General features: G+C 48.4%; 119 protein-coding genes and 1 other annotated feature (2 of these 120 running past the window's edge). Of the genes, 31 read left to right on the top strand and 88 right to left on the bottom strand.

What is annotated here, in order from left to right; translation table 11 throughout:
* Window positions 1-200, top strand: partial view of an MDR family MFS transporter gene (locus tag L985_RS06090; RefSeq protein ID WP_029341266.1) — the final stretch only. It extends 1045 nt beyond the left edge of the window; 200 of the gene's 1245 nt are visible here — the last part of the coding sequence; its start codon lies off the left edge, out of view; its stop codon occupies window positions 198-200.
* Window positions 201-262: 62 nt separating this feature from the next.
* On the opposite strand, the gene L985_RS06085 is transcribed toward L985_RS06090, so the two are convergent.
* Window positions 263-1060: a hypothetical protein gene (locus tag L985_RS06085; RefSeq protein ID WP_029341265.1), complete on the bottom strand. Its 798-nt coding sequence runs from the start codon at window positions 1058-1060 to the stop codon at window positions 263-265.
* Window positions 1061-1206: 146 nt separating this feature from the next.
* Here L985_RS06085 and L985_RS06080 point away from each other — a divergent pair, with 146 nt between their 5' ends.
* The 3 genes from L985_RS06080 (at window position 1207) to L985_RS06070 (ending at window position 4078) form a co-directional block, all read left to right on the top strand.
* On the top strand, window positions 1207-1641 hold the full coding sequence (locus tag L985_RS06080; protein ID WP_235609863.1) for an RrF2 family transcriptional regulator: 435 nt from the start codon (window positions 1207-1209) through the stop codon (window positions 1639-1641).
* Between the two features lie 92 nt (window positions 1642-1733).
* Window positions 1734-2747 (top strand): hypothetical protein, encoded by a 1014-nt coding sequence (locus tag L985_RS06075; RefSeq protein ID WP_029341263.1) that lies wholly within the window; start codon window positions 1734-1736, stop codon window positions 2745-2747.
* A 26-nt stretch (window positions 2748-2773) separates the two neighbouring features.
* On the top strand, window positions 2774-4078 hold the full coding sequence (locus L985_RS06070; RefSeq protein WP_081834688.1) for an LD-carboxypeptidase: 1305 nt from the start codon (window positions 2774-2776) through the stop codon (window positions 4076-4078).
* Between the two features lie 43 nt (window positions 4079-4121).
* On the opposite strand, the gene L985_RS06065 is transcribed toward L985_RS06070, so the two are convergent.
* A complete protein-coding gene (locus tag L985_RS06065; protein WP_023467783.1) occupies window positions 4122-4445 on the bottom strand; it encodes a hypothetical protein in 324 nt (107 codons plus the stop codon).
* A gap of 91 nt (window positions 4446-4536) precedes the next feature.
* Here L985_RS06065 and L985_RS06060 point away from each other — a divergent pair, with 91 nt between their 5' ends.
* Window positions 4537-4962 (top strand): DUF2621 family protein, encoded by a 426-nt coding sequence (locus tag L985_RS06060; RefSeq protein WP_029341260.1) that lies wholly within the window; start codon window positions 4537-4539, stop codon window positions 4960-4962.
* A 42-nt stretch (window positions 4963-5004) separates the two neighbouring features.
* On the opposite strand, the gene L985_RS06055 is transcribed toward L985_RS06060, so the two are convergent.
* Together L985_RS06055 and L985_RS06050 are read right to left on the bottom strand one after the other, a co-directional pair.
* Window positions 5005-5484: a CcdC family protein gene (locus tag L985_RS06055; RefSeq protein WP_029341259.1), complete on the bottom strand. Its 480-nt coding sequence runs from the start codon at window positions 5482-5484 to the stop codon at window positions 5005-5007.
* A gap of 16 nt (window positions 5485-5500) precedes the next feature.
* A complete protein-coding gene (locus L985_RS06050; RefSeq protein WP_023467780.1) occupies window positions 5501-6199 on the bottom strand; it encodes a cytochrome c biogenesis CcdA family protein in 699 nt (232 codons plus the stop codon).
* A gap of 221 nt (window positions 6200-6420) precedes the next feature.
* Between L985_RS06050 and L985_RS06045 the strand changes: the two genes are divergently transcribed.
* The 3 genes from L985_RS06045 (at window position 6421) to L985_RS06035 (ending at window position 8309) form a co-directional block, all read left to right on the top strand.
* The gene (locus L985_RS06045; protein WP_029341257.1) at window positions 6421-6615 is read left to right on the top strand and encodes an aspartyl-phosphate phosphatase Spo0E family protein; all 195 of its coding nucleotides are present in this window, start codon (window positions 6421-6423) and stop codon (window positions 6613-6615) included.
* Window positions 6616-6811: 196 nt separating this feature from the next.
* Window positions 6812-7108: a hypothetical protein gene (locus L985_RS06040; RefSeq protein ID WP_047391203.1), complete on the top strand. Its 297-nt coding sequence runs from the start codon at window positions 6812-6814 to the stop codon at window positions 7106-7108.
* A 304-nt stretch (window positions 7109-7412) separates the two neighbouring features.
* Window positions 7413-8309: an SH3 domain-containing protein gene (locus tag L985_RS06035; protein ID WP_029341255.1), complete on the top strand. Its 897-nt coding sequence runs from the start codon at window positions 7413-7415 to the stop codon at window positions 8307-8309.
* 71 nt (window positions 8310-8380) lie between these two features.
* On the opposite strand, the gene L985_RS06030 is transcribed toward L985_RS06035, so the two are convergent.
* The 7 genes from L985_RS06030 to yneA all read right to left on the bottom strand — a co-directional run bounded on the left by L985_RS06030 (window position 8381) and on the right by yneA (window position 15947).
* Entirely contained in the window at window positions 8381-10144 is a 1764-nt protein-coding gene (locus L985_RS06030; RefSeq protein WP_047391199.1) for an ABC transporter ATP-binding protein, read from the bottom strand.
* Window positions 10141-11892: an ABC transporter transmembrane domain-containing protein gene (locus tag L985_RS06025; protein WP_029341253.1), complete on the bottom strand. Its 1752-nt coding sequence runs from the start codon at window positions 11890-11892 to the stop codon at window positions 10141-10143. Before L985_RS06025 ends, L985_RS06030 begins: the two co-directional genes overlap by 4 nt.
* A gap of 120 nt (window positions 11893-12012) precedes the next feature.
* On the bottom strand, window positions 12013-12243 hold the full coding sequence (locus tag L985_RS06020; protein ID WP_012370001.1) for a YneF family protein: 231 nt from the start codon (window positions 12241-12243) through the stop codon (window positions 12013-12015).
* Between the two features lie 124 nt (window positions 12244-12367).
* Window positions 12368-14338: a transketolase gene (gene tkt, locus L985_RS06015; protein WP_231925712.1), complete on the bottom strand. Its 1971-nt coding sequence runs from the start codon at window positions 14336-14338 to the stop codon at window positions 12368-12370.
* 272 nt (window positions 14339-14610) lie between these two features.
* Window positions 14611-14847 (bottom strand): DUF896 domain-containing protein, encoded by a 237-nt coding sequence (locus L985_RS06010; protein ID WP_035398122.1) that lies wholly within the window; start codon window positions 14845-14847, stop codon window positions 14611-14613.
* Between the two features lie 113 nt (window positions 14848-14960).
* Entirely contained in the window at window positions 14961-15614 is a 654-nt protein-coding gene (locus tag L985_RS06005; protein WP_047391188.1) for a YneB family resolvase-like protein, read from the bottom strand.
* A 45-nt stretch (window positions 15615-15659) separates the two neighbouring features.
* Complete coding sequence (yneA, locus tag L985_RS06000) at window positions 15660-15947, bottom strand: cell division suppressor protein YneA (RefSeq protein ID WP_023467771.1); 288 nt, start codon at window positions 15945-15947, stop codon at window positions 15660-15662.
* Window positions 15948-16158: 211 nt separating this feature from the next.
* Between yneA and lexA the strand changes: the two genes are divergently transcribed.
* The 5 genes from lexA to L985_RS05975 all read left to right on the top strand — a co-directional run bounded on the left by lexA (window position 16159) and on the right by L985_RS05975 (window position 20104).
* Window positions 16159-16773 (top strand): transcriptional repressor LexA, encoded by a 615-nt coding sequence (lexA, locus tag L985_RS05995; protein ID WP_023467770.1) that lies wholly within the window; start codon window positions 16159-16161, stop codon window positions 16771-16773.
* 31 nt (window positions 16774-16804) lie between these two features.
* Window positions 16805-17275 (top strand): metal-binding protein, encoded by a 471-nt coding sequence (locus L985_RS05990; RefSeq protein ID WP_047391185.1) that lies wholly within the window; start codon window positions 16805-16807, stop codon window positions 17273-17275.
* Between the two features lie 186 nt (window positions 17276-17461).
* Window positions 17462-18163: an MIP/aquaporin family protein gene (locus L985_RS05985; protein WP_023467768.1), complete on the top strand. Its 702-nt coding sequence runs from the start codon at window positions 17462-17464 to the stop codon at window positions 18161-18163.
* Window positions 18164-18206: 43 nt separating this feature from the next.
* Entirely contained in the window at window positions 18207-19709 is a 1503-nt protein-coding gene (gene glpK, locus L985_RS05980) for a glycerol kinase GlpK (protein ID WP_047391182.1), read from the top strand.
* Between the two features lie 74 nt (window positions 19710-19783).
* A complete protein-coding gene (locus L985_RS05975; protein WP_047391178.1) occupies window positions 19784-20104 on the top strand; it encodes a hypothetical protein in 321 nt (106 codons plus the stop codon).
* A 79-nt stretch (window positions 20105-20183) separates the two neighbouring features.
* Here L985_RS05975 and dhaM read toward each other — a convergent pair whose 3' ends face one another.
* Genes dhaM through dhaK form a run of 3 tightly spaced genes read right to left on the bottom strand, consistent with a single transcriptional unit; the run spans window position 20184 to window position 22140 of the window.
* Window positions 20184-20552, bottom strand: coding sequence for a dihydroxyacetone kinase phosphoryl donor subunit DhaM (gene dhaM / locus L985_RS05970; protein WP_029341248.1), 369 nt, complete (start codon window positions 20550-20552; stop codon window positions 20184-20186).
* Entirely contained in the window at window positions 20545-21147 is a 603-nt protein-coding gene (dhaL, locus tag L985_RS05965; RefSeq protein ID WP_047391174.1) for a dihydroxyacetone kinase subunit DhaL, read from the bottom strand. Before dhaL ends, dhaM begins: the two co-directional genes overlap by 8 nt.
* A gap of 24 nt (window positions 21148-21171) precedes the next feature.
* Entirely contained in the window at window positions 21172-22140 is a 969-nt protein-coding gene (dhaK, locus tag L985_RS05960) for a dihydroxyacetone kinase subunit DhaK (RefSeq protein WP_023467763.1), read from the bottom strand.
* Window positions 22141-22294: 154 nt separating this feature from the next.
* On the opposite strand from dhaK, the gene L985_RS05955 reads away from it, so the two are divergent.
* From L985_RS05955 to L985_RS16925, 3 genes are all read left to right on the top strand, one after another.
* Window positions 22295-22996, top strand: coding sequence for an AzlC family ABC transporter permease (locus tag L985_RS05955; RefSeq protein ID WP_047391168.1), 702 nt, complete (start codon window positions 22295-22297; stop codon window positions 22994-22996).
* Entirely contained in the window at window positions 22975-23301 is a 327-nt protein-coding gene (locus tag L985_RS05950; RefSeq protein ID WP_047391165.1) for an AzlD domain-containing protein, read from the top strand. The genes L985_RS05955 and L985_RS05950 overlap by 22 nt, the downstream gene beginning before the upstream one ends.
* A 92-nt stretch (window positions 23302-23393) precedes the next feature.
* On the top strand, window positions 23394-23570 hold the full coding sequence (locus L985_RS16925; protein ID WP_156772492.1) for a hypothetical protein: 177 nt from the start codon (window positions 23394-23396) through the stop codon (window positions 23568-23570).
* A gap of 48 nt (window positions 23571-23618) precedes the next feature.
* On the opposite strand, the gene L985_RS05945 is transcribed toward L985_RS16925, so the two are convergent.
* The 6 genes from L985_RS05945 to hflX all read right to left on the bottom strand — a co-directional run bounded on the left by L985_RS05945 (window position 23619) and on the right by hflX (window position 28674).
* Window positions 23619-23894, bottom strand: a complete 276-nt coding sequence (locus tag L985_RS05945) for a GNAT family N-acetyltransferase (protein ID WP_047391162.1) — start codon at window positions 23892-23894, stop codon at window positions 23619-23621.
* On the bottom strand, window positions 23869-24105 hold the full coding sequence (locus L985_RS05940; RefSeq protein WP_047391159.1) for a (4Fe-4S)-binding protein: 237 nt from the start codon (window positions 24103-24105) through the stop codon (window positions 23869-23871). Before L985_RS05940 ends, L985_RS05945 begins: the two co-directional genes overlap by 26 nt.
* A gap of 116 nt (window positions 24106-24221) precedes the next feature.
* A complete protein-coding gene (gene glnA, locus L985_RS05935) occupies window positions 24222-25568 on the bottom strand; it encodes a type I glutamate--ammonia ligase (protein WP_029341242.1) in 1347 nt (448 codons plus the stop codon).
* A 45-nt stretch (window positions 25569-25613) separates the two neighbouring features.
* The gene (locus tag L985_RS05930; RefSeq protein WP_023467758.1) at window positions 25614-26012 is read right to left on the bottom strand and encodes a MerR family transcriptional regulator; all 399 of its coding nucleotides are present in this window, start codon (window positions 26010-26012) and stop codon (window positions 25614-25616) included.
* A gap of 140 nt (window positions 26013-26152) precedes the next feature.
* Window positions 26153-27430, bottom strand: a complete 1278-nt coding sequence (locus tag L985_RS05925) for a methionine gamma-lyase family protein (protein ID WP_029341241.1) — start codon at window positions 27428-27430, stop codon at window positions 26153-26155.
* A 2-nt stretch (window positions 27431-27432) separates the two neighbouring features.
* Window positions 27433-28674, bottom strand: a complete 1242-nt coding sequence (gene hflX, locus L985_RS05920; RefSeq protein ID WP_034785946.1) for a GTPase HflX — start codon at window positions 28672-28674, stop codon at window positions 27433-27435.
* A 138-nt stretch (window positions 28675-28812) separates the two neighbouring features.
* On the opposite strand from hflX, the gene L985_RS05915 reads away from it, so the two are divergent.
* Both L985_RS05915 and L985_RS05910 read left to right on the top strand, forming a co-directional pair.
* A complete protein-coding gene (locus L985_RS05915; protein WP_047391156.1) occupies window positions 28813-29784 on the top strand; it encodes a site-specific integrase in 972 nt (323 codons plus the stop codon).
* A 29-nt stretch (window positions 29785-29813) separates the two neighbouring features.
* Window positions 29814-30218, top strand: a complete 405-nt coding sequence (locus tag L985_RS05910; RefSeq protein ID WP_052169384.1) for a DUF2283 domain-containing protein — start codon at window positions 29814-29816, stop codon at window positions 30216-30218.
* A 42-nt stretch (window positions 30219-30260) separates the two neighbouring features.
* Here the strand turns inward: L985_RS05910 and hfq are convergent, their stop codons facing one another.
* Together hfq and miaA are read right to left on the bottom strand one after the other, a co-directional pair.
* Window positions 30261-30509 carry an RNA chaperone Hfq gene (hfq, locus tag L985_RS05905; RefSeq protein ID WP_023467753.1) on the bottom strand — a complete coding sequence of 83 codons (249 nt, stop codon included), beginning with the start codon at window positions 30507-30509 and terminating at the stop codon, window positions 30261-30263.
* A 48-nt stretch (window positions 30510-30557) separates the two neighbouring features.
* The gene (gene miaA, locus L985_RS05900; protein WP_029341237.1) at window positions 30558-31484 is read right to left on the bottom strand and encodes a tRNA (adenosine(37)-N6)-dimethylallyltransferase MiaA; all 927 of its coding nucleotides are present in this window, start codon (window positions 31482-31484) and stop codon (window positions 30558-30560) included.
* Window positions 31485-31990: 506 nt separating this feature from the next.
* Here miaA and L985_RS05895 point away from each other — a divergent pair.
* Window positions 31991-32518 carry a P-loop NTPase family protein gene (locus L985_RS05895; RefSeq protein WP_029341236.1) on the top strand — a complete coding sequence of 176 codons (528 nt, stop codon included), beginning with the start codon at window positions 31991-31993 and terminating at the stop codon, window positions 32516-32518.
* A gap of 36 nt (window positions 32519-32554) precedes the next feature.
* Here L985_RS05895 and L985_RS05890 read toward each other — a convergent pair whose 3' ends face one another.
* On the bottom strand, window positions 32555-33553 hold the full coding sequence (locus tag L985_RS05890; RefSeq protein ID WP_034785942.1) for an ABC transporter permease: 999 nt from the start codon (window positions 33551-33553) through the stop codon (window positions 32555-32557).
* Complete coding sequence (locus L985_RS05885) at window positions 33546-34466, bottom strand: ABC transporter ATP-binding protein (protein WP_029341234.1); 921 nt, start codon at window positions 34464-34466, stop codon at window positions 33546-33548. Before L985_RS05885 ends, L985_RS05890 begins: the two co-directional genes overlap by 8 nt.
* Before the next feature lie 126 nt (window positions 34467-34592).
* Here L985_RS05885 and L985_RS05880 point away from each other — a divergent pair, with 126 nt between their 5' ends.
* The gene (locus L985_RS05880) at window positions 34593-35357 is read left to right on the top strand and encodes an SGNH/GDSL hydrolase family protein (protein WP_023467747.1); all 765 of its coding nucleotides are present in this window, start codon (window positions 34593-34595) and stop codon (window positions 35355-35357) included.
* 38 nt (window positions 35358-35395) lie between these two features.
* Here L985_RS05880 and L985_RS05875 read toward each other — a convergent pair whose 3' ends face one another.
* Window positions 35396-35746, bottom strand: a complete 351-nt coding sequence (locus L985_RS05875) for a DoxX family protein (RefSeq protein ID WP_029341233.1) — start codon at window positions 35744-35746, stop codon at window positions 35396-35398.
* 207 nt (window positions 35747-35953) lie between these two features.
* Here L985_RS05875 and L985_RS05870 point away from each other — a divergent pair, with 207 nt between their 5' ends.
* Window positions 35954-37084 carry a S1C family serine protease gene (locus L985_RS05870; RefSeq protein WP_023467745.1) on the top strand — a complete coding sequence of 377 codons (1131 nt, stop codon included), beginning with the start codon at window positions 35954-35956 and terminating at the stop codon, window positions 37082-37084.
* A 77-nt stretch (window positions 37085-37161) separates the two neighbouring features.
* On the top strand, window positions 37162-38409 hold the full coding sequence (locus tag L985_RS05865; RefSeq protein WP_047391148.1) for a lysine N(6)-hydroxylase/L-ornithine N(5)-oxygenase family protein: 1248 nt from the start codon (window positions 37162-37164) through the stop codon (window positions 38407-38409).
* 57 nt (window positions 38410-38466) lie between these two features.
* On the opposite strand, the gene L985_RS05860 is transcribed toward L985_RS05865, so the two are convergent.
* Both L985_RS05860 and L985_RS05855 read right to left on the bottom strand, forming a co-directional pair.
* Window positions 38467-39327 (bottom strand): DUF4003 family protein, encoded by an 861-nt coding sequence (locus L985_RS05860; protein WP_029341231.1) that lies wholly within the window; start codon window positions 39325-39327, stop codon window positions 38467-38469.
* 123 nt (window positions 39328-39450) lie between these two features.
* Window positions 39451-41163 carry an ABC transporter ATP-binding protein gene (locus tag L985_RS05855; protein WP_029341230.1) on the bottom strand — a complete coding sequence of 571 codons (1713 nt, stop codon included), beginning with the start codon at window positions 41161-41163 and terminating at the stop codon, window positions 39451-39453.
* Between the two features lie 194 nt (window positions 41164-41357).
* Between L985_RS05855 and L985_RS05850 the strand changes: the two genes are divergently transcribed.
* Both L985_RS05850 and L985_RS05845 read left to right on the top strand, forming a co-directional pair.
* A complete protein-coding gene (locus L985_RS05850) occupies window positions 41358-42791 on the top strand; it encodes a C40 family peptidase (protein ID WP_047391144.1) in 1434 nt (477 codons plus the stop codon).
* 88 nt (window positions 42792-42879) lie between these two features.
* Complete coding sequence (locus L985_RS05845) at window positions 42880-43059, top strand: hypothetical protein (RefSeq protein ID WP_029341228.1); 180 nt, start codon at window positions 42880-42882, stop codon at window positions 43057-43059.
* 29 nt (window positions 43060-43088) lie between these two features.
* Here the strand turns inward: L985_RS05845 and L985_RS05840 are convergent, their stop codons facing one another.
* Window positions 43089-44279, bottom strand: coding sequence for a helix-turn-helix domain-containing protein (locus L985_RS05840; protein ID WP_051656228.1), 1191 nt, complete (start codon window positions 44277-44279; stop codon window positions 43089-43091).
* 120 nt (window positions 44280-44399) lie between these two features.
* On the opposite strand from L985_RS05840, the gene L985_RS05835 reads away from it, so the two are divergent.
* The gene (locus tag L985_RS05835) at window positions 44400-45668 is read left to right on the top strand and encodes an MFS transporter (RefSeq protein WP_047391141.1); all 1269 of its coding nucleotides are present in this window, start codon (window positions 44400-44402) and stop codon (window positions 45666-45668) included.
* Between the two features lie 19 nt (window positions 45669-45687).
* Here L985_RS05835 and L985_RS05830 read toward each other — a convergent pair whose 3' ends face one another.
* Window positions 45688-46698, bottom strand: coding sequence for an LLM class flavin-dependent oxidoreductase (locus L985_RS05830; RefSeq protein WP_023467737.1), 1011 nt, complete (start codon window positions 46696-46698; stop codon window positions 45688-45690).
* A gap of 163 nt (window positions 46699-46861) precedes the next feature.
* On the opposite strand from L985_RS05830, the gene L985_RS05825 reads away from it, so the two are divergent.
* From L985_RS05825 to L985_RS05815, 3 genes are all read left to right on the top strand, one after another.
* Window positions 46862-47347 carry a pyridoxamine 5'-phosphate oxidase family protein gene (locus tag L985_RS05825; protein ID WP_029341225.1) on the top strand — a complete coding sequence of 162 codons (486 nt, stop codon included), beginning with the start codon at window positions 46862-46864 and terminating at the stop codon, window positions 47345-47347.
* A gap of 119 nt (window positions 47348-47466) precedes the next feature.
* Complete coding sequence (locus L985_RS05820) at window positions 47467-48435, top strand: cation diffusion facilitator family transporter (protein WP_029341224.1); 969 nt, start codon at window positions 47467-47469, stop codon at window positions 48433-48435.
* Entirely contained in the window at window positions 48432-48728 is a 297-nt protein-coding gene (locus tag L985_RS05815; RefSeq protein WP_029341223.1) for an MGMT family protein, read from the top strand. The genes L985_RS05820 and L985_RS05815 overlap by 4 nt, the downstream gene beginning before the upstream one ends.
* A gap of 63 nt (window positions 48729-48791) precedes the next feature.
* On the opposite strand, the gene L985_RS05810 is transcribed toward L985_RS05815, so the two are convergent.
* From L985_RS05810 to L985_RS05770, 9 genes are all read right to left on the bottom strand, one after another.
* Window positions 48792-49313, bottom strand: coding sequence for a pyrophosphohydrolase domain-containing protein (locus tag L985_RS05810; RefSeq protein ID WP_029341222.1), 522 nt, complete (start codon window positions 49311-49313; stop codon window positions 48792-48794).
* A gap of 61 nt (window positions 49314-49374) precedes the next feature.
* Window positions 49375-51024 carry an aromatic amino acid hydroxylase gene (locus L985_RS05805; protein ID WP_047391131.1) on the bottom strand — a complete coding sequence of 550 codons (1650 nt, stop codon included), beginning with the start codon at window positions 51022-51024 and terminating at the stop codon, window positions 49375-49377.
* A gap of 60 nt (window positions 51025-51084) precedes the next feature.
* Window positions 51085-51289 (bottom strand) — a binding site (T-box leader).
* A gap of 70 nt (window positions 51290-51359) precedes the next feature.
* Window positions 51360-52505 carry an FUSC family protein gene (locus L985_RS05800; RefSeq protein WP_023467731.1) on the bottom strand — a complete coding sequence of 382 codons (1146 nt, stop codon included), beginning with the start codon at window positions 52503-52505 and terminating at the stop codon, window positions 51360-51362.
* A 105-nt stretch (window positions 52506-52610) separates the two neighbouring features.
* A complete protein-coding gene (locus tag L985_RS05795) occupies window positions 52611-54545 on the bottom strand; it encodes a PTS fructose transporter subunit IIABC (protein ID WP_029341220.1) in 1935 nt (644 codons plus the stop codon).
* Window positions 54546-54562: 17 nt separating this feature from the next.
* A complete protein-coding gene (gene pfkB / locus L985_RS05790) occupies window positions 54563-55483 on the bottom strand; it encodes a 1-phosphofructokinase (RefSeq protein WP_047391128.1) in 921 nt (306 codons plus the stop codon).
* On the bottom strand, window positions 55480-56226 hold the full coding sequence (locus L985_RS05785) for a DeoR/GlpR family DNA-binding transcription regulator (RefSeq protein WP_029341218.1): 747 nt from the start codon (window positions 56224-56226) through the stop codon (window positions 55480-55482). Before L985_RS05785 ends, pfkB begins: the two co-directional genes overlap by 4 nt.
* Window positions 56227-56513: 287 nt before the next feature.
* The gene (locus tag L985_RS05780) at window positions 56514-57338 is read right to left on the bottom strand and encodes a fumarylacetoacetate hydrolase family protein (RefSeq protein WP_047391123.1); all 825 of its coding nucleotides are present in this window, start codon (window positions 57336-57338) and stop codon (window positions 56514-56516) included.
* A gap of 125 nt (window positions 57339-57463) precedes the next feature.
* Entirely contained in the window at window positions 57464-58906 is a 1443-nt protein-coding gene (locus tag L985_RS05775) for a SulP family inorganic anion transporter (RefSeq protein ID WP_047391118.1), read from the bottom strand.
* 71 nt (window positions 58907-58977) lie between these two features.
* Window positions 58978-59886: a TetR/AcrR family transcriptional regulator gene (locus L985_RS05770; RefSeq protein ID WP_035398167.1), complete on the bottom strand. Its 909-nt coding sequence runs from the start codon at window positions 59884-59886 to the stop codon at window positions 58978-58980.
* Window positions 59887-60055: 169 nt separating this feature from the next.
* On the opposite strand from L985_RS05770, the gene L985_RS05765 reads away from it, so the two are divergent.
* Complete coding sequence (locus L985_RS05765) at window positions 60056-61528, top strand: DHA2 family efflux MFS transporter permease subunit (protein WP_029341214.1); 1473 nt, start codon at window positions 60056-60058, stop codon at window positions 61526-61528.
* Window positions 61529-61548: 20 nt separating this feature from the next.
* On the opposite strand, the gene L985_RS05760 is transcribed toward L985_RS05765, so the two are convergent.
* The 39 genes from L985_RS05760 to L985_RS05570 all read right to left on the bottom strand — a co-directional run bounded on the left by L985_RS05760 (window position 61549) and on the right by L985_RS05570 (window position 104644).
* A complete protein-coding gene (locus tag L985_RS05760; RefSeq protein WP_047391112.1) occupies window positions 61549-62037 on the bottom strand; it encodes a 4Fe-4S single cluster domain-containing protein in 489 nt (162 codons plus the stop codon).
* Complete coding sequence (locus L985_RS05755) at window positions 62009-63838, bottom strand: anaerobic ribonucleoside triphosphate reductase (protein WP_047391109.1); 1830 nt, start codon at window positions 63836-63838, stop codon at window positions 62009-62011. The genes L985_RS05760 and L985_RS05755 overlap by 29 nt, the downstream gene beginning before the upstream one ends.
* Before the next feature lie 240 nt (window positions 63839-64078).
* On the bottom strand, window positions 64079-66118 hold the full coding sequence (locus L985_RS05750) for an ATP-binding protein (RefSeq protein WP_047391105.1): 2040 nt from the start codon (window positions 66116-66118) through the stop codon (window positions 64079-64081).
* A gap of 101 nt (window positions 66119-66219) precedes the next feature.
* Complete coding sequence (locus tag L985_RS05745; protein ID WP_047391102.1) at window positions 66220-66744, bottom strand: AAA family ATPase; 525 nt, start codon at window positions 66742-66744, stop codon at window positions 66220-66222.
* 101 nt (window positions 66745-66845) lie between these two features.
* A complete protein-coding gene (locus tag L985_RS05740; RefSeq protein ID WP_029341209.1) occupies window positions 66846-67529 on the bottom strand; it encodes an LrgB family protein in 684 nt (227 codons plus the stop codon).
* Window positions 67522-67911, bottom strand: a complete 390-nt coding sequence (locus L985_RS05735; protein WP_052169383.1) for a CidA/LrgA family protein — start codon at window positions 67909-67911, stop codon at window positions 67522-67524. The genes L985_RS05740 and L985_RS05735 overlap by 8 nt, the downstream gene beginning before the upstream one ends.
* A gap of 129 nt (window positions 67912-68040) precedes the next feature.
* Window positions 68041-68712 carry a hypothetical protein gene (locus tag L985_RS05730; RefSeq protein WP_047391098.1) on the bottom strand — a complete coding sequence of 224 codons (672 nt, stop codon included), beginning with the start codon at window positions 68710-68712 and terminating at the stop codon, window positions 68041-68043.
* 218 nt (window positions 68713-68930) lie between these two features.
* Window positions 68931-70763: a DNA mismatch repair endonuclease MutL gene (gene mutL / locus L985_RS05725; protein WP_047391093.1), complete on the bottom strand. Its 1833-nt coding sequence runs from the start codon at window positions 70761-70763 to the stop codon at window positions 68931-68933.
* Window positions 70764-70773: 10 nt separating this feature from the next.
* Window positions 70774-73305, bottom strand: coding sequence for a DNA mismatch repair protein MutS (gene mutS, locus L985_RS05720; RefSeq protein ID WP_069940394.1), 2532 nt, complete (start codon window positions 73303-73305; stop codon window positions 70774-70776).
* 62 nt (window positions 73306-73367) lie between these two features.
* The gene (locus L985_RS05715; RefSeq protein ID WP_023467714.1) at window positions 73368-73805 is read right to left on the bottom strand and encodes a YlbF/YmcA family competence regulator; all 438 of its coding nucleotides are present in this window, start codon (window positions 73803-73805) and stop codon (window positions 73368-73370) included.
* A gap of 111 nt (window positions 73806-73916) precedes the next feature.
* Window positions 73917-74744: a DNA-3-methyladenine glycosylase family protein gene (locus tag L985_RS05710; protein ID WP_052169382.1), complete on the bottom strand. Its 828-nt coding sequence runs from the start codon at window positions 74742-74744 to the stop codon at window positions 73917-73919.
* Window positions 74741-76009, bottom strand: coding sequence for a DUF445 domain-containing protein (locus tag L985_RS05705; RefSeq protein WP_035398181.1), 1269 nt, complete (start codon window positions 76007-76009; stop codon window positions 74741-74743). The genes L985_RS05710 and L985_RS05705 overlap by 4 nt, the downstream gene beginning before the upstream one ends.
* A gap of 105 nt (window positions 76010-76114) precedes the next feature.
* Entirely contained in the window at window positions 76115-76402 is a 288-nt protein-coding gene (locus tag L985_RS05700) for a hypothetical protein (RefSeq protein ID WP_029341204.1), read from the bottom strand.
* 124 nt (window positions 76403-76526) lie between these two features.
* Window positions 76527-77981 carry a phytoene desaturase family protein gene (locus L985_RS05695; RefSeq protein ID WP_052169381.1) on the bottom strand — a complete coding sequence of 485 codons (1455 nt, stop codon included), beginning with the start codon at window positions 77979-77981 and terminating at the stop codon, window positions 76527-76529.
* The gene (locus L985_RS05690; RefSeq protein ID WP_047391290.1) at window positions 77978-79594 is read right to left on the bottom strand and encodes an alpha/beta hydrolase; all 1617 of its coding nucleotides are present in this window, start codon (window positions 79592-79594) and stop codon (window positions 77978-77980) included. Before L985_RS05690 ends, L985_RS05695 begins: the two co-directional genes overlap by 4 nt.
* Before the next feature lie 146 nt (window positions 79595-79740).
* Window positions 79741-80916, bottom strand: coding sequence for a glycine C-acetyltransferase (locus L985_RS05685; protein ID WP_047391079.1), 1176 nt, complete (start codon window positions 80914-80916; stop codon window positions 79741-79743).
* Window positions 80916-82004, bottom strand: a complete 1089-nt coding sequence (gene tdh, locus L985_RS05680; RefSeq protein ID WP_047391075.1) for an L-threonine 3-dehydrogenase — start codon at window positions 82002-82004, stop codon at window positions 80916-80918. Before tdh ends, L985_RS05685 begins: the two co-directional genes overlap by 1 nt.
* A 99-nt stretch (window positions 82005-82103) precedes the next feature.
* Window positions 82104-82970, bottom strand: coding sequence for a 2-oxoacid:ferredoxin oxidoreductase subunit beta (locus L985_RS05675; protein ID WP_023467707.1), 867 nt, complete (start codon window positions 82968-82970; stop codon window positions 82104-82106).
* Window positions 82957-84705 carry a 2-oxoacid:acceptor oxidoreductase subunit alpha gene (locus tag L985_RS05670; RefSeq protein WP_029341201.1) on the bottom strand — a complete coding sequence of 583 codons (1749 nt, stop codon included), beginning with the start codon at window positions 84703-84705 and terminating at the stop codon, window positions 82957-82959. Before L985_RS05670 ends, L985_RS05675 begins: the two co-directional genes overlap by 14 nt.
* 189 nt (window positions 84706-84894) lie before the next feature.
* A complete protein-coding gene (locus L985_RS05665) occupies window positions 84895-85155 on the bottom strand; it encodes a stage V sporulation protein S (RefSeq protein WP_023467705.1) in 261 nt (86 codons plus the stop codon).
* Window positions 85156-85184: 29 nt separating this feature from the next.
* A complete protein-coding gene (locus tag L985_RS05660; RefSeq protein WP_023467704.1) occupies window positions 85185-85979 on the bottom strand; it encodes a TIGR00282 family metallophosphoesterase in 795 nt (264 codons plus the stop codon).
* Between the two features lie 49 nt (window positions 85980-86028).
* Window positions 86029-87591 (bottom strand): ribonuclease Y, encoded by a 1563-nt coding sequence (gene rny / locus L985_RS05655; RefSeq protein WP_023467703.1) that lies wholly within the window; start codon window positions 87589-87591, stop codon window positions 86029-86031.
* Window positions 87592-87784: 193 nt separating this feature from the next.
* Window positions 87785-88828 carry a recombinase RecA gene (recA, locus tag L985_RS05650; protein ID WP_023467702.1) on the bottom strand — a complete coding sequence of 348 codons (1044 nt, stop codon included), beginning with the start codon at window positions 88826-88828 and terminating at the stop codon, window positions 87785-87787.
* Between the two features lie 111 nt (window positions 88829-88939).
* Entirely contained in the window at window positions 88940-90172 is a 1233-nt protein-coding gene (locus L985_RS05645) for a competence/damage-inducible protein A (protein WP_047391066.1), read from the bottom strand.
* A 71-nt stretch (window positions 90173-90243) separates the two neighbouring features.
* Window positions 90244-90822 (bottom strand): CDP-diacylglycerol--glycerol-3-phosphate 3-phosphatidyltransferase, encoded by a 579-nt coding sequence (gene pgsA / locus L985_RS05640; RefSeq protein WP_029341196.1) that lies wholly within the window; start codon window positions 90820-90822, stop codon window positions 90244-90246.
* 64 nt (window positions 90823-90886) lie between these two features.
* Entirely contained in the window at window positions 90887-91786 is a 900-nt protein-coding gene (locus tag L985_RS05635) for a helix-turn-helix domain-containing protein (protein WP_029341195.1), read from the bottom strand.
* A 27-nt stretch (window positions 91787-91813) separates the two neighbouring features.
* Window positions 91814-92596 carry a DUF3388 domain-containing protein gene (locus L985_RS05630; RefSeq protein ID WP_023467698.1) on the bottom strand — a complete coding sequence of 261 codons (783 nt, stop codon included), beginning with the start codon at window positions 92594-92596 and terminating at the stop codon, window positions 91814-91816.
* 94 nt (window positions 92597-92690) lie between these two features.
* Complete coding sequence (gene ymfI / locus L985_RS05625; RefSeq protein ID WP_029341194.1) at window positions 92691-93395, bottom strand: elongation factor P 5-aminopentanone reductase; 705 nt, start codon at window positions 93393-93395, stop codon at window positions 92691-92693.
* Complete coding sequence (gene yfmH / locus L985_RS05620; RefSeq protein ID WP_231925706.1) at window positions 93395-94666, bottom strand: EF-P 5-aminopentanol modification-associated protein YfmH; 1272 nt, start codon at window positions 94664-94666, stop codon at window positions 93395-93397. Before yfmH ends, ymfI begins: the two co-directional genes overlap by 1 nt.
* Entirely contained in the window at window positions 94663-95916 is a 1254-nt protein-coding gene (gene yfmF, locus L985_RS05615) for an EF-P 5-aminopentanol modification-associated protein YfmF (protein ID WP_029341192.1), read from the bottom strand. The genes yfmH and yfmF overlap by 4 nt, the downstream gene beginning before the upstream one ends.
* On the bottom strand, window positions 95913-96464 hold the full coding sequence (locus L985_RS05610) for a cob(I)yrinic acid a,c-diamide adenosyltransferase (protein ID WP_029341191.1): 552 nt from the start codon (window positions 96462-96464) through the stop codon (window positions 95913-95915). Before L985_RS05610 ends, yfmF begins: the two co-directional genes overlap by 4 nt.
* A 33-nt stretch (window positions 96465-96497) precedes the next feature.
* A complete protein-coding gene (locus L985_RS05605) occupies window positions 96498-98225 on the bottom strand; it encodes an ATP-binding protein (protein WP_047391064.1) in 1728 nt (575 codons plus the stop codon).
* Window positions 98226-98227: 2 nt separating this feature from the next.
* The gene (locus L985_RS05600) at window positions 98228-98944 is read right to left on the bottom strand and encodes a response regulator transcription factor (RefSeq protein WP_023467692.1); all 717 of its coding nucleotides are present in this window, start codon (window positions 98942-98944) and stop codon (window positions 98228-98230) included.
* A 171-nt stretch (window positions 98945-99115) separates the two neighbouring features.
* Window positions 99116-100282: a c-type cytochrome biogenesis protein CcsB gene (gene ccsB / locus L985_RS05595; RefSeq protein WP_029341189.1), complete on the bottom strand. Its 1167-nt coding sequence runs from the start codon at window positions 100280-100282 to the stop codon at window positions 99116-99118.
* Window positions 100279-101826 (bottom strand): cytochrome c biogenesis protein ResB, encoded by a 1548-nt coding sequence (resB, locus tag L985_RS05590; RefSeq protein WP_029341188.1) that lies wholly within the window; start codon window positions 101824-101826, stop codon window positions 100279-100281. Before resB ends, ccsB begins: the two co-directional genes overlap by 4 nt.
* A 22-nt stretch (window positions 101827-101848) precedes the next feature.
* Entirely contained in the window at window positions 101849-102439 is a 591-nt protein-coding gene (gene resA, locus L985_RS05585; RefSeq protein ID WP_023467689.1) for a thiol-disulfide oxidoreductase ResA, read from the bottom strand.
* A gap of 126 nt (window positions 102440-102565) precedes the next feature.
* Entirely contained in the window at window positions 102566-103327 is a 762-nt protein-coding gene (locus L985_RS05580) for a pseudouridine synthase (protein ID WP_023467688.1), read from the bottom strand.
* On the bottom strand, window positions 103327-103899 hold the full coding sequence (scpB, locus tag L985_RS05575; RefSeq protein WP_023467687.1) for an SMC-Scp complex subunit ScpB: 573 nt from the start codon (window positions 103897-103899) through the stop codon (window positions 103327-103329). Before scpB ends, L985_RS05580 begins: the two co-directional genes overlap by 1 nt.
* A complete protein-coding gene (locus tag L985_RS05570) occupies window positions 103889-104644 on the bottom strand; it encodes a segregation/condensation protein A (protein ID WP_023467686.1) in 756 nt (251 codons plus the stop codon). The genes scpB and L985_RS05570 overlap by 11 nt, the downstream gene beginning before the upstream one ends.
* A gap of 92 nt (window positions 104645-104736) precedes the next feature.
* Here L985_RS05570 and L985_RS05565 point away from each other — a divergent pair, with 92 nt between their 5' ends.
* A complete protein-coding gene (locus L985_RS05565) occupies window positions 104737-105201 on the top strand; it encodes a DUF309 domain-containing protein (protein WP_029341187.1) in 465 nt (154 codons plus the stop codon).
* A 17-nt stretch (window positions 105202-105218) separates the two neighbouring features.
* Here L985_RS05565 and L985_RS05560 read toward each other — a convergent pair whose 3' ends face one another.
* The 11 genes from L985_RS05560 to L985_RS05510 form a co-directional block, all read right to left on the bottom strand.
* Window positions 105219-105566 carry a GNAT family N-acetyltransferase gene (locus L985_RS05560; RefSeq protein ID WP_029341186.1) on the bottom strand — a complete coding sequence of 116 codons (348 nt, stop codon included), beginning with the start codon at window positions 105564-105566 and terminating at the stop codon, window positions 105219-105221.
* Between the two features lie 152 nt (window positions 105567-105718).
* On the bottom strand, window positions 105719-106246 hold the full coding sequence (locus L985_RS05555) for a type 1 glutamine amidotransferase domain-containing protein (protein ID WP_029341185.1): 528 nt from the start codon (window positions 106244-106246) through the stop codon (window positions 105719-105721).
* Window positions 106247-106343: 97 nt separating this feature from the next.
* Window positions 106344-106781, bottom strand: coding sequence for a peptidylprolyl isomerase (locus L985_RS05550; protein WP_023467682.1), 438 nt, complete (start codon window positions 106779-106781; stop codon window positions 106344-106346).
* Between the two features lie 103 nt (window positions 106782-106884).
* On the bottom strand, window positions 106885-107889 hold the full coding sequence (locus tag L985_RS05545; RefSeq protein WP_047391056.1) for a S66 family peptidase: 1005 nt from the start codon (window positions 107887-107889) through the stop codon (window positions 106885-106887).
* 83 nt (window positions 107890-107972) lie between these two features.
* Entirely contained in the window at window positions 107973-108617 is a 645-nt protein-coding gene (locus tag L985_RS05540; protein ID WP_148662010.1) for a hypothetical protein, read from the bottom strand.
* A gap of 104 nt (window positions 108618-108721) precedes the next feature.
* The gene (locus L985_RS05535; RefSeq protein WP_047391044.1) at window positions 108722-110023 is read right to left on the bottom strand and encodes a pyrimidine-nucleoside phosphorylase; all 1302 of its coding nucleotides are present in this window, start codon (window positions 110021-110023) and stop codon (window positions 108722-108724) included.
* Window positions 110024-110070: 47 nt separating this feature from the next.
* On the bottom strand, window positions 110071-110883 hold the full coding sequence (locus tag L985_RS05530; protein ID WP_029341181.1) for a purine-nucleoside phosphorylase: 813 nt from the start codon (window positions 110881-110883) through the stop codon (window positions 110071-110073).
* Window positions 110884-110901: 18 nt separating this feature from the next.
* Window positions 110902-112074, bottom strand: a complete 1173-nt coding sequence (gene deoB, locus L985_RS05525; protein ID WP_047391041.1) for a phosphopentomutase — start codon at window positions 112072-112074, stop codon at window positions 110902-110904.
* A 118-nt stretch (window positions 112075-112192) separates the two neighbouring features.
* Window positions 112193-113077 (bottom strand): site-specific tyrosine recombinase XerD, encoded by an 885-nt coding sequence (gene xerD / locus L985_RS05520; protein WP_047391039.1) that lies wholly within the window; start codon window positions 113075-113077, stop codon window positions 112193-112195.
* Between the two features lie 125 nt (window positions 113078-113202).
* Complete coding sequence (gene fur / locus L985_RS05515) at window positions 113203-113685, bottom strand: ferric iron uptake transcriptional regulator (protein ID WP_023467675.1); 483 nt, start codon at window positions 113683-113685, stop codon at window positions 113203-113205.
* Between the two features lie 101 nt (window positions 113686-113786).
* Complete coding sequence (locus L985_RS05510; RefSeq protein ID WP_023467674.1) at window positions 113787-114317, bottom strand: NUDIX domain-containing protein; 531 nt, start codon at window positions 114315-114317, stop codon at window positions 113787-113789.
* 165 nt (window positions 114318-114482) lie between these two features.
* Between L985_RS05510 and L985_RS05505 the strand changes: the two genes are divergently transcribed.
* Window positions 114483-115100, top strand: the 5' portion of a protein-coding gene (locus tag L985_RS05505; protein WP_029341177.1) for an aldo/keto reductase. Its footprint extends 237 nt past the window's final position; only the first 618 of its 855 coding nucleotides appear in the window; its start codon is at window positions 114483-114485; the stop codon falls past the right edge of the window.

Raw genomic sequence — 115100 nt, 5'->3', positions numbered from 1 at the left:
GAACGTATAACGGTGCTGCGAGTCTTCAGTGGTTAATTGGCGGCGTTACCGCACCGCTTCTCGGATCTTTGTTCCTTGATTCCGGAAAAGGTGACTTTGCCTTAGCATTCATCGGATTACTCTGTTGCGTCTCGGGTGGAGTCTATCTCGCACTCGACCGGTCGATTCAACGTGCGAAGCGTTTAACGAAATCAGCTTAAAGCTAAAAAAGCGATGTGTCATGCTCCGACTTCAGTCAGAGCGTTACACGTCGCTTTTTTCATTAAGAGGGTAATTGATTTGCCGCTACGAACGGACCAAACAGGACCGGTAACGGATCAAGTCGTTGCTGGATTTCTTCAATGAAATTTGTCGATCCACTGACGAAGACGATCGGATCATTTGCTGTGATCATCGTCAGGAACTCATGCATCTGCTGTTCCCATCCTTCTTGACGAATGTGGTGGACGACCATCCCTTTCGTCGTCAAAGAGAGGACATTCGCTAACATGCGTTCCGCCAGTTCCTCAGCCGATACATGTAATAAAGTCGTTTTGCGACCGCTCAGGAGCGCATGCCGGGCTTCATCGATGACGGACCCGAGGTGATGGTCTTCAGCAATTAATAAAATATCTTGTTGACGCCAGTTTTCAGCATGGCGGTATTTACAAAAATGCCGGCACGTATCGACGAGTTGATGATGGACGATACTCCATGCTTGAAGCAACGGTGCATCTTCTTCAAGTGCATATTCGATCTGGATGGCTTTTAGAATTTCATGACTGATGATGTCCGGGTATGTCAGCAGAAACGATTTCGTCTGATTGATTTCGTTCAATAAAATCAATTTAAACAGTTCACTCGATTCATGTTGGTTAGTAATCTGATTCAATAATTGACTCAGGCGTAAAATCCGTAATGCGCGAGTTCCATCCTGAGCCCCCGCTTCTCGAAGCGCGCGCAATTCTTCTTCATACGTCGCCTCGAGCGAGTCATAGAAGCGCGTCGCGATCCGCAATCCCTTTTGCTCCATCGATGGACCGAGCTGTTGCAAAAGGTGTAATGCCTGATCGAAATGCATAATTTAACCTACCTTTCACCGTCCATTATGCGATAATCGCCTCATAAAAACAATCTGTAAAATGCATCTTATTTTTTGCACATTGAGAGTTGATAATGCTTGCGTCGCCCCCTAGTATGTGTGTTAAGTAGGTGATGAAAATGCGCATGACACGTTATACGGATTACGCGATTCGGTCCCTGCTGTTCGCAGCAGCTCACCCCGATCGTTTAGTCCGAATCCAGGAAGTAGCGGATTGTTACGACATTTCTAAGAATCATTTAATGAAAGTAGTCTATCGTTTAGGACAGAGTGGTCTGATTGATTCTGTCCGTGGTCGTGGAGGTGGTTTCCGCTTAGCAGGCCCTCCGGATGCAATTCATATCGGTGACGTCGTACAACTGTTTGAACCAACCGTTCATTTTCTCGATCCGCAAGAAGGCATTCACGAGGTCCCTTCGCTCAATCCGGCACGTGATGCCTTCGATGATGCCATTGCGGCGTTCCATCAAGTACTCAATAGTTACACAGTACATGATTTGCTACATCCGACAGCTGATACTCATCCACAAATACTTGAAATGATTCCGAACCGCGATTGAGCCGGTTCGGAATCTTTTTTTATTCCATCCTCGCTCAATTGCGATTTCTCAAAACGCTCGTGGTATACTTATATAAGAAAGGAGGGGTACAGATGAACCCTCAAGAAGAACTCCATCTCTTATATCTTCGCTTAAAGGAAGAAGAACCCTCCGTTGCACGCGGTGAGGCCTTATGGGCCATCTTTGAGGAAACAGCTGATGATTCACTCCGCTTCCTCTCCTTATGGGCATTTTCACAAAATCAATTTGATTTAGGACACTTCCGATCGTTTCTCGTGTCCTTCACGCTCTTGATGGAATGGATCCGAAAAGATGAGATGACACTGACTCCAAAACAAGAACTTGATTTGTACTGGAACTACAAGTCCTATTTGATCTATATGGCAGAACAAGAAGACGTGACGGTCTCGCTTCTCGAAGAAGATCTTGATCGCTTCATCGACTTCTGTGACGCGCATGGCTTTATTCGGACACGTGACTATATCAGCTTCATGGTCTACAGCAAACTCGGTGACGAGGAACAAGCCGATCACTATTTATCAGAATGGATCGACGCGCCAAGCGACGAACTCAGTGATTGCCCATCTTGTGAAGCATTCAGCCGAATGACGTATGCGATTGAACGTGGCTTCGAAGATCGTGCCTTGCTACTTTATGCAGCACTGCGGCATGAACGCGGTTGCTCGCGGATGCCGGATCAGGCTCATCCATACATCCTACCGTTGTTCCTCAGTCGCAAAAAAGAACGCTTCGATTGGAGCGAACGCTTGATCGAAGAAGTCAAACGGAGTGAAACCCTCTTTACAGGCGGTGACGAGCCGTATCACCTGTATGCGAAGATGTATTATGATACGAACTATACTTGGTCGATGGAAGAGAAAAAACAATTGATTCCATTCTTGACTGATCGTGGATATCTTCAGTTCCTACTCGCTCACTATGCATTTGCTCATCGGCAATCTCTTGGTGAGGAAGCGTCGTATCTCGCAGCGCTGCGCACGAATCTGTATGAGATCGCACAATCCCTCGATCGCCGGATCGAAGGTGTCTTCTACTTGAACCTCGTCGAACGTGAATTGAAACGAATCACCCAGTTCGTTGCCTGAATCTCATTCGTAAAGGAAGTGTCTTCATGTTAGATCATGTCCAGCTCGCTATGCCGAAAAACGAAGAAGATCGCGCCCGTGCATTTTATGCCGGGCTTTTACATATGAAGGAAGTCGAAAAACCCGCTGGTGTTCAAGCTAGTGGTGGTGTTTGGTTCGAAGATCATGGTGTAGCACTTCATCTCGGAATCGAGGATCCATTCGTTCCTGCTAAAAAAGCGCACCCTGGATTAACCGTCGCTGCGTTCGAAGCGTTGAGCGATGCTCTTCAAGCTGCCGGTTATCCGGTTGAGCATGACACCCGCCTTGCGCCACGTCGTCGTTTCTTCACAGCTGATCCCTTCGGTAACCGGTTAGAAATCATCGCCGCCCACCTGCCAACGTTAACGCCGAAAAAATTAACGGATGGTTCACATGTTCGTTTAATCGCGCCCGCTTCTAGCCTCTCGACGGTCGAGATGAAGATCATCGATGGTGCGATCCAGACGCTCGAATCACTCGGGTTACGTGTCTCGATCAGTCAACATGCACGTGCCATCAATCCGTTCGGTTCCAGTGATCCTGAGTTACGCGTCGCAGACCTTCATGCTGCATTCGCTGATCCAAACGTCGATGCGATTCTGTGCGTTCGTGGTGGGTTCAGTACAAATGAACTTGTCGACTTACTCGACTACGAATTGATTCGGACACATCCGAAGATTCTTTGTGGCTTCTCCGATATCACAGCACTCAGTCATGCTATTCTAACGAATACCGGATTAATCACTTACTCCGGACCGATGTTACGGGCTTTCCGGGATCGTGATGCCTATACGATCGATTACTTCAAGCAAGTATTGTTTGGAACAGAACCCGTTACGATTAAGCCCTCTGTCCATTGGCGGGATTCTGATCGTGGACACGTCATCACGTTACCGAATAAAGGTCCACTTCTCTTATCGCCGGGACAAGCGAGCGGTCGACTGATTGGTGGAAACCTTTGTACGTTGAACCTTCTGCAAGGCACACCGCACTTCCCTGATTTACGGGATGCGATCTTATTCCTTGAAGACGATTACGAAGTCCATCCAGCGACGTTTGCCCGTGATTTCGCCTCGTTGATGGCGCAACCAGGTGCGGAGACGGTTCGCGGGATCGTCTTCGGGCGCTTCCAACTCGCAACGAAGATGACGGAAGAGCATCTGCGATATCTGATTTCGCTCTATCCATTCCTAGAGCACGTACCAGTGCTTGCGAATGTCGACTTCGGACATACGAGTCCTTTATTCACGTTCCCGATCGGTGGTCAGGTGGAACTGCATGACGAGGTCATCCGACTTCATATTTCCTGAATAATAAAAGAAGGAGACGCGGCAATCCGCATCTCCTTCTTTTTTAATAGTCGAGCAATCTCGAAGCGTCGATTTGACGTTTCGACCCATCCGCGAACATCTCAAGTGTTGCGAAAATCTGGTCATTTGCCCATTCATAGTGAAGTAACGTGAAGTCTTCGAGTGTCGAGACCGTCTTGAACGTTTTCCCGACCGTAAACGCACGCTTCCGGCTCGCATCTTCTGCCGGAACGGTGACGAAGATGACCGTGATCTCTTCGCCCTTCGTATCATAATAGAATTCAACGATCCGACCGTCCGCTGTTTCAGGTAAGACACCTTTACGGGGCTGTCCGGTCTCGTCCAATTGTACGTATGGTTGCAGCATTCTTTCGCCTCACTTTCTCCGTCATTCATCATAGCACGTCCACCTGATTTATGCTAATCTATATTTGATGTGAAAGGGGGATGAGTCGCGCATGGAATGGTTCATGAACGGGATTCTGCTCTGGGGCTTTATCATGATTACACTCATGGCAATTGGCGGGTTTTTCATGTTCCGGAAGTTCCTCAAAAAGTTACCGAAAGAAGACGGTAAATCGATGATGGACTGGGAAGATGAATACATCGACCAGACACGACATCTTTGGACGGATGAGACGATGGAATTGTTGAACGCTCTCGTCATGCCGGTTCCATCGGCATTTCGCGATGTCGCACGCCGCAAGATTGCCGGGCGGATCGGACAGTTCGCACTTGAGGAACAAGCGACAGAGATGACATCTGAACTGGTTGTCAAAGGATATATTTCCGCTACGCCAAAACGCGATCATAAATTCTTGAAAAAAGCACTGACGGAGCACGCCATCGACTGGCGAGACTACGCATTATACTTCCAAAATTGAAGGATGCACGAAAAACCGCCGAAGTCGCCTTCAGCGGTTTTTTTAGTGAGGTAAGTGCGCGACCGGCACGGTGCCCGACTTGACTCGTTTGTATTTCAAATACATCGCGAAGCGCCAAGGGACGATCATTCCAAAAGCGACGAGATAAAAAATGCCGCCCGTTTCGAAAATATCAATCTGCCCGCCGATGAAGAACTTCGCAACCGTCCGAATGAATAAGATACCGAATAAGACGATGAAAAAAGCTTTCGAACGTTGCAAATAAATCTGCCCTTCTGCTTCATAAAAATTGGATGTCTTGATCAAAAAGATGCTGAAGATGGCTCCAATGAGCAATGCTTCCGCCACTTCCGTCCATGTCAGACGGGATGCCGGGTATAAAAACTGTAGCATCCCCGTCGACATCGCAAAGGGCGGGATCAAGATTTTTTTAGCATTCGTCGGTTTTGCTGATGCCTTCACACGAATGAAGCTGATCAGCAATCCCATGACGAGCGCTACCCCAGTTGATATCCAAATCATCCGATCACTTCCTTGATTAAAATCCAGTGAATCCGACGATGTCACTCATCCATGCTGCGAATTTACTCAAGCCATCAAAATACAGCATGACTCCGAAGACCATCATCAAGGCTCCCCCGAATTTCGTTAATTTCAGACTATACTGCACGAACAAGCGCGAACGACCGACGAAGAACGCCATCAATAAGAACGGAATCGAGAAGCCAAGGACATACGCGAGCATGTAGAACATGCCTTGACTCGGATTGGTCGCAGCTAATCCGATGACGCCTGCGAGAATCGGACCTGTACACGGTGTCCAACCGGCTGCAAAACCGATTCCGACGAGTACCGTCCCGACGTACCCCCCTTTTCGTTCCCCGAGATTCAGTTTCTTTTCACGCATCAAGAATGTTGGTTGCCATAATCCGACGAGAACAATCCCGAAGACGAAGATGACGAGTGCCCCAACCATCCGTAACGTATCCCGATATGTGATAAAGACATCTGCGAATAACGATGTCGATAACCCGAGCACAACGAATACCATCGCAAAACCAACGAGGAACGCTAACGTATGAAACAAGGATCGCTTTTCTCGTACGCCCCGTTCTTTTAAATCCGTTACCGACACGCCTGTGATGTATGAGAGAAACACAGGATACAGTGGTAGCGTACACGGAGAGACGAAAGATAATAATCCTGCTCCAAACGCTAACCATAACGAGAGCTCCATCATGAGCATCCCCTTTCCTTACTACTATAGAAGAAGTTCCTCCTCTATTTTGCCAAACTCCTCTGCATTTAGCACCTATTATCTCACAGAAAGTTGCAAAAGATTCGTGTCCGCCAAAATTACAAAAAAATTACATTTCATCGATTTTACTGAAATCTCGTTGCACCTAGTAAATGGACTTGCTAGAATATGGATACGACACCAATGTAAGGGAGAATGCTATGACGACACAACAACTATTGACGTTAGCGATCGAAGCCAAACGTAGCGAACTATATCATCAAGCTGACCAGTCCAGCTTTACCTCCCCGCGTGTTCTACAACTTAGTCATGAACTCGATGTCTTGCTTTTAGAATATTCACGCATCGTCCAAAACTATACCATTCACGGTTCGAATGAACCGCTTTTATCTTAATGCACGATCTGGTCAGCATTCGAGTGCGAATGCTGACTTTTTTATGGTTTCTTATTTCTGATGGAGGTGCTTTATGTCCGCTCTTACATTCATTGCTAGTTCTCGTCTCCTCTATATGCCTGACGATCTCCCCCAATTATACGTACATGAAGTCGAAGCGATTGAATACGTATCATTGAAGCGAGGAAGGTTCACAATGCCTTACCTGTACACGATCGAAGGTGCTGATCAGTGGGAGTTCATGATTTACTTACAGCGTTATATGGAAGAAGGAGATGTCCTCGAGTTGCTTTATATTGAAAATCAAAATGACAGCATGCATGACCATCTACCATCCGTCCCCTTACTAGAGCCGATTGAAATCAATATTCGACAGCGAACGTACCAAACGATTCACGGCACGTTTCAGCTTTCCGCTAACGATTGGATGCAGGAATTGTTCCATCGTTCTTACCTGACAGCGTTCGGCGTGACGACGATCGTCAAGTATTGATCTGCGTATCCTCCATTTCACTTTTTCATCACTAGACGATAGAAGGATGACATAGTTTCTATTTTTAAGACTTTTTTCTGTTGAATTGTGCGAATCTTTCAGCAAAAGTAATCCAAAAGACCTATAAACATCCGTTTTTCATAATCAGTATGTCCTACCGATGACAAAAACCGACCTTTTGCAATCTCGTTGTCACAATAGCCCGGTTTGTAACTCGAATGACATTGACCTGTAAACGCACAGGTCAGTTTTGCCGTGTAAAGTAGGAACAGTAAACACAGCATATGTCAGGAGGACATCAATAATGAAAAAAGCAGTTTTCGCTGCCGGTCTTGCAGCAACAGCTCTATCAGTAGGATTTGCCCAAGAGACAGAGGCTGCCTCAGAAACGGTAACAGTAAATACACCAGTACTCAACGTACGCACAGCACCTACAACTGCATCAGCAGACGTAGGCAATGTATATAAAGGTCAAACATTAAATGTCGAAGGACGTTCTGGCGCATGGATCCAAACACACATTAACGGTCAAAAACGTTATGTTCATGGCGCGTATACGTCTGCAGCAGGCTCATTCGACTTTAAAAAAGCGACAGTTACTACGGCAGTACTAAACGTCCGCACACAACCAACGACAAGCTCGAAAGATGTCGGTAACCTCTACAAAGGCGAAAAAGTCAACGTAGAAGGTAAAGTCGGTGCATGGATCAAAACAACAATCGATGGTAAAACACGCTACGTACACAGCGATTACACTTCACTCGCTGGCGTATCGAAAGCACCAGCAGCACAAGCACAACCAGCTGCTAAACCAGCTGCGAAGCCAGCACCAAAAGCAGCTGCTAAACCAGCAACTGCAACAAAACAATCGACACCTGCAAAATCAGGTACGAAAGTGACAATGAACGTCACTGCTTACACGAACGACCCGTCTAACAACGGTAGCCAACTCTACAACGGTCGTGCGTTGACAGCAAGCGGTTATGACGTTACAAATACGATCACGTACAATGGTATGCGTATCGTAGCAGCTTCTTCACAATACCCAATCGGTACACGTATGCACATCGAAGGCATTGGTGAAGCAATCGTACTCGACCGTGGTGGCGCAATCCAAGGTAACAAACTTGACCTTCTCGTTGGTTCACAACAAGAAGCACTCAACTGGGGACGCCAAAACGTCACAGTCACAGTCTACTAATCAAAACAAACAACCTGCCGGGCGAGATCGCCTGGCAGGCTTTTTTTATGTCTATTTTTTATGTCTATTTTTTAAGAAACCGTGACATGACCGGATTGCAACTGGTACATCTTTTTATACAGACCATCTTGCGCAATCAATTCTTGGTGATTGCCTTGCTCGATCACTTCTCCTTGATGCAATACAAGAATCAAATCGGCATCTTGAATCGTTGATAGACGGTGAGCAATGGCAATCGTCGTCCGTCCTTGACGCATCCGTTCAAGTGCAACTTGAACTTTTTCTTCCGTCTCCGTATCAATCGAACTCGTCGCTTCGTCGAGAATCAGGATTTTCGGATCTCGCGCCATCGTGCGTGCGAAGGAGATCAACTGACGTTCCCCAGCTGAGAACGTCGCCCCCCGTTCCGCAACGGGACTGTCATATTGCTGGTCGAGTTGATTGATGAATCCGTCGGCTTGTACGAATTTAGCAGCCGCTTCGACACGATCAAAGGAAATCGAACTATCGAATAATCGAATGTTATCAGCGACCGTTCCCGTGAACAAGAATGAATCTTGCAACACGAGTCCGACGTGCTGTCGTAGTTCTTCTTCCGATAACTGCTCGAGCGGTTGACCATCGATCAAGATCCGACCCGATTGGTACGCGTAAAAACGCATCAAGATGTTAATGATCGAACTTTTCCCACTTCCCGTATGACCAACGAGCGCGATCGTCTGTCCTTTTTTCGCCTCGAACGAAATCCCTTTTAAGACGTCTTTTTCTCCGTCATAGCTAAAGCGAACGTTTTCAAAGACGATATGTCCTTCCGATACGCGTGCCTCCCCTTCGAGCTGTTTCGTTGGTTCTGGCTCATCCGTATCGAGGACCTTGAATACACGGTCTGCTGAGACGACAGCTTGTTGGAACTCGGACAACCGTTGCATGATTTGCTGTACCGGTTGGAAAATCCGCTCCATGTAGCTGATGAAGGCATAGACGACACCGACTTGGACCGTTTGCGAGAACGATAGGACACCGAAATACGTCACGAGTGTCGCAATTGAAATGGCGAGTAACAATTCAATGATTGGTCGCAGCAACCAACTATCGAGCTTCAAATTCTTATAACGTCCATTCTGGTGGGCGACGTTCGTCTCCTCGAACTCTGCCATCAAGCGTTTTTCTTGGCGGAATTGTTGAATGATTGCCATCCCGTTGATGGATTCGTTCAGTTGGGCATTGATTTTCGACAATAAATCGCGGACTTCCGCGTAATACTTCGTCGAATACTTCCGGTAAATCCAAATGATGAAATAAAACAGCGGTAACAATAGTAACGCAATCGTCGCGAGTCGAGGCTCTAGTAGATAAAGGAAGATATATGTTCCAATCAACTGAACGCCGCTTTGCACGAATGTCGACAGGACACCGATGTAGAGCTCCTTGATCGCTTCCGTATCGTTCGTGATCCGGGACACGAGCACTCCGGCAGGCGTCCGGTCAAAATAGGCAAGCCGTAAGTGCATGACATGCCGGAACACATCAATGCGTAAGCGTTGAATGACTTGCAAGGCAATCTTTTGGAATTCGAACGCCTGTAAGTAATCGACGATAATCCCTGTCGTATGCAGTAACAAGTACGCTGTAAACAAGAGTGCGACTTCCTGTACCGGATACGTACCCGGTGCGACGTATTCATCAATGAAAATCTTGACGAGATACGGTCCTCCGAGTTTTGCTGCTGTCGTGATGAACAGGAGAACGAAGGCGATACTGACTTGCTTCTTGAACGGTTTGACGAAATCAAGCAATCGCTTCAGGACGGCTTTTTCATTGATATCATGATTCATTCGGAACGCCCTCCTTGTTCGACGAGTGATTCTAGTTGCTGGCGATCGTACGTCTCTTTATACCAACCGTCATGAGCGAGTAATTGCTCATGTGTGCCTCGTTCGATGATTCGACCGTCTTCAAGGACGATGATCTCATCGGTATGCGACACAGCCGACAGGCGATGGGCAACGATGATTTGTGCCTGATCGTGATCCGCCGTGCGGAAGTGATGGATGATCGCTTCCTCGGTTTTAGCATCGACCGCAGACAAGGCATCATCGAGCACTAAAATCGGACAGTCTGCTAATAATGCCCGGGCAATCGAGATCCGTTGTTTTTGACCGCCGGATAACGTCACCCCACGCTCCCCGACCATCGTCGCGTACCCTTCCTTAAACCCGAGAATATCATCATGGACTGCTGCAATACGTGCCGCTTCCATGATGTCTTCCATTGATGCATCCGGTTTTGCAAAGGCAATATTGTCGGCAATCGACGCGGAGAATAAGAAATGATCCTGTGGAACAATCGCTACTTGACGACGGACGGTGTCACGTGTCAATTGTTTGATGTCTCGTCCACCAATCGTGATGGCGCCTTGTTTGACGTCGTATTCGCGAGACAATAAGCGAACGAACGTCGATTTCCCGGCACCCGTCTTCCCGACGATGCCGAGCGATTTACCGGGCTCCAACGTCACATCGATGTCTTGTAAGACCGGTTGCGTATCATAGATGAAACGCTCAATCCCAACGTGGAGTTCTGGTGAGGAAACACTCGTTGCTGCTTCCTTCGCGTCTTTAATTTCCGGTTCGATCGCAAGCATCCGCTCGATCCGATCGTAAGAAGCACGACCCCGTTCGACGATGTTGAACAACCAACCGAAGGCGAGCATCGGCCATGTCAATAAACCAAGATATGTAGTGAATGAGACAATGTCACCGATTCGGATTTCACCTTGTTGTAATAAGTAAGCACCATATCCGACAGCGATGATGTACGATAGACCGACTAATCCAAAAATCGTCGGGTCAAATAAAGCATCGATTTTTGCGACACGACGGTTCTTTTGGACGACATCATCCGATAGATCCGTAAACGTCTGTACATCAGACTCGACTTCTCCTGTTGCCTTTAAAACACGGACACCACTAATGCTTTCCGCGACCTTATCGTTCAAATCGGAGAAGGCTTCCTGTGCGTCATGAAAACGCGAATGCAACATCTTACCGTAACGTGATGTCAAATAGACCATCAGCGGCATCGGTAGGAGTGATACGAGCGTCAACTTCCAACTGATCGTCGTGACCATCGTGATAATGACAAAGCTCCCCATCGTCACCGAGTCGACGAGTGTTAGAATACCGGCACCCGCTGTCATCGATACCGCTTGTACGTCGTTTGTCGCATGCGCCATCAAATCCCCGCTCCGGTATTTCTTATAGAACGATTGATCTAAGTCTGAAAAATGCCCATACAGTTGGCTGCGTAATAATCGACCGAGACGAATCGATGCCCCAAAGATATAAAAACGCCAAAAATAACGAATGATGTACGTCGCGACCCCGATGAGCAACAATGTACCTGCGAGACGAATCAAATCATCTTTCGTCAAGCTTCCCTCACTCAGACCGTTGACTGTCGTCCCGATGATCTTCGGTGGAATGAGTTCTAACGCTGCCACAAAAATCAAACTGACGACCCCAAGACTATACGCTTTCCATTCTCGTCGGAAAAACCAACCGAGTTTCCTGAAGACTCCCATTCAAGTCTCCCCCCTTTTTTAAATCCTATGATTATTTGAAATAGTCTCACATTTTAGATTAGTTCTCTTTCTAAAAAATAGCAAACAAAAAGGAGACCATTCGGTCCCCTTTCGTACAGCTTATTTTTTAGGTGATTTCATTGAACCACTCATTGAACGCATCACTTGGTTGACTTTCTTTTGTGATGGCTTTTGACCCATTTGCATCATCAATGTCTTAATCATATCTTCGTTGATTGGTGGGTTTTGCTCCAAGTAGTTCATCATGTATCGACGAGCGATATAGAAACCAAGGGCGACACCTGCTACCAAGCAAAGAAGGGCAATTAAAATCCAAATCCATGTAGCCAAGTTGCTTCCTCCTCTAACTTAAAACGTCGCTTTTTACTATACTATAATTCCAATTGTTTGCATAGATGATAATAGATGAAAAACGAGCCCGACGTAAGATCGGACCCGTTTTCTCCGGAAGTGATTATCCGAGTTGCTTGACTGTTGCTAATACGTTTTCAACAGACATGCCGTATTCTTTCAAGAGGAAGTCCCCAGGAGCAGATGCGCCGAAACGATCGATTCCGATGACTTGTCCTTCTGTTCCTACATATTTGTACCAACCGAGTGAAGCGCCTGCTTCGATTGCGACACGCTTCGTGATGTGTTTTGGAAGAACTGATTCTTTGTACTCTGCTGACTGTGCTTCGAATACTTCCCATGATGGAAGAGAAACGACAGCTGCTGACTCACCAAGTTCTTTTTGTGCTTCGACAAGAAGGTGAACTTCTGAACCTGTACCGAGCAAGAGTGTATCAGCTTTCGTCACATCACCAGCGATGACATAACCACCTTTTTCAGCGCCCTCTGTCGTCGTACCTTCAAGTTCAGGAAGACCTTGACGTGTCAAGACGAGAAGTGTCGGTTTGTCTTTCGCTTGAACCGCTGTTTTCCATGCTGCGATCGTCTCTTTTCCGTCTGCAGGACGGTAAATCGTGACGTTCGGCATTGCACGGAAACTCATCAAGTGTTCGACTGGCTCGTGTGTTGGACCATCTTCACCAACAGCAATCGAATCGTGCGTCAAGACGAAGATTGATGGAAGTCCCATTAACGCAGCAAGACGAACCGCTGGACGGAGGTAATCCGAGAAGACGAAGAATGTCGCGCCGTAAGGAATGACGCCGCCGTGAAGTGCCATACCGTTGACAGCCGCAGCCATTGCGAATTCACGTACACCGAACCAGATGTTACGACCGCTTGGTTCGATATCGAAATCTGCTTCGCCTTTGAGCATCGTGTTATTCGATCCTGCAAGGTCAGCTGAACCACCGAACAATGTCGGAACGTTCTTCGCAAGACCATTCAAGACTTCACCGCTCGTTTGGCGTGTCGCTTTTTTCGATGACAAGTCGTACGTCGGAAGATCTGCTTCCCAGTTGCTTGGCAATTCGTTTGCGATCGCGCGAACGAGTTCAGCATGCAATTCTGGATGAGCTGCTTCGTATTGTTTCATCGTCTCGTTCCATGCGTCTTCTGCAGAAGCACCACGTTGGACGATCCGCTCGTCAAACAATGACTTAACTTCTTCAGGCACGTAGAACTCTTCGTGATCCCAAATGTAGCTTGCTTTCGTTAATTTGATTTCCGCTTCACCGAGTGGTGCACCGTGAGAAGCCGATTTACCTGATTTGTTCGGTGAACCGAAACCGATGACTGTCTTGACTTCGATCAATGTTGGTTTTGTCGTCTCTGCTTGTGCCGCCGCGATTGCTTTCGAAATCGAATCGATATCCGTTCCGTCTTCTACGCGAATGACTTGCCAGTTGTACGCTTCGAAGCGCTTCTGGACGTTTTCAGAGAATGATTTATCGAGATCGCCATCAAGTGAGATATCGTTTGAATCATACAATACGACCAATTTACCAAGACCAAGGTGACCTGCGAGTGAAGCCGCTTCAGCTGAGACACCTTCCATCAAGTCTCCGTCTCCACAGATTCCGTATGTGAAGTGATCGACGACGTTGAGATCGTCACGGTTGTATTTTGCTTCAAGATGACGCTCTGCCATCGCCATACCAACTGCCATTGCAATCCCTTGACCAAGTGGACCTGTCGTTGCGTCTACACCAGCCGTGTGACGGTATTCCGGGTGACCTGGTGTTTTTGATCCCCATTGACGGAATGATTTAAGATCATCCATTGATAGATCATATCCCGATAGGTGGAGGAGTGAGTAGAGAAGCATCGAACCGTGTCCGGCTGAAAGTACAAAACGGTCGCGGTTGAACCATTCTGGATTTTTAGGATTGTGGTTCATATGATCCGCCCAAAGCGAGAATGCCATCGGCGCTGCTCCCATTGGCATACCTGGGTGACCCGAGTTCGCCTTTTGTACGGCATCAATCGATAAGGTACGAATCGTATTAATTGCTAATTGTTCTACTGTCGTCATGTTCGTCAAAACAATCATCCTCTCTCTTTTTCACAAATTCCTACTCATTTTAGCACACTCTCAAATGTGATACAACTTTTCTAAATAGTATGTCACATTAAAATGAATGCGCTATCTATAGCCGTTCTTCCGACTCATACAGGATGTATGAATCGATGAAAGATCTCTATTAAGATGTATTGCTATCGTACAATGTTTCCTATCTAACCAATCTAACAAAAAAGAGATCCACCGATTGGGGACCTCTTCCTTACTATAGAAGAAATAAACGATTATTGTTTATTCCGTTCTTCTTCTTGTGCTTGTTTCAATTTCTCTGGTGTTACGTCCGTTCCTTCTTCATCGACGATTTTCATGCCCATGAGTTGGTTTTTGAACGATCCACGGAATGCTGCGAGATACGCTGCACGTAACTCTTTTTGCTCTGCCGTTTCGGCTTCTGATAACGGCTCGACTTTTGATTTATTCGCTAATGCATTGATTCGATCTAATTGTTCTTGTGATAACATGGAATCCCTCTTTCTGTACGACTCAAACTTGAGTTGTTCAATTGTATCCTTACTTTAAAAGAGGCTATAAAAAAAAGCAAGTTAACCGCGTCAGTCGACGGGTAACTTGCTCTTCATTCCGGGCTAGGTGTCAGTTCGCGGTATTCAAGATATCGACGATTGACCGTTGCTTTTGAAATATCATGTCCCATCCCACGCAAGGTGATGGCGATATCTGAAAACGTCAGTCCGAGCTCTCGAAGACGTACGATTTCTTCGATCGGTACGTCCTTTCGACTACGCCCAGAGTTCTCTCCTTGGCGATTCAGATTTCGTTCCGGGCGAAAGCCTTGTTCAACAGCTCGCCGCATGCCGCGCGCAATTTTTGCGTTATGCAGTTTCCGTTGATATTCTTCCACCAGTGAGACAATCTCAAGGACCATTGCTTCTGCATCCGCAAGCTGGTATTCTCCATCGGAATCAAGTGTCATCAACCGAACACCGTGCTTCTTAAACGTGTGCAAAATAGCGATTTTCGCATTCCCCCGACCAATTCGTGTGTCATCTGTCACGAGTACCGCATCTACCGCATCACGTGTCACATGGTCAAGAACCGTCAGCATTCCTTCCCGATCAACGTCATATCCACTCTCTTTTTCAGAGACGATGTCTATGACATCAAAACCCTTTTGAGACGCGACCTTGGAAAGCTCCATCCGTTGGCGTTCAATCGAACTATCTTGTGCTTCTTTTTCGGTCGACACCCGACAATAAATCACGACCTTCATCGTACCTCACATCCCTGTTCGTTCTTTCACAACTTTTCCATTTTGTCATTGTTGTGCGATTGGTACAACGATTTTGCTTTTTGAGATGACGTGTTTTGTCTCGACATCATTATTTTTGATCAACCAGTTGACGTATTCTTCATCTGACATCGAACCATCATTGTAGACTTCAGCAATTTGTTCGACTGTAGCGTTCTCATCGACCGTAACGGAAGCGGTCATCAGTTGCGCTACCTTTTCATCCGGGCGTGGTGTGAGTAAAAAGATCACGAAGGCAATACTTAATGCATAGAAGAGAATTGAAAAAGCATGAGTACGAATCGTATGAATCATCATGAATCCCTCCAAATATGAAATGAATGATTTAGAATAAATGTTCGCGGAACAATTGTTCGCATAACTCATAATAAACACAGAACCCGTGTTCGGTCAACACAAAATGTCGAACAATTGTTTGTACGCTCATTTGTTCTATGTTATAGTGAATCTAGAAACATATATTCTTACATTTCAAACTTCAATCCAGAAAGAGGTGGCAATTCGTATGCGGAAAATGTCTAAGCGCCAACAAGAGATTCTCGACTACATCGTCTCTGAAGTGAAACTGAAGGGGTATCCACCATCAGTTCGTGAAATCGGAGAAGCAGTCGGACTCGCGTCTAGCTCGACGGTACACGGTCATTTGGATCGACTCGAGAAACGGGGAATGATTCGCCGTGACCCGACGAAACCACGTGCGATTGAGATATTGCTTGATAAGCCTGAAGAAATCACGGAAGCCATCGTCCATGTTCCCGTCATCGGGAAAGTCACAGCGGGTCTTCCGATTACAGCGATTGAAAACATCGAAGAACAGTTCCCACTCCCTGCACATTATGTAGGAAACGAAACGGTCTTCATGTTAACGATCGATGGTGAATCGATGATTAACGCAGGTATTCTTGACGGCGATCGTGTCATCGTGCGCCAACAAAACACAGCAGAAAACGGAGAAATCGTCGTAGCTATGACCGAAGATAGCGAAGCGACGGTGAAACGGTTCTTCTTAGAAGATCAACAGGTACGTCTACAACCAGAAAATGACTCGATGGATCCGATGTATTTCGATAATGTCTCCATTCTTGGTAAGGTAATCGGCGTGTATCGGACGATTCATTGACGGAGGGACCAGTTACGACTGGTCTTTTTTCATGCCTTCAGGAAATGTACATGATACCGTCAATACCGTCGCACTGACGGGTTACGTTGCGTATTCGGTCGCAACGCAACAAACCGATTGGTTACCGACCGCCATTGGCATCGCTGTTGGTACTCTTTGGTTGTCACCCGACCTCGATTTAAAGTCAGAACCGTATTATCGCTTTGGACCATTTCGAGTCTTGTGGATGCCGTATGTCAAGATCATGCCTCACCGATCGATCTGGTCACATGGACTGATCATCGGAGACATCATCCGGCTTCTTTACAGTGCTGCGATTCTGATTCCGCTACTATTTTTAAGTCTATATTTTCAGGTTCTTGATTCTGCTACGATTGATTCGTGGTTCGCTTCCTTGCCTGCATTCGTCGTCGGTATCATGGTGGCAAGTACGATTCATATCCTACTAGATTATTCCAGCAGTTGGTTTCGACCTAAAAAAAGAAAAAAACGTCGTCGGTAACACCTCTTTTGCTTGCTTGCAAGCAGAATGAGGTGTTTTCTTATCCACTTTTTCGTATCTTTAAACATCAAAATAAAAAATTTCCATTCCTATATTTCAATTATATGTATTGAAAACGTTCTCAATTCGGAGTAATTTAAAGTAGAAAGGCCATTATCTGCTTTAATCCAAAGGGAGGGTTTTTGCATGAATAACTTTGTATTGGAAATGATCGGTACGATGATCCTCATCCTGCTCGGGGATGGAGTCGTCGCCGGTGTCGTCTTGAAAAAGACGAAATCGGAAAACAGCGGATGGATCGTCATCACATTCGCTTGGGGTCTTGCCGTCATGACAGCAGCATTCGTCGCTGCTGAAAGTGGAGCACACTTGAACCCCGCATTGACGATTGCACTTGCTTTGAACTCTGACCTACCGTGGGCAGACGTTCCGATCTACATTGCCGGACAACTTGTCGGAGCTTTCATCGGCGCCATTCTCGTTTGGCTTCATTACATGAAACATTTTGAAGCGACTGATGATCAAGCTGCAAAACTCGGTGTGTTCGCAACAGGTCCAGCGATTCGTCATACGCCGTCGAACTTGATTTCTGAGATCATCGGGACATTTGTTCTCGTCTTCGGTATCTTGGCACTTGGTTTAACAACGTTCGGAGATGGCTTAAAACCACTCATCGTCGGTTTACTCGTCGTCGTTATCGGTCTCTCGCTCGGTGGTACAACAGGGTATGCCATCAACCCGGCTCGTGACCTTGGACCGCGTATCGCGCACGCTATCCTACCGATTCCGAATAAAGGTTCATCTGACTGGGGCTATTCATGGATTCCTGTCGTCGGTCCGATCATCGGTGGAGCGATTGCCGTGTTCATCTATCAATTGATCTACTAAGATCACATCTCACTAACACATACCGCTCAAGGGGGATTTCGAAATGGAAAACAAGTATATCCTAGCACTCGACCAAGGTACGACAAGCTCACGTGCGATCATCTTCGATCACGATGGGAAAATCGTCAACTCGGCACAACGGGAATTCAAACAGTACTTCCCACAACCAGGCTGGGTCGAGCATGATGCAAACGAAATCTGGGGTTCGATTCTTGCCGTCATGGCCGAAGCACTCGGGACAGCAGATATCAAACCTGAGCAAATCGCTGGAATCGGCATCACGAACCAACGTGAAACAACAGTTGTCTGGAACAAAGAAACAGGCAGACCGGTCTATCACGCACTCGTTTGGCAATCGCGTCAAACGTCTGGTATCTGTGACGACTTAAAAGAACAAGGTTTGAACCAGAAGTTCCGCGACAAAACAGGACTTCTGATTGATGCCTACTTCTCTGGCACAAAAGTTAAATGGATCCTCGACAATGTCGAAGGTGCACGTGAGCAAGCAGAGAACGGTGAATTGCTCTTCGGTACGATCGATACGTGGCTCGTTTGGAAACTGTCTGGTGGAAAAACGCACATCACGGACTACACGAACGCTTCACGAACATTGATGTATAACATCTACGAACAAAAATGGGATGAAGAGTTACTCGATATCCTCGGTGTTCCTGCTTCCATGTTGCCAGAAGTTCGTCAGTCGAGTGAAGTCTACGACAAAACGGTACCGTATCACTTCTTCGGTTACGAAGTGCCAATCGCTGGTATTGCGGGTGACCAACAAGCAGCACTCTTCGGTCAAACGTGCTTCGAAGCGGGTGAAGGGAAAAACACATACGGAACAGGTTGCTTCATGCTCATGAACACAGGCGAGAAAGCCGTTTCTTCTGATCATGGACTCTTGACGACGATCGCTTGGGGCGTCGATGGAAAAGTGGAATATGCGCTGGAAGGTTCTATTTTCGTCGCTGGTTCTGCGATCCAGTGGCTCCGTGATGGACTCCGTATGCTGAAAAATGCGAAAGATTCAGAAGGTTACGCAACGAAAGTCGACTCAACAGACGGTGTTTATGTCGTTCCTGCCTTCGTTGGTCTTGGTGCGCCATACTGGGATTCAGATGTACGCGGAGCAATCTTCGGATTAACACGCGGAACAGATAAGGAACACTTCGTTCGTGCAACGCTTGAATCACTCGCTTATCAAACACGCGATGTGTTGACAGCGATGGAACAAGATTCTGGTATCGAACTGAAGACACTTCGTGTCGACGGTGGTGCAGTAGCGAACAACTTCTTGATGCAGTTCCAATCGGACATCCTCGGCGTTCCTGTCGATCGTCCAGAAATCAACGAAACGACAGCACTTGGTGCAGCCTACCTTGCTGGATTAGCTGTTGGTTACTGGAAAGATAAAGCGGAGATCAAAAAACAATGGAAGCTGGATCACCAGTTCAAACCAGAGATGAAAGAAGACGATCGTGAACAACGCTATGCCGGATGGCAAAAAGCAGTGGAAGCGACAATGGTCTTCAAACCATCAAAATAAAACAATTGACCCGGTCCCTTTTGCAGAGGGACCGGGTTTTCACTGTTCTATAGAAACATAATGCGGGGTGTATCATGAATCTTACCTATTCGGATCAACAACTAAAAGCATGCATTCAGGACGCGCTGGATGGCAACATCACACTTGAAGAACTGGCGGATTGGTGTTACCGCTACATGACCGACGTGTACCATAACAATCATTACCATATCGCAACCGACGGACGTGGGAGCTATCCGTTAAGTGAGCAAGCGACTGAAGTAGCGAACGATATCGATGCACAATGGGATCTTTATCTTGCTAACAGTTATTCTCTAAATGAATTACAAACCATTGATTTAGCTACAATTCGCTTACCTAGAGAGTGGTTAGAAAAATGGCTCTCGTCGTTTTAAATCGTCACGCATAAGATCGACGATCATCTTTCATTAAAAAAATTCCCCCTTCGCCTAATCGCAAAGGGGAATCTGATCCTTATTTGCTAAACTCTTTTTTCAATCCGTCTTCAATCTCATCAACGGATTTCGACTGCCCGCTAAGAACAGCTGCTAAAAACGCGCCTTCGACGAGTGGTGCGTCGATAAACCGAACTGTCCGTTCGCCACTATATAGTTCAAGGGCCAATTCCGTGTTCATCGTCGCAGAACCGATATCCGTTAAGACGACTCCATCATCGTCCAGTGTATTTAGTGTTTCTTCGATTCGCGTCGCGTCCGTTCCAATGCTACCGTCCTCAAGACCTGCCGCTACTAAGACTGGCGTATCCGGTGCCATCTCTGCTAACAGTTCCTTTAGTCCAGTCGCAAGTTTTTCACTATGGGAAACGAGTACAAGATTAACCATGAAGCACCTCCGCGATTTCGCCGAGTAACAACGCACTCGATAGACTACCTGGGTCCTGGACGCCTTCCGTCGCTTCACCGAAGTAAGACGCGCGCCCTTTCGTTGCGATGCGCGCTTTCGTATCAGCAAGCGCTTGATCGATTGCCGCTTTCAAATCCCCTTCTCGCGAGAGCGCCTCTTGGAACGGTGTCCAGATATCGACCATCGTCTTTTGACCGAATTCCGATTTTCCACGCGATTTGATGCCTTCCGTCGCTTCATGAAAAGCATCCGCGAGTTCCGCACCTTCGACTTCCGTTTTCCCTTTGAACGCACCAGCGAACTTAACGAAGGCTGTTCCGTATAAAGGACCGGACGCCCCACCGACCGTCTTGATCAGCGTCATCCCGACTTCTTTCGATAGAGCTCCTAAATCCTCATATTCGCCGTGTTCTTCTAACGTCTTTTGGACTGCTTGGAAGCCACGTGACATATTGATCCCGTGGTCCCCGTCACCGATTTCCCGGTCAAGGTCCGTCAATTCATCCTTGTGCTGTTCAATCTGTTCCGCTGCTTTGATGAGCGCGCTTCGTAACTGTTCCGTCGTCAACTTCATCTTTGTACACCCCGTTTATCTAAATTAGAATCCAATCGCTTTCGTTTCTGCATCGAGATAACCAAGCAGTTCATCATCCACTGGTAAGAGCGTAATTGAGAATCCGTGCATCTCAAGCGACGTCATATAGTTTCCAACGAACGAACGGGCAATCTCGTAACCATGTGCCTGAAGTTCTTCCGCGACGTATTTATACGTGATATACAGTTCGGATTCTGGTGTTCCACCCATCCCATTCACCATGACTGCGACTTTTTTGTCTGGTACCTCTTTTGTCAGACGATCGAGCAACTCTTTAACGATCGCATCAACGGAAGCGACTGCTTTTCGTTCAAGTCCTTTTTCACCATGGATGCCGATTCCGATTTCCATCTCGTCATCATGCAACTCAAAGCCTGGCTTGCCACTCTCTGGCATATAACATGGTGAGAGTGCCATTCCGATCGAACGAACGCCCTGGATGACTTTTTCCGCGACTGCTTTGACTTCACTCAGTGATTTCCCTTCTGCAGCTGCAGCTCCGGCAATCTTATGGACGAAGACCGTTCCCGCAACCCCACGACGATCCTCTTCCTTTTTGATCGCGATGTCATCATTGACGACGACCGTGTCGACTTCGATGTCCTCGAGTTCAGCGAGTTCCTTTGCCATATCGAAGTTCATGACATCACCCGAGTAGTTCTTGACGACGAGTAAGACACCTTTCCCACCATGGGCTGCCTTAATGCCTTCAAGCACCATGTCCGGTGTCGGTGACGTGAAGACTTCCCCACAAACAGCCGCAGCAAGCATACCGTCACCAACGAATCCCGCGTGCGCCGGTTCATGCCCACTTCCCCCACCAGAGACAAGACCAACTTTTCCGTCAAGCGGCACTTTCCGCGCGACGACATTGACCCCTTCGACCTTTTTATACAAATCAGGGTGAGCTAGTACGAGTCCGTCGACCATGTCTGAAACGAACCGGTTTGAATCTTTCATTAATTTGTGCATGAAAAACGCTCCTTTACCTAACTGATTTTGCCGTACCACTTAGTCTTTACCACCAAATCAAGTCGAATATGTCGAAAAAAATGATGAAAATATTGACCAGTTGGTGACGATATCCCGCATGAATGCTATGCTCTAAAAAAAGAGGAGGATTCGAATGTCATCAGCCTTTCAAGCAGGTGTCCGTGCCTGTCTACCCACTGTCCTCGGATATATCGGCATCGGCTTCTCAGCCGGGATCGTCGGTCGTGCCTCCGGCTTATCCCCTCTTGAAGTCGGATTCATGTCCGTCTTCATCTATGCCGGCGCCGCCCAGTTCATCATCACGAGTCTCTTACTATTAAATAGTCCTGCTTCTGCCATCATTCTGACGACGTTCATCGTCAATCTCAGGCACTTGTTAATGAGTCTGACGCTTGCGCCACATGTCGAGACACGCCATCTCCGCGACCGCCTCGGTACTGGAACGCTACTGACGGATGAGTCGTTCGCTGTCGCGATGAATACTGCCCAAAAAGGGAAGCTCTCCCCGTCGTTTATGCATGGCTTGAATCTGACTGCTTACTTTAGTTGGATCGTCGCAACCGTTCTCGGCGCCCTTGTTGGCAGCTGGTTCCCTGATCCCGAGCGCTTCGGTCTCGATTTTGCCCTGACAGCGATGTTCATCGGCTTATTATACTTACAGTTTGAAGGGGAACGTTCCCGTATTGTCGTGAATAGTTTTCTTTTACTGATTGTCTTACTATTGCTTTACATAACCATGCGCTACTTTTCTCCAGAAGTCGCCGTTCTTTGCGCGACGCTCGGTGGTGCAAGTATAGGAGTCGTGATCACACGATGGAAATCCGCCCAGAATTAATTGCTCTTTTTTTAGTTTGTGGACTCGTCACTTGGATTCCACGCGTCTTACCGTTTCTCGTCCTTCATGGACTGACGTTACCGCGCCTCGTAACAGAATGGCTCTCGTTCATTCCGGTCTGTCTGCTTGGTGCCCTCTTCTTTCAAAATCTCCTCATCGCTCAAGATGAAGCGTTTCCGACGGTTTCGACGCTTCATGTCTTCGCAGCATTACCGACCATGGCGGTCGCGATTTTCAGTAAAAGTTTATCCTGGACGGTCGTGACTGGTGTTGTCACGATGGCGTTTCTACGATTGTATCTATAACAAATCTACTATTTCTTTTATGTAGCACAATTTGATATCCATCTTGTGCTATCCTTAAATAGAAATAAATGGATAGTGAAGGAGGTCCTGATATGCCAAATAAGCAGTTTATACCCTATTTGATATTGCTGTGCGCCATTTTTATAATCGCGAGTCAAATGGATCTACCTTATATGCTAAAACAAGGACTGATCGTGCTGTACGTCGTCGCCTATTTCGGTGCGATGATGGTTTCTCGCAAAATGAAAATCAGGGATCATAAACAATGATTTAAAAAATCTCCTCTAGTCTTAAGAGACTAGAGGAGATTTTTGTGTTCACGTATTCGCTTGTACATCCTGATAGGAAGGCTGTTGTTCAAACTCTTTTTTCGCAAAGGGACATAACGGCAATAGCTTGACGTTTGCTTCGCGTGCCCAGTTGACGATCTCGGCAACGAGTTGTTCCCCGATCTGTTGATTCCGGTGCGCGGGATCGACGTATGTGTGATCGATGATCCACATGCCGTTGTTCGTGTCGCTGTAGGTGATTTCCCCGATCACTGCACCCTCGTGATGGGTTTCGATTTTACGTTCTGCTCGTTTCAGCTCCATTTGTTTCCCTCCGTTCGTAAGATAAGGCGCCGCTCGGACAACCGTCGACGACCCGCATTACGTCTTCCACCGGTGCCCCGTCCGCTTCAATCCACGGACGTCGTTTGACATCAAAGACAGTTGGTAGACTTTGTACACAATGACCAGAGTGAATGCAGACTTCCGAATCAAAATAGACCGTGATTTCTTCGCCTTCATATCCTTTTTTCATGATGTATCGTCTCCCTTTCTTTGTACTCTTGTATCTTTCCACATCCTCGACTCATTCCCTGTCGCGGACATGAAAAAAGCACTTCCGGACAGAAGTCCAGAAGTGCTTAAGTTGGATTAGAACAAGACCATGTACTGATCGCGTTCCCATTCCGTGACTTGCGTCCGGAACATATCCCATTCGATTTCTTTCAATTCAACGAAGTGCTCTGCGATGTGATCGCCGAGAGCGTGCATGACGACGTCATCCGCTTTCAAGACTTCGAGTGCGTGGCTGAGTGTTGATGGAAGATCATCAATTCCGTTTGCAACACGTTCCGGTTTGTCCATGACGTAGATGTTACGATCGATTGGAGCCGGTGCTTTCAAGTTGTTCTTGATTCCGTCAAGACCTGAAGCGAGCAATGTCGCAAGCGCGAGGTACGGGTTCGCTGCTGGGTCGACTGAACGGACTTCGATCCGAGTCGAGAGTCCACGTGCTGCAGGAACACGGACGAGTGGTGAACGGTTACGTGCTGACCATGCGACGTAGCAAGGTGCTTCGTAGCCAGGAACAAGACGTTTGTAAGAGTTGACTGTCGGGTTACAAACCGCTGTGAACGCACGAGCGTGTTTGAGGATACCTGCCGTGAAAGCACGTGCATCATCCGACAATTGCATATCTTCGTTGCTTTCATCGAAGAAGACGTTCTCGTTGCCTTTGAAGAGCGACATGTTCGCGTGCATTCCTGATCCGTTGACACCGAAGAGTGGTTTTGGCATGAATGTCGCGTGCAAGTTGTGCTTCGCAGCAATCGTCTTGACGACGAGTTTGAACGTTTGGATGTTATCCGCAGTCGTGATCGCATCGGCATATTTGAAGTCGATTTCGTGTTGACCTGGTGCGACTTCGTGGTGTGATGCTTCGATTTCAAAGCCCATGTTCTCGAGCTCGATGACGATCTCTTTACGGCAGTTTTCGCCGAGGTCGACTGGTGCGAGGTCGAAGTATCCACCTTGGTCGTTCAATTCAAGTGTCGGACGACCTTTTTCATCTTTCTTGAAGAGGAAGAATTCTGGCTCTGGTCCAACGTTGAATGATGAGAAACCGAGTTCTTCCATCTCTTTAAGTACCCGTTTGAGCTGACCACGTGGGTCTCCTGCGAACGGCGTGCCATCCGGATTGTGGATGTCACAGATTAAACGTGCAACTTTCCCTGTTCCATCTTCTGTCCATGGGAAGACGACCCATGTGTTTAAGTCTGGGAAGAGATACATATCTGATTCTTCGATTCGGACGAATCCTTCGATCGATGAACCATCGAACATCATTTTGTTATCAAGTGCTTTTTCCAATTGGCTTACTGGAATCTCAACGTTCTTGATCGTTCCGAGGATATCTGTGAACTGTAAGCGAATGAAGCGTACATCCTCAGCTTTAGCGATTTTCAAAATGTCTTCTCGTGTAATGTTGCGACGTGTCATGTGACAAATCCCCTCTCCGATTCGTTTTTATATGGTTACAGGTCCTTACTTGAAGAAACGCCCGAGCTCACCTTGTATAAGCGACGTCTTTCCATGTCGTCCTGCTTCCTTCAATTCATTTTTCAGGAGTTTATACAATTCGCCGTCAGATAATTCCGGGCGCGTCTCGACGACGCTCTCCGCAACGCGTTCGCGTTTGACGAGATCGTTTTCAAAAATCAATTTGATCCCTGCGATATTCAGTCCCTGATCCAGGTATTCCTTAATCGACAACAGGCGATCGACATCGTTGAACGAATAGAGGCGACGTTTCGTCTCTGTCCGCTCCGGCTTGATCAGTCCCTGTTCTTCGTAGTATCGGATCTGGCGGGCAGATAACGCGGTCAACTCTTGAACGACTCCGATGGGAAATAGTGGCTTGGACTGGCGTGATGAGTCTGCCATGTGGTTCCTCCTTTTTCCTTACTCCATGAGAATAAACCTCTGTCAGGCAACTTGTCAAGCGATGTAAGAAAAGTTAACACAACTTTTTTAATCGCTTTACATGAAGTCGTTCAGAGGTCTTTTCACGAGATATTCTAGTATTAAACGTTTTTTTCTGGAATTAATTGTTTTTCCATCAAATGATTGACGGCTGAGATGATGGCGATTTTTACGTGACTATACGTCAAACCACCTTGGACGTACGCGGTATAGGGCGCACGGATCGGACCATCCGCTGACAACTCAATCGATGATCCTTGTACGAATGTTCCTGCTGCCATGATGACATCGTCCGCATATCCCGGCATATAATCCGGAATCGGTAACGCATGTGCATTGACGGGTGAAGCAGCTTGAATCGCTTGACAGAAGGCAATCATCGGCTCCGGCGCATGGAACGAAACCGATTGAATCAAATCCGTCCGTTCTGCCGTATGATGCGGTGCCGTATCAAAGCCGAACTGACCGAGCATGCTCGACGTGAACATCGCGCCCATCAACGCTTGGCTCACCGTATGTGGTGCCATATAGAAACCTTGATACATATCCGGAAGTGCGGATAACGATGGACCGGCTTCGGCGCCAATCCCTGGCGTCGTCATCCGGAACGATGCCCGTTCGATCAAGTCCGTTCGACCGACGAGATAACCGCCAGTCTTCGCAAGACCACCACCCGGATTCTTAATCAACGACCCTGCCATCAAGTCTGCCCCGACGTGCGTCGGTTCGATTGTCTCGACGAATTCACCGTAGCAGTTATCGACGAAGATCAGTACGTGCGGATGGACAGCTTTGATGGTGGCAATCGCTTCTCCGATCTCGTTGACCGGCAGACTGCGTCGCGTCGCATACCCTTTTGAACGCTGAATCCCGACGACCTTCGTCTGCGGTGTGATCCGTTCGAGAACGGCCGGTACGTCGATCGTCTCGGCGTTTTTCATCTCGACGACATCATACTGGACGCCCAGTTCCTTTAATGAACCGCGTCCGTCACCACGAATTCCGACGATCTCTTCAAGCGTGTCGTATGGTTTTCCTGTGATATAGAGCAATTCGTCTCCTGGCAATAACAAACCGAACAACGCGATACCGATCGCATGGGTTCCGCTGATGATTTGCGGACGACAAAGACCGGCTTCCGCACCGAAGACATCGGCATAGATCCGTTCGAGCGTATCGCGTCCTTCATCGTTGTAGCCGTACCCTGTTGACGGCATGAAGTGAAAATCACTGACCTTGTGACGTCGGAACGCATCGAGGACACGGAATTGATTGTATTCCGCGACCTCTTGCGCTTTCTTGACGTACGGGGCGATTTGTTCCTCCGCCCGGTCAATGAGCGGACGGAGCGTTTCGTAATGGGTTAATTCTGAAAACATGTTTACACCTCGTATTGTTTCAATGTCGCGTATAGACGCGTATCTTTACGCAAGTAACCTTTTAGAATGACGGAACCATCTTCTTCGAACGATTCCTTCAAATTCATCATGACTTCTTTCGCCGGATTGTAATGAGCAAATCCGTCAACTGGAATACGAATCTCGAGATACTCGAGAATTTCGCTGATCGAACGTTCGATCTCTTCGATCAAGCGCTCGATATCCTGCGGGTCAAGCGCAGAAATCAGCAGTTTTCCACCTGTGAACAAGCGGTTCAATTGATCCTTCTTGTTGTAGACTTCCAGTTGCGGAATGTCACCGGCACCGAGTTCATCGAGGACATCGTTCGTCGTCTGCATCTGATTCAAGTAATGCTCACTCGACGCATCAACGACATGGAGGATCAAGTCGGCTTCCAGCACTTCCTCGAGTGTCGAACGGAACGCCGCGATCAACTTCGTCGGGAGATCTTGAATGAAACCGACCGTATCCGTCAGGAGGATTTGACCACCTTCCGGCAAATCGACTTGACGTGTCAACGGATCAAGCGTCGCGAACAACTCATCCTTCTCGTATGTGTCGGCTTGTGTCAACCGGTTGAAGATCGTTGATTTGCCGGCATTCGTATAACCGACGAGCGCGATTTGGAATGTCTGGTTCTCTTTGCGACGTTCCCGGTAACGGGCACGGTGCGCGACGGATGTCTCGAGTTGTTTCGAGATCTCATCGACCCGACGCCGGATATGACGGCGGTCCGTCTCGAGTTTCGATTCACCTGGTCCACGCGTCCCGATTCCGCCACCAAGACGTGACAGTTGTGTTCCCTGCCCGGCAAGACGTGGTAAGAGATAACTCATCTGTGCCAGTTCGACCTGCAATTTCCCTTCGCGTGACTGGGCTCGGCCAGCGAAGATATCGAGGATCAACTGCGTCCGGTCAATCAATTTGATGGCTTCCGGGTCCGACAAGGCGATCCGGATATTCTTCATCTGACCGGGCGTGACCTCGGCATTGAATATGATTAAATCAGGTTCAAGTTCGTCTGCTAAAGCAACGAGTTCTTCAACCTTTCCTTTTCCGATGAACGTACGGCGATCAATCGCTTGTCGTTTTTGATCCAGACGACCGACGACGACACCATGCGCAGTCGTTACGAGTGCTTCGAGCTCCGCGACCGATTCTTCATAGACATGGTCCGGGACACCGGGGAGCTGGCAACCAACGACGATGACGCGTTCTGACATAATATCATTCCTTTCACGAGTAAAGACGTACTGCGCCCTTTATCATACCACAGGCACCGGTTCGTCTGAACTTTTTTGGACAGGAAACATCCGTTCGGTTTATGATGGAAGAAAGATTACGATAAGGGGAGGAAAACCATGGCACGCGAACAGTCGTATACGCTTCCAGAGTTCATTGAACGCTATTTGTTTTATCTAACGACAAGTGGACGGCAACTTTCGACCGTCCGCCGCTATCGCTATGATTTAATCGAAGTCCATCGCTACATGACCGATGTCGACCAACCACTCGAGACGATCGACGATTTCAAGGCGATTTCGATCGAGACGTGGAAGACGTTCATCAATGAATACTTGATCGAAGAGAAACTCTACCAGCAAGCAACGGTTGCCCGGATCGTCACCGTCATCAATCAAGTCAATTATCAGATTCGACAAACGAAGGCGAAGCTGATTGAATACGCACAACCGACGCACGAATTGACGGCAAAACACGTCGCTTCCTTCAAGGAATATGAACAATTGGTCCGGACGAATCAATCCGATCGCGGCTTGACGGAACATCAATTGAAGGCACGTCCGTATTTGATCGATCGAAACGAATTGATTCTCCGTCTGTTTTATCGTTACGGTCTACGTGTCCATCACATCATTGGTTTGAAGATGCACGATCTCAATTTCGCCCAGCAAGAGATGACCGTTCATGACCGACTCGGCAACCGTTACCTGCTTCACCTCGAGCGGGAAGATCAAGACATCATGTTGCGTTACTTGAAGACGATTCCGGAGCCGGTCCGCCCCCGTTATAACAGTACCGACCCCTTTTTCGTCGCCTTCGACTTCGCTCGGATGACATTCCGCTGGGTCTACAGCAAAAATGCACCGAAGCAACTATCGATCGTCATGATCACGAAGATGATGCGTCAGCTGAATGAACGGTCCGATAACAAGCGGATCTTGACACCGTCGATGTTACGCAACAGTTTCATCTTAAAAACGTATCAGGACGAGATGACGAAGGAAGAACGTCTGCAGAAGACATGCCTCTATAAGGATGTCTCGCTCCGACGTTATGAAGAGGCGGTCGAGGAACTGACACCGTTGTTGTAAAAAAATCATTAGGCTTGGATGTGACATAGATGACGATTCGAATGACTTATGATCAAGAAGCAGAAATGGGATATCTATATCTCTTCCCAGAAACATTTACTCCCGCGATTGAAGAAACTGACGAGCTAGAAGAAAATGAATTCCTCAACGTAGACGTTGATCAAGAGGGACGCATCGTCGGAATCGAATTTTTCAATGAAGAAGCGAATGTGATCCGCGCCGTCCATTCACAAGCATTCTTATACGCAGAACATACAGATCGTTTCTCGCTCCGATTGCAAAACACGATTCCGAAAAGTTCGTGTCACCTCCAAGGAGTTACGTTCTACTTTGCTGAACCCGACCATACCGGATTCATCGGACTTGATATCCTCGACTTGGAACGGTACCCTGTCGACGTTCTTCGCACGCTTGCTCAGCCAACCTATAAATAATGAAATGAACAAAAAAAGACGACCCCCCGGTCGTCTTTTTCATTAGCGAGAGACTTCTTGTGTCTCTTCTTGCTCATATAACGTCACGTTGCGCGCTGGTGCGAACGTCGAGATCGCGTGTTTGTAGATCAATTGCTGTTTACCTTCCGACTCCAAGATGACTGTGAAGTTATCGAATGACTTGATCAGCCCCCGTAATTGATACCCGCTGATTAAGAAAACTGTTGTCGGGACTGCATCTTTCCGTAATTGATTTAAAAAGACGTCCTGAATGTTGTATGTCGCTTTCATGATTCCCCGTGCCCCCTCTTTTTATCTGTTTCTGTCTTCGGGCAACTCTTATTTAACCGCTTTCAGAAACTCTACAGTTCTATCATAGATAATTTTGAACGTTTCTTCAAATGAAAACTTTCCCATATCTACCCAAACGCCATCAAATTGATGACGGAACCATGTCAATTGACGTTTCGCGAAGCGTCGTGTGTTCCGTTTCAGCATGTCGACAGCAGGATCGAGTGGTGCCCCGTCAAGGACTGGTAACATCTCTTTGTAACCAATTGCCTGTAAGGCCTTCGTCTGTCGATATCCGGCAGCATCAAGACGCGCCACTTCCTCAAGAAGCCCACTTTCGACCATCATATCTACTCGCTGATCGATCCGATCATACAAGCGATCCCGGTCTTCCATGTGTAGGACGAACAGTAGACTCTCGTAAAGTGCAGGCTTACTACCGGTCGTTTGTGTCTGACCCGTCCGCGCGACCTCGATCGCCCGCACGACCCGCTGAATGTTATTCGGATGAATCGCTTCGGCACGCACCGGATCAAGTTCCTTCAACTGATCATGTAGCGCATTCGCTCCATGTGTCGCTGCATACGCTTCGAGTTCAGCCCGTAAGGCTGGATCTTCTGCCTGCTCGGTGAACTGATAATCATATAAAATCGAACGGATATAAAGCCCTGTTCCACCGACGATGATCGGTAACTTCCCCCGACTTGCGATCTCATCGATCGTCGCTCGGGCAACCGTCTGGAAACGCGCTACACTCATCTCATCATCCGGTGTAACGAGATCAAGCAGATGATGCGGCACCCCTTCCATCTCTTCGGTCGTCACTTTTGCCGATCCGATATCCATCCCTTGATAGACTTGGACAGAGTCTCCAGATAAGACTTCTCCGTTTAATCGCTTGGCTAGTTCAATGCCCGTCTTCGTTTTTCCGACTGCCGTCGGTCCGACGATGACGATGACTGGTTGTTTCTTCATTTTTCTTCACCCATTCTCTATCTTTTCATTCTGATTCGAGTGTACCACAGCCACTTCGATGGATTAAAAAAATCCACGAAAAAACCGCCCATTCCGGACGGCTCCCATTTGTATTTCTTATACCCGACGGATGAAATCGTCATAGATGGCACTAAAGATGCACCACCCACAAATGACGACGCCTGTCAGCATGATGCCCCAATCTGCCATGGTCGTTCCTCCTCTAGTCATCGTTATTCTCTCTTTTGACGGTTTGAACGGTTTGTAAACCCTTTCGAGCAGGTTTGACACCAATTCTTGGAATCAGTATGATAAAAGTACGATTGGTACGTAGCGCGGAAGCTGACCTGCATCGGCTTCCTATTAGAGGCACTGCCTCTCGATTCCATGTCTTGTGCTTGCACGAGGCGACATAGGAAGAATTCGTTCTTCCAAGCGACAGGTCCGGCATCATGCCCGGGCCTGTTCTGCGTGCCGATACATTATTTCGAAAGGAGCCGATTATCGTGCGTATTCAAATCATTGGTGGATCAGGTACCGGAAAAAGTACACTGGGCGCCTTCATCGGGCAAGCTGAACAGATTCCCTGGATTGATACAGACCATTATCTTTGGAAAGATACGACGTTCACTGAAAAGCGAGACGTCTCCGAGCGATTTTCCATGTATGAAGCAGATCTTATGTCTTACAACGATTACATCGTCTCCGGTTCTGTCTTCGCCTGGCATCCGGACGGTTTCATCAATCGGGACTTGCTTGTCTTCCTGTCGCTCGACGAATCGGTTCGGATGGAACGTCTCATCGCACGCGAAGCAGCACGATACCCAGATTTTACAGGCTCCAATGAATTCCTTGACTGGTGCCGGACGTATCATACGGCGACGGACCCATCGATGATCGGTACGTTCGCAGAACACCAGTATCAAATGGACCGGTCAATTTCCCCGATTCTCATAGTAGATGCTTCGTTATCGACACAACTTCAGTATCAAAAAATAATCGAGACATACGATCGTTTGTCGCTTCATCCATGAAAAACGGGTCCCCCTCTATAGGTGGACCCGTTCGTCTTAATACATATCTTTTTGTGTGAAGTTCCAGAACGCAACGACTAGTGCCGCGACCGTCCAACAACCGAGGACGGCAAGGGAGAACGGAAGCGTCATCCCTTCGATCGGTGGTGCTTGTCCATCGAGATAGTTGATCAGTCCGAAGTTGACGTTGACGAGATATTTCGAGCTCGTCCAACTTGAACCGAGTGTCGTCAGTAACGTACCGGAAATCAAGACTGCCATCATGATCCCGATCCCTGTCGCTGTGTTTTTGACGAGAACAGAGACCATCAAGGCAATCGTTCCAACGACAGCTGTAACGATCCACGCTAGACCGACTGCCATCAAGAGGTACTCCCACATCGGTAACGTATGCACGAACTCCGTCGAGAACGTACCGCTCGGTGAAGCTTGGAAACCGGTCAAGATCGGTGCGGTCCAGCCGTCATAGCCGAGGACGATCCCGGATATCGCGTAACAGACGGCGACGGTCAATGCCATCAGCATCGACGTATAGAGCAACACCGTCAACCATTTCGCCATCAGGATCTTCCAGCGCCGGACTGGTCGCGACAGTAGCGTCTTGATCGTTCCGTCATTTTGCTCCCCACTGACGATATCCGCCATGATGACGATGATGAACAGCGGTAAGATCAGCGTCAATCCTTGCGAGAAGAAGATCCGGATGAACGTCGGGGCTCCCGGATAGTTCGGGTTGATGTCATTGTCGAGATAGTATTGATTTTGTTTTAGGTCAAACTCAAGGAACTGACGGAACTCATCTTGAATACTGCTGGAAGCAAGACGGTTCTGCGTGTCGACGATGTCTTGTTGTAACTCAACCCGCCAATCGAGCGTTCCCTGCTTTTTGATTTGTTCTTGGATGTCTCGGTACTGTGCGTACGTAAACATCGAGACAAGGACGATCAAAATGATCGCAACGACAGCAAAACGACGTTTTGAAGCGATTTTCGTCACTTCATTTCGAACGAGACCGATCATGTTCGGATTACGCAATGTGATCGCCTCCCGTTAACGTGATGAACAGATCTTCGAGCGTTTGGACTTTCCGTTCAATCGTCCAGACTTCGACACCTGCTTCGAGCAACTGTTTGTTGAGTGCTGGTGTCTTGCTTGCATCCATCAAAGTATGAACCGTATTGGCATCGACGACTTCGGACACTTGGACTTGATCCGATGCTGATAAAATCTCATTTGCCTTAAAGGCATCATCGACACGCCAGTCAACGCCTGGTGCGAGCGACTCGACCAGTTCCTTGACCGTTCCGACTTGAACGATTTTGCCATAACTCATGATTGCAACTCGATCGGCAAGCATTTCGATCTCAGCCAAGATATGACTCGAGACGAGGACCGACAGTCCCGTTTCCTCGACGAGCCGGCGGATGAATTGACGTAAATCCCGAATCCCCATCGGATCGAGACCATTCGTCGGTTCGTCGAGAATCAAGACGCTTGGTCGTCCGAGTAATGCTTGTGCGATTCCGAGACGCTGCCGCATCCCGAGCGAGTATGTCCGGACTTGATCATCAACACGCGCCGTCAAATCGACGAGATCGATGACTTCCTGAATCCGGGCATCATCGACATTCGGTAACATCCGGGCAAAGACTTGTAGATTTTCGCGACCCGTCAAATACTTATACAACTCTGGATTTTCAACGATCGAGCCAATCCGCTCCATCGCTTGGACGAACTGTTTGCGGACGTCGAAGTCACAGACCGTGATTTTACCGGACGTCGGTTTGATCAAGCCGACAAGCATCCGGATCGTCGTCGTTTTTCCTGCCCCGTTCGGTCCAAGGAAGCCAAAGACTTCACCTGGTTGGATCTCAAACGAGATATTATCAATGATCGTCTTTTTTCCGATCACCTTTGTTACACCTTCTAATTTCACTGTTGGTTTCACGTCTCTCACCTCTTATTGTCTATTCTAGCGGAATAATGAATCATTTGACTTGTCAGAACACTTCATTTCCGCACATTCTTTCAACTTTTGCTACAATCAGGTTAGAACCTAGAAGGAGGAACGTTCATGAAGCGATTACGCTGGCCCCTGTTTTTAACCGTCTCACTCGTTTTGACGGCAATCTTTGGATACGGCTTCGTCAGTGCCTATAGTGACGTCGTCAACCCACCAAAACGTGCCGTCCTGACACCTACGAAGGAAGAGCCTGTCAAAAAAGGCGGGACGTACGTCGCGCTTGGTGATTCCTTGACACGTGGTGTCGGAGCATCAAACGGCAATAGTTACGCCGCGATCGTCGGACGCGATCTTGTCAAAGATAACACTGTCGAGCGCTTCCAGAATCTTGCCGTCAGTGGTGCCCGGACGGAAGATTTACTGAAACAACTAGAACAAAAAGAAGTCTTACGCTCAATCAAACAAGCAAAAGTCATCTCGGTGACGATTGGCGGAAATGACTTATTCAACCGTGGTGAAGGCGTCGCGAACTTCAATGCGAAGAAGACAGCCGAAACCGTCACGACGGCACAAGCGAACTTGAAAAAGACGTTCAGTATCCTACGAGAACAAAATCCGGATGCTGTCATTTTCTACGTCGGGCTCTATAATCCTTTCCGCGCGACGGAAAACGGTGAAGCATTCGATGCCATCGTCCAAGATTGGAACGCAAAATCACGGACGCTCGGTATCGAGTACGATGTCGAGATCATCGACACATTCAATCTCGTGCGTGACGTCAAACGTGATTTGTCGAGTGACCAATTCCACCCGAACGATTCTACCTACGAAGAGATTGCAAAAGCTTCCTTACTTGCTGTCAACAAACGTTTCTAACAATAAAAGCCGCCATTTAGGCGGCTTTTTGTTCCGATTCATTTCAGACGTTTCGCAAGAGAGACGAGCCCCCATTGGAGCGGCAACCGTGTCCAAAGCAACCAAGACGGAAGACGTTTCCCATTAATCGGCTTCGGATTGACTGCCATGTTGACGTTTGCGGGTAAGACAGCATATAAGAAGGCAGGAAGAGTCTTACGAACGAGGTGCACCCCTTTTCCTGTCAACAACATGACACCGTAAGCGATTTCGATGACCCCTGTCACTTGGACGAAGAAGCGCTTGAACGGAATGAACGACGGCATGATGCTGACGAACCCTTTTTCATTGCGGAAATGACCAACTCCCGCAAACAGTAATCCTGCTCCATAGACTAGACGCAATAGCATTATGTTCCACACTCTCTTTCTGTTAATGAAATATATGTTCGAGACAGCTTCAGTGTATCGAAATGACCTGATTATCTCAACTTTTAGAAATTGTCGTCGAATTATGGGGAATGATGAGTCATTTCGGAATGTCTCCCGTAATCAGAGAAGAGGTTGCTTCATTTGCTATGATGAAGTCAGAAATCATACAGAGAGGAATGATGACTTATGGCTGGAAAAACGAAAGCACTTTTACCTGGATTGACTGGAGGCATCATCGGCGCGGTCTTGACGGCTACGGTTGCCTTTCCGATCCTACTCGATCAAGAACAACAAGTCGCTGATACACCACTATCAAATGGTATGCCCAAACAAGTCTCAACGACGACGAATGATCCGGTGACGAACGCAGTCGCCACGGCTCAAAAATCCGTCGTGACCGTAACGAACTATCAAGCGGGCAACTCAATGTCGCAACAAGAAGCAGCGGCTGGTTCAGGGTCCGGTGTCATCTATAAGAAAGAGGACGGCAAAGCATACATCATTACGAACCATCACGTCGTCGACGGGGCATCAAAACTCGATGTAACGTTGAATGACGGCAAGACACTCTCAGCCAAGTTGCTTGGTAGCGACGAAACCTATGACTTAGCTGTGCTTGAAGTTGACGCAAGCGATGTTCCGGGTGTCATCACACTTGGAAAATCAGCGGACTTAAAAGCCGGACAAACCGTCCTCGCAATCGGTAACCCGCTCGGTGAGTTCCAAAACTCCGTCACACGCGGAATCGTCAGTTCGAAAGACCGGACCGTACCGGTCGATACGAACAGTGACGGACAAGACGACTTCAATACGACGGTCATCCAGACCGATGCTGCCATTAACCCCGGGAACTCGGGTGGTGCCTTGATCAATGAACAAGGACAACTCGTCGGAATCAACTCGATGAAAATCGCTGAGTCTGGTGTTGAAGGCGTCGGCTTCAGTATCCCGATCGATGATGCATTACCAATCCTCAAACAGCTTGAAACAAACGGTAAAGTTGAGCATCCGACGCTCGGTGTGTCCTTACAAGACGTCGCGGCGTTCCCTGCCGGTTATCTAAAAGATCAAGTCAAACTACCAGACAGTCAAAAAACAGGTGTCGTCGTCATGTCGGTCGAACCGAACAGTCCAGCTGCTGCGGCTAAACTGAAAACAGGTGATGTCATCACGAAAATCAATGACTCCGAAATCAAAGCATTCGTTGATATCAAAACGGCACTGATCAAATCAGATGGACCGCTCTCCTTGACGATCATCCGTGATGGGAAAACGATGACGGTCGAAACCAAAACAACGACAACCGACCAGCTGTAAAGCTTTAGCCTGACGTTTCGTCCGCCTTCCTTTTCGGGTATTGTTTTAGAACAATATCGAATTGGGAGGCTTTTTCTATGTATGACTTAATCGGCATTGGCATTGGTCCGATGAATTTAGGATTGAGTGCACTTGCGCATCCGACAGATTTAAAGACGTTATTTTTTGACGAAAGCGAACAATTTTCATGGCATCCCGGCATGATGATTCAGGACTCGATGATGCAAACAAGCTTCATCTCCGATCTCGTCACACTCGCCGATCCGACAAGTTCGTTTTCCTACCTCAATTACTTACGATCGATTCACCGTCTCCACACGTTTTACTTCTATGAAAAACTTCTGATCTCAAGACAAGGTTACAACGATTACTTACGCTGGGTCGCGACACAACTTGAAGATCTCCGCTTTTCGACGCGCGTCATCGACGTGCAAGACACCGGTGATAGTTTTGAAGTCCTCGTCGAAGATGTCTCAACCGGCAAACGCGAAACGTTCGAAGCACGAAACGTCGTCATCGGCACTGGTTCAAAACCCGCCATCCCGGATACGTTTGACGAACGCGTCATCCACAATACGCAATATGTCATGAACAAGGCAGATTTACTTCAGCGCAACAAAATCAGCATCGTCGGCTCCGGTCAAAGTGCCGCCGAGATTTTCCTTGATCTCTTGACGACGCCTGCTCCAGAGCGTCCTGAACTCGAGTGGATCGCGCGTTCGACACTGTTTGAGACACTTGAGACCGGCAAACTCGGAGAAGAAATTTTTTCACCGAGCTACGTCACGTATTTCAACCAACTTCCACTCGAAGTACGACAAGAGTCGGTCAAGAAGTTTGCCCGCTCTCAGAACGGTATCAGTCCGGAGACACTTCAATCAATCTATGCCCATCTCTATGATTTGACGGAAGAGGAACAACGACAGGTCGCGATCCGCGCGAATCTCGAAGTAAAAGAAATCACCTATGATGAGCGGTTCACGATTGCAATGCAACATCAAGAACTTGAGGACGAGCGCTCGTCTGTAACAGATGCCGTCATTGCAGCAACTGGTTTTTCGCCATCCCTTCCGAGCTTCATCGACCGACTTGATATTGTATTCGAAGCACCGAATGCCTGGAAAGTCGATGCCGACTACCAAATCGTGCGTTCGGTCGAGACAGCCCATCATCTTTACGCAACTGCTAATTTAGAGCTGTCACACGGTCCGGCTGCGGATAATCTCGGGATGTCCGTCTCGCGGAACCAGTTGATCTTGAACGCTGTCGCCGGTACGGAACTGTATCCGGTCGAACGACATGCGACGTTTACGACGTTCGATTAAGTCACTAAACCAAACGAACGAGGAATGGCGCGCGCCACTCCTCGTTCGTTTTTCGTTTTACGGTTTTTTCGTCAACTCTAGTGCAGCCAGCAATAGCAACGTGGCTTGAACTCGTGTCACACCCGTTTTAGCAAGCAACAAATGAAAGGCAATCAACCAGTTGACTTCGTCTGAAAATCGATTCCGTGCCCGCTCCCGGTCGACAATCCGAGTCACATAAATCCAGTCGACACGTTCCATTGTAGGCAGTAACGCAAGGATTGGCATCAAGCGATCCCAGATGATGATTTCTCGCCGCTCTAACAGTTCCCGCCACGCAATGATTCGTTCCTGTTGCGCTGAAGGATCTGGATGCGCCGCTAAGATTTGCGCTGTAATGACACGTTCACTCGTCCGTTCCATATATTGCGCGAGCCATTCTTCCGATGTATTGACCCGCTCTAGAAATTCCTCTGGTAATGGCTGCTGTTCAAGCAAGGTCGATGTCACGACGTACTGCTTTGCTGCATTCAAATGCGGGCGTGTCGCATGCAATCGTTCCATGTAAGGGAACGCATCAATTCCTTGTCGCCGATTCAATACTTCGTTGAGCGCAAAAAATGGACGAACCCCTTTATCACGAATCAGGCGATGTTTAATTTTCTTTTCCGCAACGATGATCTCTTCGATGAGAACATCGGGATCCGTGCTATTCAATTGAACATGGGCGACAAGTAACGGCGTATAACGGCTCCGAAGCGCTGAAAAACGCGATGTCTTGTGTTTGATTGTCCGCATCAATCTTTCATATACAGTTTGTTCAAAGACAGTATCATGAATCGTGTAGGACAGTGCAAAAAAACGATGGAAATCATGTGACGTCTCTTCCCGCAAGACGGGATAACTCTCATCATAGTTCTCACAGAATTGACCGTACATCCTTCCACCTCGCCTTCTTTTCTATAAATCGTTTTCCCTAAAATTAGCATACACAATCTTATTTTTGAACGAACAAAAAAAGCAACGGAACATGTCCATTGCTTTCCATTCTTTCAAATCGATTCAAACTCGTTGTCTCTCTAACAACCGGGAGAAATAACCACCTTGATCCATCAGTTCGTCATGCGAGCCTTCTTCGACGATGCCGTCCTTCGTGACGACGAAAATCTTATCTGCATTCCGGATCGTCGCTAAACGATGGGCAATGACGAGCGTCGTCCGGTTCTCGGACAACTCGGCGAGCGATTCTTGGATCAGTGCTTCCGTTTCCGTGTCGAGCGCCGACGTCGCTTCATCGAGAATCAAAATCGGCGGATTCTTAAGGAACATCCGTGCAATGGCAAGTCGTTGCTTCTGCCCACCCGATAACTTGAGTCCCCGTTCGCCGATTTGTGTCGCATACCCATCAGGCAGATCCGCGATCATCGGACCGAGATGGGCACGTTCTGCCGCTTGCACGATGTCTTCGTGCGTCGCATTCAGGTCACCGTAGGCGATGTTTTCAGCGATCGTCCCTGAGAACAAGAAGACATCCTGCTGGACGATCCCGATTTGTTGTCGCAGAGACTCCTTCGTCATCTGCCGGATATCGATTCCGTCAATCGTGATTGCGCCATCTAGAACATCGTAAAAACGTGGAATCAACGAACAGATCGTCGTCTTCCCTGCCCCTGATGTTCCGACGAACGCGACTGTCTGACCCGGTTCGACCGTCAGATTGATATTCTCTAGAATGAGACGATCGGCTTCATAACCGAACGCCACATCCTTGAATGTGATGCCACCGTTCAACCGATCAACGACGAGTGCGTCTGGCGCATCCGGAATCGATGCATCCTCATCAATCATCGAGAGGAAGCGTTTGAAGCCAGCCATCCCTTTTGGATACATCTCAAGTAATGCGGTGATCTTGTCGATTGGCTTCAGCAGGATGTTCATATAAAGAATGAATCCGACGAGTTCCCCTGCCGTTAAAGCTTCGCGATACGTCAAGTAGGCACCGACGACTAAGACGGCAAGCGTCATCACACGGGTCGTCAAGTAGATGCCGGATAGACTCTTACTCATGACCTTGTAGGCATTGATCTTCGACTGCCGGAACGTCGCGTTGTCTTTTTCAAAACGCTCGATTTCGTAAGCTTCGTTTGTGAATGACTGAACGACACGGACACCAGAGACACTGTCCTCGACGCGTGAATTGACTTCCGCGATGTTGCCATACATCCGGTCCCATGATTTATTCATCCGGACGTTCGCATAACTGATCAGCCAGATCAGGAATGGTACGGCGATGATTGTCACGAGCGCGAGTGGTACGTTGATCGTCAACATGATCGAGAATGCACCAAGCAATGTCATGACGGCAATGAATGCATCTTCAGGACCGTGATGGGCAAGTTCCCCGATATCAAACAAATCATTCGTGATCCGACTCATGATATGACCCGTCTTCGTATTATCGAAGAAGCGGAACGACTGTTTCTGCACATGGCTGAACAGTTGACGACGCATATCGGTCTCGATATTGATCCCGAGCTTATGTCCAAAATAGTTGACGACGAACTGCATCAACGTGCTGATGATGTAGAGTGCTAATAGTCCGACGCTGACGAGGATGATCCAGTTCATCTCACCGTTTGGCAACAAGGAGTCGATGAACCATTGGACAGCGAGTGGAAAAGCAAGTTCTAAAACCCCGACGAATAAGGCAGATATGAAATCGAGCCAGAATAATCGTTTGTGCGGGATATAATACTGATAAAAACGGCGTAACATGTGTAGCCTCCTTCCGAGTACTTCTAGTGTACTTGAACTTTTTTGAAAATACTCATTCTACCTATTCGTTTTTTGAAAAACGGTATTACAGTTTTCCAGACAAAAATTATATTTTTAAATCAGGGGAATCAGCGCTTTTTATGACAAAATGGTAACAACGATTTTTACCTATCTATTGGAAGGAGCTATGTCACGTGAAAAAGACTGTTCTCGCCCTCACGACGCTCGCTTTGATCGGTACCACGGTTCCGGTTTCAGCCGCGTCAACGACACTGACTTTGACGGATAACGTCAACATTCGCACGGCTGCCTCGACTTCCGCGAAGGTCATCACGACGCTAAAAAAAGGCACGAAGCTGACAGCTGTCAAGAAAGTCAACAGCTGGTATGAAATCCGCTATCAGTCCAAACCAGCCTTCATCACTTCAGCATATGTCAAAGCGACGACGGAAAAGGCTCCAACAACTACGACCTACATAACGAACACCGATGCCGTCAACATTCGCCAAAAAGCAACGACGAGTTCGAAATCACTCGGAAAACTGGCAAAGAACACAATCTTATCTGTTAAGAAAAAAACAGGAGATTGGTACCAAATCACGTATAAAAAGCAAACGGCTTACGTCCATGCGACGTTAGTCAGCAAAAAGACCTCGAACGTCACGACGGACTCCAAGCCACCAGTGACGACTCCCGTCAAAAAAGTCGTTAAAGCGGTTGATCGATCGAAAGTCTACACGGTCAATGCGAAGGAAGGCTTGAACGCACGGACTGCTGCAGCGACGAACGCAAAAATCTACAAGACATTACCGCATCAGACGGTGCTCGATGTCACAGGTGCCGTTGATTCGTGGTACCAAGTCAAGCTTGACGGAAAAGAAGCATATGTCGCTTCGACCTATGTCAAAGCTTCAACAAAAGCATCACCACCAACAACACCGACGACTCCCGGAGTCTCTTTGACGCCAGTTGATGCCTCGAAGACGTATCGCGTCAATGCACCAACCGGGCTGAACGTCCGCACATTGCCTTCGACGTCGTCTAAAATCTTCACACAAGTCGGACACGGTTCGACAGTCAATGTCACAGGTGAAACGACAGGTAAAGATAGCGGCTGGTACCAGATCAAGATCGGAACGGGTCTCTACTATGTCGCGAAGAGTTACATCACGACGGGATCCGTCACGACGGCGCCTCCGGTCACTCCGACGACACCTCCTGTGACGACCGTTCCTGGTTCGACATTGATGGAACGTGCCATCTCGATTGGTCAACAATATCTCGGTACACCATACGTCTGGGGATCAAGCAGCCCCGTTAATGGTGGATTCGACTGCTCTGGATTCATTAACTATACGTTGAATGCCGCTGGCTATGCAGTCGGACGAACGAACGTCAACGGCTACTGGAACGATGATCGGTACCTCGGAGCGAAGTTATCAAAATTACGTCAACCGAAGCGCGGCGATATCATCTTCTTCGAAAACACATATGCTGCTGGTCCGACGCATATCGGAATCATGCTGAACAACGATCAGTTCATTCATGCCAATACACCGGCACTCGGCATCAGCCGTGTATCGGAACGTTACTGGACACAAAAACTGTTAGGGTTTAAATCACTTTAAACATTTCCTCATCCATCTCTTAGGATGGATGTTTTTTGTCTTCTCACTTTACTTTGGGATATACTGGATATGGAAAGGATGTGTCTGCATGTCTTATAAAACACTTTATGTTCGGCTCCTCTTTCTTGCCTTATTGATTTTTGGTGGCTCGATGATCTTGCATTATATCCAGACGGGAGACGTCTATGTCGGTCACTTGATTGTTTCCGTCGTCGCATGCGTCTTATTGATCTTCAGAAGAACGACATCCTCACACGAACAGGCATGAAGCGCACTCGCTTCATGCCTGTTTTTTCGTCATTGAATATTAACCAATGTTTGTATCTCTCGCTCAAGATCGCCTTTGAGGCGGTCACTTTGAAGATCATCCTTCAATCGCAAGACATCATTCAGCCGTTCCTGACCGACACCTTGTTGCATCGCCAGTACGAGCGTCCGCAACATCATCGCTTGGTCGAACCCACTCGCCGCAAGCCAGTCATCTTGCATCTCCCATATCTTATCGACGCTCTGCTGAAGCGTCTGATTCGGTAATTCGATGCCGTTCACAAGGAGATGGACTTCGAGTTGTCCGATGTAATGTTTCGCGTCGTCGATCGCCACAGTAACGAGTTTTTCCCACGCCATCTGCATGCCGGTCGTATCGTTTTCAAAAATCGCGATGAGTCCTTTCGTCAAATCGACTTCAATCCGTCCAACGGCAGTCGTTTCACTAAATGCAAAAAACTGCTCCAATCGATCAAACTCTTGCTGTGATTGTTCGATTTCCCCTTCTAGATATAAAAACAGTCCGAGAAAACGTTGAAACGAAATGACATGATAATAGACATCTTGCTCCCGCATATACTGAACCCCTTCACGCAATAAGGCGATCGCTTCTGTGTAGTGATCATCGAACAAACTTGCTCGAAGTGCACGCAAGATTTGGAAATTTAAATAGGTTTTTGGCGCAAGTGGAATCTCGCGTGGTACATCCATTGCTTCGATCAGCTCGTATGCTTCCTTTGTCCGTTTGAGATTGAATAAAAAATAGACTTTCGAGATCTGAGCGAGCAACTGCTCATCTTGACGACCGAGCTGTCGAAAAATCTGCTCCGCTTGGTCGTAATACGTCAAACCAAGCTCCGGATTCTTCGTTCGGAGGGCATCGCCGTATTTATGGTAGACCTGCCCTTGCCAATAAGAAGTCGTTTCCGGAACCAAGTAAGGTTTTAGCAGTTCCTGAATTTTTTCGTCTGAAAAATATGGGGTATGCCGCGAACGGATTGTTTCGATGAGTTCCCGCATCTGAACATCCCGCGGATCAAGCATCAATTCTTCGACCGTCACCTGTAATCGCCTAGCAATCGCCTGTAGTGCGGGTACAGACGGTGTCGCTTTCCCATTCTCGACCATACTGAGCATCGACTTCGTGATGATACCGGTCGCAACGTCCGTTTGTGTCATTTTTTTCTGTTTTCGGATCTGTTTGATACGTTCCCCTAACACACTGGTCACTCCTTTTATCATAAAAGTTAAATTAAATTTAACTTTTTCTTTACATTTTTCTTCCACTCTTTTATTCTACACTAAAGTTCAATAAAATTTAACTCTGAAGGAGTGAACAGGATGTCATTTAATTTAAAGCGTGTCTTATTCGGAAAGTTTTGTTCATTGTTCGCGGCTAGTCTCTTTACGTTTGTCGCCGGACTGACCGTCTTACGGGAAACATCGTCTGGTTTTCAGTTCGCGCTCGTATTGCTTGCAGGATCGGTGCCACGGATTTTGCTCTCACCGGTTGCTGGTGTCCTCGCTGATCGATGGAACCGCAAACGAATCATCGTCATGACCGAGAGCTTAAGCGCACTCGTCTTGTTCGGACTTTTGCTCTATTCGCTACAAGCCCCTCTACATACCGTTCATTACATCATCGCAAGTGTCCTCTTGACGAGCCTGTCGACGTTCCTGTCCGTCACCTTATCAAGCTCGTTACCGCAACTCGTACAAGAAGAGGAGTTACAACGCGGGAACGCCCTCTTCTCGACGATTCAATCGACCTCAACGATCACCGCTCCACTCGTTGCGGGATTGCTCATCGCCGCTGTCTCCATCACGCAATTTTTGGTTTTACCGTTTCTCTTGTTTGCTTCTGCTGCCTGGTGGAATAGCCGTCTCCGCTTTCTTGCAGTGGATACCTCTCCTCTAGCTACTACCGATACTCCGTCTTTCGTCTCGGCGTTTAAAGAAGGCTACCGCTATCTGTTCCGTCAACCAGTATTGACGACACTCGTCCTGATGGCGATCGTCCTGAACTTCTTTTTTGTCGCTTTCGAAATCTTGTTACCGATCATTTTGCTCGATCGACTACAATTCACACCATTTCGGTTTGGAGTGGTCGAGTCCGCACTAGGTGCCGGTCTTCTTGTCGCTTCGTTGCTTCTTGCCTTACCTCGCTTTACGGTGAAACGTCCGTTACGAACGATATTCGAGTCGCTCTTTTTAATCGCCTCTTGTTATGCGCTTCCTACACTAGCGCTATCCGGCTATGTTCCATCTGCTCTACTACTACCTTTTTTCATGATCCTATTGTTCATCGACGGCATGCTCGTCTTACGGATGAACATTCCACTACAGCTCATCGTCCAAAAACAGACCGATCCGGCTTATCTCGGACGTGTCATCGGTGTTCTGGAATCGGTCGCGATGGCGATGATGCCGATCGGTACCCTATTGTTTGGTTTACTCAGTGATCATGTGTCTATCATCGTGCTACTTGGAGTCGGTACAGTCGGCTTATTCGGTGCGGCATCATTCGGATTCCTCCGACTTCGTAAAGACATCTTGTCCGAGAGCATTCCTGTAGCAGACGCAAAAAACACGTCCTCCCTCACTTCGTGAGAAAGGACGTGCGTATCGGTCAGACCGTCGCTTTGACGGCGTCCATGATTAATTTCAATGATTGTTGTTTTGCTTCCTTGTCTGCGATCATCGAAGCGATCATCACTTCGTCTGTGCCGTAGGAATCGGCGAGCTCTTGCAATTGTTTTGCAACGGATTCCGGATTACCGACGATCATCCGCTTCCGGTTTTCAGCGATCCGGAATTGGTCTTGGAACGTATACGGATACGCCGCTGCCTCTTCCGGAGTTGGCGTTCCTGTCGACGAGACCCCTTTTTCCAGTAAGAGTAGGGACAAATCCAGGCTTGACGCCAAACGTTCTGCTTCTTCCGTCGTTTCAGCACACGTCACGAAGATCGAAACGAGCGTTTGTGGTGTCTCATTGAACGACGTCGCCATGAAATTATGACGGTAGTAATCCATCACTTCCTGACCACCTTGTCCATTGATGAAGTGAGCAAATGCAAATCCGAACCCGCGTTGTGCGGCGTTCAAGGCACTACCCCCACTTGATCCAAGCAACCAGCCCTCTGGTGTCGTATCGACTTCTGGTGTTGCAACGAGTCCTGCGAACCGGTGTCCGGCAGGAGCACCGTCTTTCAAGTAATCGACGAGATCATCGAGTTGTTCGCCGTAATCGGCTCCACCAAAACGTGGGGACGAACCTTCCTGCAACGCACGCGTCGCAAGCGGCATACCGCCTGGTGCCCGACCGAGTCCAAGGTCGATCCGGTTTGGTGCAAGCCCTTCAAGGACACGGAAGTTCTCTGCGACTTTATAGGCACTGTAATGCGGCAGCATGACACCGCCTGAACCGAGGCGAATCTGTTTCGTCACTGCCGCCATGTAGGCGATCAAGACTTCTGGGCTCGAACCAGCCAGTGTTTTAGCGAAGTGGTGCTCGGATACCCACAGACGATGATAGCCGAGTTCGTCCGCGATTTTCGCGAGCTCGACCGTTTCGTGTAAGGCATCAGATGGGGATTGTCCTTTAGAGACCGGGGATTGGTCTAAAATACTAAGTTTCATGTATGTCTCTCCTTTTTCTTTCGAATGCGTACCTACACTGTACGCCTCCTCGTTGTACCGTGCAACGAAACTGCTTCTTTCCATCATGGGGACGTTTTCATTTTGAGATTCAGGGAACAATGCCTAAGTGAGCATAAAAATCTAACGAATGAGGTGGAGTTACATGTCAACGCATACTACGAATCAAGAAGCAGTCGAAACGGTCAAGAAACTGATTGATAAAATCGAAACAGCGATGCTGACGACGATTTCAGCAGAAGGACTCGTATCGCGTCCGATGCAAACACAGGATATCGAATTTGATGGCGACCTCTGGTTCCTCACTTCAAAAGAAACAGACAAATATCAAGAACTACTTAAGAATCCGAGCGTCAATGTCGCATATGTTGACAAATCATATGTCTCGATCCGCGGAACAGCGGAACTCGTTGAAGACATCGAACGGAAGAAAGAACTCTGGAGTCCACGCTATGAAGCCTATCTCGGAACGACATATGAAGATCCGAAAGTCGTCTTGATTAAAGTCAACACGGAAGCAGCCGAGTACTGGGAAACTGGAAATACTGCTAAATCCGTCAAACAAGTATTGAAGAAAGTCGTCGGCAAAGACGATGAGAACGAAATCAATAAAACAGTCGACTTGTCTTAACCTCTTAACCCCTACGCGAAAAGCGTGGGGGTTTTATGTGTCGGAGTGGTCGTTTCAGAAAAATTAAGTTAACATAAGAAAGTGAACTAATACGTAACTTAACTAAAAGGAGTACAATCATGGGAGAATTTTTTACGTTATTACGCCGGGGAAACCGGTCGGCGCTGACGGCAGGCATCGTTAACTCTGTCATCGCCATCATCAAGGCAATTGCCTACGTCCTGACGGGAAATGTCGCGATGTTCGCGGAGATGATGCATACGCTCGGGGACGCTGCCAACCAATTTTTCGTCTTCATCGGTTCTGCCCTCAGTAAAAAGGCACCAACGAAACGATTCCCGAACGGCTTCGGTCGTCTCGTCAATCTCGTGTTGCTCGGCGCCATCCTCTTCGTCGGCATCATGGCGTACGAAACGATTCATGAAGGGATCGCCCACATCATCGAACCGACGGAATCAACTGGCTTTTGGATCACGTTGTCTGTCTTGTTCGTCGGTGTCGTCTTAGAGAGTGGCGTATTTGTTAAAGCGATGCAAGAGATCGCACACGATGCGAAGTTAGACTCGAAAGGACCACGCTTGATTCTTGACAGCTTCCGCTCACTCAAACAAGCAAAACCAGCCACACGCCTTGTGTTCCTGGAAGATTTGGTCGCAACGGCTGGTGGTGTCGTCGCGATGATCGCCGTCATCATCTCGCATGTAACACCGTTCCATCAGGCAGAAGGAATTGCTTCGATCCTCATCGGACTGATGATGTTTTACGTCGTCGGGAATGTCTTCCTGCAAAACGCAGCTGGTGCACTGGGTGAAGCCGATGAGACGATGGCAGCACGTCTCGGCGGACTAATCATGAAGGACCCTGACGTCAAGGACATTAGTAAACTAGAAGTCATTAAGGAAGGCGATCATTTCCACGTCGAAGTCGAGATTGAAGTCGACCCGACGTTGACGATCGCACAAGCGGACGATATCAAGGACCGTCTCGAACTCCAGATTCGTTTGCAGCAAGGCATCATCGATGTGACGATCGGCTTTGATGAAGACGATAAGATTCAACAGTATGTCGTTGCTACGGACGAAACATGACACCATTCACGCAAGATGTCCTGACTATCATTCGTTCGATCCCTGCTGGTCGAGTCATGACTTACGGGCAAGTCGCTCGACTCGCCGGTCATCCGCGTAGCGCACGACAAGTAGCGCGGATTCTTCACAGCATGAGTAAGACGGAACGTCTACCGTGGCACCGCGTGCTTGCTGCTGGTGGAAAACTATCGCTTGAAGGCGATGAACAGCGACTTGCGCTTGAAGCAGAAGGTGTCGAGTTCCTCACCGCCCGTCAACTCGATTTATCGCATTATCAAGTCAAAAGCGAATAGATACAAAAAGAGAGGGATGACCGGTTCGCAGACCAGTCATCCCTCTCTTTTTATCGTAATGAATCAAGCCTTCGACGTACTCGAAGCTACAGCGATTTGTCGACGTACTTCTGCTTCCAGTTGTGGTTCCGGTGGTTGCCAGCCTTCCGGTTTCATGACCTTTTGGTCCGATTCCCGGAAGATTGGTTTTCCGTCCGGTCCAAGCTTCGCCATGTTCGCACGCTGGACGATCTCGAACAATGGAGCCGGATCAAGCCCGATCTCAACGAAGCTTCCCATGATGAAGTAGAGGGCGTCCGTCAAGGCATCCCCTTGTCCGACGAGCCGTTCGACATCTGTGTCGGGTTGTTTCATCTGGAGCGATTTTTCAACTGCTGTATCAAGCCCTGACTTGAAACGTTCGATCGCTTCGAGAAATTCTGCTTCACTCGTCGCTGATTGATGCAGAAACTCAACGACCGCTTCTTCCGCCGTCCAAGTCGATCGTTTGATTCCACGATCGACCGTCATAGGTGTTGGCGTCGTTGCGCCAGGGTGTGAAAACACACGGTGGAATTCCTTTACGTCTTGATAATAATTTGTCATAACCGATCATCCCCTTTTACCGAATGTCTCCATTCTAACAGGTTCAGAACCGGAGTTCGACTCATTGATGAACGACGTCGAGTAAAGCCATTCCACGCGTAATCAATTCATCTCGCTGCTCAGACGTTGCTTTTAAGCGCTCGAGATCTGAAATCAGACGTGGTTGATCGACTTCATCCGCTAACTCAAGTAATTCAAGACGGAGTAACCATGCGTCCGGTAACTGGACGAGTGTCTGATCGATCAGTTGCGGTAACCGTTCTCGTCCGGCACGTCCTTCGCGAATCTCGCGGACGACTTCGAAGATCGGATCGGCCGCTGTCAACGGACGTTCGATTCGTTCGAACTCGACCGTTTCTGGAATCGGCTTCAGTGCTTCAACTTCCGTTCCCGGGAATGCTGACGTGATGTCACCGACGATTAATTCCATCCGGTCCATCGTCATCGTTTTTCCGTCGTTTGCAAGCGTCGCTGCCTCTAAGACGATGAGCGCCCGGTTTCCATTGACGTTTTGAATCGCTGTGATGTTCCCTGTGACGCGAACATTTCCTTCCGCCCAGTCGAGACGTTCACCGATTTTGACTTGCATCAATACTTCGTTCAATTCCTTGCCGTGAAGGAATGTAAAGCCTTCCGGATGATCTGCAAGTCCTTGACCTGTCAACACTTCACCGTTCGCAGCAAGCGCTGTCGGACCTGTTAGTTTGACGAGATGCAGCGAATCGTGGATATCTTGCGTTTCAGGAACACCGACGAGCGAGAGACCACTGTCGAAGACGAGCGTCGATAGGTTACCCGATTCGACCGCTTTCGTCAGTCCGTGAATACCACCGCGGATGTAAGACATCGACTGTGCGAATTCTTCAAGTGCATCGCGGAGCTGTTCGAACGATTCACAAACGAAGAGTTCTTTTTGCATGCTCGTCACGTCATGTTTCGTCGCAAGTGCTTTCTCAAGCGAGAATGGATGTTTAACGACCGCGTCCGTTAAGCAGTGACGGCTTTCACCGACTGATGATAGAAGACCTGCCCCGTAGATTTGTGGATTGTCGATATCACCAATCAGACCGAATTCAACCGTCCACCAGAACAGACGTGAGATTTCGTTCGCTTCCGAAATCCCTTTGACGTGTGTCCGTGTCTCCGCGAGCTCAATTTCAGCTTGTTCGATATCGGCTGGCGTCGAGAATGGGCTCTCTTTGACGATTGTCAATTTCTTCAGTGCCTTGAACACGTCATGCTCTGCTTTATGGTTAAAGGCATGTGCCCCAATCTCACCGAAGCGACGAACGAATTCCGCGTAGACCGGATTCATCAAGATTGGTGCGTGCCCCGCTGCTTCATGCAAGATATCTGGCGCTGGTGTGTAAAGAATGTTATCGACCTTCCGGATGTCGGTCGCGATCGGCAAGAGTCCGTGCCCTTGGAAATCGAAGAAGGCGACGCCAGGAATGAGACCATCAACAGCGACTGTTCCCCAGCCTCCACGGCTTAGGTTCGCTGTCATTTCACGTACATCCGGAATCCGTTCCGGGCTGATGCCCGATGCAGCAAGCCCTTCGAGGTATGCCGGGTGTGCTGTATCTTGTAACGTATTTAGATTCAGTCGCATGACGTATCTCCAAACGGCATGATCCGTTGGTGTGTAGTCTTCGTAGTGCTGTGGTGCGACGTGTGGACGTAAGTGACTTGGAATGATTGGTGTAGACATATGAGTTCCCCCTTGAATGAATGATAGATAACAAAAAAGCCCCTGCCGAACGTATCGTTCGACAGGGGCGACGAAAGCCGCGGTACCACCCTGATTACCCAGTCGTCGACTGAGTCACTCATGATCGGGATAACGGTTTGCTCCGCTCGCTTACGCAAGAAGCTCAGAAACTGTAATTCAACACCATCTGTGTACACGTTCGCAGCGCCACGTGCTCTCTGAAACAGGGAGATGGTCTTTACTTCGGTTTCATCATCGCTTAATCTTTCGTTCTGTTATGCTGTTATACTGTTATGCTTTTAGCAAGTAAAGTATCGTTAAGGAGGACTATACGCTTACTTTTTACTTTCGTCAATGGCTTTTTTACGTTTAAATCGATTAAATGTTTTATCACGGACTGATTTTTGTTCGATCGTCAGTGATGTGATATGACGACGAAGCGCACCGTTGAGCCGTTTTTCGAATGCTTCAAGCTCTTGGATCCACTCATTCATCGATACGACGATCGGTAAGATTTCCATGATGACTTCTTCCTCGAGTTCATCGCGGTCAAGGAAAGAGTGCTTGACGAAAGCGATGTTCTCTTTGACGAGATCCTCCATCGCGAGTGGTTCTTCCGTCAACAAGAGATCATATGTCAGCAAGACCTTCTCTTGTCGCTGTGCGATATGCATCAAGTGATAAAACAATTCACTCCGAAGATCGTCCGCAATCGAGTCAAGGGCCTTCTCTCGCTCTCTGAAGCGCTCTGCCGTCGCGACACCACGTTCGAGGCACGATTGCATATGTTTGAGAATCAAGAGGTTCCGTAAGAGCGAGGCGTGCTTTTGACGTGTTCCTCGAATCTCTTCCTTGTGTAGGTTGAACAGATTTTGTGTCTCAAGGAGCGAATTTGACATTTTATCAATCGCCGCCCGATATGGGGCGACCTTTCCTTCGAAGGCAATCGCTCGCGTGACGACGAGCAGTTTCTCGAAGAGTTTCGTCGCTTTCTGGTAATAGACATTGCCGTAACGCGGCGGGAAGATCAACGCATTGATGCCGAGCGCACAGCCAATCCCGAGCATGACGAGCAAGTAACGGATCAAGACGACTTGCCAAAGTGGTTCGGTCGCTGTCGCCACACTTTCGAGAATGACAATGATCATCAAGACGACGTGTGGAATCGTCCGCCCGAAACCAAAGGCTAGCAAAATCGAGATTGCTGCCATGATGACGATTCCGATTGCAAGCGGATTCGCCGGATTATCCCCTAATATCCAAAGGGCGAGTAACGTCAAAAAGGCACCAATCAAGTTGGCCTCTGCTTCCTCGAGAAATTGTTTCCATGTCTGATAGACCGAAGGCAGGAGTGTCGTCGCTGCCGAGATCGCAGGTAGGATCGGGCTGAGGTTGAACAGATTACTGATCAACAGCGCCAGGATGACCGCAAGACCTGTCTTGATGGTCCGTGGTCCGATTTGTAAGGATTGTCCACCCATGTCCATCCCTCCTTCTTATTCAGTATGCCCTCTATTCTTCACCGTTAGCCGTCAAAATTCAACAAAAAATCCCCTCCGTTTGAAAACGGAGAGGATTTAGATGAATTATGATGCTTTTGTACCTGTTCCTTCTGTCATTTCCGCTTTCGCGACCGATTGGTCAACAAGCGGTTTTTTGAGGAAGGAGAGGATTGCCGCACCGACGAGTGAACCGATGAGGATCGCACCCGCGTAACCGACGATTGCCATGACCGTACCTGATGGACCATCAAGTAACGGGAAGACGAAGATACCGCCGTGTGGCGCTGGGAGCAAGACGCCGAAGACGATTGTCAACGCACCAGCGATCGCTGAACCGATAACGCTTGATGGAATGACGCGGAGTGGATCGGCAGCAGCAAATGGAATCGCACCTTCTGTGACGAACGATGCACCCATTGCGTAAGCAGCGATACCCGCTTCCCGCTCTTGCGGTGTGAATTTCTTACGTGCGAACAATGTCGATGAGAAAGCAACGATGAGTGGTGGAACCATCCCACCCGCCATGACGGCTGCCATGACTTCCGTGTTACCTGCTGTAAGAGCAGCTGTACCGAAAACGTATGCTGTTTTGTTGATCGGACCGCCCATGTCGATTGCCATCATAGCTGCGACGAGCATACCGAGAAGAATTGCGTTCCCACCACTGAGATCGTTCATTGAATCGGTGAGCCATTTCATGAATTGCGCGATTGGTTCATTGACGACGAGCAACATGATTATCCCTGTGATGAACGAACCAAACAGTGGATAGAGCAAGACCGGTTTGATTCCTTCAAGTGCTGCCGGGAGACCTTTGAAGACTTTAACGAGCAGAAGAACGACGTAACCTGCAAGGAAACCGGCAATCAATCCACCGAGGAAACCAGCGTTACCGTTACTTGCAAGGAAACCAGCGATCAGACCAGGAGCAAGACCCGGTTTATCGGCGATCGACATCGCGATAAATCCAGCAAGGATTGGAATCAAGAGAGCGAATGCCGCTTTCCCGATTGTCATTAACTGAGCAGCGAATTCATTGTATGATGGATCATCCGGGTTCGCGGAGTTGATTCCCCAGAAGAAACTGATCGCGATCAAGAGACCACCAGCAACGACGAGTGGCAACATTGCCGATACACCGCTCATCAAGTGTTTATAGAAGCCACCGCGGGCTGGTTTCGAGCTCTCACCCGAGCCGCTTGCCTTATAGACAGGTGCGTCTTGTTTGACAGCACGGTTGATCAATTCTTGTGGTTTACGAATCCCTTGCGCAACTGGTACTTCGACGACGTGTTTCCCGTTGAAGCGATCCATCTCAACCGCTTTATCCGCTGCGACGATGATTGCTGTCGCATCGTTGATGTCTTGTTGTGTCAAACCGTTTTTGACACCAGTCGATCCGTTTGTTTCAACTTTAATACGGACACCCATCTCTTCCGCTTTTTGACGCAGAGCATCAGCTGCCATATACGTATGTGCAATCCCTGTCGGACAAGCTGTGACAGCAAGGATATAAGGCGCATCTTGATCGACGTTGTCGCTTGAGACGTCAACTGGACCTTCTTCTTCGCGTTCTTTCGCTTCGATTGCCGCGATGACTTCATCTTTCGTTTTAGCTGCAAGAATCGTATCACGGAAGTTCATGTCCATCAGATAAACAGATAGTTTCGAGAGTGTTTCAAGGTGCGCGTTATCCGCGTTCTCTCCTGCTGCAATCATGAAGAACAACCGACTTGGTTGACCATCGAGTGCTTCGTAATCAATACCTGCCGAGCGACCGAAAGCGATTGCTGGTGTTTTGACCGCTGCTGTTTTTGCGTGCGGGATGGCAATGCCTTCCCCTAAACCTGTCGTACTTTGCGCTTCCCGTGCGAGAATCGCTTCTTTATATGCCGAGCGATCGTTCAGTTTTCCTGCCCGATCGAGGACGTTGACGAGTTCGTCAATGACAGCGGCTTTAGATGACGCTTGTAAATCGAGCTGAATCGTATCACGTGTCAAGAGATCTGTAATTTTCATGAGTAGTCACACTCCTTTTAGGATTGAATGAGTTCAACGACATTGACGTCTTCGAGAAGACGATCGATATCTTCCTTCGTACAAAGACCGAAGGAATAAGCAGACGCACTACCAGTCGTGACCGCATAGCGGAATGCTTCTTCTGGTGATTTGCCAAGCGCATGGCTGGCAACGAATCCGGCGACGAGTGAGTCCCCAGCACCGACGGAGTTGACAAGCTTCCCAGCCGGTGTGTTTGCCGTGTAGGCACCTTGACGATTGACGAGCAGTGCTCCGTCTCCTGCAAATGAGATGACCACGTTCTCGGCACCACGCTCGACGAGTTGTTGGGCGTAAGGAACCGCCATCTCCTTCGACGTAATCTCGACGTCAAAGATTTCACCGAGTTCATGGTGATTCGGCTTGATTAAAAATGGACCAAGCGGTAAGACTTCAAGCATCGCTTCCTTCGTCGTATCAACTGCGAAGCGGACGTTCCGTTCATTCAAGATCGTCGCGATATGACGATAGAGATCATGCGGTAGACTGCTTGGGATACTGCCTGCGAAGACGACGATATCACCGGCTTGCATCGTCTTGAATCGGGATAATAAATGCTCTAGCTCTTCCGGTTGAATCTTCGGTCCCGCTGCATTCAACTCAGATTCTTGATCAGCACGAATCTTAACATTGATCCGCGTCTCATCTTGAATCGGTGTGAAGTCGGTTAACACGCCTCGTTTCTCGAGTTCCGTCCGAATGAATTGTCCGGTACTTCCTCCAAGGAATCCGAGTGCTTGTGTTTCTACCTCATAGTTTTTTAGGACGAGAGAGACGTTGATTCCTTTCCCTCCGGCCACTTTTTCCGCCTGTTCGACACGATTGACTTGTCCTGCCTCAAATACCGGTAACGTGACATAATAGTCGATGGATGGATTGAGTGTCAGTGTATAAATCATTTCGCGTTCACCACCTCTGTGTATTGACTGTATTTCGCTTCTTGCTCGCTGGATGTCGTCGTGATGATCGTCGCCGCTTGCAAGGACGCCACCCGACTGAAGCTGATTGCATCCAGTTTCGTCTCATCGACGAGTACATACGATTGTTTTGCTAACTCGATCGCTGTCTTCTTTACGAGTGCCTCTTCCGGATCTGGTGTCGTGAAGCCTTGTGTCGGATGAACACCGTTCATCCCAAGGAACGCGACATCAAAATGGTAAATCAACATTCCTTCACGTGCGTTGTAACCGACGAGTGCTTGCGTTGAATGCTTCAGTTGACCTCCGACGACGAACGTCGGGATACGGTGATAGAGTAACGTGTTCGCTAGAGGAAGACTGTTCGTCACGACCGTAATCGCCTTCTCTTCGAGATACGGAACGATGGCAAGCGTCGTCGTTCCGGCATCGAGGTAGACATACATCCCGTCTTCGATCAGGTCAGCGGCCGCTCGTGCGATCCGTTCCTTTTCTTCGACATGTTTGTCACTCTTTTCGAAGTAACTCGGTTCCTCAATTTGCAAATGGTTCGCTGTCGCGCCCCCGTGCACCCGACGCAGATGACCTGCTGTCTCAAGCTGTGATAAATCCCGACGAATCGTAGACTCACTGGCACCGGTTTGCTCGACGATTTTTTGCATCTTGACGACTTCTTCTCGAGCTAGTAATTCGAGAATGAGTTGATGGCGTTTTTTCGTTAACATAAGGTTTCCCTCCACATCTATAATATAAAGCGTTTACATTCAAAAATCAATCAAAAACGTTCAAAAATTATATAATTTCTCTATAAAACGTTCAAAATACGACTTTTTTCGACATTAAACCGTCCTTATAGTTTCATTATACATCAAAAACGGTCATATGATGACTGTTTTATCGAATAAAATCAATCATTTTTCAAATTATCTATGTATTTCGCAAAATAAAAAACCGCTTTCCAAAGTAATGTGGAAAGCGGTGAATGAAATTCAATCATTTCGGTCATCTTCGTTCACTGGACTTCATTTTGCAGGCGACCGATTCCTTCAATCGATACCTCGACGACATCCCCTGTCTGAAGGTAGACCGGTGGTTTCATACCGTGCCCGACACCAGCTGGAGTTCCTGTCGCAATGATGTCCCCTGCTTCAAGCGTCATTCCGCGCGACACTTCAACTAAAATCGTCACGACGTCGCGTAACATCAACGCGGTTGATCCCGACTGTCGGAGTTGCCCGTTCACGCGCGTCTCGACGAGGACGTCAAACGGATCAAAGCTTTCCGCTGAGACGATGACCGGTCCGAACGGACAGAACCCATCAAGCGATTTACCACGGAAGAACTGAACGTGTTCTTTTTGTAGATCCCGAGCCGTCACGTCATTGACGATACTATAGCCGAACACATGATCAAGTGCATTTTCTGGTGTCAAATCACGCCCCGTTGTGCCGATGATGATAGCAAGTTCCCCCTCATAATCCAGTTGCTGCGTCAAATCCGCATGCCGTTCGATTGGTTCGAACGGACCGACGATCGATGTCGGTGCTTTCGTGAACAAGACGAATTTCCCTGCTCCCGCCGTATCCATCTCCTTGATGTGATCGGCGTAGTTCTTGCCGACACAGATGACGTTTCGTGCCGGTACATACGGCGCGAGCTGACGAACATCCCCTTTAAGTAGTGGCGCGATATCTAGATCAAGGTCAACATCGAACTCACGTGAAATCACTTCAAACAATGAATCCGTATAGACTTGTGCCGTCACATCATATGTAGAGCCATCCCGTTCAACCCCGATACCTACTTTTCCTTCATGCTCAAATCGAAACCATTTCATCTTAACTGCCCCCTTTTGTTTTTAGTATAGCGAAACCAATCAAGGGACGCACTTCTCATCGTCAATCAGAAGGAAACAAAAAAGCGGTCGACATCGTGTCGACCACTTCCTCATATCCTCTTCCGTTATGCGATTCGCTGCGCTAATCGATCGACGAGCGCTTGCGACTCTTCATTCAATCCAGTGAGTTCGACTTTTTTGCCGAGACGTTCGTATTTCAAGACGACGTTTTCGATCGCTTCGATAGCGGAATCATCAAACAAGTGACACGCCGAGAAATCGAGAGTGATGACGGACGATGGATCAGCGTCGAGCTGGAATTGTTCCGCAAATGCTGTCGTCGACGCGAAGAACAACGGGCCACGAATCGTGTAACGGACTCGATCTGTTTGCTCCTTGCGCTCGACTTGAATGCGCGAAATTTTTGAAGCGAATAATAACGCCGCAAGCAAGATCCCGACAAGAACGCCCATTGATAAATCGTTCGTCAATACAGTGACGAGAACAGTTGCGAGCATGACCGCAGAATCACTTTTTGGTGACGTCTTGAGCATCTTGAATGAACCCCAGTCAAACGTCGCATACGAGACGAAGAACATGACACCGACGAGTGCTCCCATTGGAATCGTCATCAATAGATCATTCATCGTAAACATCAACAGCATTAGGAACACACCTGCTGTCAATGTCGACAATCGCCCACGCCCACCCGACGTGACATTGATGACCGATTGACCGATCATCGCACAGCCCGGCATTCCACCGAACATACCCGCGATGATGTTCGCAATTCCTTGTCCACGTGATTCCATTGCTTTGTTCGACGTCGTATCCGTCATCTCGTCGACGATTCGTGCCGTCAGCAACGATTCGATCAAACCGACGAATGCAAGTGACAAAGCATACGGGAAGATGATTTGGAGCGTTTCAAGTGAGAACGGAACATCCGGTAAGAAGAAGCTTGGTAACGCCGCTTCGATTTGTCCCATGTCTCCAATGACTCGTGTATCGAGTGAGAAGACGACCGTCAACACTGTCATTATCGTGATCGCAACGAGTGGTGCCGGGATTGCTTTCGTCACGCGTGGGAATAACAAGATGATGGCGAGTGATGCGGCAACCATTGCGTACATGATCCAGTTCTGTCCTTCGAACTGCGGCAGTTGTGCCGAGAAAATCAAAATCGCTAACGCATTGACGAATCCGACCATGACGGATCGAGGAATGAATCGTAATAACTTAGCAATTCCTAAAAATCCGAACGTGATTTGTAGAATTCCGGCAAGGATACCGGCAGCTAGTAAATAATCGACACCATGGTCCTTGACGAGCTGGACGACGACGAGTGCCATCGCACCGGTCGCAGCTGAAATCATTCCGGGACGACCGCCGGCAATCGAGATGACGATTGCAATGATGACGGAAGCGTATAAACCGACCATCGGATTAACGCCAGCGATCAGCGAAAACGCGATTGCTTCCGGAACGAGTGCTAAGGCGACGACGATTCCGGACAGCAAATCCGCTTTTGGTTGCAGGAACCACTCTTTTTTCCATTGAGTAAACATATGATGATGAGACCCCTTTTCTAACATGAATGGTCTCAGTGTAATCTGGTTAGTTTCAAAAATCAACCTTTTTAGGAAGTTTTGGTCCGCACACGGGCAATCTCATCGACCATCGCCTTATAGGTTGCCATGATTTCCTGACCCGCAAAGACCGGATCTTCGTCCATCGTCTCGAGTGCCCGGCGTAGAAGATGAATTTTTGGTTTCTTCCGTTCGAGTAGTTCTTCATAGATGAAATCAAGAACCTCTTCATGGGCTTCCTTCGATTCATCGGAAATCGATGACAGGGTAATCAAGCGTTTCATATGCGCACTCGTCTTCTCGAACAAATCCTTCCGAATGACGACTTCATCTTGTGGCCGATCGAGCCAAACGGATAGGAAGCGCGGCGGAATCAACTGTTCTTCCGTCCGACTGACGTCTTCGACGAGATGCGTCAATCGATTGAATACGTAACGGACGACACGTTCCGGTTGTGTGTTCGGTTCGGATTGTCGGAAGAAGTACATCGCATATTGCAACATTCCTGTATAAATGACCGCTAAATCTAGAAGATACGGTTCTTTCGTCTGACCGAATAAATCACGTAATCGTTCAAACGTCCATTCGATCTCGAGAAGACGGTTATTCTCCATGAACGTCTTCAGTTCTTTTTCATTTGAAGCAATCGCCTCTTCGAACAACGTATACAATTTATATTTTTGCATCAGTTCCAAGTAACAGTTACCTTGTTGAATGAACGTCTCATAATCTGAGACATCTCGTCCGACGAGAATTTCCTTGCGCGCTGTCCGCATCTTTTCAAAGACGGTATTAAATACATCGATGAATAATTCATTTTTAGAGGAGAAGTAGTTATAGAACGTTCCTTTGGAAACGTTACTGTGCTCAAGAATGTCCTGGATGGACGTCGATTGATAACCTTTTTCGACGAATAGCTGATAGGCGGCATCTAGAAGTTGTTTCTTTTTTGGATTCATGGTCTTGTCCTTTTCTGTTCAAATGATTGCAATGGTTTAACAATCACTTATTTTAGTGTATGAAGCAAATAATTTGAATTCATTCGACTTAGCCTGGTAAGATAGCCAAGTTAGTCATAGAATTCAAGTCTAACATTTTAGACTCGTAGTACAAAAGGAGCATAACGAAATGCAATCAAGCAAGCAATCATCACGACTTTATTTAATTTTAACTGTCCTTATGGCAGGTGCGTTCGTTGCGGTCCTGAACTCAACGTTACTTAATATCGCCTTACCGTCGATCATGGGATCCTTCGGTATTCAGGCAAGCACCGCCCAGTGGTTGACGACGGGCTATATGCTCGTCAACGGAATCATGATTCCAACGTCGGCCTTCCTTGTCCAGAAGTTCTCGACACGTCAACTGTTCTTGACGGCGATGACGCTGTTCTCACTCGGTACAATCATCGCTGGACAAGCACACGTCTTCCCGCTTCTACTCGGTGCGCGGATGATGCAGGCATCTGGTTCTGCGATCATGATGCCACTATTAATGAACGTTCTTTTGACCGGTTTCCCGATCGAGAAACGCGGACAAGCAATGGGCATCTTCGGACTTGTCATCACGTTCGCCCCAGCCATCGGACCTACATTGTCCGGCTGGATTCTTGAACATTATGAATGGCGGATGTTGTTCCATCTCGTTACACCGATCGCATTACTCGTACTGTTCACGGGTGCCTTCTTATTGAAGAAAGAGACGGTTCGTAGCACACTCAAACTCGATTTATTTTCACTCGTTCTCTCAAGCTTTGGTTTCGGTGGTTTGCTGTATGGATTTAGTTCCGCTGGTTCTGCCGGATGGGGATCTTGGACGGTCATCGGATCATTGATCATCGGTGTGATTAGTCTGACTTCCTTTATTATACGTCAATTCATGCTCGAAGAACCGATGCTTGAGTTCGGGATTTTCCGTTATCCGATGTTCGCCTTATCGCAAGGAATTTCGATGGTCTTGAACATGTCGATGTTCTCCGCCATGATCTTGATGCCGATCTATATCCAGACGATTCGCGGTATCTCACCGTTTCACTCTGGTCTCTTGATGTTACCGGGTGCGATCGTCATGGCGATCATGTCACCAATCACAGGTCGTCTGTTCGACCGATTCGGTGCTCGGATCCTTGCGATCATCGGCTTATCACTGACGGTCTTAACGACGTTCTCGTTTAGTCAGCTAGCTGCGGATACGTCATACGCGTTCCTCGTCATCATGTATACGCTACGTTTCCTTGGAATCTCGATGGTCATGATGCCCGTCATGACGAACGGGTTGAACCATATTCCGCAACACTTGACGCCCCATGGTACGGCATTGAACAATACGTTGTCACAAGTATCGGGTGCGATCGGTTCAGGTCTGCTCGTGACGATCATGACGTCGCGGACGAAACATCACGTTCCGGAACTTGCTTCACAACCTGAAGCCGCTAATCCGGAATGGTTGCAAATGCAGGCGATGATCGAAGGAATCAACGATACGTTCTTCATCGCAACGTTACTTGCACTCGCGGCACTGATTTTATCGTTCTTCATCAAAAAACGACGGACGACGACACTCGCAGTCGTCGAATCCGTCGATCAAGAACAAAAATATGCATGACCTGATTCTCCCCTGTCTATTCAGACGGGGGAGTTTTTGTTTTCGTGTAACACTCTTTTTTGCAGTTGCTGTCGATCATAAATTCGTTGATTTGTACTGCCCCGAAAACGTGTCGTTCGGTCGAGTTTCGACAGGATGAACGGACCATCGATGAGTCCGTCTAGTCGCAGTATTAGTGGATGCCACCGTCGACGCTGTAAGATTTCCTCTAGTAAATAGCCAGTATATAAAATGACGTCATAATCTGGTCCAAGTTGTTCGAGAAGTTGCACAAGTGCTGCCGCTTGAAGCATCGGCTCGCCGCCGGATAATGTTAAACGACGATTTCCGATCGCCTGAATCCGTTCCACTGTTTCTTTAATCGTCCAATCCACTCCACCTGCCGGATCCCAGGAGGACGGATTATGACAGCCGACACAGTGGTGTGGACAACCGGCAAGAAACAGGACCGTTCGCAAACCGGGTCCATCAACGACAGAATCAGGATGAAGGGAAAGAACGCGTAACATCGTGCTTCACCCGATTCTGCTCTTCAGCCCGTTTTGCCTCATTCCAACGGTCCAGTGTACCGACGAGATATCCTGTGATGCGTCGAATCCGTTCGATCGATCTACTTCCGCAAACCGGACACTGATCCTCGATTGTCTGCTCCGTTCGACAATCAAGACAACGATCGACGGGATGATTGATTGACCCATAGCCGATTCCAGCTTCCGCCATCAAACGAACGATGTCTTCAATCGCTTGCGGATTTCCAGCAAGGGCACCATCTGTCTCGACATAGGTGATATGTCCACCATTACATAATGCATGAAACGGTGCTTCGAGTTGAATCTTTTCACGGATCGTCACGGGCGCATCGACAGGGATATGAAAGGAGTTCGTGTAATACGGCTGATCAGTCACTCCTTTGATTTCACCGAAGTCACTAGCATCACGACGTGTGAACTTACCTGATAACCCTTCAGCTGGAGTTGCCAGTAAACTGAAGTTCAATCCCGTCATCTCGCCATAGTTGTCGACGACCGTTCGCATCGCTTGAATCAAGGCAATACCAATCTGGTGCGCCAGTTCGGAATACCCATGATGATTGCCCGTCAAAACGGTCAAACATTCCGCGAGACCGATGAAGCCGACTGCTAACGTCCCGTGCTTGAGGACCGGACCCACCTGATCCGTACTTTTTAGCATCTCACCGTCTTTCCAGACATGTTGATATAAAAATGGAAACTCGTCAGCCGTTCGACTTGCCTGGAACTCATAACGCGCGATGAGTTGCCGGCATGCAAGTCTTGTCGTCTCTTGGACGGCTTCGAACATTTGATCGACGGTTTGACTCTGAAGTGCCAAACGGACGAGATTGATGCTCGTAAACGATAAGTTGCCTCGACCTGTGACGGACGGGATGTCTCCACGATCTTCAAACACACGGGTCCGGCATCCCATATACGCGACTTCTGCTCCCCCCGGTTGCTCCTGACAGTTAAATGGTGCATCAAGAAACGCAAAGTTCGGAAACAATCGTTTTCCTGTCACGCGGGTGGCAAGTTGAAACAAATCGTAGTTCGGATCCGTCGGTGACAGGTTGATGCCTTGTTTGACTTTAAAAATTTGAATCGGAAAGATCGGCGTCTCCCCTCTTCCTAACCCTCGTTCCGTCGCTGTCAGCAAGGCGCGCTGAAAGAGCCGCCCTGCCTGCGTCGTATTCGTCCCATAATTGACGGATAAAAACGGCACCTGTCCACCGCCGCGTGAATGCATCGAATTCGTATTATGGATGAACGCTTCGCACGCCTGAAACGTCTTTTCATACGTCTCCTGCCATGCGCGCCGCTCCCGCTTGCGTCGCTTCCAATGCGGCACAAGGGCGTTTAGTTTGGTCCATTCGCGTTGGTAGGTCTTTTCGACGAATGGCGCTACATCATCGTCAAAGGTCGCGAAGGCTTGTCCGCCATGCTGCATGTTTTGATTCGCTTGGACGATGATTGCCGCAAGGGCGAGGGCAGAACGGATGTCTTGCGCTGGTCGGATTGAACCGTGTGTCGTCTGAAATCCGTTCGAGAGTAGCTGACCGAGCGGAATCTGAGCACACGTCGTCGTACCGGTCACGTAATAATCGGCGTCGTGGATATACAAGATGTTGTCGTCAAGCGCCTGCAAGACATCTGCTTCGAGATGTCGTCGCATCATCTGCCGCGCTGCTTCCCCAGCAATCCGCTGTAATTTCGCAAGCGGTGTTTTGCCATCAATGTTTGCATTCTCTTGTTCGATATCTTGCGGTGGTGTGAGTAACGCTTCTAAGCTCTCCATGATTCTTCTTCCTCTCACGCTTTTTTATAATCACTATAGCGAGAGTACAGAAACGTTCGCAATCCCTGCACAATTTACGATTTTTTCAACTGTTTCAGCCGTTCTGTCATCAATCTGTTCGATTTATCGTTCAAATGTCTGCATCTTACTCGTTTTAGCCAAACGCATGAATTTGGACGAATCTCACACGTGAAACGACAAAAAAGAAGAGGCGCATGATATCGCCTCTTCTTCGTCTCTTCATTCTGCTTCGAGTAACGCGTCTGTCGCACTCGGCAATTTGACCCGAAAGACCGTTCCTTCTCCAAGGATCGATTCGACTTCGATATTGCCATCATGTGCGCGAACGATTTCCTTACAGATTGATAATCCAAGACCTGTCCCGCCAATCTTTCGGCTGTCTGAGTTGTCGACCCGGTAAAACTTGCTGAATAAATGCGGCATCGAATGGCTTGGAATCCCGATCCCGAAATCGCGAACGCTGAGTTCGATTTGATTGTGTTGGTGAGTCATCGTCACGACGACATCCCCGCCGTCCGGTGAGTACTTCACCGCGTTATTCAAGAGATTACCGAGTAACTGTTTCATGCTGTTCGCATCTGCCTCGACCATGAAGTCCTGTTCATCATTCAAATCAAGTTTCAGACTGTGTTGCTCCGTCGCTGCTTGATAGAACTGAATTTGTTCCTTGACGATTTCTTTCAGGTCAAAGATTTGTTTGTCATACTCTTGCTTTCCTGACTCCATCCGCTGGACGTTCAAGAAGTCACTGACGAGATCGGTCAGACGTTTTGATTCATCGTGAATCGTCTGCAAGTATCGCTTGTTCCGCTCAGGATCCAAATCCCGTTTCAACATTAGCTCCGTAAAGCCAAAAATTGAAGAGAGCGGTGTTCGAAGTTCATGCGAGACCGTTGAGACGAGTTCCGACTTCACGCGGTCGACTTCTGTCTCAGCCGTGACGTCACGGAAGACGAGAATCGTTCCTTTTGAATGTCCCCCGTGCGCAATGGCTTCGGCATAGACTTGAATGAAGTATTCACCTTGGTCGATCGACAAGGAAAACATGCCCTCCGGAATCTCACCCGATAAGACTTCTTCAAAGTATGCTTCAAACGCTTCCTTTTGATCCATCTGCTCGAACATCGTTTCCGGTCGGACTTCGAGGAAGGTCATCGAATCGTTGTCTTCTTCGACTTGTAACGACTGGAAGATATCGAATAACGCCTGATTTCCTAAGATCGTCTTCTCTTCGTGTTTGATGTAGAGAATCGCTTCCCGAACGGAATTCAACAGTTGTGCCGTCTCTTTTCGTTCGTATTCCATCTGTTCATAGAGTGACATTCGCATTAATGAAATGGCGATCTGTTTTGAGAACGATTCAAGCTCCGCCAAGTCTTTTTGATTGAATGGCGCATCAAAGCGGGCCAGATAGAGACAAGCAATCAATTCTTCCTTCGCCGGGTCCATGATTGGGATGACACCTTCATAGACGTGATACGGATACTTGATGAGATCATCATTCGCGACCTTTTTCGAGGAATGTGCCGTTTCCTTTGAAATCATGACGCGTTTCAGTAGCAATGATTCTGTTTTTAAGCTCTCCTGCTGATCCTCCGTCATTTCTTTTGGAACGACTTGCGCGATCTCATTATTCTTAATCAGTAAGAGGGCACCGAATTCTGTCTTCGTCAACCGCACGATCGTACTGATGACAGAGGAATAATCAAACAAACTCTCTTTTGAAGCAAGCGTTTCGATCAGTTCATTACGATCTTGTAAATGTAGCTCATTCGTCCGTGTCACTTCCAAGGCGCGTTCGAGCTCGTTCTGCTTCTGTTGTAAGACCTTCTGGTTAAGCTCCATCTCTTGATTCTTATCTGACAGTTCCGCATGTTGAGAAGAGATCGACCGTGCCATCTGGTAAAATGATGCCGTTAATTGACCGACTTCATTATGGCTGTCGACGTCATGCTCGAGCGAAATCGACTTGCCTTCTGCAAGGCGACGACTCTTAACGTTTAATTCGCGGAGTTGTGACGTCACCCGATGAATCAATGGGCGAACGATGAACAATAGACAAAATAAAAATATCATCAAGTTCAAGAACCAGAACCATTGTGTCTTTTGTAACTGGTCGAGTACTTGTTCCTTCGTCCGACTGTCTGCATTATCCACGTATAAATAACTGGCAACCGATGTGATGACACTTAGTGCAAAGACACTATAAAAAATCGCCATCAACTGTCTGCCCAATTTCTCAGTCATCCAGTGTTTCATATTCATAAATCCTCCTAGCAATAAGTTGCCCTTCGTTCAAGATTGTTTCCTCCTCATCTATTATCATCTAATGATTCCCGGAAACATCTTTCTTGAATCCTTTATGGTCGGGCAGGCGAGAGTCCAATCCCGGTCACGAGGGCAATCGCATCGACGATCTGTCCTTTCATCAGATCATCCGTCTCGATCTGTTGACTGAACAATGGATCGGTCAGTTGACGTAAGCGTTGTTCTGCCTGTTGACCACCCCATGAATTCGGATGCTCGAAGCGGCTAATCAACCGACGTTTGACAGTCGTCTCCTTCGCCATCAAGGCGATATGACGGACGTCATGCCCGTTCGCTCGTAACGTACCGATGATTTCCTGAAAGTACGCTGGATTCGTCAATGTCATCGGTACGATGATCCGCGCCTTTTCCGTATCGAGCTGCTCGAGGAGCTGTCGATTGAACGCGCGCCACAACGGCTCATCCTGAAAATCATCCTTGTTTTCCGGCAGTTGCGCTCGTAAAAAATAGCCTGTCTCCTCTGGATCAAAGATGTGTGATCCGCTCCAGCGTTGTTGTAACCCTTTGGCTGCCGTCGTCTTCCCGACACCAAACGTACCGTTAATCCAAATGATCATCTTATTCTCCTCCACCCTGTTTTCTGTTGTACTATACTGCAAAAGTGGTCGACAAGTTTCAATCGGTTACAAAAAAACACTCCGTTGAAAAAACAGAGTGTTTACCCATATAACCATGTGATTAAAAACGGTGCGATGACGCTAGCACAGACGGCCGTCAAGACCATCGTCAGCAGACCGACCGCCCCTTCACGTTGGTCAAGACTCATTGATTTCGTCGCGCCCATGACGTGGGCAATCGATGCTAAGCCGACGCCACGGCTAACGAAGTGACGAATCTTAAGTCCTGTCATGAGTTTTGGACCGACGATCGATCCGGTTAACCCCGTCAATAAAACGAAGGCTGCCGTTAGCGTCGTCGTCCCACCTGCTTTTTGCGAAATCGCCAAGGCAACAGGTAACGTGACTGATTTCGGTAACAGGGCAAGGTTCGTCGTCCGCTCAAGATGGAGCAGCAGACCGAGTAATAGATCTGAACTCATTGCAATACATGTTCCAAGCAAGACACCAAGTCCGATTTCCGGTAGAAAACGGCGAACGTGATGTCGGACGCGGTAGAGCGGAATCGCAAATGCCGTGATCGCTGGACCGAGCATCTTCGACAAGTACTGTCCCCCTTGCATATATTCTGCATGTGAGACCCCACTATAGATGAGGATGATAATCAGGACAGCCGTCACTGTCAGGATCGGTAACGTCCAGACACGAGGATGCCGTTGGTAAATGAACATTGCGCCACTGAATAAAAGAATGGTCAAAATGATCCAGAACAGTGTCTCACTCATGTGGTGTCACCGCCTCTTTCCGGTGTGCTAAGCGGTCGACGATATACGCTGAGCCGACTAACGTCAGGAGGCTGCTGACGACGACGATTAATAGGACTTGAAGACCAGATGTTCGAAGGAATGCTGTATAATCCATGATTCCGGACAGTGCTGGGACAAAGAATAATGGCATGACGAACAGCAGAAAGGTTCCGCCCCGTTCAACAGCGACGAGAGGAAGCAGTCGACTTTTTAATGTCACGTACAGAAGAATCAAGCCGATGATGTTACCGGGTAATGGTAACTGGAAAGTTTCGCTCACCCAGTCCCCACTGAGTGAAAAACAAAAAATAAGTGCGATTTGAGCAATGATTTGAATGATACGCATAAAGCGTGACAGCATGATAAAGGTCCCCTTATTAACAGTTTCGGGTCTTATTATCCGCCTCTTTTCCTCAACAATCAACCTTAGACTTAATTCTAAATAAGTAATCATCTCTTCCAAAATTACTTATATTTAACTTTTAACAATTTATTTAAAATTAATCGACAATGAATTATATTCAGCTTCAAGATTTACTTTCAATTCGCTAGTATCCTTTGTGTACGTCAAATAAGAACCCGATGGTTCTTTGGCTAAGCTAGAATAAGTAGAATAATTTGAATAGTATTCTTTAAAATCTAAATATAGATCCATATATTTTTCAGGTGGATTTTTTAATTTATTTACACTCTCATCAATAGTAAATTGTGCATCCTCCATACTACTATATATACCCTCGTCCTCTAACACACCATGAACAGTTTCTAATGCCGCGCTAAATTCGCCTCTTTCAATATAACGACCTCTATTATTAAAACGCGTTCCATCCTCTGGTGCATTATTCTCAACTGACGATTCATCTACTCCAAGATAATTTGCAAGAGAACTTAGTCTTAAATTATTTTCAATAGAAGCATTCCAAACGTCACTATACATTACAATTACATCGTTAGAAGTATCACTTAGAGTATTTAGATTTTCTACAGTATTATTCATTAAAGTAAGGTAATCTTTCTCTCGTTGTTCTTTTTTTTCTTTTCTAATAATTGCTTGTTGATTTTTTTTCTCTTTAATTACTAAGTAACTCGCAACTCCTCCCCCAATAACTAATAAAGTTACAATAAATAAAATCATCTTTTTTTTAATTAGTTTTTTTCCCATAGTAAATATTTCCTTACCCCTTTGCAATATATGTATTAGTTAAACTTTTACTTTGTAATTATAGCATTTATTTCTATTTTTTCATTATTTCAGAAAAATTATTCTGATCAAACAATTTTTCTATATAAAAATTCTCTATCAATAGAAAGATTGCTCATCTAACTATATCTAGAGAATTTAAAATTATTTATACTTACATGTTTTATTCCTTAGCAAAATCACATGACCCGTTTGAATAACTTCTCGAGTTCATACGTCGTCCATTCGATGATGACTGGACGTCCGTGTGGACATGTGAACGGCATCTCCGTTTTCGCTAGATCGTCAATCAACCGACGCATCATCTCATCGTTCAACGGATGATTCGCCTTGATCGATTTCTTACATGCCATCATGATGGCGGCATCTTCCCGGTACGTCTCGAGATCGATTTTTCGCTTCATCAATGCTTCATCGAGTAATTCCTGAATCGTCTCTTCCTGACGATGGGAGGGGAACCACGTCGGAACTTCTCGGACGATGAAGCTTTGTGGACCGAATGCTTCGAACTCGATGCCGACGTCTTTTAGCAACGGAAGGACTTCATCCATCCGTTTCATATCATCCGACGAGATTTCAAACGTATACGGTAAGAGCAATTGCTGCCGCTGTTCCGGTGGTCGACCGAACATGACCTTATACGTTTCGTATTTGATTCGTTCTTGCGCCGCATGTTGATCAATCATATACATCCCGTCTTCCCCGGCACAGACGATATAGGACGAATGGAGTTGACCGATGACGTCGAGATGCGGAAAGCGAGGACGCGCAGGTGATTCCTCAATCGGTTCGACAAAGTCCTGCTTGACCGGTTTGAGAGGTTCGAACAGATCATCCTCGTTGCTAAACGGTAATGATTTCTCGACAGGTGGTCGATCGTCTTCTTGCGGCTTTTTCGGAATCGGATAATTCCAGACCGCTCGCGATGATGTCTCTTCGACTGGTTCCGCGACGTAAGAAAAATCGAGTTTTTCCTGGCTACTCGGATCCTTTTTTGGTTTCGGTAGCGTCACTTTCGGAATCAGCGTCTCCCGGCTGAGCGTCATCTTGATCGTCTCCTGGATCAACTGGCAAAGCTCCATCTCTTTTGAAAGACGGACTTCTCGTTTCGCCGGGTGAACGTTGACATCGATCAAGAGTGGATCCATCGTCACCTCGATGACTGCAATCGGATACCGCCCGATCGGTAGTAACGTATGGTAACCGTTCAAGACCGCTTGCGTCAGGGCGAAGTTTTTGACCGAACGTCCATTCAAAATCAACGTGATGTAATTCTTTGAGGCACGGGTCACTTCCGGTTTGACGAGATGACACGTCAATTGATAATCGGCATTCGCACCTTTTGCGACTAACGTCCCTTGGATCGTCTGGTGACCGTAGACACTTGCCAGCGCTTGCCGGACGTCTCCTGATCCGTTCGTCTGGATCAATGTCTTCCCTTCATGGGTAGCCCGAAGCTTGACGTCTGGATGAGCGAACGCCATCCGGTTCAGCACGTCCGTGATCGCCGCAAGCTCCGTATGCGTCGTCTTCAAATACTTCAATCGAGCCGGTGTGTTGAAGAAGAGATGCTCGACCGTCAATTCCGTTCCCCGGTTCATTGCTGCTGGTGTCCGTTCGACGACCGTCCCGTACTCAAGCGTCACTTGAATCCCTTCCGCGTCCTCACGTTTCGTCTTCAACGTCACTTTACTGACGGACGCGATCGAGGCAAGTGCCTCTCCGCGAAAACCAAGTGTCTTGATTCGGAATAAGTCATGCTCATCCTTGATCTTACTCGTCGCGTGACGGACGAAAGCCAGTTCAGCATCATCCGGGTAAAACCCGTGTCCGTTGTCGCGGATCGTCATCCGTTTCATTCCAGCTTCTTCGAGTTCGACATCGATTTGGGTCGCACCGGCATCAAGTGCGTTCTCGACCAGTTCCTTGACGACCGACGCTGGTCGTTCGACGACTTCTCCCGCCGCGATCCGGTTCGCTAAACTATCGGATAATTCACGAATGATTCCCACTGCATTCTCCTCACTTTCTCGCTTCGGCTTGTAGACGATACAGCGTATTCAATGCCTCGAGCGGCGTCATATTGATCAAATCAAGACTCGCCATCGTCTCTCGCAGAGGATCCGCATCTGAGAACAGACTGAGTTGATCAATCGGCTCCTCCTGAACAGGAGCTTTTACAGGTACTGCGACCGGAACAGGCTCAGCCTGCTCGAACTCGGACAAGAGGACTTGCGCCCGTTCAATCAAGCTGTCCGGTAAATCAGCTAACCGCGCGACATGGATTCCGTACGATTGGTCGGCTTTTCCGTCGCGTACTTCATGCAAGAAGACGACACGCCCATCTTGTTCAACGGCACGGACGTGAACGTTCGCTAATCGATCAATCGATTCTTCGAGCACCGTCAGTTCATGATAATGAGTCGAAAATAGCGTCTTCGCCCCGACGTGCCGGGCGATGTGTTCAACGATTGCTTGTGCGAGTGCCATCCCGTCGTACGTCGAGGTCCCGCGACCAATTTCATCTAGCAGGATCAACGACCGGTCCGTCGCACGCGTCAACGCTTCTTGTGTCTCGACCATCTCGACCATGAATGTCGACTGTCCACTGACGAGGTCATCTGCCGCCCCGATCCGCGTGAAGATTTGATCGAAGATCGGCAGTTCCGCTTGAGCAGCTGGTACGAACGAGCCAATTTGATGCAATAAGGCGATCAAGGCGAACTGTCGCATATAGGTCGATTTACCGGACATGTTCGGTCCAGTGATCAACAACATCTCGCGTCCTTCGTTTAAGGTGATCCCGTTCGCGACGTATTCACCGCGCGGTAAGACTGTTTCGATGACCGGATGACGTCCTTGCTGAATATCAACCGTTCGTCCTGTCGTCGTGATTGGTCGGACGTAGTCATGCGTCTCGGCAATCTCAGCCAGTGCGACGAGGACGTCGAGTTCCGCGATCCGGCGACTGACCCGTTGCAAGCTTTCGATATGTCCTTTGACTTCATCGCGCACTCCACAGAAGAGATCGTACTCGAGTGTGACACTCTTCTCTTCCGCCCCTAGGATCAGCGCTTCTTTTTCTTTTAATTCCGGTGTGATATACCGTTCGGCATTGGCGAGTGTCTGCTTCCGTTCATACCGTCCTTCTGGCAACAGCTTGGCATTGGCTCGTGAGACCTCGATGTAATAACCGAAGACGCGATTGTAGCCGATCTTCAACGTCTTGATTCCGGTTGCTGCCCGTTCACTGGCTTCAAGTGTCGCAAGCCATGTCTTTCCGTCTTTTGAGGCGACGAGTAACTCGTCGAGGTCTGGGGAATAACCAGCCTTAATCATTCCGCCCTCTTTCGTTGAGATTGGTGGTGCTTCAACGAAAGCACGATCGAGCAAATCGCTCAATTCGTCGTGCGGATCGAGTCCGAGACTGAGCTGACCAAGACGTTCGCTCATCATCTCCTCGAGCGCTGATTGAATGCGGGGAATCAGCCGTAACGTCGACTTCAATTGAACGAGGTCGCGCGCTGAAGCCGTACCGTAACCGACTTTTGCGACGAGTCTCTCGAGATCATAGACTTCGCGTAACGTATCTTTTAATTGCTGACGTTCGAAGTAGTGTTGCAACAATTCCTCGACAGCGTCGAGCCGCTCGGTGATCACGCGTTCCGATAACAACGGTTTTTCAAGCCAGCGTTTCAACATCCGTCCGCCCATCGCTGTACCTGTCACGTCAAGTAAACCAAGCAACGAACCTTTTTTGTCTCCTGTCCGTGCCGAGCGGACGAGTTCGAGATTCTTGACCGTATTTGGCTCGAGTTGCATGAAGTCATTCGCTTTATAGACGACAGCGGGTTGTAGATGTGTCAACGCTCTTTTTTGTGTATCGTGCATGTAGGCATAGAGCACCGCAAAGGCTTCCGCTTGGGCTGCATCAATCGCACGATCCCCGTGCGGATGCGATTCGCGCCGAGAACTACGCGTCAGTGGAATCCGTAAGTGCGCGAGCGCCGTCTCGTGTTCCTCTGTCGTGACGATGATTTCCCGTGGCAAAATGATGCTCAGTTCTTTGACTACACCGTCGAGTGTCGCAACGCTTGTCAAGGCACTCTCACCTGTTGAGACATCACCGCGAGCAATCCCAAAACGACCGTCCTGTTCGACGACCGCGACTAAGTACCGATTCTCTTTTTCCGTCAACGCGGACATCAACGTTCCCGGTGTGATGACTTGGATGACTTCGCGTTTGACGAGTCCTTTCGTCAACTTCGGATCCTCGACTTGATCACAAAGTGCCACTTTATAACCACGCTCGATCAACTGTTCGATGTAGCCGTTCGCTGCGTGATGAGGCACGCCACACATCGGAATCGGATGTTCCGCGTTCTTTCCATTTTTCGCCGTCAGCGTTAACTCCAGTTCATGGGCGACCATTTTGGCATCCTCAAAGAATAATTCGTAAAAATCACCGAGCCGATAAAACAAAAAGGCATCCGGATAATCCGCCTTGATCGAGAAGTATTGTTTCATCATCGGAGTGTTGTGTACTGCTTCCATTCTTCCACCTCATTCGTAGAAAAAGCCGACGGATGTCCGTCGGCTTTTCGTTCATTTCGTGATTAGTAGCCGCAACCGCCGCTTTTGTTTTCTGCTTCCATGCCGCTACCTGTCTTACCAGCGAGAACATCTCCGTCCGTCGCTTCGATGATTTGATCCGTAATCCCGTTCGAGATCGTCACCGTGATGTATTGGAGAAGTCCGTTGACTTCTTCTTGTGTTTCTTGGAACTGTTGGACGACAGGCATCTCATCGAGCTCAGCGAACAATTTATCGAGCTTCGCTTCGACACGTGCGAGTGCTTCTGTTTTGCCGTAATGTTGGCAGTTGACTGCCTCTTTTTGAAGGAACTTGATTTGTTTCATCATCTTTTGGACTTTTTCATTCCCATTGATGTTGGCTTCTGCCGCTTTAAATCGTTCTACTTCCGGTGTCTCTGAAATCATTTTGGCGATTTCATTGGCTTTTTCGATGATTTGTTCATCTGTATACATCCACATTCGTCCCCTCTATCGTTAGCGAACACGTCGCTTCCCTTAGCATTCTGAACGATTCCTCGTTCTGTCGCATTCATTATACCGTTCTCGCGATAGAGTGACAAGAATAGTTCCTTATTCAATCGAACGCCATAATAGATAGGCGGCGTGACTGCGGACAGGAGCAAATTCTTCCGCCAGTCGTGTCGCTTCTTCCACCGATGGTCGATACCCGAGTAACCGTTCAAAAGCCCGTAAAATCCCGATGTCCGATGCCGGAAAGAGATCCGGACGACCGTATCCGAACATCAGGACGTTTTGAACCGTCCATGGTCCGACGCCTTTCAGTGCAATCAACGTCTCAGCAATTTCTGCGTCAGTCGCTGACGTCAATCCATCATAATCAATCGGTGCCGTCGCTACGCCGAGCAAGTAATCGACTTTACGTCCTGATAGTTGCAGAGCGAGCAAGTCCTCACGACGCGCAGCAGCTAATTGGCGCGGTGTCGGCGGAAGGATGATCCCGTCTTGGACCGTTCCGAATGTTCGAAAGACACGTTCCGTCAATGTATGGGCAAACATCAGATTGATTTGTTGATGAATGATTGAACGGATCAAGGCCGTGAATGGTGAATGATCCAGCACGAGTCGTTCATCGCCGAACCGTTCGACGATCGCGTGTAACGACGTCGCTTTGAGACGCTGCGCAGGATTCGGCTCACTAAGTCGAAAGCGTCGCTTGAGTTGCGTCAGCACCGCTGCTTGTGGTCCTGAACCGTCAATCCGCAACATGTAACCATCGATGGCTTCTATCGTCGTGATGTACGCCTGATCGTTGATGAAGACTGGAACCATGAGTCGCCCTGCACGTTCGACTTGTAACGGGTCTTCCGTCAAACGAGACATAACACCCTTAAAATCAAATGCTTCCGACAACGTCAGATCATATGTCCAGCGGCTCATCCGACGAATACCTTGATTGCACCAAGAATCAGACCGATGATGAATCCACACAAGGCTCCGTTGACCCGGATCCATTGCAAGTCACTGCCGACCTTATCCTCGATCATATGAATTAGTGTCTCGGTATCGAAGCGGTTTAAGTTCTCACGGACGAGTCCACCGATTTTTTGGTGATTTTGTTCGACGAAACGAACGAGTTGCTCCTTCATCCATTGATCACTGCTATCCTTGAACGTCGGATGCTGTTCCCAGTCGTCTAAAGCGCGCGAAAGCATCGGCATCGCCCGTTCCGTCCAGAAGGCATCTGACGTCAAGTAGCGTTCGAGTTCGATCAGACCAGCATCATACGCGCGTTCAATGACCGGAACGAAGTCAAACCGGTCGACCTCGCTTGCCTTCCAGGCATCGATTTTTGCTAGACGCTCTTCATCAATCGACAACTGTGCCAAGTTACGACGCAGATGATCAAGAATCGCTAAACGATTCGGGTGATGGACGTGTCGCATATCTTGAATGACCGTCAGCAAGACACCTTGAATGACCAGACTGAGTTTTTCTTCTGAGTAGACTTTTTGGACGGTTCGCGCCGTCACACGTAAGAACGTATTCTTTTCTTGATCGATCATCGCCGTATAGGCAAGGCGGCCAATCTGATCGCGGATGACGGGGTCTTCGAGCAGACGTTGCCCATAACCGAGTAACTGATCCATCAGCCACTCGTCGAGTCGACGTTCCTCATTTAACTCCATCGCCCGTACCGCCAGCCGTTTTGACGGATACGCTTTGATCGTCTCCGTCACCCGTGTATTCGCAAACTCAAGAATCGCCTCTTTCGGTAATTTCCGGATCAGACCGACCAATAGTTCGGTAACGGTCGCTCGAAAAGCAGGCAGAACGAGAATCGAACGTAAGATTTTGATGACACGGTCTGCGAGCGTCATATGCTGGAGCTTCGCGACGATACTCTCTTTATTCAGCAAGTCCGTCTCGAGCATATGAACGATTGATTCGATGACCCGTTCCCGATTTTTCGGCAACAGGTTCGTATGGGGAATCTTTAAGCCGAGCGGATGGCGAAACAATGCCGTGATCGCGAACCAGTCGGCAATCCCACCGACGAGTCCGGCTTCAAAACCACTCTGGAGCCAAAAGACCCACGCATTTTCTTTAAATGGCAATGAGACGACGAATCCGACCGCCATGAAAATCAACGAGACGGTCGCAAGCCGCCGTGTCGATGTTTTAGGTTGTTCAAGTGATGACACATCGTTTCCTCCTTCAATTGAGTCACTTACCTACCTTACGAACGGGATGAGGATTAGGTTTCGACACGAAAGAGCCCCAGTCATCGACTGGGACTCCCTATGTACTTAAAACGTGTATTCACCAAAACGGTCGCCATCCCATGTCGCGGTTGCCGTTGAGACAAAATAGACCAGTCCGTTGCCGAATGTATTTTCCATTAATGAAACGAGTTGTTGTCCGTTCGTCTGCTCGACGAACGCCAATCGTACTTCTTCTTTTCCTTGATAAATCCGTTCGTAGACACTTAAACCGCGTGCATTGAGAAACGTACGTGCCGACTCGAATTGAATCGGACCGACTTCAGGTCGTCGTTCCTGAATGAACGACTGACATTTTTGCTCGAATGTCTCCATGGTTCTTCACTCCTTCTCTCTTTCTGTTCATGGATATCATGTTCCCGACTCTTCTTCATCATAATCCTCAAATGTGAAAAAAGCGACAGATGCGTCGCTTCTTTCATCATTTTACGACGATTTCTCATAATCTGACATCAAACTGTCGGGCAACATGAATTGCGGACGTCGTGGCACCGATCGTCCCGGCACCTGGAAAGATCGTGTCCCCAATCGCAAAGAAGTGATCGACGCCCGTTCGAAAAGGTGCTGCGAACAAGAGACTCGTACTTGGACGTTGCGGATATCCCCCGACTCCGCCATCTGGTCGAAACGTATAGCGGACCCACGCACCGGGTCCACCCGGATGGCGTTCGATCGCCTTTTGACCGAAGCCGGGAAACTGTTGTTCAAGAATAGCTTCGAAGATCGCCGACATCGTCTCGACCTGTTCGTCGTAGCGTTTCCGGTTCGTCTTATCAAACGTACCGATTGGAACATGACATGACATCGTCAGCGTCCGCTGACCGGCTGGTGCACGTAACCGGTCCTCCGAACGGGAGAGGGAGACGAAGGCGTGACCTGAAGGTAAGGACGGATCATGGACTTGACGGAACGCTTCATCAGACAAAATGATCGACTCCGGAATTGCTGCATAATACGTAAAGGTCGCCCATTGCTGTAGTTTTTCTTGTCGTCGATACGTCCGTCGTAACGTTTGTCGCATATCCGCACTTACGACTTCCCGGATACCTTCAAGCGGAACGGCGCAGATGACAGCATCGGCAAGCGTCAAACGCCCTCGCCGATCCTCGATCAAAAAACCATCCGGCGTCTTGCGAATCGACGTGACTTTTCGTCCAAGCAGACAGGTTGCCCCGTTCGCCTCAGCTGTTTCTTTCAATTGTTCGGCTAGCCGGTACAAGCCGCCCGGAACATAATAGGCACCGTCATGATAAATCGATAAGGCGACAGCCCCTAATAAAGCAGATGCTTCCTGCCCTGTCTGCATGCTGTCGAGTAAGATCCCGTCGATCACTTGTGCGAACAACGTATCCGCTAATCGATGTTTGCGTAACAGATGACCAATCGTCATCGGAAAATACGGTAAGAGGACAACACTTTTCGCGTGACGGACTAACCGCCTGACGTCTGCTGGATCTTGAAGTGGCAACGCCGGCAGTTCTGCCATCAGTGGACGAATCGCCTCATGAATCTGCTCGATTTCAGCAAAGAAAGCACGAATCGACGATGCCTGCTCCGGAAAATGTGATGTCAATTCGATTAGAAAGGCATCGCGATCCCGATAATAATGAATCGTCCGTCCTTCGATGCGAATCGTCATGACGACGTCGAGTGATTCGACCTGATGCCTGACTCCAAGATGATCAAGCACACGGGCATGAATACCGCCTGCCTCAAATCCCATCCCAAGGGTCGCTCCAACTGGATATGTCAGATCCCGGCGCGTGAACTTCCCGGCTGACCCTCCCCATTCACGGCTCCCCTCAAGGACGGTGACCGTATGCCCTTCTTGTGCGATCAATGCAGCAGCCGTTAGACCGGCAATTCCTCCGCCGACGATGACGACGTGTTTCATGATGATTCCTCCTCCGTGACCCGGTTTTCTTTAAACAGGAAATTGCGGATTTCGCGGAAGACGGGCTCCCGGCGATGAATCGTGAAATGATCATATTTATACGATTTTGTTTGGATGTTATCCGTATAGTTCTCCAGTGCAAATGAACTCTTCAGCGAAATCAGATTGAAGTCGCCCCCTTTGGCACCAAACGAATAGACGAGTACATCACGTGGCCACGTCTCGAGCCGCTTGGTCAGATTGTTCATCGCTGGAGAACCTTTCGCCAGATCGCGGATTGCGGGACTGTTCGTATTCGTGCCGAGTGGTGCAAGCGTCAAGCCAAGTTTCGCGTAATCGGAGCCGGCGATCGGTGAGTCGAGCGTCACGACTTTTCGGACGTGATACGGCATCTCTTCTTGAACCGTATAGGCGACGACATCAACACCACCCATGCTGTGCCCAACGAGCTGGATATCGGCAAAGGTCGCTTTTTGTTTCGCGTCATACGCAGCAATCGCCGCATTCAACCACTTTTGTTGATCGGCAAGGCTTGCCTCATCGTCCGCAAAAACGATTCGGACGAGCGGGTAGCCGGTCGGTGAGGGGTTGACGCTACAGGTCGCTTTCCCGGAACGTGTCACGTCACATCGTCCTCCGTCATCGGCGACTTTTTTATTCGTGAAGTTTTGAATCATCGGAACGAACGTCCGCTCCGTCCCGAACAATCCATGGACGAGGAACGTCGGCACGATTTCACTCTTTCCTTGTGTGACAATCTGACGCGTCGGCGGTGGGGCACTCGACGTATCTTCCGCAAATAGCCACCACGCCCCTCCCCCGACGATCAAACAGACGAGAAGTGAGATACTAATCGTCTTCAGCTGTTGACGACGTAGTTTACGGACACGATGAAAGACCCAGTAGAGGAATAATCCGACACCAATCAATAGTACGATACCGGTAATGATCCAGCCTGTCGGATTCGGTACATAGGCAATCAACTGTAGTTGGTTTGCTTTTGTTCCGTATAATTTCCATGACACATCATGGTAATTCGACCAGTCGATTTTTTCACCATTTTGGAGACCAATCACTTTTGGACCGTGGAGCTTGATCTCGATATCGGCTTGACGAATATACCGATCGGCTAACTTCTTGACCTGTCCTGTCGGTTGATACCCTTTGATGTTCAACCGATCGATACTGAGATCAATGTTCGTGTCGAGTCGGTACGTATCGAACCAAAATCCGTCCGATTTCTTCATGTCAAACTTTGTATCGGGCGGAATCAGAATCCCACCGATGCCGGTCTTCCATTCGTCCTTGATCGACGTCATATCCTTGAAGTTCGCGAATGTCTTTTGCATCCGGATGCCTTCGTAGTCATCCTTCGTCTTAAACGTCTTCGCCGCATAGCCGTTCTTTTCTGCCTGTTTAACATACCCCTTCCAATTCGGATTCAAATTGAGTAGACGAGCCACCGGATGTTCCTTCGCGGCATATGTCGTCTTTAAGGTGACACTTTGATCAGTATGGATCGTTGCATCGTACTGGATGCGAATACACCCCCCAAGGAGCAGTGTCAGCATCAAAAATGAGAGCAATATCCCTTTCTTTTTCGTACTCATCAGGTCACATCCTTTCATCATCAGTTATTCCCTATCTTGCAAAAGTAAAAACGGTTAACTTCTCATTCTTCCGCCCGTGACGCACATCAGGCAGCGGGTCGACGACCCACTGCCTGAGAGTATGCGGACGCGTTCGTCCGTGATCAGCATTAACCGATCAAGTTTAATTCACGACCGACTTTTTCGAACGCTGCAAGCGCCGTCGTCAAGTCTTCGCGTGTATGTTCAGCCGTCACGATCGTCCGAACACGTGCTTTTCCTTTTGCGACCGTCGGGAAGGCGATGCCTTGAGCGAAGACGCCTTCTTGACGCAAGCGGTCCGACAACTCGTGGCACCGTGCTTCATCTCCGACGATGACCGGTGTGATTGGCGTCGTCGACGTGCCGATATCAAATCCGAGATCACGGAGTCCTTGTTTAAAGAATTCCGTGTTTTCCCACAGACGATCAAAGAGTTCCGTTTCTTCTTCCATGACGCGGAGCGCTTCCCGGTTCGCTTCGACGACTGCTGGTGGATGTGATGTCGAGAACAAGAACGGACGTCCTTTATGAATCAGGTAATCTTTGACGTGCTGTTCACATGCGACGTATCCGCCAAGGACGCCGATGGCTTTTGAGAGCGTACCGACTTGCAGAGCAACACGTCCGTCAAGACCGAAGTGATTGACTGTACCGCGTCCCGCTTTCCCAAGCACACCTGATGCATGGGCATCATCGACCATGACGAGCGCGTCATAGCGTTCTGCTAATTCAACGATCTCAGGGAGTGGCGCGATGTTTCCGTCCATCGAGAAGACACCGTCCGTGACGACGAGGCGTGTCCGCGCGTCTTGTGTTTCTTGTAAGGCCGCCTCAAGATCCGCCAAGTCGACGTGTTTATAGATCCGGCGTTTCGCTTTCGTCAGACGAATTCCATCGATGATCGAAGCGTGGTTCAACTCATCCGAGATGACGACGTCTTCCGGACCGAGCAGTGCCGATAAGACACCAAGATTCGTGGCGAATCCAGACTGGAAGACGAGTGCCGCTTCCGTATGCTTGAATGTCGCGAGTTCCCGTTCGAATGCTTGGTGCATCTCGAGTGTTCCGGCAATCGTCCGAACGGATCCCGTTCCGGCACCGAACGTGCGCGCTGCTTTCGCTGCTTGTTCAGCGAGACGTGGATGCGCCGCGAGTCCGAGGTAGTTGTTCGACGACAGTTGAATCAATTCCTTACCGTCGATCGTCACGCGGTTATGTTGTGCGCTTTCGAGTGCTACGAGGTTGCGGAACGTGCCCGCCTGTTTCATCTCTTCTAGTTCTGTCCGTAAGTGTTCAAATCCCATTAATTCGTCCCCCTTGGTTGTAATACGACTTTTCCGCATTTCCCTTGACGCATCAATTCAAATCCTTCTTCGAACCGCTCAAGCGGCAATGTGTGTGTGATCAACGGGCGGACATCAACTTTTCCGCTCGACAAGAAAGCAGAAACTTGACTCCATGTCTCATACATCTTCCGACCGGTGATGCCTTGAACCCGGACGCCTTTGAAGACGACGTGGTTCGTCAAATCGATTTCGACCGGTTTGACCGGCAGACTAAGAATGTTGACGTCTCCACCTGCTGTCACCATCTCGAACGCTTGACGAATCGCAACAGGATGACCACTCATCTCACAGACGACATCAATCCCGTCGCCGTCCGTCATACGTTCAATTCGCTCTAAGACATCGTCATGACGTGAATCGATGACGACATCCGCCCCCATCGTCCGCGCGAGTTCGAGACGATACGGATTGACGTCGATCGCAACGACTTCCGCCGCACCGGCTGCTTTAGCGACCAAGACCGCCATCAGACCAATTGGACCACAACCGACGATTGCGACCGTTTTCGCACTGACATCACTCGCAAGAACGGTATGGACGGCATTTCCCATTGGCTCTTGGATCGAGGCAATCCCTGCTGGCATGTCTTCCGGGTTGACCCAGAGGTTTTCTTCCGGCATGACGACGTATTCCGCAAAACAACCTTGTGTATCGACACCGATGATCTTCGTGTTCTTACAGATATGGTATTGCCCACGTAGACACTGTTTACATTGATGACAGACGATATGCGTCTCAGCCGAGACACGGTCACCGAGTTTCAAGCGTTTCGTGCCTTCTCCGAGCTCGACGACTTCGCCCGAGAACTCATGACCGAAGACATACGGCGGATTGACACGTGAAGCTGCCCACGCGTCCCACTCATAGATATGCACGTCCGTCCCACAGATTGATGTTGCCTCGACTCGAATCAAGACTTCTCCACGACTCGGTACGGGTACCGGTACTTCTTTCAGTGTCGCACCAAATCCGCGCTCTTCTTTGACAAGCGCGCGCATCGTTTTTGTCGTTGCTGTCTCTTCTACCGTCGTTACTAATTTCGTCATCTTTCCCCGACTCCTTCGCGGAAGTTCGCGTTTATTTATATGTTGCGAGCTTCCAAATGTTTAGCATCCCCAAAAAACCAAACACATCTTTCCTCTATCTTACATGAATTCTGCCGCTAGTTTACCGAATGTTTCTTCGTTCAACTCAAGATCCGCATACGCAAGGCCTGACTCTTGATACCCATCGATTTGTGACTGGTAATCAGGACGTGTCTCATCCTGATAGATCAATCCCATGACGAGACCATCGTGTGCATGAACGGTCTGTTTCGCAAGATCCAAGTTTGACGGGTCGTATCCTTCGATATCGGACAACTTCGTCAAGTTCTGTTTGAACCAATCATACGTATTGACCTTGTTGAACGTGACGCACGGACTGAAGACGTTGATGAAGGCAAACCCTTTATGTGCCGTCGCCTGTTCAATCAATTGCGTCAAGCCCTTCAAATCATTCGAGAAGCTTTGGGCAACAAACGTCGCGCCAGCCGTCAAGGCGAGTTCAACGGGTGAAACACTCTTTTCGATCGACCCTTTTGGAGTCGATTTCGTCTTGAATCCAGGTGCAGAAGTAGGTGACGTCTGCCCTTTCGTCAAGCCGTAAATCTGATTGTCCATGACGATATACGTCATGTCGACATTTCGCTTGAACGCATGAATCGTATGTCCCATGCCGATTGCAAATCCATCACCGTCGCCACCAGATGCGATGACCGTCAATTCGCGGTTTGCCATCTTCACACCTTGAGCGATCGGCAAGGACCGTCCATGAACACCGTGGAAGCCATACGTATTGATATAACCGGAAATTCGACCAGAACAGCCAATCCCGGAAATCAATGCCAACTCTTCTGGTTCGAGCCCGACGTTTGCGACAGCACGCTGAATCGCTGCTTGAATCGAGAAGTCTCCGCACCCTGGACACCAGTTTGGTTTGACATCATTTCTAAAATCTTTAAAGGTTGCCATGATATACCCCTCCTACGACCTGCTCGACGACCTCTGCCGGGTAGAACGGATCGCCATTGAATTTCAGGATATGCTCGATCTTCGATGCATGTCCACAGTTCATCTGGATCAGTTTCGCCAGTTGTCCCGTTGCGTTGTACTCGACGACGATGACTCGTTTTGCCCGCTCTAAGTGCGGCGTGACGAGTTCACTTGGGAACGGATGGACTTGACGGATATGCAAGTGATCGACTTTTAATCCTTGTGCTTCGAGTCGTGGCATGATCTCTTCGATCGTTCCACGCGTCGAGTTGAAACCGACGAATAAGATATCCGGTTCTGCATGATGCTCTGTTACGAGAACGGCATCCTGTAAGCGGAATGTGTTCAACTTACGGAGTCGCTTCGTCATCTGATCGACCCGGTTCTTCGTCGCTTCCGACGGACGCCCTTCCTCATTGTGCTCAACACCCGTTACGTGATGAATCCCGTGCTTGACGCCTGGAATGACACGTGGGCTGATCCCATCTTCCGTCACTTCGTAGCGTTTGAAGTACGCTTTTCCTTCAAGTTCCGGTAAGTCTTCTTGGATTAACTTCCCGCGTCGGATCTCAACGCGTGACATATCCGGTGGTTCGACCGATTGTTTTCCAAGAGACAGCATCAAATCCGTCAATAGAATGACCGGACACTGGTATTCCTCTGCGATGTTGAATGCCTCTGCTGCATCGTAGAACGCTTCCTCGACCGTTGACGGTGCCAAAACGACCTTTGGAATCTCACCATGCGTGCTGTAGATCATCGCCATCAAGTCCGACTGTTCCTGTTTCGTCGGTAGACCCGTTGACGGACCACCTCGTTGTGTATCGACGATCACGAGCGGTGTTTCCGTCATCCCGGATAACCCGATCGCTTCCGCCATCAATGACAATCCTGGACCAGCAGACGCCGTCAAAGCACGGACACCTGCGTAGTTCGCCCCGATTGCCATCGTGACTGCTGCCAGCTCGTCTTCCGTCTGGACGACCGTTCCGCCGAACTGCGGTAATTTCTTGATTAAGTATTCCATGATTTCAGATGATGGTGTGATCGGGTAAGCCGCCATCAGACGTGCTCCACCAGCAATCGCACCAAGGGCGATCGCATCGTTTCCGATCATGAACATCCGTTGTTTTCCGTCTGCTGGATCTAAGACGAATCGCTCACCATCTCCTGCGAGTGCTTCAAATGCTGCTGCACCTTCACGGATTGCTGCTAAGTTTTTCTCGACCATGTCTGGTCCTTTTCGTCCGAAGATCTGCTCGACGACGGCTTGGAAACGCTCCGGTGCAATCCCGAGAATCGCACTCGATGCACCGATCGCGACCATGTTCTTCATCAAGGCCGTACCGAGATCTGCTGCAATCTCCGTAAATGGAATCGCATACAAGGAAGCGCGTGCTTCGTCTGGATTCGTCGGATTGAATTTCGCATCCGCGATGATGATGGCACCTTGACGCAATTCATGGAAGTTAACATCGATCGTCTCTTGATCGAACGCGACCAAAATATCGAGATCATCGGAAATCGTCCGGACTTCCTGTGTCGCGACACGAATCTTATTGTTCGTGTGCCCTCCCTTGATACGTGACGAAAAGTGACGGTAGCCGTACAGGTAATAGCCGAGTCGATTCAAGGCAATTGCAAAGATTTCGCCTGTTGATTCGATCCCTTCTCCCTGCTGACCGCCAACTTTCCATGATAACTGATTATACATCGACGTTCGCTCCTTCTCTGTCCCCTGAAATGATAGTTCTCTCTATCCTCCCTCATGATACCGATTTACCGGAAGTAGTACAATGCTCCCTCGGTGGAAAGGTGAGAAAATTTCGCAGGCGCAGCAAAAAGACCATCTACTCCAGTCGAGTAAATGGTCTACTTGCAAATAGGACCTATGTCCAATTCGTCATCGTGGTTCAATGATGAGTTTGATGGCGGTTCTCTCTTCTCCATCAATCAAAATGTCTGTGAAGGCTGGGATACAAATCAAGTCGATGCCAGAAGGAGCCACGAATCCACGTGCGATGGCGACGGCTTTGACAGACTGATTGAGCGCTCCCGCACCAATGGCCTGAATCTCGACGGAACCTCTCTCTCGAATGACACCCGCGAGTGCACCTGCTACCGCGTTTGGATTCGACTTAGCTGATACTTTCAGGACGTCCATGCGTGTACCTCCCCATCCAGAAATGGCAATCAGTCGAAGAATACTGACTGATCCGTCAGATGAATCCGTTCAATCTTCGTTGCTTTTTTTGTTGTGTCATCGATATGAATCAAGACTCCATTAAGTTGTTCCCGTCCTTCGGCAACTTCAAACCGTGTTGGGAGCTGTGTCTTGAATTTTCGTAGGACATCTTCCTGACGCATCCCAAGCACACCGTTCAGCGGACCTGTCATCCCGACATCCGTGATGTAAGCCGTTCCTCCGTCAAGGACACGCTCATCTGCTGTCTGGACGTGCGTATGTGTGCCGACGACAGCTTGAACTCGACCGTCGAGGTGATAGCCCATCGCGATTTTCTCACTCGTTGCTTCCGCATGAACATCAACGAAGATCGCATCGACTTTTCCTTCGACTTCCGCAATTAATGCATCAACTGTTCGGAACGGGTCACCGAGTGGTGGTAAGAAGACCGTTCCTTGGACGTTGATGACGGCAATCTTTTTATTACCTGCCTTGACGATCATCATCCCACGACCTGGTGTGCCTTCCGGATAGTTCGCCGGACGGACGATCCGATCTGCATCGTCGATCCAGTCAAAGATGTCGCGGTTATCAAACGTGTGATTCCCCATCGTGATTCCGTGGAATCCGAGTTCTAGGAATTGATGATAGATTGACTTCGTGATGCCGCGTCCGTGTGCTGCGTTTTCGCCGTTGACGAGCATGACGTTCGGGTTGTACTTCGCTTTCAAGCGTGCTGTGAATTGTTGTAGGATATGTCGACCAGGTGCACCGACGACATCTCCGATGAATAAAATCTTCATTGCTGTTCCTCCGTTCATTAAAAAAAGTGGCGGTCGCCCGCCACTCCACTTATTTCGCGTATTCGACTGCTCGTGTTTCCCGAATGACCGTGACTTTGATGTGTCCCGGATAATCGAGTTCTTCTTCGATTTTTTTCCGGATGTCACTCGCCATCTTGTGAGCCAGTACATCATCGACGACGTCAGGTCGAACGATGATACGAACTTCACGACCCGCTTGGATCGCAAATGATTTTTCGACACCGTCGAACGATTCCGAGATTTCCTCGAGGCGTTCGAGACGGCGAATATAACTTTCGAGTGTCTCTTGACGTGCACCCGGACGAGCAGCAGATAATGCATCTGCGGCTGCGACCAAGACGGAAATGACAGATGTCGCTTCCGTATCCCCGTGGTGGGATGCGATCGCGTTGATGACGGTTGGATGCTCTTTGTACTTCGTACCGAGCTCGACACCGATCTCAACGTGACTGCCTTCGACTTCGTGGTCGATCGCTTTCCCGATATCATGCAGAAGACCCGCACGCTTCGCAAGCGTGACATCTTCCCCAAGTTCAGCTGCCATCATACCTGCAAGATGGGCAACCTCAAGCGAGTGATACAGGACGTTTTGTCCGTAACTCGTACGGTACTTCAAGCGACCGAGAATTTTGACAAGGTCCGGATGAATGCCGTGGATTCCGACATCATACGTCGCTTCTTCCCCGATTTCTCGAATTCGCTCGTCGACTTCACGACGGGATTTGTCGACCATCTCTTCAATACGGGCCGGGTGAATCCGACCATCCTGAACCAATTTCTCGAGCGCCATTTTAGCGACTTCGCGACGAATTGGGTCAAAACCAGACAAAATGACGGCTTCCGGCGTATCATCGATGATCAAGTCGATTCCAGTCAAGGTCTCGAGCGTACGGATGTTGCGGCCTTCCCGTCCGATGATCCGACCTTTCATCTCATCGTTCGGCAAGTTGACGACCGATACAGTCGTCTCTGCGATATGTTCAGCGGCGAACCGTTGAATCGCAAGTGACAAGATGTTACGTGCTTTCTTGTCGGCTTCTTCTTTTGCTTTTTGTTCGATTTCTTTTTGAAGAATGGCTGCGTCATGTAAAGCAGCCTGTTTCGTCTCATCCATGATGATCGTTCTTGCCTCGTCTTGCGATAAATTCGCGACGCGGACAAGCTCTTGACGTCCCTGTTCATACAGGTCCTCTACTTTGCGCTCTAGTTCTTCAGCTTGATGCTTCCGTTTCGCGATCTCTGCATCACGTGTATTGATTTGATCTTCCTTACGGTCGATGGCATCAACACGGCGATCGAGTGTCTCTTCTTTCTGGAGCAACCGGGCTTCTTGTTTCGCTAGCTCTTGGCGACGTTCACGCAATTCTTTTTCCACTTCGTTACGAAGTTTGAATGCTTCATCTTTCGCTTCGAGTACTGCTTCTTTTTTCGTTGCCTCAGCCGATTCGCGCGCACGTTCGACGATTTTATTCGCTTCCGTTTCTGCGCCTTGAATCTTCGCTTCTGCAATCGATTTCCGCAAGAAGTAGCCTACGATGAATGCGATCAGCAAAGTGAGGAGAAGTATGACAATCCAAGTCAGTGTACTCATGGGTTCACCTCCCCTTTGCAAGGTGTTTCTTAGTTCATTTCGGTATTTCATCGAAGCTGTCTAAAAAACGTACATCTATATTGTAAGGATAGCACTCGTTCATTGTCAACGAACGGACGGGAAAGAATTCCACTGTTTTCCTCTTTTACACTAAAAAAGAGAGGATTCGCATGCGAATCCTCTCTGAAACGGTTTATTCAGCAAATAGATCTTCTGGTTGTTCTGCTTCGAAATCAACCGGCTCTTCGCGATCGACGAGACCGTGGTGTTCACGAATCAAACGTTCGACCTCTGCTGCGACTTCCGGATGCTCGACCATATATTGTTTCGCGTTCTCACGCCCTTGACCGAGACGTTCAGAGTTGTACGAGTACCATGCACCACTCTTTTGAACGATATCAAGATCCGTTCCGATATCGATCAACTCGCCGACCTTCGAAATTCCGAGACCATACATGATGTCGACTTCCGCTTGTTTGAACGGAGGTGCGATCTTGTTTTTGACGACCTTGATCTTTGTTTTGTTACCGACGACGTCCGTACCGTTTTTCAACGCTTCCGCACGACGCACTTCTAAACGAACAGACGAGTAGAATTTAAGTGCACGACCACCTGGAGTTGTTTCCGGGTTACCGAACATGACACCGATTTTTTCACGGATTTGGTTGATGAAGATGACGATCGTCTTCGATTTATTCGTTGCACCAGACAATTTACGAAGCGCTTGGCTCATCAAACGTGCTTGAAGACCAACGTGTGAGTCACCCATCTCGCCTTCGATCTCTGCTTTTGGTACGAGTGCCGCAACAGAGTCGACGACAAGAATATCGACCGCACCAGAACGAACGAGTGCTTCCGCGATTTCAAGTGCTTGTTCCCCAGTGTCCGGTTGTGACAAGAGGAGCTCATCGATGTTGACACCGAGTTTATTTGCATATGCTGGATCAAGCGCATGCTCCGCATCGATGAATGCGGCTTGTCCACCTTGTTTTTGAACTTCTGCGATTGCATGAAGCGCTACCGTCGTTTTACCTGACGATTCAGGTCCGTATACTTCGATGACCCGTCCACGTGGGTATCCACCTGCACCTAGGGCAATATCTAATGTAATCGATCCAGAAGAGATTACTGATACCTTCTGATCCGCATTTTCTCCGAGTTTCATGATAGAACCTTTACCGAACTGTTTCTCTATCTGGCGTAACGCCATCTCAAGTGCTGCTTTACGATCACTCACGTAGCAGGCCTCCTTTTAATTATCTTACTGAGATTATTGTACTTCTTTTGAGACCGAATGACAAGCATTTTACGAACATTTATTCGCATACTTGCACTTTGACCATTTTTCTCACTCTGGTGCTTTTTCGAGATGTTTCAGTAGAAGGAAATAGGTATCCTTGACGGCGCGCAGGCGAATCATGCCTCGATCGAACGATGGATATTGCCATTCGACAATCCGTGTTCCATGTGCGTCCGCAATAGCACAATAGACCGTTCCGATCGTTTTTCCGCTGTTGCTCGTCGGACCTGCTTCCCCCGTCAAGGCAACAGCGATGTCCGATTGATAAAGGCTTCGTGCTCCTTCTGCCATCGCGATCGCCACCTCTTTACTGACTGCCGTATGTTCTTTTAAAAGCTCTTCTGGTACCGACAGTACGGCTTGCTTCGCTGCGTCATCATAGACGACGGCGCTCCCACGCAATACTTGACTCGCACCGCTGACATCAACGAGACCACTTGCGACGGCTCCTCCCGTCAGTGATTCGGCGAGCGAAAGTGTCAATCCTGCTTCTTGATACCGTTTTAGGACAACTTCCGGCAGACTCGTCTCCCCATATCCATAAAAGTACATGCCGACTTCAGCAAGGACGTGTTGTTCGAGTTCATCGAGCATACGATCGGCTTCCTGTTGATCGAGTGCTTTAGCCGTCAGGCGTAACCGGACTTCAGCGAGCTCCGCATACGGTGCGACCGATGGATTCTTCGCCTCCTTGATCAACGTTTCCAGACGGTCATTTAAAGCTGATTCCCCGATTCCGAAGAATCGTAACGTCCGAGAACGGATCGTTTCTTGACCGAACAGATGACTGAAGTGATCTTTGAGGATTTGCTTCATCTCGCGTGGCACACCAGGTAAGACGATATATTGGTGGTGTTCCGTCTGAACCGACATACCGGGTGCAAGTCCTGCATCATTACGTAAAACCGTCGCTCCTTCGATGACGAGAGCTTGTTTTCGTTCATTGATCGTCATTTCCCGTTGACGTGTCTTTAAGAACCCTTCGATTCGCTCGTACGCCGCTTGATCGAGAACGAGATCACGTCCGAGGAGATCAGCGAGCACTTCTTTCGTCAAATCGTCTTCCGTCGGTCCGAGACCACCTGTGATGACAAGGAGTTCTGCCCGTTGTTGTGCCTGACGGAATGTCTCTTGCATCCGCTCATGATTGTCACCGACGACTGTATGATAATGAACGTCAATTCCGGCACTCGCTAACCATTCGGAAAGGTACTGTGCATTCGTGTTCGCGATTTCTCCAAGGAGGAGTTCGCTTCCGACTGCGATGATTTCTGCTTTCATGTTGATTCCTCACCTTCTTGAAGTATAAGAAAAGACTGTTCGGTATGACGAACAGTCTAAATTGATCCATCTTACATGGATTTCGTAATTAACTTAATGTTTTTAGCGAAATATTCGACACCTGAGTAGATCGTCAAAATCAAAGCAAGCCACATCGTAATATCTGCGAACGGAATATTCCACATCGCAAAGATGATATCGTGCAACAAGTATGCCGTAATTGATGTCAGCTGAACCCATGTTTTTGCTTTGCCAGAGTTTCCAGCAGCAAGGACGATCCCTTCGTCAGATGCGACGAGACGAAGACCTGTGACTGCGAACTCTCGACAGAGAATGATGACGACGATCCATGCTGCGACGAATCCAAGTTCCACCAAGTAGACAAGAGCAGCTGCAACTAACATCTTATCGGCAAGTGGATCCATGAATTTTCCAAAGTTCGTCACTAGTTTTTGTTTGCGGGCGATATACCCATCGAGCCAGTCCGTCAGTGAAGCAACAAGGAAGATGATAGCTGCAACGAAGTGTGAGACGGGAAGTTCAGCTCCCAGCACATCCCACTGTCCCCAGTTCGGATCAATCGCAAGTACGATGACGAACACGGGAATTAATAAAACGCGTAATACTGTCAATTGATTCGGTAAGTTCATGTAACGCCCTCCTCCTTCATTTCGTATGTAGATGACCATGTCATCTAAAAGAAGGCACGCCGGATTACGGCGTGTCTACTTTCTTCAAATAGATATTTTGGACGAGAAGCGAACGGTTCAGTTTCAGTTCTTGGTCATTGACGACGATTTTATCAATTCCTTTAATCGAACCAATCCGGATCCGGATCAAGTCCGTCTTCGCGTCCTTCACGACGATCGGATTTGGATCCGATGCATTGATGTGATCTGGCGCAAGTGCTTCTCCTTCAAGTGATGTATCACGCACACCAACGAATGGCGATGGAGATGCATCTTTCTTGATTTGAATCGAGACATTCATCGTATCCTTCGTTGCTACTTCATACGTGACATCTTGACCAGATGTCGACTTCACAGCAAGTGCCTCTTTTTTAGGTTCTTCTTTTGTTTCTTCTTGTTTCGCCGGTTCTTCCTTCGGCTCTTCTTCGGTCTTCGCAGGCGCATCCGTTTCCTTGCTCGGTGCGTCTCCTTGATCGATCGTCACATCATTTTGTTTCGGCGCGGACGTCTTCGCCTCTTCGTTACCGTCGAGGAACGTCTGCAGACCATAATACAAGGCAGCACCGATTGCAAAGATCAATACGATGATGATGATGTTCGGAATCCAACGTTTCGCAACACTCTTTTTAGGAGCACTGGATTTCGAATACGTCGCTCGTCGCGACAGTTCGACGACCGGCTGTGCTTCCGGTTCTGGAAGATCACGCTTGTAGGTCGTAAAGACTTCATCAACGTCAAGACCGAGTGCTTCCGCATATGTCTTGATGAAGGCACGGGCATAGAATGCACCCGGTAATTGATCGTAATTGCCTTCTTCAATCGCGACGATATAACGCTTTTGAATCTTCGTCGTCGTTTGAATTTGTTCGAGAGAGACACCAAGTGCCTCCCGTTGTTCCTTTAAGTAGGTTCCGAGCTCGGTCATCGGTAACACACCTTCCATTTTTCATACTTATTCAAAGTTGAACCAATCATTTCCACCATGGGAACGAGGCAGTTCAGTCACAATGATTTCTTCAGTCGTGTTGCGTAATTCAATGATGTAATCAAAATCATCCCACGTATATTCACTTGATTTGACGAAAGCGTCCGGATGCTCGACAATTTTTGTCGCTGGTAGTCGCATGACTTCGCGCAGGATTTGCCAGTGCCGTTCATCGAAATTTCGTTGCGATACTAAGGCATCGATGATATAGACATAATCACCGGTCCGCTCGTCGTCGAACAACGATGTTCGCACTGTCTGTTTGATTAATGTCGATGACAAGAACAGCCATTTCTTATTCGCACTGACGCTTGCTGCGACGATCGATTCCGTCTTCCCGACTCGCGGCATGCCACGGACACCAATCAACAAGTGACCATCCTGTTTACACAGTTCTGCCATGAAATCAACGAGAATCCCTAAGTCTTCTCGAACGAAGCGGAACGTCTTTCGCTCATCACTACTTTGATCGATATAACGACCGTGTCGAATCGCAATTCGGTCACGGAGCTTTGGTTTTCGTAGTTTGATGACCTCAATGGTTGACATCGTCTTGAGAATAGCGGCGAGTCGTGGAATTTGATCCGGTTGTTTCGTTTGCAGTAACATACCACGTCGTTGATGATCAACACCATTGATCGTCACGATCGAAATATGTAACATTCCCATCAACGAAGCAATGTCCCCGAGTATACCGGGACGGTTGACCTTTAATTCATATTCGAGATACCATTGCTCGAACTCACTCACGCGCCCATCCTCCTCTATCAATACGATTATCCATTCCTCATGTTAAATGATTTTTTGAAAAATGAAAAGCATTCCTGAACTGAAATTCCAATGCTTACATCCACGCACCATCTATTTTCAGGATGGCTCCCGACACATAACTTGACTCGGGTTGCACTAAGTAACAGATGGCAGAAGCCACTTCTTCTACTTTCCCGAATCGACCAGCAGGAATTTCAGCGATTGCTTGTTCCTTTTCATCTTCCGAGAAAATCGCGTTCATCGGTGTGTCAATCCATCCCGGTGTGATCGCATTGATACGTCCGTACATCGGTCCAAGTTCCTTGCTGTATGCTTTGACGAATCCGAGCTGTGCCGCCTTGCATGTCGAATAGACAACTTCACCCGCGACACCTTGTTCCCCTAACACACTACTGATGACGACGATCGCAAGCTTCGACGTAAACGGTTTCGTCCGTGTCACGGTTTGGCTGATGCGCATCAACGCCTCGACGTGGATTTTCCAAAGTTCGTGCATTGATGTTGCCGATTGATCGAGCAACAAACCGCTATAACTCGTTCCGGCACAATGGACGAAGGCATCAACGACAGGTAATGCCGCACAAAATGCCTGCAAGTCCTCCTCATCCGCTAAATTCGCAGTCAAGATGTGGTGCTCTCCTTGCCACTCCTCTATCATCCGTTCCAAAACAGCGTGCTGTCGATACGTCTGAAGCACCAATTCATGTCCGGCGGCAGCGAGTTGTTTTGCTGCCGCAAGACCAATGGCGCCACTCGCACCGGTAATGAGAATTCGCATCACGCGTACGGTTTGACGATTGAGATCGCCCGGTTTTCAATGGCGAACAACTCGTCGAAACGGGCTTCAATCTCTTCTTTCGTAATCGAAGCAATCAACGTCGGAAGCGTGAACAAGTTCGTACCGGCAAGTGCGTGACGCGAGAACTGGTTCGCGATGAATTCTGGTGAATTCAAGGCACGGAGGAACTTCCCTTGCATCATGTTCCGCTTGCGCGTGACTTCATCTTCCGTAAAGTCAGGACGCGTTTGCAGAAGTGTCTCATACGCTTGGATGAACTTATCTGGATCTTCTGTCTCCATCCCGAACGTCGCGAATGCGAACTCTTCCTCACTTGAGTAATCAAAGCTGAACGTATCGTCAATCAAACCGTCTTCATACAGTTCCAAATACGTCGATGATGTTTGATCGAACAAGAGGTGTAACAGGAGTTCACTCGTTAATTCACGACGGACTTGTGCCTCGCTGCGAAGCGATTCGTCCTTATAACCGATTAATACCTTAGGTGTCTTGACGTCGAGCTCGAGTTCAAAACGCGGACGATGTACGCCATGCGGTTCTTGACCATAGTCCCGCTCGATTGCCGGACGATCCGTATAGTCTTTCTTAGCCTGATTCGCCTTGATCAATGCCAGTGTCTCTTCCGGATCAATGTTTCCGACGACGAACAACACCATGTTCGATGGATGATAGAACGTACGGTAGCACGTGTACAGGTCATCGGCTGTGATTTGATTGATCGATTCCGGAGTTCCCGCGATATCGATCCGGACTGGATGCGTCGCATACATCGATTCAATCAGACCGAAGAACAAGCGCCATCCCGGATTATCTTGATACATCTGGATTTCCTGCGTGATGATCCCCTTCTCTTTTTCAACGCTTTCCGGCGTGAAGTAAGGATCTTGTACGAAATCAATCAACGTCTCGAGATTTTGTTCGATTAATGACGTCGCTGAGAACAAATACGCCGTCCGCGAGAACGAGGTAAAGGCGTTCGCTGAGGCACCAAGACGACCAAACTCTTGGAAGACATCACCTTTTTCGGATTCGAACATCTTATGCTCAAGGAAATGGGCGATGCCGTCCGGTACCGTGATCCATTCCTCTCCTTTTTTGAATCGTTGATCAATCGAACCATAACGTGTCGTAAACGTCGCATACGTCTTTTCGTATCCTTTTTTTTGCAGTAGGTAGACGGAGAGCCCGTTATCAAGCTGCTCATGGTATACCGTTTCGTCTGTATCGTGATAGGTCAGTTGTTCCATCATGCTTCACCTCGCAATAGATATACGGCATCAAGATCGATTGCCGCTGCTAATCGAACGACGTCTTCACGTGTCGCCGTCTCAATGATATGAATTTCATCTTCAAGTGTCAGTCCACGCATCTTCGAACCATTCAACCAGCCGATCAATTGACCCGGCTGATCAAGGATTTGACGACGCGCATTGATCAGCATCGCCTTCGTCTGTGTCAATTCTTCATCCGTGAACTGTCCTGCTTTCAAATCAACGAGTTGTTCCAAGATGATCTTTTCGGCACGTTCCGCTTCTTTTGTGTCGACCCCTGCATAAACATAGAGTGCACTGTTCAGTGCCGCGTAACGTGAGGCCGCATAATACGCGAGGCTCTCTTTTTCACGGACATTCATAAACAGTTTTGAATGGGGGAAGCCACCGAATAGACCATTGACGATTTGCATCCGAATCGAGTCAGCAGATGTCGGATCGACCGCTACCCGGTAACCGAGATGCAATTTGCCTTGTTTGATCGGTTGCGTTTCACTCGACCGTTTCACGCCATTGACTGGTTTTTGGGCCGGAATGTAATGGCTGATCTTTTCAGAATGCGATGGCAAGAAGGACAACGCATCTTCCATCTCCTCCTTCGTCACATGTCCGACGACGAAGACATCAATCCGATCGTCTTCGATCATCGAACGGTATGTATCACGCAAGGATGACGGGGTGATCTGTTCGAGTTCTTCGAGTGTTCCGAGGGATGGCAACGCGACGGCTTCACCTGGTGCCATTAATTCAAGAAGACGTTGCTGGGCGTAGCGCATTTTATCGTCATATAGCGAACTAATCCGTAAGGCATGCAGTCGTTTTTCTTGTTTGACGAACTGTTCACGGAAACCACCTTCCGTCAAATCTGGATACAGCACCATTTGCTCGAGCAATTCGAGTGCTTCTTTTAACAACGACGGATGATGAACGAGTTCTCCCCGGACGACATCGAGTTGGAACGAGATGACGTGCTCTTCTCCGAACTTCGACGCGTCCGCATAAAGTCCCGCATCATATAATGTTTCAAGTGGTTCACGTAATGCTTTCATCGACGGATAAGCGGCTGTCGATTTTTCCATGATATACGGTAGGATTGCACGGCTTGTCAGCGTCTTCGCTTCTAACGGTGCTGAAAATGTGACGAGAATCGTCGTCGTCTTGAATTTATCAGTCGGAACGAGATGAAAGCTCGTTCCTTCCTTTTTCCATGTGCTAAATGACTGACTCATTGCTCTCCATCCTTTCGTTTGAATACATGCGCACTGCGGACATATTCAATATCTGCTTTTTGTTTGACGGCATTCTCGTAACGGGCTGCTGTAAAGAAGAAGTCACTGAGTCGGTTGATGAACGGTAACAAATGAGCGGCTTGAGGGACATCGATCATCGAACGTTCCACACGACGACAGACCGTCCGTGCCACGTGTAATGTTGCAGCTGCTTCCGTTCCACCGGGCAAGATGAACTTATCGAGCGGCGGCGATAACTCCGTTAATGTGTCGATCCAACTTTCTAAATCAACCGTCGCTTCTTGACTCAAGCGTGACGGGCGTGGTTCAACATACATCAAGTCACTACCACAATCGAATAAGGCGTGCTGGATCACTGTCAGTTGTTCCCGCACCTCGATTGATGATGCTTTCGTCCGGGCAAGTCCAACGAAACTGTTCAATTCGTCGAGTTCTCCCATCAAGCTAATCAAACGATCATTTTTTTTGACTCTCCCACCAACGAGGGATGTTTCTCCTTCGTCACCAGACTTCGTGTAAATTTTCATTTTTCATTCACTCCTATAGCGAAAGGAAGCGACTCATAATGTTCGCTTCCCTTGTTTTTTCGGTAATCGGATCCGGAAGGTCGCTCCCTCACCCAAGCGGCTGTCGACTTCGACTTCACCACCATGAGCTCGGACGACATTCGCCACGATTGCAAGACCGATTCCTGTACCTGTCTTGCCACGTGTCCGCGCTTTATCGGCTTTATAAAAGCGGTCAAAGACGAACGGTAGATCTTCTTCTGGGATTCCGTCACCCGAATCAATGACGGATAATGTAATGTTTTCCCTATCTTCATCAATCTTAATCTTGATTTCACCGTTCTCCGTGTAGCGCAAGGCGTTACCGAGGAGATTCGTCAACACTTGTTCCATCTGATCCGGATCGGCGTCAAATATGATATTCGGACCTGAAACTGAGAACGTGACCTGCTTATCGCGTCCCATCTGTTTGAACTTCTTGATAACTCGTTGTGCAAAGGAGACCGCTTCGATGGCTTCGATCCGTAACTCCTGATACCCCGCTTCCATCCGTGCGAGATCAAGTAAATCATTGACAAGACGTGACAGACGTTGTGATTCATCATAAATGATTGAGGCGAATTCTTTCGTCGCCTCATCACTTTCGGTCATCCCGTCGACGATTGCTTCCGAATACCCTTGCAGCATGACGAGTGGCGTCCGCAGTTCATGACTGACGTTCGCGACGAAGTCGGCACGCATCTTTTCGAGTTGTTGCGCTTCCGTCATATCACGCAGGACGGCGACCGCTCCAATCTGTTCTTCTTGTTCGAGTAACGGACTGACGATGATGATGTAGAAACGTCCCTCTCGTTCGAAGGACACGGTCATCTCCGTCTCTTCCTGCATGACCGTCTGGAACAGTTCGATCAGTTCGTCTGGTACCGGAGAACCTGCGAGGAATGCCTCTGCCGGTGGATTCGTCGCGAGGAGTTCGCCTGATTTCGAGAACGTCAGCACGCCATCTGCCATACAGCGCAGAATCGAGGAAAGCAAGTGCCGTTCCTTATCGAGATCCGTGACATATTGATTGAGTTGACTACTCATTTCATTGAACGCAAGCGCTAAGTCACCGATCTCATCACGCGAACGTTGCGTCAGGCTCTGATCAAACTTTCCTTCACCGGCCTCAACGACAGCTTGACGAATCGTCCGCAGTGGTGCTGTGATTCGTGTCGAGAGGAAGAAGGCAAAGACGGTCGTTCCAATGATCGCTAACAGGACACAGAGTTGGATGATCTGACGTGCTCCCTCATTCGCCTGTTCGATGTTCGTCAACTGCTCGATCAAGTAGATTGTTCCGTTACCACTGTCCGTAATGAGCGGTGCCCGATACGCGAGTGCCGCCTTTCCATCGAAGGTCTCATAGTTGCCGATCGCCGTCTCGCCTTCTTCACCGTCAATTGCTTTCCAGTTCTGACGTTCGAGTTCCTTGATGATCCGGTTCGCCTTCGCTTGTGAGATGTTCGCTTCGACGGAATCGTCCTGCGTCTTTGCGATCAGTGTCGCGCCGTAAATATCCGTGATTTCAACAGCAGTACTCGACCCTTCCTCGATGCCGGAGTGCGCCTGAAAGACGGTCTCGACTTGTTGACCGAGCTTTGCCAAGTGCCCCCGCTCCTGTTCGATATGAAACGAGTTGAAAAATTCAAGTAACAAGATCGTCAAGGCGATCAAGACGACCGAAACGAGTAACAGAATCGTTCCCCATAGTTTGATGACAACGCTTTGCAACCATTTCATCGTCAGGTCGGACTATTCTCGAACTTGTATCCGACACCCCAGACCGTCGTGATCATTTGAGCGGCGTTCGGAGACAAACGATTCAGCTTTTCACGCAGACGTTTGACGTGTGTATCGACCGTCCGCAGATCCCCGAAGAATTCATAGTTCCAGACTTCCTTGAGTAGTTGTTCCCGCGAGAATACCTTATCCGTTTGTTTTGCTAAGAAATACAGGAGTTCGTATTCTTTTGGTGTTAAATTGACTTCTTGTGATTCAACCGTCACGCGGTGGGCATCATTGTCGATCGTCAAGTGTGGGAAGACGATGACATCTTTTGTTTTCGCATCCGTGTGGAGGAATTTCGTCGCACTTGCCCGACGAAGGATCGCTTTGACACGCAAGACGACTTCGCGTGGGCTGAATGGTTTGACGATATAATCATCTGCCCCCATCTCAAACCCATGGACGCGGTTCGTCTCTTCGCCTTTTGCCGTCAACATGACGATTGGCGTCGCTTTCGTTTTCCGCAGTTCTTCACAGACTTGCATCCCGTCCATCTTTGGCATCATCAAGTCGAGGAGAATGACATCGTATTCTGTCTCAAGCGCCATTTCAAGCGCCGTTTCTCCATTGTCTGCTTCCTCGATCGTGAAATTTTCCCGCTCCAGATACATCTTCAACAGGCGACGAATCCGTTCTTCATCGTCGACGACTAAAATACGTGCTTCTTCTGACATGCTGTCTCCTCCTATGAACTAAACTCTACTCCTCTATCCTACTACTCTTTTAGTATACTATGAAACGAAAAGAATGGCTTGCTCTGGCTGATTTCTCCGAAAAGGCACACTTCGATCGGACGAATACGAAAAAGCAGCGGACCGTTTCCGGATCCGCTGCTTGTTTTTTTCTTATGCGTAAGAGTGTAATCCTGCTACGACCAGGTTAACGAAGACGAGGTTGAACATGATGACAGCAAATCCGCCAACACATAACCAAGCTGATTTTTTACCAATCCAACCACGCTGGATGCGCATATGGAGATAAAAGACGTAGAAGAGCATCGTAATGAGTGCCCATACCTCTTTCGGATCCCAGCCCCAGTAACGGCTCCATGCCATTTGCGCCCAGATCATCGCGAAGATCAGACCGCCAAGGATGAAGATCGGAAGACCAATCGCAACAGAACGATAGCTGATCTCATCTGCTGTCTCAAGATCGATCTTACGCGCGATCGGCTTCAAGCTCTCAGCAAGACGCTTGCGAAGAATGACGAAGCGAAGCAAGACGTATAAGACGACGCCGCCGATGATCGACCATAAGACCGTGTTGACTTTGTTCGCATTCAAGAAATTCGGTAATTCAATGACGGCACCTGAACCCGATAAGACTTTCCCGCCTTCAGGACCTGTCAAGACTGGCATCGCATAGTCATGCGTCATCGTTGCACCGTTTTTCGCCACGTATTCGATCGTCGACGCAGAACCTGTTGCTTTGAACAACAGCCCAACTAAGATGTAACCGACTACACATGCGAGCGAGAACATGACGACTTCGAGCCACGTCCGTGTTTTCGATTCCTTGCTGAAATCCGTCGCGTGAATCAGATACAATAATCCGGTCGCGAAGCTGACGGCAAGAATCCCTTCGCCGAGCGCTGCCGTCGTGACGTGGATTTTGAGCCAAACACTTTGTAGTGCTGGGATCAACGGTTGGACTTCATCCGGAAACATCGACGCATAAGCGATGACGAGCAATGCAACTGGCATCGCAACCAAACCGAGGACATTGTTTTTGTAGATGGCATAAACGATCAAGAAACCAAGCACCATCATCATGCCGAAGAATGTCGTGTATTCATATAAGTTCGAAACTGGAACGTGCCCAGCTCCAGCCCAGCGCGTGAAGAAATATCCGAGCTGCGCGAGGAAACCGATGATCGCAAGCGTAAAGGCGATTTTACCAGAACGCGTCGGTCCTTTTTTACCACTCGTCGCTACAGCGAAGAATCCTGTACTGACGAGGTAGACGATGAATGATGTAAGGAGCAGGTTACTGCTCAACTGAAGCAAATTCATTTAGCTTCCCCCTCTTCCCGCAACTTTTGTCGATCCTCAAGTTCTGGCAGACCGACTTCCGTCAACGCGAGATTGGCTTCCTTTTGGAGCCCCAATGCATTTTTGTTCGTAAATCCAGCAATCTGGATTCGACCGTTCTTCTCTTTGAGCCAGAGACGACGGTGCGGCCAGTACATCCCGATCAATAGACCTGCCATGAAGATGATACCACCTGCAAACAGGAACGGTAGCGTCAGATCTTTTTTAATCCGGACACCCGAGATGTTCGAGAGCTCCGTACCGGCGAATGCCATCTTGTACTGGTTCTCATCTCCACCAACATTAAGTTTGATCCCAATCAAACTCCGTTCACCTTTCGGATGTTCCGGTGACTTGATGCTGAAGACGAAGGCTGGATTGACTGGACGTCCCGAGTTCGTCGTTGGCTGACCATCTTTGACGACGAAGTCCGGAAGGAAGTCCTTCAGTTCGACTTCATATCCATCTTTTAAAGCATATGTTTCTTTCGGATCACGCAAGTCGACCTTGATCGTATCGACGACTTTGTCCGTCTTCTGGTTGACGATATTAAACGACATCGTCTTGAATTCCGGATCTGCCGCGTACTGTTCCTGGAAGACTTGATAATCATCGAATTCGAATGGGCGGTTGACTGCCGTCTCACCTGACTTGATTTCTTCAAGCTCCGGTTTGAAATCGGATGTTTCGCCGACTTTCTTGTACAGCGTCATCTTCGTATCATAGTTCTTCGGTACGTTTCCGCCTGCTGCTTCAAGTGATTTCTTGAACTTCGCATCGACCTTCTCAGGATCATAGAATTCGATGTTGAACGCTTCATTTTTCAAGTAGTACTGGTTATCCGTCGCCTCGATCGGCAACGTCTCTCCTTCACGGAGCCAAAGCAATTCATCTTCGTGCATGCCTGGTACGACTCGAAGCATCGCACCACCGAAGAATAAGACGAGTCCGATGTGATTGATGTATGGACCCCATCGTCCGAAACGTTGCTTTTCAGCTAAAAGTGCCCCGTCTTGTCGACGGATTTTATAGCCTTTTTTCTCAAGCAACGGTGCGATCGCATCGATTTTTTTGACATCGCCAGTCGCTTCCGCGCCAAATCGCTGACCGTTCATGAAACGGTCCGACTGGATGACCGGTTGTTTCTTCAGTGCTCGGTAGAGCGGGAAGAATCGGTCAATCGATACGATGATGATCGAGAGTAATAAAAGCGTGATCAATCCGATATACCACCATGATTCAAACAGATTATGGAATCCTAACGTATAGTAGATGTCACCAGCCGTGCCGTATTCCTTTTGATAAAACTCTTCTGGTGGTGTTGCCTGTGGAATATACATCTCCTGCGGGAAGATCGTTCCGACCCCGCTCGCGATGATGATCAAGGCAATCAACCATAACCCGACCTTGACGGACGAGAAGAACGTCCATGCTCGGTCAATCCAAGATGGATTTTTACGTTTCGATCGAAGCTCCGCTTCCTCGTAACGCATATCCAGTTGTTTGAAATCTTCTTGCTCCTGCATCCTTAAATCCCCCTTCGATGCGTTACTCGTTCGCCTTCTTCACCATCTCTTCGAGCTTCGCTTGATCAATCTCACCTTCATACTTCTCGACGACTTCACCCTTTTTATTGATGATGAACGTCACAGGTAAGTTGTAGATCCCGTAAGCCTTCTCGACCGAACTGTTCGTATCCATGAGAATCGGATAGTCCGTTCCGCCAATATCCTTGATGAAGCTTGAGACACGAACTGGTGTTTCACCGACATTGACCGCTACGAAATTGACGCCCTGGTCTTGCATCATCTGATAGTTGTCATTGATCAATGGCATCTCTTTCTTACATGGTTCACAGAATGTTCCCCAGAAATTGAGTAAAAGTCCTTTTCCTTTATACTCGTCCATCGAGTGCTGTTTCTCACCATATAGATCAACGAGTGCGAAACCAGGGGCATCATCGCCTGCCATGACACGACCGTTTTTATCACGTGTCGCTTGATCGACGAATTGCATGATGACGACTGCTCCGGCGAACAAAACGATCGTCATGATCATTAGACGCCAGAAGGAGCGTTTTTTCTTTTTTTGCTGGGCCGCTGCTAAGCGTTCTTCCGGATTTTGTTTCGTTTTTTTCATATTTTACCGCCTCCACCCATATTGTACTTGAAATCGCTTTACCGTTGACAAAATGTGAAATTCGTTAATCGTTTTGTCACAAAAAAAGAAAACTCAACCCGGAGGATGAGCTTCTCGCTTTACAAATTAACGTTTTTTTGTGTTCTTACGTCTTTTCGTAGGTGGAGCGGCTGGATCCGCTAGCTCACGCAATTGATTGACTTCTTTTTTTGAAAGTTCACGCCACTCGCCAGAAGTAAGACCTGCCAGTGTCAAGAAACCGAACTGTTCACGTTTCAACTTCAAGACTTCCGAACCGAGTGTCTCGACCATTTGACGGACTTGGCGGTTATGCCCTTCGTAGATGACCATTTCAAGAATCGCCGTATTTTTCTTCTTATCGATATCTCGCATCTCGACACGTGCTTTACCTGTCTTGAAACCATCCGGTAAGACGACACCTTTTTCAAGACCTTTGACGTGGAAGTATTCTGGCACACCTTTGATTTTGACGATGTAGCGCTTCGGTACCTTATATTTCGGATGAAGCAACAGGTTCGAGAATTCACCGTCGTTCGTCATTAAAAGAAGACCGCTCGTATTATAGTCGAGTCGACCGACTGGGAAGACACGGTGTCCGGGTGGTACGAGATCAACGACCGTCTTACGTCCTTTATCGTCTTCAACCGTCGAGACGACACCTGTTGGTTTATAGAGCATGTAATAGACGTGCTCTTCACGCTCAAGCTTAACGCCGTCTACTTCGACTTCTGCACGTGCTCCGACTTTCGTTCCAAGCTCCGTGATGACTTTTCCATTGACCTTGACGCGACCTGCTGTGATCAATTCCTCTGCTTTACGCCGCGAAGCGACACCTGCTTGTGCGATGATTTTTTGTAACCGTTCCATTAATTCACTCTCTCCTCTAATGAAGGATCATTCCGGAAGAAGAGATCTCCATCCGATTCGAACGTTTCTTCGAACTCGAGTGGCGGTAACTCTTCAATACTGTTTAGACCAAAATGGTCCAGGAAATGATCCGTCGTTTTATACAATTTTGCGCGACCGACGCCTTTGGCGCGTCCCGCCTCTTCAATTAAACCTTTTGCACTTAACGTATGGATGACACGCTCCGTCTTCACACCACGAACGACTTCGATGTCAGCACGTGTGACAGGTTGTTTGTATGCGATGATGACGAGTGTCTCCATTGCCGCTCGAGACAAGGAATCTTCTGCGAGCGAACCGGCATATGCCTGAATATACGGCGACATTTCTTTTCGTGTCACCATTTTAAAGACACCACCCGACTCCACGATTTGGAGCACACGCTGCTCTGCTTCGAATGTCGTTTGAAGAGCCAGCAACTGTTCACGTGCTGCCGCTTCACTGATCTCTAGCGCTTGACTGAGACCACGTGGATCGATCCCATCGTCTCCGACGACGAATAACAGGCTCTCAATGATTTGTTCATACGCCAATCTGACTCTCCTCCTTCACCATGCTCCGCAATAGGATATCATCGGTCATCTGTTCACAATCAATGACCCGTTGCTTGACAAGCTCAAGAACAGCGAGGAAACTGACGACTAGTTCTTCGACCGTCGGTTGCTCCGCAAAAAAGCCGAAGAATGTCGTACGCTCCCGTGTCGCGACGTACCGGGCAACGGACTCCATCTGTTGCTCGAGTGAACGTTCTTCTCGTTTGACCGTCTTCGAACGACGTACCTTCCAAGCTTCACGTTGGCGCATTTTTTCATAGGCACGTAATAAATCACTCAGAGATAACGTACCATTATACTCTTGTGCATCCGTGTCGAGATAACGCATCAAATCCTCTGGTTGTTTCGAGAACAGCTCAAGGCGTGCCTCTTCCTTTTCTTTCAGGACGAGTGCTGCTTCCTTATATGCTTTATACTCGATCAACTGTTGAATCAGACCTTCTCGTGTCGGTTCTTCCTCGAAATCAGGAATCTCATCGTATTCCGTCTGTTCGATCGGCAAGAGTTGTTTGCTTTTCAGTTGCAACAGCGTCGCTGCCATGACAAGATATTCACTAGCAACATCTAGTTCAAGATGCTGCATCGCACGGATATAGGACACATATTGATCCGTCACCATGGAAACGGATATATCATAAATATCGATTTCTAATTTACCAACCAAGTGTAACAGCAAGTCCAGCGGGCCTTCAAACGCATCCATCTTTACACTGTATGATTCCATGATTCTCCCTGCCCATCAACGTTTTTTGCGCCTTAGTATACCATACAACTGGTGGGTTCGACTATGTTATATTCAAAGGAAGAGGTGATTCCATGAATCCGATTGAACGATTCGTATTTGAATTCAACATCCGGCACGATTACTTCGAGTGCCATGAAATTTTAGAGGAAGTCTGGCAAGAAGGACAACGTCAGGACGAGGCGCTTGTCGGTCTGATCCAGCTGGCCGTCGCCCGCTATCATCATCGTCGCAATAACCAATCCGGTGCACAACGGACGTACAGTAAGGCATTCGATAAGATCGAACGCCACCGAGCAGCGCTTATCACGTCTGGTATCGATGTCTCACGCCTACTCGATCATCGCGATCACTTCACAGATCCGGTCTATCGACACATCCCGTTACCTGTCTTCTCGGACGTCATCCGAACCGTCGCACTTGAAGCGACAGCACCTGATCTCGATTATGTGACGCATAAACACCGTTTGCGCGATCGTACGGACGTCGTCACGGCACGACAAGAAGCGCTACAAAACCGAAGAGACCGGTCCATTTAAGCCATGGACCGGTCTTTTTATTGATTTTTCCATTTGTCGACAAGGCGTTGCGTCTCTTCGGTCGCACCCGTAATATCCGTTCGAAGAAGCTTAGTTGCTTCATCCAGTAAGAGATACGACATCCGTTCTCCCCGGAATGACGGCGATAAGGCGATATGTTTCAATTCAGCATGGCCATCCATTAATTGAAACCCGATGACACCAACGAAATCCTCATCTTGTTTGTACAAATACAAGCGTTGGTCTTCTTCCTGTTCATAGGCTTGAACCGTTTCAAGCAAATACTTCGGATCCTTCACTTCGCACGAAAAGGCGATCAGCCCCATCGCGGTCCGTTCATTCAACTTCTTATATTTTACTAGCATGTGATTCTACACCTTCCTAATTTCAACAACTCTCAGGAGCATGAACGACTGAGACTCATTCATTCTACACCTTCTCACACCGAATTACTGCATTTTTTTCATAATCCACTAAAAATGCAGGAGTCCGTCTCGTGACGTCCCCTGCATCTGAGTCATGCTTGTTCTTCCATCACTTGGATGAAGGCACGCATGTAGTCTGGTAGATCGGGCGGACGACGACTCGAGACGATATGCCCGTCGACGACGACTGCTTCATCGTGCCAAATCGCACCTGCATTCGTCATATCATCCTTGATTCCTGGCGTACTCGTGACGTTGACACCTTTTAAGATGCCTGCAGAGATCAGCACCCAACCAGCGTGGCAGATTTGACCGATCGGTTGCTTGTTCTGGTCAAAATGACGCACCATATTCAGAACGGAGTCAAAGCGACGTAACAAATCGGGTGACCAACCACCCGGAACAAGAATCGCATCATATTCCGACGGGTTGATCTCATCGAACGTCTTATTTGATTTAATCGGGACACCATACTTCCCGATGTACGTCTCATCCGCCTTCTCTCCGACGATATCGACGATTGCCCCTTCTTCACGTAAACGATGGACAGGATACCATAATTCTAAATCCTCGAAGTCATTGCTGACGACTTGGATGATTCGTTTTCCTTCTAAACGCATGACAAACACTCCTTTTCGAGTTGAGTTCCCTTACTGATTGTACCCGGATCTAAAAAAAGAAAAACTCCTCTTCGAACGTTCGAAGAGGAGCAAGAACTTACGCTTCGACGCGGATTTCTTTGATGCCAGCGCCTTGCTTCATTTTTTGTGCATGTTCGAGACCTGAAGTCACTTGTCCGAAGACCGTGTGTACGCCGTCGAGGTGCGGTTGTGGCTCGTGTACGATGAAGAATTGGCTTGATCCTGTGTTACGACCAGCGTGTGCCATCGAGAGTGAACCCGCTTTGTGTTTGTGTGGGTATGATGTTGACGTTTCACAAGGAATCGTTTTTCCTGAACCGCCTGTACCGTTTCCGATTGGGCATCCGCCTTGTGAGACGAAGCCTGGGATGACACGGTGGAAGTTCAATCCATCGTAGAAGTTCGAGTTCGCAAGGTTTTCGAAGTTTTCAGTCGTGATCGGTGCTTCATCGTTGAACAATTCGAATTCGATTTTATTTCCATCTTCTAATAAGATATGACCAGTTTTTTGCATGTTTGACCAACCTTTCGTGCTTTTCAGCAGGAGATTCGTCACGATTCGAGATCGTGATTCCATGGTACAGTGTACCAAATTTCAGGGCGTCGTGCAGACCTTTTTACTCGACAGCCGCCTCTAATACATCGAGTGTGACCGAATCCGTTGCTTCGACACGAATCTGAATTCCATTCGCCAGTGTCGCAACAGGATCCGTATGTCCGAAGTCCGCATCGAGAATGATTGGGAAATCATAGCCCCGCGTCGCACGCAGAATGATGTCTTTGAGCGGAAATTCCGGATCAAAATCGACTTTGCGTGGGAAACGTCCGACGACGAGTGCCGCAATCTTGTCATACGCACCCATGTGTCGTAATTGCGTGAAATAGCGGTCAATCGTTTCCGGTGACTCACTTTCGTCATCCTCGAGCATCAAGACGACACCGTCAAACGATGGCAAGTATGGTGTTCCTGCAAGCAGTAAAAGTGTTCCCGTGTTCCCCGTCAAAATCGGTCCTTCTGCAACGCCTGTCTTAACGATCGTATATCCCGCGTTCACTTGATGTTCCCGTCTTCGGTCGTCCGCGACATCCCAGCGTAAGATTTCGTCCGTCCACTCTTCAGACGCTTCGATCCGACCGATTGGCTCCGTCTGCATGAACGTACGGTTAAACGACTCTTCCGTATACGGATCAAGACCATCGAATTGACCAAACTGTGTCAGTAGCGCGGGTCCGACGAAAGTCGTCAGTCCTGTCTGCTGGTAGATGCCAGCAAACAGTGCTGTGATGTCACTGAAGCCCACAAAGATCTTTGGATTGTTCCGAATCAATTCATAATCGAGTTCGTCGAGCAACTGGTGCGAGTTAAACCCACCGATCGTCGAGATGATCGCTTTGATCGATGGATCAGCGAACGCCATATGTAAGTCTTGCAGCCGTTCGCCGATCGTTCCTGCCGTATGACTATGAACAGCCGTTGCGTTCGGCATCAAGACGACCTCGAAGCCCATTTTTTCAAGTGTTGCGATACCGCGGGCGAGACGACGCGGTACGTATGCTGCGATAGCAGACGCCGGCGAGACGATGGCAATCTTATCCCCTTTTTGTAAGCGTGGTGGTTTCATGAGAGTTCCCCCTTTTTCATTACAAGTATTCCCAGTATAACAAATTGAATAGGAACCGCGTACTCTCATTTTTTCCATCCATTTTACAGCTTTACGAAGAGCGAATCTCCGTTCTCAAGCAATTCTCCTTTTTCCGAAACATAATCGACCTTGACTGTCATATGTTGAAGAATCTTTTGTTCGCGCAACGACTTTGCCCACGCTGTGACCTGCGCTTTATCCTGTTCGTGTCGCTTACGTGGAACGTCCACTAAGAGCGTCGGAGCGACTTCCTTCCGTAAATAAGCCTTTGAATCAAAACGCGCGTCACCTAGCTGCTGTATTTTATCGTTGTCATAAAGTACGGTCACGCTCAATTGATTGTTCAGTTGTTCGAGAGTCGGCGACGGAATCCGTTGCTCTAACCGATCTTCCCAAAGTGCCGCATGATACGTATCGACGAACTTTCCAGACTCCTTCTGTTGATAGACGAAAAACTCGGTATTCGTTTTTTCATCGACTGCTCGCGCTGCATACTCAAACGAATAATTTCCCATATTGTCGTAAATACTACCGGTCACCTTTGCTTCCGGAAGGTGCTTTTCTAAGTATGTCTTTGCTTTTTGTTGTACTTCAGCCTCTTTCGTTCCATCTGACTCCATGTCCTTTGTAAAAGCGTACGTCATCATCAATGCGCCGCCTCCGATAACTCCAACTAAACTGGCAACTACTATGAACCAACGTTTCACACGATCGCTCCTCTGCATATATCCATATTTTTACACTTTTGATTTTATCATAAAAAAAGAGTAGCGGACGAAGTCCACTACTCAGATATTGCTTATCGGATGGATTACTGGATGACAGCGTGAACGAGCGGACGTGCTTCCGGTTTCGTTTCACTGATATGGTATGCGTGATCCATTTTTTCGATTGCTTGGTCGAGCGTTTCTTTGTTTGAACGAAGCGTTGCGATGACATCGCCGACTTCAACATGATCGCCGACTTTCTTGTGCAACGTGACGCTTGCTGCGTGATCGATCTCATCTGCTTTCGTCGCGCGTCCTGCACCGAGGATCATCGCTGCAACACCGACTTCGTCAGCGATGATTTCAGAGACGTAACCCGCTTTTGAAGCAACGAATGTTTTTTCGTATTTCGTTTCAAGTGCTTTTGTCATGTCGTCAACGAGTGAAGCGTCGCCACCTTGAGCTGCGATGAACTTCTTGAAGACGTCAAGTGCTGCTCCGTTACCGAGACGTGTTTCGAGATCCGCATATGCTTCATCGAACGTCGGGTAGAACTCACCGAGGACTGCCATGTGTGAAGCGATTGTCAAGGCGATGACTTTTAAGTCACGGACATCTTTTCCTTGAAGGACTTCGATCGCTTCTTTGACTTCGTTTGCGTTACCGATTTCAAAGCCGAGCGGCTGATCCATGTCCGTAATGACAGCAACTGTCTTACGATTGACACTCTTACCGATTGAGACCATCTCTGTCGCGAGTGCTTTTGCATCTTCGAACGATTTCATGAAAGCACCAGAACCCGTCTTAACGTCAAGTACGATGCTGTCTGCTCCCGCTGCAATCTTTTTCGACATGATTGAACTTGCGATCAACGGGATCGAGTTGACTGTCGCCGTAACATCACGAAGGGCGTAAAGTTTTTTGTCTGCAGGCGTCAGGTTACCCGTTTGACCGATGATTGCCATCTTAATGTCGTTGACTTGTGAGACGAACGCTTCTTCTGAAAGCTCGACGTCAAAACCAGGGAACGCTTCGAGTTTGTCGATTGTTCCACCAGTATGACCGAGTCCACGACCGCTCATCTTCGCAACCGGAATACCGATTGACGCAACGAGTGGTGCAACGATCAGACTGATCTTGTCACCAACACCGCCTGTCGAGTGTTTGTCGACTTTTTTTCCGTGGATACGCGAAAGGTCGATCACGTCACCCGAGTTGACCATCGCCATCGTTAAATCAGCGATTTCACGATCTGACATTCCTTGATAGAAAATCGCCATCGACATCGCTGACATTTGGTAATCTGGAATCTCACCGTTCGTGAATCCTTCTACCATTGCTTGAATATCAGCTGTTGCGAGTTCGCCACCGTCTCGTTTTGTTGCAATCAAATCTACCATACGCATAATCTAGTTCCTCCTCAGGAGTGGTTTGTGAGTTTTAAAAACAGTCGTTACATTTTTTTGATCGAACCGCGAACGAGTGATAGGAAGTGTGCCCGGACACGTTCTGTCGTTTCGATGACTTCATCATGGTGTAACGGTTGATCGAGAATACCTGCTGCCATGTTCGAGACACACGAAATCCCGAGGACCCGCATATCGGAATGACGGGCAACGATGACTTCAGGGACCGTCGACATACCGACGACGTCGCCACCAAGCATCCGTGCCATCTTGACTTCTGCTGGCGTCTCATACGTTGGACCTGTGTTTCCGAAATAGACACCTTGACGGACACGAATTCCGAGTTCGTCCGCTGTTTCTTGTGCAAGACGAAGTAATTCTGCATCATACGGCTTCGACATATCCGGGAAACGTGGTCCCATCTCGTCGACGTTCTTACCGATCAACGGATTCGTACCGAAGAAGTTGATGTGATCCGTGATCAACATCAAATCACCCGGTTCGAACGCTTCGTTACAAGCGCCGGCTGCGTTCGTGACGATCAATGTCTCGACGCCGATCGCTTTCATGACGCGGACTGGAAACGTGACCATATCCATCGAATATCCTTCGTAGAAGTGGAATCGTCCTTGCATCGCAACGACTTGTTTCCCTTCAAGTGTTCCGAAGACGAGTTGTCCTGCGTGTCCTTCGACCGTTGATACCGGGAAGTTCGGGATTTCATGGTATGGAATTGCGATCGGGTTTTCGATCTCATCCGCGAGGACACCAAGTCCTGAACCGAGAATCAATCCGATCTCCGGTTTTGCCTGCATCTTGCTTTCTAAAAACGAACGTGTTTCATTCCAGTTGACTGTCATCTGAATCGCTCCCTCGAATTAAAGTTCTGTTAAAAAGCTTGTTCCATGTGCCGGCATTTTGACGCCGAAGTTTTCTGCGACCGTCGCTCCAAGATCAGCGAACGTCTCACGGATACCGAGCGGTTTTGCGACACCATTTTTATGGTAAGCAAGCAGCGGTACGTATTCCCGAGTATGGTCTGTCCCAGCATGAACCGGATCGTTTCCGTGGTCAGCCGTGATGATCAAGAGATCGTCTTCTTTTAAGCGATCAAACACTTCCGGAAGACGTGCATCGAACTCTTCGAGCGCTTGTCCATAACCTTGTGGATCACGACGGTGTCCGAACAACGCATCGAAATCGACGAGGTTCAAGAAGCAAAGTCCGTTGAAATCACGATCGAGTTGCGTCACGAGTTGATCCATTCCGTCCATGTTCGACTTCGTACGGATCGCATCCGTGACGCCCTCGCCGTCGTAGATATCAGCAATCTTACCGAGCGAGATGACATCAAGTCCTGCTGTCTCGAGTTCATTCATGACCGTCCGGTCGAATGGTTTGAGTGCATAGTCGTGGCGGTTCGCTGTCCGGACCCACGCCCCTGCTTCACCAAGGAATGGACGTGCGATGATGCGACCGAGCATGTACGGGTCATCCCGCGTGATGTCGCGTGCATATTCACAAATCCGGTACAACTCTTCTAACGGCACGACTTCTTCGTGTGCTGCGATCTGAAGGACGGAGTCTGCTGACGTATAGACGATCAACGCCCCCGTCTCGACATGCTCTTGTCCAAGTTCGTCGAGGATTTCCGTACCAGAAGCCGGTTTGTTCCCGATGATCTTCCGTCCTGAGAACTCTTCTAAGCGATGAATCAAATCATCCGGGAACTTTTCAAAGACACGGAATGGTGTATCGATCCGCAGACCCATGATCTCCCAGTGCCCTGTCATCGTATCTTTCCCTGCAGATACTTCCTGCATTTTTCCGTATGCCGCAAGCGGTGCTTCTTCAGCTGAGACACCTTCGATCGGTTCGATATGCGAGAGACCGAGTTTTGCCATATTCGGCATATTGAGTCCGTTGCGTTCACGCGCGATATGACCGAGCGTATGTGAACCAAGATCTCCGAACTGTTCAGCGTCCGGTGCTTCTCCGATTCCTACGGAGTCCATGACGACCAAAAATACACGTTTAAATGATTGAGCCATTTGCTGTTCCTCCTATATACGAGCTGTAGTTGTGCGATTCCCGTTACGATTTTTCCCGGAAAGAGACTAGACAAAACGCATCATTTGTCTGAAGTCAGACCTTTAAAAGATAGAACCATCATGCTCGTGGATGATGTTTCTTATACACGTCGTGGAGTCGTGCTTTGTTAACGTGTGTATACATTTGTGTCGTTGACAAATCAGCGTGTCCTAGCATCTCTTGTACGACGCGTAAATCGGCACCATTTTCAAGTAGATGGGTCGCAAACGAATGGCGCAAGACGTGCGGCGTGATCTCTTTTTCGATCCCCGCTTCCTTTGCTCGTCGTTTAATCATCTTCCAAAACCCTTGCCGTGACAAACGATCACCGCGACTGTTTAAGAAGACGTCGTCCGTCTGTTGACCACCAAGACTGTTACGCGCAAGATCCAGATACGTCCTAACGCTTTCAATCGATGTCGTACTCATCGGGATGATCCGGGATTTGTTCCCTTTCCCAAGACACGACAGATACCCGAGTTCGAGTTGCAAATCGTTCAACTTCAATTGGAGCAGTTCGCTGACGCGCATGCCTGTTCCATAGAGAAGCTCAAGCATTGCTGCATCTCGTCGTGTAAGCGGATCGACACCGACGACCGAATCAAGCAAGCGTTCGACGTCCGTTTGACTCCAGACGACCGGCAACTTTTTCTCCGGTTTCGGTAAATCAAGATGACGAGACGGATCATGTGTTGCAAGTCTCTCTTCGATCAAATATTGATGGAACGAACGGATTGAGCTCGTCGCCCGGCGAACCGTCGATCGTGACTTTCGTGCTTCAAGCAATCGTTCAATATGGTCGACGATATGATGTCGGTGAACCTGTTCGAACGAGGAAACTTCCGCTTTTTCGAGCGTCTGTAAGTATTGATTTAAATCATTTCGATACGCAGCTGCCGTATTCGCGGACATTTGCCGTTCAATCACTAAATAATTGATAAATGCTTCCAGTTGTTCACGCACTGAACTCATCCTCTTCGTTTACGAAATCGCTTACTTTCCCATCATATCAAAGGTGTAAACCGTTGTGAAGAGGTCTGACCTATAAAAATTGAAAAAGAAAAACCATCCGAAATTTCGTCGGACGGTCAGACTGTTTGTGTTTGCGATTGTTCCAACGCTTCCCGAGCATGACGCTCTTGGCAGACACGGCAGACGCCATGGAATGTCAGGCGGTGATCCTTGATTTTAAAGTGGAATCGGGACACGATTTCTTTCTCTACTTCTTCCAGCATATCGTCTAAAATCTCTTCGACGGATCCACATTCGATACAGACGAGATGGTGATGCGAATGACTCGCACCTTCTTGTCGTAAATCAAATCGGGATACGCCATCTCCGAAGTTGACTTTATCAACGACTTCAAGCTCCGTCAATAATTCAAGCGTCCGGTAAACCGTCGCAAGTCCGATGTCGGAGTTCTTTTCTTTTACAAGGAGAAAGACATTTTCGGCACTGAGGTGATCCGACTCATGTTCGAGCAGGACACGCACAGTCGCTTCACGTTGGGGAGTCAGCTTATATCCTTTACCGCTTAGCTGTTTTTTGATGCGTTCTACACGACTTTCCATCATAACGCCCCCTTTGTTCGAACTGATGCTATTATCATAGCTGATAATCAGTCTTTTTTCAAATTAAAATGATTATCAACTGAAAATCATTTAAATGAGAATCATTTTAAAGTACGGATCTGCCAATGCTGAATTGCCATGATCGTCTTCGCATCAACGATCGTTCCATTTGCAACGAGTTCGAGCGCCTCTTCGAGCTTCAATGTCTTATTCTCAAGGAACTCATCCTCATCGAGTTGACGATCACCGGCAGTCAGACCAATCGCTTCATAAATATGTACACGCTCACTACAGAAACCAGGCGCACCGTAAAAATCAAAGACATGTCGTAACTCTTTCGCGACGTATCCTGTTTCTTCCTTTAATTCTCGTCCGGCACAATCGAGTGGATCTTCACCCTTTTCGAGTTTTCCTGCTGGAATCTCGATCGATAGACTTTCAAATGCTTTTCGGTACTGTTCCACGACGATTAGATCACCTTGTTCATCAAAAGCAATGATCGCGACGGCACCATTATGATAGACCAGTTCACGGACGGACGTATTGCCGTTCGGTAACGTGACGACGTGTTTCTCGACATCAAAGACTTTTCCTTCATAAATCACTTCACGTTCAATCGTTTTTTCTTCCATCATGTATGCCCCATTTCTATTCTAGTTTCGTTCACTGTCATGATTAGTATGCCGTTTCCGACGTATTGCCGCAAGACTTCGAAACCGTCTTTTTCATCAGATATGATACACTAGAATGCAGAAGTTCCAAACTTACAGTTCATATAAGAAAAGAGGGAATTGAACATGTCATTAGGATTAGGTACGATGACGATCTTAAAGCGCGGCCAGGAAGAAGCAACGGCAATCCTGCGGACGGCACTTGATGCTGGAATCACGCACTTCGATACAGCGGACGTCTATGCGAACGGAGCGGTCGAATCCATCATCGGTCAAACCTTCTCACAAGAGGATCGAAGTCGTTTATTCCTTGCCTCAAAAGGTGGGAATCGGATGAACGCGACCGGAACCGGTTGGACATGGGATCCGAGTTATGACTATTTGAAACAAGCCTGTCTTGAAAGTTTGAATCGTCTTGAAACCCCTTATCTCGACCTGTATTACGTCCACGGCGGCACGATTGATGATGATATCGATGCATCAATCCGCGCAATGGAAGATTTAAAAGCAGAGGGGAAAATCAAGGAATATGGTCTGTCGTCACTGCGGCCGAATGTCATCGAATATTGGCTCGAGCATAGTAATTTCTCTTACTTGATGACGCCTTATTCGTTGCTCGATCGTCGCATCGAAGAGTTGTTACCACGCTTAAAAGAGAAAAACATCCAAGTCGTCGCTCGTGGTCCACTAGCAAAAGGTCTCTTGACACATGAGAGTGCTTCACGCCTGCAGTCGGTTGATCGG

Origin of the sequence: Exiguobacterium sp. ZWU0009 (assembly GCF_000798935.2) — a bacterium.
Taxonomy (GTDB): Bacteria; Bacillota; Bacilli; order Exiguobacteriales; family Exiguobacteriaceae; genus Exiguobacterium_A; species Exiguobacterium_A acetylicum.
The sequence above is the reverse complement of the archived record's forward strand: the minus strand, read 5'-3'. Positions and strand labels throughout refer to the sequence as shown.

What these genes read in the sequence shown, in the direction of transcription:
- L985_RS06085 (WP_029341265.1), bottom strand. Translation starts at nt 1,060, where the DNA reads ATGCATTTCGATCAGGCATTACACCTTTTGCAACAGCTCGGTCCATCG.
- L985_RS06080 (WP_235609863.1), top strand. Translation starts at nt 1,207, where the DNA reads ATGACACGTTATACGGATTACGCGATTCGGTCCCTGCTGTTCGCAGCA.
- L985_RS06075 (WP_029341263.1), top strand. Translation starts at nt 1,734, where the DNA reads ATGAACCCTCAAGAAGAACTCCATCTCTTATATCTTCGCTTAAAGGAA.
- L985_RS06070 (WP_081834688.1), top strand. Translation starts at nt 2,774, where the DNA reads ATGTTAGATCATGTCCAGCTCGCTATGCCGAAAAACGAAGAAGATCGC.
- L985_RS06065 (WP_023467783.1), bottom strand. Translation starts at nt 4,445, where the DNA reads ATGCTGCAACCATACGTACAATTGGACGAGACCGGACAGCCCCGTAAA.
- L985_RS06060 (WP_029341260.1), top strand. Translation starts at nt 4,537, where the DNA reads ATGGAATGGTTCATGAACGGGATTCTGCTCTGGGGCTTTATCATGATT.
- L985_RS06055 (WP_029341259.1), bottom strand. Translation starts at nt 5,484, where the DNA reads ATGATTTGGATATCAACTGGGGTAGCGCTCGTCATGGGATTGCTGATC.
- L985_RS06050 (WP_023467780.1), bottom strand. Translation starts at nt 6,199, where the DNA reads ATGGAGCTCTCGTTATGGTTAGCGTTTGGAGCAGGATTATTATCTTTC.
- L985_RS06045 (WP_029341257.1), top strand. Translation starts at nt 6,421, where the DNA reads ATGACGACACAACAACTATTGACGTTAGCGATCGAAGCCAAACGTAGC.
- L985_RS06040 (WP_047391203.1), top strand. Translation starts at nt 6,812, where the DNA reads ATGCCTTACCTGTACACGATCGAAGGTGCTGATCAGTGGGAGTTCATG.
- L985_RS06035 (WP_029341255.1), top strand. Translation starts at nt 7,413, where the DNA reads ATGAAAAAAGCAGTTTTCGCTGCCGGTCTTGCAGCAACAGCTCTATCA.
- L985_RS06030 (WP_047391199.1), bottom strand. Translation starts at nt 10,144, where the DNA reads ATGAATCATGATATCAATGAAAAAGCCGTCCTGAAGCGATTGCTTGAT.
- L985_RS06025 (WP_029341253.1), bottom strand. Translation starts at nt 11,892, where the DNA reads ATGGGAGTCTTCAGGAAACTCGGTTGGTTTTTCCGACGAGAATGGAAA.
- tkt (WP_231925712.1), bottom strand. Translation starts at nt 14,338, where the DNA reads ATGACGACAGTAGAACAATTAGCAATTAATACGATTCGTACCTTATCG.
- L985_RS06010 (WP_035398122.1), bottom strand. Translation starts at nt 14,847, where the DNA reads ATGTTATCACAAGAACAATTAGATCGAATCAATGCATTAGCGAATAAA.
- L985_RS06005 (WP_047391188.1), bottom strand. Translation starts at nt 15,614, where the DNA reads ATGAAGGTCGTGATTTATTGTCGGGTGTCGACCGAAAAAGAAGCACAA.
- yneA (WP_023467771.1), bottom strand. Translation starts at nt 15,947, where the DNA reads ATGATTCATACGATTCGTACTCATGCTTTTTCAATTCTCTTCTATGCA.
- lexA (WP_023467770.1), top strand. Translation starts at nt 16,159, where the DNA reads ATGCGGAAAATGTCTAAGCGCCAACAAGAGATTCTCGACTACATCGTC.
- L985_RS05990 (WP_047391185.1), top strand. Translation starts at nt 16,805, where the DNA reads ATGCCTTCAGGAAATGTACATGATACCGTCAATACCGTCGCACTGACG.
- L985_RS05985 (WP_023467768.1), top strand. Translation starts at nt 17,462, where the DNA reads ATGAATAACTTTGTATTGGAAATGATCGGTACGATGATCCTCATCCTG.
- glpK (WP_047391182.1), top strand. Translation starts at nt 18,207, where the DNA reads ATGGAAAACAAGTATATCCTAGCACTCGACCAAGGTACGACAAGCTCA.
- L985_RS05975 (WP_047391178.1), top strand. Translation starts at nt 19,784, where the DNA reads ATGAATCTTACCTATTCGGATCAACAACTAAAAGCATGCATTCAGGAC.
- dhaM (WP_029341248.1), bottom strand. Translation starts at nt 20,552, where the DNA reads ATGGTTAATCTTGTACTCGTTTCCCATAGTGAAAAACTTGCGACTGGA.
- dhaL (WP_047391174.1), bottom strand. Translation starts at nt 21,147, where the DNA reads ATGAAGTTGACGACGGAACAGTTACGAAGCGCGCTCATCAAAGCAGCG.
- dhaK (WP_023467763.1), bottom strand. Translation starts at nt 22,140, where the DNA reads ATGCACAAATTAATGAAAGATTCAAACCGGTTCGTTTCAGACATGGTC.
- L985_RS05955 (WP_047391168.1), top strand. Translation starts at nt 22,295, where the DNA reads ATGTCATCAGCCTTTCAAGCAGGTGTCCGTGCCTGTCTACCCACTGTC.
- L985_RS05950 (WP_047391165.1), top strand. Translation starts at nt 22,975, where the DNA reads ATGGAAATCCGCCCAGAATTAATTGCTCTTTTTTTAGTTTGTGGACTC.
- L985_RS16925 (WP_156772492.1), top strand. Translation starts at nt 23,394, where the DNA reads ATGCCAAATAAGCAGTTTATACCCTATTTGATATTGCTGTGCGCCATT.
- L985_RS05945 (WP_047391162.1), bottom strand. Translation starts at nt 23,894, where the DNA reads ATGGAGCTGAAACGAGCAGAACGTAAAATCGAAACCCATCACGAGGGT.
- L985_RS05940 (WP_047391159.1), bottom strand. Translation starts at nt 24,105, where the DNA reads ATGAAAAAAGGATATGAAGGCGAAGAAATCACGGTCTATTTTGATTCG.
- glnA (WP_029341242.1), bottom strand. Translation starts at nt 25,568, where the DNA reads ATGACACGTCGCAACATTACACGAGAAGACATTTTGAAAATCGCTAAA.
- L985_RS05930 (WP_023467758.1), bottom strand. Translation starts at nt 26,012, where the DNA reads ATGGCAGACTCATCACGCCAGTCCAAGCCACTATTTCCCATCGGAGTC.
- L985_RS05925 (WP_029341241.1), bottom strand. Translation starts at nt 27,430, where the DNA reads ATGTTTTCAGAATTAACCCATTACGAAACGCTCCGTCCGCTCATTGAC.
- hflX (WP_034785946.1), bottom strand. Translation starts at nt 28,674, where the DNA reads ATGTCAGAACGCGTCATCGTCGTTGGTTGCCAGCTCCCCGGTGTCCCG.
- L985_RS05915 (WP_047391156.1), top strand. Translation starts at nt 28,813, where the DNA reads ATGGCACGCGAACAGTCGTATACGCTTCCAGAGTTCATTGAACGCTAT.
- L985_RS05910 (WP_052169384.1), top strand. Translation starts at nt 29,814, where the DNA reads ATGACGATTCGAATGACTTATGATCAAGAAGCAGAAATGGGATATCTA.
- hfq (WP_023467753.1), bottom strand. Translation starts at nt 30,509, where the DNA reads ATGAAAGCGACATACAACATTCAGGACGTCTTTTTAAATCAATTACGG.
- miaA (WP_029341237.1), bottom strand. Translation starts at nt 31,484, where the DNA reads ATGAAGAAACAACCAGTCATCGTCATCGTCGGACCGACGGCAGTCGGA.
- L985_RS05880 (WP_023467747.1), top strand. Translation starts at nt 34,593, where the DNA reads ATGAAGCGATTACGCTGGCCCCTGTTTTTAACCGTCTCACTCGTTTTG.
- L985_RS05875 (WP_029341233.1), bottom strand. Translation starts at nt 35,746, where the DNA reads ATGCTATTGCGTCTAGTCTATGGAGCAGGATTACTGTTTGCGGGAGTT.
- L985_RS05870 (WP_023467745.1), top strand. Translation starts at nt 35,954, where the DNA reads ATGGCTGGAAAAACGAAAGCACTTTTACCTGGATTGACTGGAGGCATC.
- L985_RS05865 (WP_047391148.1), top strand. Translation starts at nt 37,162, where the DNA reads ATGTATGACTTAATCGGCATTGGCATTGGTCCGATGAATTTAGGATTG.
- L985_RS05860 (WP_029341231.1), bottom strand. Translation starts at nt 39,327, where the DNA reads ATGTACGGTCAATTCTGTGAGAACTATGATGAGAGTTATCCCGTCTTG.
- L985_RS05855 (WP_029341230.1), bottom strand. Translation starts at nt 41,163, where the DNA reads ATGTTACGCCGTTTTTATCAGTATTATATCCCGCACAAACGATTATTC.
- L985_RS05845 (WP_029341228.1), top strand. Translation starts at nt 42,880, where the DNA reads ATGTCTTATAAAACACTTTATGTTCGGCTCCTCTTTCTTGCCTTATTG.
- L985_RS05835 (WP_047391141.1), top strand. Translation starts at nt 44,400, where the DNA reads ATGTCATTTAATTTAAAGCGTGTCTTATTCGGAAAGTTTTGTTCATTG.
- L985_RS05830 (WP_023467737.1), bottom strand. Translation starts at nt 46,698, where the DNA reads ATGAAACTTAGTATTTTAGACCAATCCCCGGTCTCTAAAGGACAATCC.
- L985_RS05825 (WP_029341225.1), top strand. Translation starts at nt 46,862, where the DNA reads ATGTCAACGCATACTACGAATCAAGAAGCAGTCGAAACGGTCAAGAAA.
- L985_RS05820 (WP_029341224.1), top strand. Translation starts at nt 47,467, where the DNA reads ATGGGAGAATTTTTTACGTTATTACGCCGGGGAAACCGGTCGGCGCTG.
- L985_RS05815 (WP_029341223.1), top strand. Translation starts at nt 48,432, where the DNA reads ATGACACCATTCACGCAAGATGTCCTGACTATCATTCGTTCGATCCCT.
- L985_RS05810 (WP_029341222.1), bottom strand. Translation starts at nt 49,313, where the DNA reads ATGACAAATTATTATCAAGACGTAAAGGAATTCCACCGTGTGTTTTCA.
- L985_RS05805 (WP_047391131.1), bottom strand. Translation starts at nt 51,024, where the DNA reads ATGTCTACACCAATCATTCCAAGTCACTTACGTCCACACGTCGCACCA.
- L985_RS05800 (WP_023467731.1), bottom strand. Translation starts at nt 52,505, where the DNA reads ATGGGTGGACAATCCTTACAAATCGGACCACGGACCATCAAGACAGGT.
- L985_RS05795 (WP_029341220.1), bottom strand. Translation starts at nt 54,545, where the DNA reads ATGAAAATTACAGATCTCTTGACACGTGATACGATTCAGCTCGATTTA.
- pfkB (WP_047391128.1), bottom strand. Translation starts at nt 55,483, where the DNA reads ATGATTTATACACTGACACTCAATCCATCCATCGACTATTATGTCACG.
- L985_RS05785 (WP_029341218.1), bottom strand. Translation starts at nt 56,226, where the DNA reads ATGTTAACGAAAAAACGCCATCAACTCATTCTCGAATTACTAGCTCGA.
- L985_RS05780 (WP_047391123.1), bottom strand. Translation starts at nt 57,338, where the DNA reads ATGAAATGGTTTCGATTTGAGCATGAAGGAAAAGTAGGTATCGGGGTT.
- L985_RS05775 (WP_047391118.1), bottom strand. Translation starts at nt 58,906, where the DNA reads ATGTTTACTCAATGGAAAAAAGAGTGGTTCCTGCAACCAAAAGCGGAT.
- L985_RS05770 (WP_035398167.1), bottom strand. Translation starts at nt 59,886, where the DNA reads ATGAATCCAAAAAAGAAACAACTTCTAGATGCCGCCTATCAGCTATTC.
- L985_RS05765 (WP_029341214.1), top strand. Translation starts at nt 60,056, where the DNA reads ATGCAATCAAGCAAGCAATCATCACGACTTTATTTAATTTTAACTGTC.
- L985_RS05760 (WP_047391112.1), bottom strand. Translation starts at nt 62,037, where the DNA reads ATGTTACGCGTTCTTTCCCTTCATCCTGATTCTGTCGTTGATGGACCC.
- L985_RS05755 (WP_047391109.1), bottom strand. Translation starts at nt 63,838, where the DNA reads ATGGAGAGCTTAGAAGCGTTACTCACACCACCGCAAGATATCGAACAA.
- L985_RS05750 (WP_047391105.1), bottom strand. Translation starts at nt 66,118, where the DNA reads ATGAAACACTGGATGACTGAGAAATTGGGCAGACAGTTGATGGCGATT.
- L985_RS05745 (WP_047391102.1), bottom strand. Translation starts at nt 66,744, where the DNA reads ATGATCATTTGGATTAACGGTACGTTTGGTGTCGGGAAGACGACGGCA.
- L985_RS05740 (WP_029341209.1), bottom strand. Translation starts at nt 67,529, where the DNA reads ATGAGTGAGACACTGTTCTGGATCATTTTGACCATTCTTTTATTCAGT.
- L985_RS05735 (WP_052169383.1), bottom strand. Translation starts at nt 67,911, where the DNA reads ATGCTGTCACGCTTTATGCGTATCATTCAAATCATTGCTCAAATCGCA.
- L985_RS05730 (WP_047391098.1), bottom strand. Translation starts at nt 68,712, where the DNA reads ATGGGAAAAAAACTAATTAAAAAAAAGATGATTTTATTTATTGTAACT.
- mutS (WP_069940394.1), bottom strand. Translation starts at nt 73,305, where the DNA reads ATGGAAGCAGTACACAACACTCCGATGATGAAACAATACTTCTCGATC.
- L985_RS05715 (WP_023467714.1), bottom strand. Translation starts at nt 73,805, where the DNA reads ATGTGGATGTATACAGATGAACAAATCATCGAAAAAGCCAATGAAATC.
- L985_RS05710 (WP_052169382.1), bottom strand. Translation starts at nt 74,744, where the DNA reads ATGAGCCGCTGGACATATGATCTGACGTTGTCGGAAGCATTTGATTTT.
- L985_RS05700 (WP_029341204.1), bottom strand. Translation starts at nt 76,402, where the DNA reads ATGGAGACATTCGAGCAAAAATGTCAGTCGTTCATTCAGGAACGACGA.
- L985_RS05695 (WP_052169381.1), bottom strand. Translation starts at nt 77,981, where the DNA reads ATGAAACACGTCGTCATCGTCGGCGGAGGAATTGCCGGTCTAACGGCT.
- L985_RS05685 (WP_047391079.1), bottom strand. Translation starts at nt 80,916, where the DNA reads ATGGGATTTGAACACTTACGGACAGAACTAGAAGAGATGAAACAGGCG.
- tdh (WP_047391075.1), bottom strand. Translation starts at nt 82,004, where the DNA reads ATGACGAAATTAGTAACGACGGTAGAAGAGACAGCAACGACAAAAACG.
- L985_RS05675 (WP_023467707.1), bottom strand. Translation starts at nt 82,970, where the DNA reads ATGGCAACCTTTAAAGATTTTAGAAATGATGTCAAACCAAACTGGTGT.
- L985_RS05670 (WP_029341201.1), bottom strand. Translation starts at nt 84,705, where the DNA reads ATGTATAATCAGTTATCATGGAAAGTTGGCGGTCAGCAGGGAGAAGGG.
- L985_RS05665 (WP_023467705.1), bottom strand. Translation starts at nt 85,155, where the DNA reads ATGGACGTCCTGAAAGTATCAGCTAAGTCGAATCCAAACGCGGTAGCA.
- L985_RS05660 (WP_023467704.1), bottom strand. Translation starts at nt 85,979, where the DNA reads ATGAAGATTTTATTCATCGGAGATGTCGTCGGTGCACCTGGTCGACAT.
- rny (WP_023467703.1), bottom strand. Translation starts at nt 87,591, where the DNA reads ATGAGTACACTGACTTGGATTGTCATACTTCTCCTCACTTTGCTGATC.
- L985_RS05645 (WP_047391066.1), bottom strand. Translation starts at nt 90,172, where the DNA reads ATGAAAGCAGAAATCATCGCAGTCGGAAGCGAACTCCTCCTTGGAGAA.
- pgsA (WP_029341196.1), bottom strand. Translation starts at nt 90,822, where the DNA reads ATGAACTTACCGAATCAATTGACAGTATTACGCGTTTTATTAATTCCC.
- L985_RS05635 (WP_029341195.1), bottom strand. Translation starts at nt 91,786, where the DNA reads ATGACCGAGCTCGGAACCTACTTAAAGGAACAACGGGAGGCACTTGGT.
- ymfI (WP_029341194.1), bottom strand. Translation starts at nt 93,395, where the DNA reads ATGCGAATTCTCATTACCGGTGCGAGTGGCGCCATTGGTCTTGCGGCA.
- yfmH (WP_231925706.1), bottom strand. Translation starts at nt 94,666, where the DNA reads ATGATGGAACAACTGACCTATCACGATACAGACGAAACGGTATACCAT.
- yfmF (WP_029341192.1), bottom strand. Translation starts at nt 95,916, where the DNA reads ATGAGTCAGTCATTTAGCACATGGAAAAAGGAAGGAACGAGCTTTCAT.
- L985_RS05610 (WP_029341191.1), bottom strand. Translation starts at nt 96,464, where the DNA reads ATGAAAATTTACACGAAGTCTGGTGACGAAGGAGAAACATCCCTCGTT.
- L985_RS05605 (WP_047391064.1), bottom strand. Translation starts at nt 98,225, where the DNA reads ATGAAATGGTTGCAAAGCGTTGTCATCAAACTATGGGGAACGATTCTG.
- L985_RS05600 (WP_023467692.1), bottom strand. Translation starts at nt 98,944, where the DNA reads ATGTCAGAAGAAGCACGTATTTTAGTCGTCGACGATGAAGAACGGATT.
- ccsB (WP_029341189.1), bottom strand. Translation starts at nt 100,282, where the DNA reads ATGAATTTGCTTCAGTTGAGCAGTAACCTGCTCCTTACATCATTCATC.
- resB (WP_029341188.1), bottom strand. Translation starts at nt 101,826, where the DNA reads ATGCAGGAGCAAGAAGATTTCAAACAACTGGATATGCGTTACGAGGAA.
- resA (WP_023467689.1), bottom strand. Translation starts at nt 102,439, where the DNA reads ATGAAAAAAACGAAACAAAATCCGGAAGAACGCTTAGCAGCGGCCCAG.
- L985_RS05580 (WP_023467688.1), bottom strand. Translation starts at nt 103,327, where the DNA reads ATGGAACGGTTACAAAAAATCATCGCACAAGCAGGTGTCGCTTCGCGG.
- L985_RS05570 (WP_023467686.1), bottom strand. Translation starts at nt 104,644, where the DNA reads ATGGAATCATACAGTGTAAAGATGGATGCGTTTGAAGGCCCGCTGGAC.
- L985_RS05565 (WP_029341187.1), top strand. Translation starts at nt 104,737, where the DNA reads ATGAATCCGATTGAACGATTCGTATTTGAATTCAACATCCGGCACGAT.
- L985_RS05560 (WP_029341186.1), bottom strand. Translation starts at nt 105,566, where the DNA reads ATGCTAGTAAAATATAAGAAGTTGAATGAACGGACCGCGATGGGGCTG.
- L985_RS05555 (WP_029341185.1), bottom strand. Translation starts at nt 106,246, where the DNA reads ATGCGTTTAGAAGGAAAACGAATCATCCAAGTCGTCAGCAATGACTTC.
- L985_RS05550 (WP_023467682.1), bottom strand. Translation starts at nt 106,781, where the DNA reads ATGCAAAAAACTGGTCATATCTTATTAGAAGATGGAAATAAAATCGAA.
- L985_RS05545 (WP_047391056.1), bottom strand. Translation starts at nt 107,889, where the DNA reads ATGAAACCACCACGCTTACAAAAAGGGGATAAGATTGCCATCGTCTCG.
- L985_RS05535 (WP_047391044.1), bottom strand. Translation starts at nt 110,023, where the DNA reads ATGCGTATGGTAGATTTGATTGCAACAAAACGAGACGGTGGCGAACTC.
- L985_RS05530 (WP_029341181.1), bottom strand. Translation starts at nt 110,883, where the DNA reads ATGACAGTCAACTGGAATGAAACACGTTCGTTTTTAGAAAGCAAGATG.
- deoB (WP_047391041.1), bottom strand. Translation starts at nt 112,074, where the DNA reads ATGGCTCAATCATTTAAACGTGTATTTTTGGTCGTCATGGACTCCGTA.
- fur (WP_023467675.1), bottom strand. Translation starts at nt 113,685, where the DNA reads ATGGAAAGTCGTGTAGAACGCATCAAAAAACAGCTAAGCGGTAAAGGA.
- L985_RS05510 (WP_023467674.1), bottom strand. Translation starts at nt 114,317, where the DNA reads ATGGAAGAAAAAACGATTGAACGTGAAGTGATTTATGAAGGAAAAGTC.